The 88,253-nt window shown below is 72.7% G+C and carries 79 protein-coding genes and 2 pseudogenes; 39 read left to right on the forward strand and 42 right to left on the reverse strand.

All coding sequences use genetic code 11. The annotated features are described in order from the left end of the window. Positions 1-250 (forward strand): carboxyl transferase domain-containing protein (locus A6A27_RS40075; protein ID WP_274534621.1); only part of this gene is annotated, 250 nt, incomplete at its 5' end. Positions 251-339: 89 nt separating this feature from the next. Here the strand turns inward: A6A27_RS40075 and A6A27_RS40080 are convergent. The 4 genes from A6A27_RS40080 to A6A27_RS40095 all read right to left on the reverse strand — a co-directional run bounded on the left by A6A27_RS40080 (position 340) and on the right by A6A27_RS40095 (position 3,699). Then, complete coding sequence (locus tag A6A27_RS40080) at positions 340-1,278, reverse strand: hypothetical protein (RefSeq protein ID WP_073839875.1); 939 nt, start codon at positions 1,276-1,278, stop codon at positions 340-342. Beyond that, entirely contained in the window at positions 1,271-1,771 is a 501-nt protein-coding gene (locus tag A6A27_RS40085) for a SigE family RNA polymerase sigma factor (protein WP_073839876.1), read from the reverse strand. Before A6A27_RS40085 ends, A6A27_RS40080 begins: the two co-directional genes overlap by 8 nt. 63 nt (positions 1,772-1,834) lie before the next feature. Then, positions 1,835-2,818 (reverse strand): ketopantoate reductase family protein, encoded by a 984-nt coding sequence (locus tag A6A27_RS40090; RefSeq protein WP_073839877.1) that lies wholly within the window; start codon positions 2,816-2,818, stop codon positions 1,835-1,837. A 137-nt stretch (positions 2,819-2,955) separates the two neighbouring features. Beyond that, a complete protein-coding gene (locus A6A27_RS40095) occupies positions 2,956-3,699 on the reverse strand; it encodes a M50 family metallopeptidase (protein WP_073839878.1) in 744 nt (247 codons plus the stop codon). Positions 3,700-4,000: 301 nt separating this feature from the next. Here A6A27_RS40095 and A6A27_RS44710 point away from each other — a divergent pair, with 301 nt between their 5' ends. From A6A27_RS44710 to A6A27_RS40110, 4 genes are all read left to right on the forward strand, one after another. Next, complete coding sequence (locus A6A27_RS44710) at positions 4,001-4,144, forward strand: hypothetical protein (RefSeq protein WP_158074147.1); 144 nt, start codon at positions 4,001-4,003, stop codon at positions 4,142-4,144. Positions 4,145-4,308: 164 nt separating this feature from the next. After that, a complete protein-coding gene (locus A6A27_RS40100; protein ID WP_073839879.1) occupies positions 4,309-6,282 on the forward strand; it encodes a zinc ribbon domain-containing protein in 1,974 nt (657 codons plus the stop codon). Positions 6,283-6,303: 21 nt separating this feature from the next. Next, positions 6,304-6,534, forward strand: coding sequence for a Uma2 family endonuclease (locus A6A27_RS40105; protein WP_274534631.1), 231 nt, complete (start codon positions 6,304-6,306; stop codon positions 6,532-6,534). Between the two features lie 125 nt (positions 6,535-6,659). Continuing rightward, positions 6,660-7,412 carry a GH25 family lysozyme gene (locus tag A6A27_RS40110; protein ID WP_073839880.1) on the forward strand — a complete coding sequence of 251 codons (753 nt, stop codon included), beginning with the start codon at positions 6,660-6,662 and terminating at the stop codon, positions 7,410-7,412. A gap of 89 nt (positions 7,413-7,501) precedes the next feature. On the opposite strand, the gene A6A27_RS40115 is transcribed toward A6A27_RS40110, so the two are convergent. Both A6A27_RS40115 and A6A27_RS40120 read right to left on the reverse strand, forming a co-directional pair. Continuing rightward, positions 7,502-7,732: a hypothetical protein gene (locus tag A6A27_RS40115; RefSeq protein WP_073839881.1), complete on the reverse strand. Its 231-nt coding sequence runs from the start codon at positions 7,730-7,732 to the stop codon at positions 7,502-7,504. An 87-nt stretch (positions 7,733-7,819) separates the two neighbouring features. Beyond that, on the reverse strand, positions 7,820-9,820 hold the full coding sequence (locus A6A27_RS40120) for a serine/threonine-protein kinase (protein ID WP_073839882.1): 2,001 nt from the start codon (positions 9,818-9,820) through the stop codon (positions 7,820-7,822). 91 nt (positions 9,821-9,911) lie between these two features. Between A6A27_RS40120 and A6A27_RS40125 the strand changes: the two genes are divergently transcribed. Further along, positions 9,912-10,124 (forward strand): acyl-CoA carboxylase subunit epsilon, encoded by a 213-nt coding sequence (locus A6A27_RS40125; RefSeq protein WP_073839883.1) that lies wholly within the window; start codon positions 9,912-9,914, stop codon positions 10,122-10,124. Positions 10,125-10,224: 100 nt separating this feature from the next. Further along, complete coding sequence (locus A6A27_RS40130) at positions 10,225-10,677, forward strand: hypothetical protein (protein WP_073839884.1); 453 nt, start codon at positions 10,225-10,227, stop codon at positions 10,675-10,677. Positions 10,678-10,751: 74 nt separating this feature from the next. On the opposite strand, the gene A6A27_RS47280 is transcribed toward A6A27_RS40130, so the two are convergent. Beyond that, complete coding sequence (locus tag A6A27_RS47280) at positions 10,752-11,213, reverse strand: hypothetical protein (RefSeq protein ID WP_158074148.1); 462 nt, start codon at positions 11,211-11,213, stop codon at positions 10,752-10,754. Positions 11,214-12,094: 881 nt separating this feature from the next. Between A6A27_RS47280 and A6A27_RS47905 the strand changes: the two are divergent. The 3 genes and pseudogenes from A6A27_RS47905 (at position 12,095) to A6A27_RS40150 (ending at position 14,532) form a co-directional block, all read left to right on the forward strand. Further along, positions 12,095-13,202, forward strand: a pseudogene (locus tag A6A27_RS47905) (S8 family serine peptidase). A 10-nt stretch (positions 13,203-13,212) separates the two neighbouring features. Continuing rightward, positions 13,213-13,869 (forward strand): Maf family protein, encoded by a 657-nt coding sequence (locus A6A27_RS40145; RefSeq protein WP_073839885.1) that lies wholly within the window; start codon positions 13,213-13,215, stop codon positions 13,867-13,869. 9 nt (positions 13,870-13,878) lie between these two features. Further along, positions 13,879-14,532 carry an O-methyltransferase gene (locus A6A27_RS40150; RefSeq protein WP_073839886.1) on the forward strand — a complete coding sequence of 218 codons (654 nt, stop codon included), beginning with the start codon at positions 13,879-13,881 and terminating at the stop codon, positions 14,530-14,532. 95 nt (positions 14,533-14,627) lie between these two features. On the opposite strand, the gene A6A27_RS40155 is transcribed toward A6A27_RS40150, so the two are convergent. The 4 genes from A6A27_RS40155 to A6A27_RS40170 all read right to left on the reverse strand — a co-directional run bounded on the left by A6A27_RS40155 (position 14,628) and on the right by A6A27_RS40170 (position 18,465). Further along, a complete protein-coding gene (locus tag A6A27_RS40155) occupies positions 14,628-15,935 on the reverse strand; it encodes an MFS transporter (protein WP_073839887.1) in 1,308 nt (435 codons plus the stop codon). Positions 15,936-15,998: 63 nt separating this feature from the next. Continuing rightward, positions 15,999-16,754: an ABC transporter permease gene (locus tag A6A27_RS40160; RefSeq protein WP_073839888.1), complete on the reverse strand. Its 756-nt coding sequence runs from the start codon at positions 16,752-16,754 to the stop codon at positions 15,999-16,001. 18 nt (positions 16,755-16,772) lie between these two features. Beyond that, positions 16,773-17,732: an ATP-binding cassette domain-containing protein gene (locus A6A27_RS40165; RefSeq protein WP_073839889.1), complete on the reverse strand. Its 960-nt coding sequence runs from the start codon at positions 17,730-17,732 to the stop codon at positions 16,773-16,775. A gap of 121 nt (positions 17,733-17,853) precedes the next feature. Then, positions 17,854-18,465 (reverse strand): PadR family transcriptional regulator, encoded by a 612-nt coding sequence (locus A6A27_RS40170; protein ID WP_073839890.1) that lies wholly within the window; start codon positions 18,463-18,465, stop codon positions 17,854-17,856. A 146-nt stretch (positions 18,466-18,611) separates the two neighbouring features. Here A6A27_RS40170 and A6A27_RS40175 point away from each other — a divergent pair, with 146 nt between their 5' ends. Beyond that, on the forward strand, positions 18,612-20,360 hold the full coding sequence (locus A6A27_RS40175; RefSeq protein WP_073839891.1) for an acetyl/propionyl/methylcrotonyl-CoA carboxylase subunit alpha: 1,749 nt from the start codon (positions 18,612-18,614) through the stop codon (positions 20,358-20,360). A 59-nt stretch (positions 20,361-20,419) separates the two neighbouring features. On the opposite strand, the gene A6A27_RS40180 is transcribed toward A6A27_RS40175, so the two are convergent. After that, positions 20,420-21,316: a LysR family transcriptional regulator ArgP gene (locus A6A27_RS40180; protein ID WP_073839892.1), complete on the reverse strand. Its 897-nt coding sequence runs from the start codon at positions 21,314-21,316 to the stop codon at positions 20,420-20,422. Between the two features lie 78 nt (positions 21,317-21,394). On the opposite strand from A6A27_RS40180, the gene A6A27_RS40185 reads away from it, so the two are divergent. Both A6A27_RS40185 and A6A27_RS40190 read left to right on the forward strand, forming a co-directional pair. After that, on the forward strand, positions 21,395-21,991 hold the full coding sequence (locus A6A27_RS40185; RefSeq protein WP_073840080.1) for a LysE/ArgO family amino acid transporter: 597 nt from the start codon (positions 21,395-21,397) through the stop codon (positions 21,989-21,991). Positions 21,992-22,069: 78 nt separating this feature from the next. After that, positions 22,070-23,509, forward strand: a complete 1,440-nt coding sequence (locus A6A27_RS40190) for a GuaB1 family IMP dehydrogenase-related protein (protein ID WP_073839893.1) — start codon at positions 22,070-22,072, stop codon at positions 23,507-23,509. Positions 23,510-23,612: 103 nt separating this feature from the next. Here the strand turns inward: A6A27_RS40190 and A6A27_RS40195 are convergent, their stop codons facing one another. After that, complete coding sequence (locus A6A27_RS40195; protein ID WP_073839894.1) at positions 23,613-24,167, reverse strand: TetR/AcrR family transcriptional regulator; 555 nt, start codon at positions 24,165-24,167, stop codon at positions 23,613-23,615. Positions 24,168-24,252: 85 nt separating this feature from the next. Between A6A27_RS40195 and A6A27_RS40200 the strand changes: the two genes are divergently transcribed. The 3 genes from A6A27_RS40200 to A6A27_RS40210 all read left to right on the forward strand — a co-directional run bounded on the left by A6A27_RS40200 (position 24,253) and on the right by A6A27_RS40210 (position 28,725). Next, positions 24,253-24,780 (forward strand): MarR family winged helix-turn-helix transcriptional regulator, encoded by a 528-nt coding sequence (locus tag A6A27_RS40200; RefSeq protein ID WP_073839895.1) that lies wholly within the window; start codon positions 24,253-24,255, stop codon positions 24,778-24,780. After that, positions 24,774-26,507 (forward strand): ABC transporter ATP-binding protein, encoded by a 1,734-nt coding sequence (locus A6A27_RS40205; protein WP_073839896.1) that lies wholly within the window; start codon positions 24,774-24,776, stop codon positions 26,505-26,507. The genes A6A27_RS40200 and A6A27_RS40205 overlap by 7 nt, the downstream gene beginning before the upstream one ends. A 292-nt stretch (positions 26,508-26,799) precedes the next feature. Continuing rightward, positions 26,800-28,725, forward strand: a complete 1,926-nt coding sequence (locus tag A6A27_RS40210) for an ABC transporter ATP-binding protein (protein WP_143194431.1) — start codon at positions 26,800-26,802, stop codon at positions 28,723-28,725. A gap of 65 nt (positions 28,726-28,790) precedes the next feature. On the opposite strand, the gene thrS is transcribed toward A6A27_RS40210, so the two are convergent. Continuing rightward, on the reverse strand, positions 28,791-30,023 hold the full coding sequence (gene thrS, locus A6A27_RS40215; RefSeq protein ID WP_274534634.1) for a threonine--tRNA ligase: 1,233 nt from the start codon (positions 30,021-30,023) through the stop codon (positions 28,791-28,793). A gap of 552 nt (positions 30,024-30,575) precedes the next feature. Between thrS and A6A27_RS40220 the strand changes: the two genes are divergently transcribed. From A6A27_RS40220 to A6A27_RS40230, 3 genes are all read left to right on the forward strand, one after another. After that, positions 30,576-31,211, forward strand: coding sequence for a DedA family protein (locus A6A27_RS40220; RefSeq protein WP_443190041.1), 636 nt, complete (start codon positions 30,576-30,578; stop codon positions 31,209-31,211). 174 nt (positions 31,212-31,385) lie between these two features. After that, the gene (locus A6A27_RS40225; RefSeq protein WP_073839898.1) at positions 31,386-32,141 is read left to right on the forward strand and encodes a DUF998 domain-containing protein; all 756 of its coding nucleotides are present in this window, start codon (positions 31,386-31,388) and stop codon (positions 32,139-32,141) included. A 36-nt stretch (positions 32,142-32,177) separates the two neighbouring features. Next, positions 32,178-33,014 carry an SDR family oxidoreductase gene (locus A6A27_RS40230; RefSeq protein WP_073839899.1) on the forward strand — a complete coding sequence of 279 codons (837 nt, stop codon included), beginning with the start codon at positions 32,178-32,180 and terminating at the stop codon, positions 33,012-33,014. A gap of 46 nt (positions 33,015-33,060) precedes the next feature. Here A6A27_RS40230 and A6A27_RS40235 read toward each other — a convergent pair whose 3' ends face one another. Then, positions 33,061-34,464: an NAD(P)H-quinone dehydrogenase gene (locus A6A27_RS40235; protein WP_073839900.1), complete on the reverse strand. Its 1,404-nt coding sequence runs from the start codon at positions 34,462-34,464 to the stop codon at positions 33,061-33,063. 106 nt (positions 34,465-34,570) lie between these two features. Between A6A27_RS40235 and A6A27_RS40240 the strand changes: the two genes are divergently transcribed. Next, on the forward strand, positions 34,571-35,026 hold the full coding sequence (locus A6A27_RS40240; protein ID WP_073839901.1) for a gamma-glutamylcyclotransferase: 456 nt from the start codon (positions 34,571-34,573) through the stop codon (positions 35,024-35,026). Positions 35,027-35,100: 74 nt separating this feature from the next. Here the strand turns inward: A6A27_RS40240 and A6A27_RS40245 are convergent, their stop codons facing one another. The 4 genes from A6A27_RS40245 to A6A27_RS40260 are packed head-to-tail and all read right to left on the reverse strand — an operon-like array spanning position 35,101 to position 38,462. Then, a complete protein-coding gene (locus A6A27_RS40245) occupies positions 35,101-36,063 on the reverse strand; it encodes a GNAT family N-acetyltransferase (protein ID WP_073839902.1) in 963 nt (320 codons plus the stop codon). Between the two features lie 41 nt (positions 36,064-36,104). After that, positions 36,105-36,845, reverse strand: coding sequence for an SCO6745 family protein (locus A6A27_RS40250; RefSeq protein ID WP_073839903.1), 741 nt, complete (start codon positions 36,843-36,845; stop codon positions 36,105-36,107). 43 nt (positions 36,846-36,888) lie between these two features. Beyond that, positions 36,889-37,827, reverse strand: coding sequence for a hypothetical protein (locus tag A6A27_RS40255; protein WP_073839904.1), 939 nt, complete (start codon positions 37,825-37,827; stop codon positions 36,889-36,891). 5 nt (positions 37,828-37,832) lie between these two features. After that, on the reverse strand, positions 37,833-38,462 hold the full coding sequence (locus tag A6A27_RS40260; protein WP_073839905.1) for an MBL fold metallo-hydrolase: 630 nt from the start codon (positions 38,460-38,462) through the stop codon (positions 37,833-37,835). A 194-nt stretch (positions 38,463-38,656) separates the two neighbouring features. Between A6A27_RS40260 and A6A27_RS40265 the strand changes: the two genes are divergently transcribed. Further along, on the forward strand, positions 38,657-39,658 hold the full coding sequence (locus A6A27_RS40265) for a DUF4349 domain-containing protein (protein ID WP_073839906.1): 1,002 nt from the start codon (positions 38,657-38,659) through the stop codon (positions 39,656-39,658). Here the strand turns inward: A6A27_RS40265 and A6A27_RS40270 are convergent. Next, complete coding sequence (locus A6A27_RS40270) at positions 39,615-40,874, reverse strand: amidohydrolase (RefSeq protein WP_073839907.1); 1,260 nt, start codon at positions 40,872-40,874, stop codon at positions 39,615-39,617. The two genes, A6A27_RS40265 and A6A27_RS40270, sit on opposite strands and share 44 nt — an antisense overlap. Positions 40,875-41,566: 692 nt before the next feature. Beyond that, a complete protein-coding gene (locus A6A27_RS40275) occupies positions 41,567-43,150 on the reverse strand; it encodes an acyl-CoA mutase large subunit family protein (RefSeq protein ID WP_073839908.1) in 1,584 nt (527 codons plus the stop codon). A 203-nt stretch (positions 43,151-43,353) separates the two neighbouring features. Here A6A27_RS40275 and A6A27_RS40280 point away from each other — a divergent pair, with 203 nt between their 5' ends. Continuing rightward, the gene (locus A6A27_RS40280) at positions 43,354-45,423 is read left to right on the forward strand and encodes a serine/threonine-protein kinase (protein WP_073839909.1); all 2,070 of its coding nucleotides are present in this window, start codon (positions 43,354-43,356) and stop codon (positions 45,421-45,423) included. A 49-nt stretch (positions 45,424-45,472) separates the two neighbouring features. Further along, positions 45,473-47,140 (forward strand): phospho-sugar mutase, encoded by a 1,668-nt coding sequence (locus A6A27_RS40285; protein ID WP_073839910.1) that lies wholly within the window; start codon positions 45,473-45,475, stop codon positions 47,138-47,140. Positions 47,141-47,224: 84 nt separating this feature from the next. Here A6A27_RS40285 and A6A27_RS40290 read toward each other — a convergent pair whose 3' ends face one another. Beyond that, positions 47,225-47,902, reverse strand: a complete 678-nt coding sequence (locus tag A6A27_RS40290) for a GOLPH3/VPS74 family protein (RefSeq protein ID WP_073839911.1) — start codon at positions 47,900-47,902, stop codon at positions 47,225-47,227. Between the two features lie 156 nt (positions 47,903-48,058). Beyond that, positions 48,059-48,691 (reverse strand): uracil phosphoribosyltransferase, encoded by a 633-nt coding sequence (gene upp / locus A6A27_RS40295; RefSeq protein WP_073839912.1) that lies wholly within the window; start codon positions 48,689-48,691, stop codon positions 48,059-48,061. A gap of 136 nt (positions 48,692-48,827) precedes the next feature. On the opposite strand from upp, the gene deoC reads away from it, so the two are divergent. The 10 genes from deoC to A6A27_RS40345 all read left to right on the forward strand — a co-directional run bounded on the left by deoC (position 48,828) and on the right by A6A27_RS40345 (position 60,430). Further along, positions 48,828-49,787 carry a deoxyribose-phosphate aldolase gene (deoC, locus tag A6A27_RS40300; RefSeq protein WP_073839913.1) on the forward strand — a complete coding sequence of 320 codons (960 nt, stop codon included), beginning with the start codon at positions 48,828-48,830 and terminating at the stop codon, positions 49,785-49,787. 5 nt (positions 49,788-49,792) lie between these two features. Beyond that, entirely contained in the window at positions 49,793-51,223 is a 1,431-nt protein-coding gene (locus A6A27_RS40305; protein WP_073839914.1) for an aldehyde dehydrogenase family protein, read from the forward strand. Further along, positions 51,216-52,040: an aldehyde dehydrogenase family protein gene (locus tag A6A27_RS40310; RefSeq protein ID WP_073839915.1), complete on the forward strand. Its 825-nt coding sequence runs from the start codon at positions 51,216-51,218 to the stop codon at positions 52,038-52,040. Before A6A27_RS40305 ends, A6A27_RS40310 begins: the two co-directional genes overlap by 8 nt. 211 nt (positions 52,041-52,251) lie before the next feature. Continuing rightward, entirely contained in the window at positions 52,252-52,683 is a 432-nt protein-coding gene (locus A6A27_RS40315; RefSeq protein WP_073839916.1) for a BlaI/MecI/CopY family transcriptional regulator, read from the forward strand. 10 nt (positions 52,684-52,693) lie between these two features. Then, positions 52,694-53,599, forward strand: coding sequence for a M56 family metallopeptidase (locus tag A6A27_RS40320; protein WP_073839917.1), 906 nt, complete (start codon positions 52,694-52,696; stop codon positions 53,597-53,599). Between the two features lie 99 nt (positions 53,600-53,698). Beyond that, positions 53,699-54,946 carry a cytochrome ubiquinol oxidase subunit I gene (locus A6A27_RS40325; RefSeq protein ID WP_073839918.1) on the forward strand — a complete coding sequence of 416 codons (1,248 nt, stop codon included), beginning with the start codon at positions 53,699-53,701 and terminating at the stop codon, positions 54,944-54,946. A gap of 11 nt (positions 54,947-54,957) precedes the next feature. Further along, a complete protein-coding gene (locus tag A6A27_RS40330; protein ID WP_073839919.1) occupies positions 54,958-55,965 on the forward strand; it encodes a cytochrome d ubiquinol oxidase subunit II in 1,008 nt (335 codons plus the stop codon). Then, positions 55,962-57,641 carry a thiol reductant ABC exporter subunit CydD gene (gene cydD / locus A6A27_RS40335; protein ID WP_073840083.1) on the forward strand — a complete coding sequence of 560 codons (1,680 nt, stop codon included), beginning with the start codon at positions 55,962-55,964 and terminating at the stop codon, positions 57,639-57,641. Before A6A27_RS40330 ends, cydD begins: the two co-directional genes overlap by 4 nt. After that, entirely contained in the window at positions 57,638-59,698 is a 2,061-nt protein-coding gene (gene cydC / locus A6A27_RS40340) for a thiol reductant ABC exporter subunit CydC (protein WP_241825696.1), read from the forward strand. The genes cydD and cydC overlap by 4 nt, the downstream gene beginning before the upstream one ends. A 60-nt stretch (positions 59,699-59,758) precedes the next feature. After that, positions 59,759-60,430 carry a permease prefix domain 1-containing protein gene (locus tag A6A27_RS40345; protein WP_073839920.1) on the forward strand — a complete coding sequence of 224 codons (672 nt, stop codon included), beginning with the start codon at positions 59,759-59,761 and terminating at the stop codon, positions 60,428-60,430. A 27-nt stretch (positions 60,431-60,457) separates the two neighbouring features. Here the strand turns inward: A6A27_RS40345 and A6A27_RS40350 are convergent, their stop codons facing one another. Next, positions 60,458-60,799 carry a PadR family transcriptional regulator gene (locus A6A27_RS40350; RefSeq protein ID WP_073839921.1) on the reverse strand — a complete coding sequence of 114 codons (342 nt, stop codon included), beginning with the start codon at positions 60,797-60,799 and terminating at the stop codon, positions 60,458-60,460. A 149-nt stretch (positions 60,800-60,948) separates the two neighbouring features. Here A6A27_RS40350 and A6A27_RS40355 point away from each other — a divergent pair, with 149 nt between their 5' ends. After that, on the forward strand, positions 60,949-61,884 hold the full coding sequence (locus A6A27_RS40355; RefSeq protein WP_073839922.1) for a DNA primase: 936 nt from the start codon (positions 60,949-60,951) through the stop codon (positions 61,882-61,884). Between the two features lie 40 nt (positions 61,885-61,924). Then, positions 61,925-64,270 (forward strand): transposase, encoded by a 2,346-nt coding sequence (locus A6A27_RS40360; RefSeq protein WP_073839923.1) that lies wholly within the window; start codon positions 61,925-61,927, stop codon positions 64,268-64,270. A 224-nt stretch (positions 64,271-64,494) separates the two neighbouring features. Here the strand turns inward: A6A27_RS40360 and A6A27_RS40365 are convergent, their stop codons facing one another. From A6A27_RS40365 to A6A27_RS40380, 4 genes and pseudogenes are all read right to left on the reverse strand, one after another. Next, complete coding sequence (locus A6A27_RS40365; protein ID WP_073839924.1) at positions 64,495-65,088, reverse strand: GTP-binding protein; 594 nt, start codon at positions 65,086-65,088, stop codon at positions 64,495-64,497. Between the two features lies 1 nt (position 65,089). Then, positions 65,090-65,467: a DUF742 domain-containing protein gene (locus A6A27_RS40370; RefSeq protein ID WP_073840085.1), complete on the reverse strand. Its 378-nt coding sequence runs from the start codon at positions 65,465-65,467 to the stop codon at positions 65,090-65,092. A 100-nt stretch (positions 65,468-65,567) separates the two neighbouring features. Next, on the reverse strand, positions 65,568-65,972 hold the full coding sequence (locus A6A27_RS40375) for a roadblock/LC7 domain-containing protein (protein ID WP_073839925.1): 405 nt from the start codon (positions 65,970-65,972) through the stop codon (positions 65,568-65,570). Further along, positions 65,969-69,444 (reverse strand): annotated as a pseudogene (locus tag A6A27_RS40380) (sensor histidine kinase). Before A6A27_RS40380 ends, A6A27_RS40375 begins: the two are co-directional and overlap by 4 nt. Before the next feature lie 385 nt (positions 69,445-69,829). Here A6A27_RS40380 and A6A27_RS40385 point away from each other — a divergent pair. Beyond that, positions 69,830-70,246: a hypothetical protein gene (locus A6A27_RS40385; protein WP_241825697.1), complete on the forward strand. Its 417-nt coding sequence runs from the start codon at positions 69,830-69,832 to the stop codon at positions 70,244-70,246. Here A6A27_RS40385 and A6A27_RS40390 read toward each other — a convergent pair whose 3' ends face one another. Both A6A27_RS40390 and A6A27_RS40395 read right to left on the reverse strand, forming a co-directional pair. Then, on the reverse strand, positions 70,247-71,323 hold the full coding sequence (locus A6A27_RS40390) for an adenosine deaminase (protein WP_073839927.1): 1,077 nt from the start codon (positions 71,321-71,323) through the stop codon (positions 70,247-70,249). Between the two features lie 45 nt (positions 71,324-71,368). Beyond that, a complete protein-coding gene (locus tag A6A27_RS40395) occupies positions 71,369-71,782 on the reverse strand; it encodes a PPOX class F420-dependent oxidoreductase (protein ID WP_073839928.1) in 414 nt (137 codons plus the stop codon). A gap of 57 nt (positions 71,783-71,839) precedes the next feature. Between A6A27_RS40395 and A6A27_RS40400 the strand changes: the two genes are divergently transcribed. Beyond that, positions 71,840-72,316 (forward strand): MarR family winged helix-turn-helix transcriptional regulator, encoded by a 477-nt coding sequence (locus A6A27_RS40400; RefSeq protein WP_073839929.1) that lies wholly within the window; start codon positions 71,840-71,842, stop codon positions 72,314-72,316. Position 72,317: 1 nt separating this feature from the next. Continuing rightward, on the forward strand, positions 72,318-73,247 hold the full coding sequence (locus tag A6A27_RS40405; protein WP_073839930.1) for a putative RNA methyltransferase: 930 nt from the start codon (positions 72,318-72,320) through the stop codon (positions 73,245-73,247). On the opposite strand, the gene A6A27_RS40410 is transcribed toward A6A27_RS40405, so the two are convergent. The 9 genes from A6A27_RS40410 to A6A27_RS40450 form a co-directional block, all read right to left on the reverse strand. Continuing rightward, complete coding sequence (locus A6A27_RS40410; protein ID WP_073839931.1) at positions 73,244-73,924, reverse strand: DUF4272 domain-containing protein; 681 nt, start codon at positions 73,922-73,924, stop codon at positions 73,244-73,246. The two genes, A6A27_RS40405 and A6A27_RS40410, sit on opposite strands and share 4 nt — an antisense overlap. Before the next feature lie 113 nt (positions 73,925-74,037). After that, positions 74,038-75,318, reverse strand: a complete 1,281-nt coding sequence (locus A6A27_RS40415; protein ID WP_073839932.1) for a thymidine phosphorylase — start codon at positions 75,316-75,318, stop codon at positions 74,038-74,040. Between the two features lie 132 nt (positions 75,319-75,450). Continuing rightward, on the reverse strand, positions 75,451-76,152 hold the full coding sequence (locus A6A27_RS40420; protein ID WP_073839933.1) for a cytidine deaminase: 702 nt from the start codon (positions 76,150-76,152) through the stop codon (positions 75,451-75,453). Between the two features lie 12 nt (positions 76,153-76,164). Further along, positions 76,165-77,445 (reverse strand): ABC transporter permease, encoded by a 1,281-nt coding sequence (locus A6A27_RS40425; RefSeq protein WP_073839934.1) that lies wholly within the window; start codon positions 77,443-77,445, stop codon positions 76,165-76,167. A 3-nt stretch (positions 77,446-77,448) separates the two neighbouring features. Beyond that, positions 77,449-78,804 carry an ABC transporter permease gene (locus A6A27_RS40430; RefSeq protein WP_073839935.1) on the reverse strand — a complete coding sequence of 452 codons (1,356 nt, stop codon included), beginning with the start codon at positions 78,802-78,804 and terminating at the stop codon, positions 77,449-77,451. After that, a complete protein-coding gene (locus A6A27_RS40435) occupies positions 78,801-80,354 on the reverse strand; it encodes an ABC transporter ATP-binding protein (RefSeq protein WP_143194433.1) in 1,554 nt (517 codons plus the stop codon). Before A6A27_RS40435 ends, A6A27_RS40430 begins: the two co-directional genes overlap by 4 nt. A 196-nt stretch (positions 80,355-80,550) precedes the next feature. Then, complete coding sequence (locus A6A27_RS40440; RefSeq protein WP_073839937.1) at positions 80,551-81,621, reverse strand: BMP family lipoprotein; 1,071 nt, start codon at positions 81,619-81,621, stop codon at positions 80,551-80,553. A 276-nt stretch (positions 81,622-81,897) separates the two neighbouring features. Next, positions 81,898-82,239, reverse strand: coding sequence for a hypothetical protein (locus A6A27_RS40445; RefSeq protein WP_073839938.1), 342 nt, complete (start codon positions 82,237-82,239; stop codon positions 81,898-81,900). A 57-nt stretch (positions 82,240-82,296) separates the two neighbouring features. Further along, the gene (locus tag A6A27_RS40450; RefSeq protein ID WP_073839939.1) at positions 82,297-83,304 is read right to left on the reverse strand and encodes a hypothetical protein; all 1,008 of its coding nucleotides are present in this window, start codon (positions 83,302-83,304) and stop codon (positions 82,297-82,299) included. 96 nt (positions 83,305-83,400) lie between these two features. On the opposite strand from A6A27_RS40450, the gene A6A27_RS40455 reads away from it, so the two are divergent. After that, entirely contained in the window at positions 83,401-84,015 is a 615-nt protein-coding gene (locus tag A6A27_RS40455) for a TetR/AcrR family transcriptional regulator (protein ID WP_073839940.1), read from the forward strand. Positions 84,016-84,066: 51 nt separating this feature from the next. On the opposite strand, the gene A6A27_RS40460 is transcribed toward A6A27_RS40455, so the two are convergent. The 3 genes from A6A27_RS40460 to A6A27_RS40470 form a co-directional block, all read right to left on the reverse strand. Next, on the reverse strand, positions 84,067-85,878 hold the full coding sequence (locus A6A27_RS40460; protein WP_073839941.1) for a glycoside hydrolase family 13 protein: 1,812 nt from the start codon (positions 85,876-85,878) through the stop codon (positions 84,067-84,069). A 141-nt stretch (positions 85,879-86,019) separates the two neighbouring features. Further along, positions 86,020-86,931, reverse strand: a complete 912-nt coding sequence (locus A6A27_RS40465) for a sugar ABC transporter permease (RefSeq protein ID WP_073839942.1) — start codon at positions 86,929-86,931, stop codon at positions 86,020-86,022. Beyond that, positions 86,928-88,253 (reverse strand): ABC transporter permease subunit (locus A6A27_RS40470; RefSeq protein WP_241825698.1); only part of this gene is annotated, 1,326 nt, incomplete at its 5' end. The genes A6A27_RS40470 and A6A27_RS40465, both read right to left, overlap by 4 nt.

Consider the following 88,253-nt stretch of genomic DNA (forward strand, 5'->3'; position numbering starts at 1 on the left):
GCAGGGCGCGGTGAACATCCTCTACCGGCAGGACCTGGCGAAGGCCGACGACCCCGCGGCCGTCCGGGCCGAGAAGATCGCCGAGTACGAGGACACCCTGGCCAACCCGTACATCGCCGCCGAACGCGGGTACGTCGACAGCGTGATCCCGCCGCACGAGACCCGGACCCAGATCGTCCGGGCCCTGCGGGTGCTCCGGACCAAGCGCGAGACCCTGCCCCCCAAGAAGCACGGCAACATCCCGCTCTGACGCTCCGCCTCGTCCGCGCGACTTCGGGAAAGTCGGCTCCCACCCGCATGGGCAGGGGTTTCCCCGGAGTCGCGCGGATCTTCAGGTGGTCAGCAGCGGGGATTGGCGGCGACGCACATCCGGTCCGCGGCGACCCCGGCCAGGCGGCGCAGGTCGGATTCGGCGCCAGCACCGCCAACCCTGATGACCGAGATCAGGTCGCCGACCCGGACGACTGCCGTGCTGTCGGAATCGGGCACCTCGCCCAGCGGCTTTCCGGTGTCCAGGTTCCTGGCCTGGGTCACCGTGTGCCGCAGCAACACCGATTCGTCGCCGGCGAAGTTCCGGTCGACCTCCTCCCAGGAGTGCACGGCCTGCGCGCTGATCGTCTTTCCCTGCCACAGGATCGGACCGCTGGACCGCCACTGCCGACACGGCGCGAGCACCTCGGCCATCTCTGCGAAGATCCGTTGGGCCACGTCCGGCGCGACGCGGTAGACGTCCTGGTTGAGCAGGACGTCACTCGGTGGCTGCTCGGCCTCACCCGGCCGGTTCCGCAGCAGGGTCAGCGAGCGCGAGTAACGGGACGGCTCCCAGTCGGCCGACTGCCCCTGTAGTTTGCGGCAATACAGCAGCATCGCATCCAGCTGAACCCCCTCGCCGAGACCCGCCTCGGTCACCGGGGCCTCGGTCTTCGCCTTCACATCGGTGGGTTGCAGCAGCACGTCCAGCGGGACCTCGGCGGCGGGCGAGGCCATCGGCGAACGCCGTGGTGGGGTCGGTTCGGGCTCTCCGGTCGCCGGTGGAGCGGACCACGGACCGGACGCGGGCGACGACCCGGCAACGATGGACGGCGGCTCGGACGGGTCGGGGCGGGCCGCCACCACGACCGCAGCGGCCGAGGCGACCGTGAGCACGGCCAGGGCCGCCACCGCCGTACGCCGGCTGCGGCGCCGGGCCCGCGCCCGGATCTCGACCGGCTCGGGCCAGCGGACGTCCCCCAACTCCCGCTGCACCAGCTCGACGAATGCCAGGTCGTCGTCACGCATCGGCGGCCTCCTCCACATCCACGACGGCGAGCAGCCCGGCGAGCGCGGCGCGCCCCCGGGAGAGTCGCGCCTTCACCGTGCCAACCGGAGCCGCCGTCTCCCGGGCGACCTCGGCGACCGGCATGCCGAGCAGGTAGTAGAGCGCGATGGCCGTGCGCTGCTCCTCGGGCAGCTGACGCAGCGCGGCCACCACCTCGACGGTGTCGGCGCTGGGCGGCGCGACGCTCTCCTCCACCCCGTGCCGCAGGTACGCCCGGGCGCGGCTGCGCAGGCTGCGCCACCGGCTCACCGCGATCCGGCTGGCCACCACCCGTACCCACGCCTCCGGGTCGTCGTACCCGCTCACCGTCGACCAGCGCTGCCAGGCCCGGATGTACGCCTCCTGCACGGCGTCCTGGGCCTCGGCGACGTTGCCGGTGAGCACGTAGACGAACCCGAGCAGCCGTTGCCGGCTGCCGCGGTAGAACTCGTCGAACCCGTCGACGTCCGGCACGCTGCTACCTCCCCCGTGGCGGTCGCAGGTGAGACGCCTGGGATCGGGGGTCCGGTTGCCCGGTCAGCCGACCATTTTCTCCAACTCGGTGAGCGGGAAACGGCCGGCCGGGATGCGCTCGCGGACTGCCCGGCGGACCGCGGCCTGGACCGCCGCGTTCGCCGGGGTCGGTATCCCCTGCAGCCGGCCGAGCAGCACGATCTCCCCATTGAGATGGTCGGCCTCGGCCGAGCCCGCGCCCCGGGCCAGGCTCTGCCAGGTCGAGCCGCCGGCCCGCTCCGCACCGTCGACGGGCCGGTGGCGCACCCGGTCGCCCCGCTCCGCGGCCTCCTCCACCGGGGTGGTGTGCGGGATGCCCGCGGCGGCCAGCGTGGCCTCCCCCTCGGCGCGTACCCGGGCGGCGAGCGGCTCGGGGATGTCCGAACCGAGCAGCGCCTGGAGGCCGTTGCCGAGATTGCCGAGCAGCTTGCCGTACTTCCAGCGCATCACGTCGTCACGAACCGGCGCGACGAAGCCGGCGGCGGCCAGGTCGGCGGCGACCACCCGGCTGGTGTCGTCCGATCCGGACGGATAGCGGCCCAGGTGCAACATCCCCGGGTGCGGGTGCCCGTTGGCGACCACGACACCTGGTTCCAGGTGGGTGGCGGGCAGCCATACACAGACCGGGTGCACCCGGGCGAAGAGGCGCAGGGCGGCCCGCTCGTTGGCGACGCCGTTCTGGGCGAGGACGATCGGCAGCCGCTCCCCCACCGTGCCGCCCCCCTCGACCGGGGTGTCCACCCAGGTCGCCAGCGCCGCCTCGGTGTCCTGCGACTTGACCGTGAGCACCAGCACGGTGTCCGCTGGCAGCGGCCGGTCGCCCGGCCCGGCCACGGCGGGCAGCCGGCTGGTCAGCGCACCGTCCGGCGTCCGCAGGACCAGCCCCCGCTCCCGGATCGCGTCCAGATGCGCGCCGCGCGCCACCAGCGTCACGTCGCGGCCGGCCTCTCCCAGCCGTACGCCGATGGTGCCGCCAACCGCGCCCGCTCCGATGATCACGTATCGCACGGTCTGATTCTGCCTCCCGGGTCAGCCCGCCGTGGCGAGGTGGACCAGCCAACGCTGGCCGGTGTCCGCGACGTCCCGGAGCAGCCGCCGCGGGCTGAATCCCGTCCCGCCGTCGCGCGGCCAACGGCCCGGCGTCGCTACAGGGTGACGCCCGTGTCGGTGAGGATCGGGCCGGCGAGCAGCAGCGCACCGCCGACCAGGACGGCCAGGTTTACCAGGGCGAAGACCGTCACCCAGAACAGCGCTGGGAACGGGGTGAGCCGGGCGAGCTGGTCGGCGTCGGACTCGGGCATCCGCCCCCGGCTACGCAGCCGTTGCAGCTCGACCACCGGGCGTACGCCGCCGAGGAGCAGGAACCAGACCGACGCCCAGGCGAAGGCCGCCTGCACCTGCGGCGATGCGTACCAGGACACCGCCAGCACCACTCCGCCCGTGGCCAGCAGCGACAGCACGCCGAAGACGTTGCGGATCATCACCAGCATGGCCAGCAGCAGCACCACCGCGACCCAGAGCAGCAGGGTGATCCGGTTGCCGGCGAGCAGCCACGCCCCGGCGAGGCCGACCAGCGACGGGGCGACGTACCCGGAGAGCAGGGTGAAGATCATGCCCGGCCCGGCGGGGCGACCGGCGGAGAGGGTGAGGCCGGAGGTGTCCGAGTGCAGCCGGATGCCGCGCAGCTTCCGACCGGTCAGCAGCGCGGTCAGCGCGTGGCCACCCTCATGCGCGATGGTCACCGCGTTGCGGGCGATCCGCCAGGGCACCCGGGTGGCGACCACCGCCAGCGCGACGGCGGCGGTGACCAGCACCAGCAGGGGCGGCGGGTCGGGCTGCGCGCTCAGCAGCTTGTCCCAGAGGGTGGTGAGACCGTCGATGAGGGGCATGGGCGGGCAGCCTACCGGCCCGAGCTGTGTCAGTCGGCGGGCGTGGCCTCGTCTCGTGTGAGACTGACCGGGTGGCGAACGGAGCGGGAGGTGAACGCGGCGAGTGCGGCACCCCTTGAGCCCGTTGACCAGCACGTCGGCCTTGGGCGGAGGCCGACTACCTCGCCATGGGCGAGAGCCGTAACCGGATCGAACTGCTCGACGGGAGCCTGATCGTGAGCCCTGCCCCGAGCAAGCGGTACCAGGCCGTTCGCGCCGCCTCGCCAACTCGGCTGAGTCGGCGGTCGCGCCGGATGGGCTGTTGGTCTTCGAGGCCGTGAATGTCCGGCTCCGGGCCGATCGGATCGTCATTCCGGACCTCGTCGTGGCGGGCACCGCCGACGACGGCACGGTCATCGAGGCAGGCGAGGTCAGGCTGACCGACTTGATTATCGATGATCGGTGATCATAGGTTGGCCAGTGTGGAACGTTTTCGGCTTTCCAAGGCCGGGAAGCGTGTCGGTGTTCACCCTGTGGCGCATCTCGTTTGGGTTGGCTCGGGAGGGTTCCGGTGGCGTGGGTCGGCGGTGAGGGCCGCTTTTTGTGGGTCGGTGTTGAGGCGTTGAGTCGGTGAGCGGGAAGCTGCGGCTAGGCGAACGCGAGACGGCCCGGACCGCGTGTGCCCGCGTTGTGCTGCGCGCGGGGGTGGACGAGGAGACCGGCGAGGTCCTGTCTCGGGCGCTGCTTGCGCAGCGGGTCGGTTGGTGTGCTGATCTGGTGGCTGGCATGGTGGCCGCGCTGGTCGGTGAGCATTGGAACCGCGTGGATGTGGGGTTGTTGACGGGCGGGGTGGATGCGGGTGGGCGGAGGTTGCCGTCGCACGCGTGGATGGCGTTGCGGCGGCTGGGCTGGGCCGCCACCCCGCCCGGGGGTGTGAGGGTCAATGACCGGGTCGTGCGGATGACGCAGGAGCAGGCGGGGCGTGCTCTGCGCTCGGTGAAGTGGCGCGCTGACGTGACCGCCGGGGTCCTGTCGACGTGGCCGGCCGATCCGCGCAAGCGCACCCCCGCCGAGTGGGACCAGATCCGCCAGGCGATCCCGGGCGGGCAGCATCTGCCTTCCAGCATCATCAATGCCCGCACCCGCCAGGCCGCCACCTTCCTCAACACCAACGGTCGCCTGCCGGTGGACGTGTTCGAACTCGAAGGCACCCCGCGGATTCCGCGAATGTTGCTGTTGGCCGCGTGTGATCGGCAGCAGGCCACCATCGAGCGCAGCGACACCGGCCCGGGCAGGGCGCTGCTGCGGCTGCAGCTGCCCTCACGAACGGATCCGCAGACGTATCGGGACTGGACGTGGGTCGCCTGCCCGATCGAGCTGCCGCCCACGGTTCCCGCCTCGGCGGTGCTGCACCTGCCCACCCTCCGCCTCACCGACGGGACGGTGCGTGCCGACATGGCGTACACGCACGTCGTGCCGAAGGCCCAGGCTGCCGGTCACTTGGTCGCGCTTGGCGTGGACTGGGGTCTCAACACTCTCCTCAGCGCCGGAGCCCTACGACTGCACGACACCGGGCGGATCACGGCGTTGGGGGCTGGTGGCCAGTTCCGGGCCGCCGGCATCCTGGCCAAGCAGCACCGCCTGCGCCGCCAGAGTGAGCGGCTGCACGCCAAGGCCGACCACTACCAGCGGCTCATCGGCGTCGACGAGCGGCATCAACTTGTCGGCAAGCATGCGGTAATCCGGGACGAGATCCGGCACGTGTCCGCCCGCCGCGCGAACTTGAACGACGCGCTCGCGTGGGCTGCCGCCCGCTGGACCGTCGACCAAGCGATCGCCGCCCGAGCGACGGCGATCTACCTGGAAGACCTGCGGTCGATGAAAGCCAAGGGCATGGGGCACAGCCTGAACACGCGCCTGTCCCAGCAGGTCCGCGGAAAGATCACCGACCGGATCAGGCACCTCGCCGCCGAGCACGGTATCGCCGTGGTCACCGTCCCCGCCCGCAACACGTCAAAGCACTGCCCGCAATGTTTGACCCCGCTGCGGCACCGTAAAGCCCCCGACCAGCCGACCGTCGCGGGATGGAAGTGGGCCACCTGCCCCGACCGCTCCTGCCGTTGGCAGGGCGACCGCGACCACGGCGCCTGGCGGCGTATCGCCGCCCGCGGACTCACCCACCAAGCCAAAAGCGTCACCGACAAGACCACCGGTGCCATGGTGATCCGCACGGTCGTCGACGAGCTCGAAGCCGCAGCCGTCGTCACCCCCACCATGTCCAAGACCAGCCGGAGGGACCGGTCGAAGACCGGCCCCACCCGGCACAAGCCACCACGCCCCGCGCCCAGGCGACGGAGGGCACCCTCCCCCGCCCGGCCCCACGGTCAGGCGGGCAAGCGTCCGGAGGGACACGCACCAACGGACCGGAAGCTGCCCCGCGCAGCCCACCGACACCAAAGCGTGAACGCGATCAGCACACCCACCGCCGGCCACCGGCCACGAGGAGCCGCCTTGGGCGCAGGATTCCACCTGCACGCCCACGCGACCCCACCACGGTGGGAAACGATCCCGGAAACCCCATCCGACTCAAGATCGCTAAGCTGAACAGAGACGCTGGTCTGCGAGATCGTCTCGCCCGGGAACGCCGCCGCCGACCGCCTGGTCAAGATGCAGCTCTACGCCATCGCCCGGATTCCCTGGTACCTGCTCGTGGAGCAGGACGGCGAGAGCCACGCGCTGCGGCTGTACCGGCTCGACAACGGCCACTACGTGGAGGACCAGGTGGCCAAGGCCGGCGAGATGCTGGCTCTCACCGAGCCGTTCCGCTGGGCACTGGACCCTGCCACGCTGCGCTGACCGGCCCTGACCGGTCAGGCAAAGCGCTGATGACCGTCAATGGAAATTTCTTTAAGTCCCCTTGCGATGCCAGGCACTTACCTCCAAGTATGGGTATACGTCAACGTCCATCTCTGGAGGGATCAATGGCTCGTAGCAGGCTCTCCGTACGCCGGTTGCTCGCCGCCGGCCTCACCGTCGCCGCCACCGCGATGGCGGCCCTCGTCGCCACTGCCGGACCGGCAACGGCCGCCACCACCCCCGGCATCGACGTCTCGAACTACCAGGGCAGCATCAACTGGACCAGTGTGCGCAACGCCGGCATCCAGTTCGCCTTCATCAAGGCCACCGAGGGCACCACCTACAAGGACCCGAGGTTCGGCGCCAACTACGTCGGCGCGTACAACGCGGGCGTGATCCGCGGGGCGTACCACTTCGCCCGGCCGAACATCTCCTCCGGGGCCACCCAGGCCAACTTCCTGGCCAGCAGCGGCGGCGCCTGGTCGGCTGACAGCCGCACCCTGCCCGCCGCGCTCGACATGGAGGCCAACCCGTACAGCGGCGGCTACTGCTACGGCCTGAGCACCACCGGCATGCGGAACTGGATCCAGGACTTCCTCAACACCTACAAGTCCCGGACCAGCCGGTACGCGGTCATCTACACGACCACGAGTTGGTGGAACCAGTGCACCGGCAGCTGGACGGGACCGTGGGCCAACCACCCGCTCTGGCTGGCCCGCTGGGCGAGCACGCCCGGCACCCTGCCGGCCGGCGCCCCGTTCTGGAGCTTTTGGCAGTACACCAGCACCGGCAGCGTGTCGGGGATCAGCGGCGACGTGGACCGCAACTATTGGAACGGTGACCGGACCCGCCTGATCGCGCTGGCCAACAACACCTGACGGCCCTCACGAACAAGGTCGGCGGCAGCGGGACCGGCTGTCACGTGACAGCCCGTCCGGCTGCCGCCGGCGTCGTCTGCGGCACCTGGTCAGGCTCGGCGTCGCGTGCCGGCCGGCACGGGAATCGCAGCCCGCCCGGCCAGGGTGGTGCGCCGGGCCAGCCGCCAGGTCACCACCCCCGCCACGACGAGAGCCACGACCGCGAGCACCGCGACCGGCGCGGCGAGGCCGGCGCTCACCAGCAGCAGGACGATGTCCCCGAGCGCGACCAGCATCCACAGTGCCAGCCGGGGCCCGGTGTCCCTGTGTCGGTAACTCATGTCGTACCTCCTTCCGTCGTCGCAACTTCCACTACCCCGAACGACGGAAGGCCATGCGAATGAGCCGGCCCTGGACTTTCTCCCGGCTCAGCGGTCCGGCTTGAAGTTCTTGGTGATCACGTCCCAGCTGGCCAGGTTGGCCGCCCAGTCCTGCTCCGGCGCCTCCCACCGGAGCGCGTAGCCCCGATTGCTGGCCGTGGCCACACCCCGGTTACGCACGTGGATGCGCGCGCCGTCCCGGGTCTCCAGCCAGTCCCAGTCGGCGCAGGTGCGGTAATAGCCGTCACAGCGCTTGATGTCCAGGTACTGGTAGTTGTTGACGTAGTTCTTGCGCGCCGGCTCCTTCGACTTCCAGTCGGCGTACGCGTCCTTCTCGGGCCGGTCGGTCCACTGGATGAACAGCTCCCGCAGACCGTTGGGCTCGGTGATGGTGACCGAGCCGGAGCGGGCGCTGGCGTGCCAGCCGTCCGGAATCGGCACCTGGAAGCCGTTCGGGCCCTTGTAGTAGTGCCAGCCGGCAGGCAGGGTGCCGGCGGAGGCCGAGGGAGTTACGGACGGGGTTGGGCTGGGGGCGGCGCTGCTCGGCGCGGCCGAGGTCGGCGCGGCGCTGCTCGTTGACGGCGCCGAGGCGCCGGTGGTGGCAGCGCTCGGCTGGCCTCCGTCACCGCCGTCGTCGCCGCTGTTGAGCAGTGGCACGGCCACCGCGAGGCCGATCAGCAGCACCGCGACCAGCGCACCGATCAGCAGGTTGCGGCGGTTGCGCTCCGGCTTCGTACCCGGGACGACCGCGGCCCGACCGGTCGACGGCGCCGGACTCACCGGCGCCGCCAGAATCGAGGTCGGATTCTTCGGCGGGGCCGGCGGCTCCGCCCGGTCGTCGGCGACAGGCTCGCCGTCCACCTGCGTCTCGTCGAGGGCCGGATCGGTTCCGTCCACCCGGGTCTCGCCGGCGGCCGGATCCGGCCCGTCCACCCTCGTCTCGTCGAGGGCGGGCCCGGGCGTGGGATCGAGCTTCGCGGTCGGCTCGGCGACCGGCGGGGTCAGCTTCGCGGTGGCCGCCTCCGCGCCGCCGGAAACCTTCGCGGTGGCGGCGGCCGCGCCCGCGGCAGCGGCCGAGCCCAGGTTGGGCTTGCGCGGGGCCGGGGTGGACGACCGTTCGGCGCGGCCGTCGACCGGACGCGGCCCCGGGACCAGCGGCGGGCGCGGCTCGCGCGGACCGTTCGGCCCGGGCCGGCGTACGCCGTCCAGCAGCGAGATGCTCTTCGCACGCCGCCCGGCCGCCTTGCGGAGCAGGCGCTCCGCCACCTCGGCGGTGATCCGCTCGGCCGGGTCCTTGCGCAGCAGGCCCTGCAGGACCGGCTTGAGCGGCCCGGCGTTCTTCGGCGGCGGCAACGGCTCGGTGGCGAGCGCGGCCAGGGTGGCGATCGCGGACGGCCGGGCGTACGGCGACTTGCCCTCGACCGCCGCGTAGAGGGTCGCGCCCAGCGACCAGAGGTCGGCCTCCGGCCCCGCGGTGCCGTCCCGCGCCCGCTCCGGCGCGATGTACGCGGGCGAACCGAGCACCATGCCGGTGCGGGTCACGTTCGGGTCGCCGGGGATCGTGGCCAGGCCGAAGTCGGTGAGCACCACCCGGCCGTCGTCGCCGAGCAGCACGTTGCCCGGCTTGACGTCGCGGTGCATGATGCCGGCCTTGTGCGCGGCCTTCAGCGCGCCCAGCACCCCGAGGCCGATCTGGACGGCCTTGGCCGTGGACACCGGACCGTCCTCGGCGATGGTGTCCTGCAACGATCTGGACGGCACGTACTCCATGACGATCCACGGGTCGCCGTCGGTGCGCAGCACGTCGAAGATGCGGACCACGTTGATGTTGTTGAGCCGGGCGATCGCCCGCGCCTCCCGCAGCGAGCGTTCCCGCATCTCGCGGCGCTCCTCCGGGGTGAGGCTCGGCGGCGGGACGAGCTCCTTGATGGCCACGTCCCGGTGCAGCACCTCGTCACGCGCCTTCCACACCCGACCCATGCCGCCCTGGCCGAGCGGCGACATGAGCCGATACCGGTCAGCAACGAGTTGGGGAAGCGCGTCAGACATCGCTGAGACGGTACCCGGCTGCTCCGACGGTCACACCCCCGGCACGCCACTGTGCGACGAAGGTCAAGTTCTCGACGCGTACCCTTGGGCCATGTCTGCCGAAGAGCCGCTGTTCCGGATCGTCCGCGGGGTGCCCACCGCCGAGGAACTGGCCGCCCTGGTCGGGGCGCTCGTGGTCCGGACCCGGCCGGCCGCCGCCCCCGCCCCGGCCGCGGTGTCGCAGTGGACGCGCAGCGCCCGTCCGGCGGGTGCCGCGCTCGTCGCGGGCCCGGGCGCGTGGCGCGTCTCCGGCCTCCCCCGCTGACACTTCCCCGGGTACGACCAGGCGGGCGGGACTGCCGAGATCCATGGTGAGCCATTAATCTCACTCAGGGAGACGGTGCGGTGACAGGCAGGGAGGGTCGATGATCCCCGAGGAGAGCCAGCCAGCGGGTTGGCTGCGTGGCTACGGCGGCATCGAGGCGGACATCCGGCAGATGCGCGAGTTCGCCGACCGTCTCCAGGACGAGGTCGTCCGCAACTACGCCCCACACCTGTCGTACATCGCCGACGACATGAAGGCGGCCGTCCCCAACCCCGCCGACGCCTTCATCGAGCTGGTGCAGTTCCTCCAGGCGCACCACGAGACGCAGACGGCGACCGCCGAAGTGGTCTGGGGCCTGGTGCCCGCCACCGGCCACCTGGCCGGCGCCGCACACCTGATCGCCACCAGGTACGCGGACTCCGACGCGTTCTCGTCCGCCCGGGTCGCGGACGTGCAGGAGGCCCTCGCCCGCTCCGCCGGCGGCGGGAGCCGCCCGCTGCCGACGCTCACCGATCCCACGGCCGATGACGACCGGCCGGTGGTGCTGCCGTGATCGAACGGGGCGGCGGGCGCACCTCCGGGCTCACCGACTGGCACCTGATGGACGTGCTCAGCATGTGGGCGTGCCTACAGGACCAGGACACCAGCGGGCAGTGGAAGCAGGTCGCCGGTTGGCGCAAGGTCGGCGACCTCGCCCTGGCCCACCTGGGGCGGTTGCAGGAATACCGCCGCGGCCTCGCCGAGGCATGGCCGCCGGACACCAACGCCGCCGCGCACGCGTACCTCGGCGAACTGGACCAGCTGATCGACAAGGTGCAGCGCACCCACGACGCCGCCGCCGCGAACTACGACGCGCTCGCCGCCGCCACCCGCGCCATCGGCAGCACCCGGGCCGAACTCAAGCCGCTCTACGACGAGTACGCGGCCAAGCTCCAGCAGAAGCAGGCGTACGAGGCGACACTCGCCGACCCGAAGGCCGTGGCCGGCAGCCGCCTGCCACAGCAGCCGCCGGTCACGGACGCGGACCTGGAACGGCTGAACGTGCAGGCGCGGGGGTTGATGACGGGGTTGAGCGGCGAACTCCAACAAGCCCAAGTAATGCTCCGCCAACCCCCACCACGTACGTGGCCAAGCATCGATCATTCAGCAGGGCCATCAGAGCCTTCAGCGCAGCCTCCTGTCATCCCCCCGGTGGTGCCTGTGCCTATCGCAGCCTCCAGGACTGCAGGTCGCGTTAACCCGCGAACGCCGGGAGGGCAGCCCGTATCGACTCCTGCCGCACCCGGCATCGGTCCCATCCTTGGCGAGGCAGGAGCAGGGCTAGCACCGGCTAACCCAGGCGCAGCCCCTCTCATACCGTCAACAGAGCCGTCTCAGCCAAGCGTCGGCGCCCCACCATCCCCTCCAACGTTCCCAGGTTCCCCAGGCCGCCCGACGTCGCCAAGCCAATTCCGCGAACTGAGTGGGCCCATGAGCCGGCCAACTGCAGAAAGCGCGAGGGGCCTCACCTCTGCCAGCCCGGTTAAGGGCCTACCGCCTGGTGGACTGATCGGCGGCGCGCCTGGGAACAACCTTGGCCACCCAGGAGCGGCTGTGCCTCCGCGTCGTACAAATCCGGTTGGCGGAGTCATCGGTGGCGGCGGCGCAGGGACCGCGCCGTCAGGTGCTGCTGGTTCCCGCCCAGGCGCAGGGAGAGCTTCGCAACTTGCTGGACCGCATGGCATCACTCCCATCGGGGGATCGCCCGGCTCAGTTAATACGGGAGGTGGTGGCACTCCCACTCGTTTGCCGCAGGGATCTCGCGGGGACGGTTGCCCTCGACCATGGGATCCAGATAATCCATGGGAGACCGACGAAGGGGTACCGCCCGTCGTTCGCCCACCGGATGACAAGGGCCCCATCGATCCCGGTCCGGCCATCGGGTTTGATAGGTGAAGGGTCCCAGAGCCCAGGCCGCCGCCGTATCAGCTATGTGTGCAATAGCGCTTACCTCGACGCCGCCCGCCTTCGCGGCTCCCTCATCGCCTGACACTGCAACGGTTCGGCAGAATCAATGGCATCTGCGCTACTTGAAAGCAGAGGAGGCACAGAAAATAAGCCGAGGGGCCGGCGTCACTGTAGCTGTTCCCAACACAGGTGTGGCACCCCACCCAGACCTACAAAGGAACTTGCTTGTGGGCGTGGAAACCACAGCAGGCAGTGCAGGTGATGGGCGTACGGACTCCGACGGCCATGGAACTGGCATGGCAGGCCTCATCGCTGCGCATGGCCAAAACGGCAATGCCGGCGCCTTGGGGGTAGCACCCGAGGCCAAGATACTTCCAATCCGCGGAAAACACTCGAGTGAAGGCAGAGATACAGAAGACCTAGCAGCAGGCATCGAATTCGCCACAGCTCAAGGGGCGGATGTAATCAGCATTTCCGCCGTTGCAGGCGCAACCATCCGTCTACAACGAGCAATAAGGGGCGGCCCTGCAAGCAAACATTGTAGTTGTCGCTGGCGCAGGAAACTTCCCCGCCGATCTCAACGTCGGCTGCCCAGCTAGCGAGCCGGGCGTTATTGCCGTCGGGGGCGTCGACAGGAAGGGGAACCATGCGGCCATCTCGGTCACTGGTCCACAGATCGACGTGGCGGCCCCGGCGGAGGACATCTACAGCACCAGCGTCAACGGCACGTATCGCGTGGGGACTGGCACTTCTGATGCAACAGCGATCGTTGCCGGGGCCGCTGCGCTCATCCGGTCCAAGTACCCCAACCTCCCCGCTGAGGAGATCGCGCACCGGCTGACCGCCACCGCGATCGACGAGGGGCCGCCCAGCCGGGACGACGAGTACGGCTACGGCGTCATCGACCTGGTCGCGGCGCTCACGGCGGACGTACCCCCGCTGGGTTTCGGGTCGGCGGCGGCGACCGCGCCCGTTCCGACCGGGGCGGCACCGGAGGATGAGGGCGGGGACGGCGGCGCGACCGCGCGTGGCCTGGCGACGCTGGGCGTCCTGCTGGAGGCGGGCGGTGGCTATCTGGTGTGGCGGCGGCGCCGACGTGCCGACGACCCGCCGCCGCGGATCAGCCGGTAGCGTCGCTCACGTGTCGACCTCCATGCCGCTGCGCCTCATACTCGCCTCGCAGAGCCCCGCCCGCCGCAAGCTGCTCCAGGCTGCCGGGATCGAACCCGACGTGCTGGTCAGCGGCGTTGACGAGTCACAGGTGGTCAGCGACCGAGCGGAGGAGCTGTGCCTGGAGTTGGCCCGGCTGAAGGCGCAGGCGGTGCTGGGCCGACTACGCGTCACGCCGGATGAGCGGACGCTGGTGCTCGGCTGCGACTCGGTGCTGGCGTTCGACGGGGAGATTCTGGGCAAGCCGGCGGACGCGGCGGACGCCACCCGCCGCTGGCAGCGGATGCGCGGGCATAGCGGGGTCCTGCACACCGGGCACTGCCTGATCGATGTGCGCCACGAGTCGCGGGCGGAGGCGGTCGCGTCCACCACGGTGCATTTTGCGAACATCAGCGACGAGGAGATCGCCGCGTACGTGGCGACGGGCGAGCCGCTGGCGGTGGCCGGGGCGTTCACCATCGACGGGCTGGGCGGCGCGTTCCTGACCGGCATCGAGGGCGACCCGGGCACGGTGGTGGGGCTGAGCCTGCCGCTGCTGCGCAGTCTGCTCGGCGAGCTGGAGCTGAGTGTCACCGAGCTGTGGACGAAGGTCGCGCCTGGCGGCCAGGAGATCGAGCATCTCGGCTAACGTCCGGTCATGACCACCAAACCGCTGCCGCTCACTCCGGAACTGCACGCGTACCTCGTCGCGCACGGGTCGGCGCCGGACGAGATCGTCCATGAACTGACCGAGGAGACCCGGGCCGCCCTGCCGGAGCAGGCCGGCATGCAGGTCGCACCGGAGCAGGCCGCGTTCCTGACCTTCCTCACCCGACTGCTCGACGTGCGGCAGGCGGTGGAGGTGGGCACGTTCACCGGGCTGTCCGCGCTGGCGATTGCCCGCGGGCTCGCCGATGGCGGTCGGCTGACCTGCTTCGACATCTCCGAGGAGTACACCGGCATCGCCCGGCGGTACTGGGCGCGGGCCGGTGTGCAGGACCGGATCGACCTGCGGATCGGCCCGGCCGCAGACCGGCTGCGGGAGTTGCCCCAGGAGCGGCATCTCGACCTCGCGTTCATCGACGCGGACAAGGTCGGCTATCCGGTGTACTGGGACGAGTTGGTGCCCCGGATGCGGGCGGGCGGGGTCATCGCGGTGGACAACACGCTGCGCGGCGGCCGGGTGCTCGCCCCGGAGAATGCCGACGATCGGGCCATCGCCGCATTCAACGACGAGATTCTGGCCGACGTCCGCGTCGACGTGGTCATGCTGCCCATCGCCGACGGCGTCAGCCTTGCCCACGTGCGCTGAGCTGACCAACTCGGGTTGCGGCATCTTGCGGCATCGCCGCAATGGGACGCCGCAACATGCCGCAACGCGAGCCGATCAAGAGGGACGCGAGTCGGTCAAGAGGCGGCGGCGAGCGGCTGGGGGGTGGCGGCTGGGGCGCGCAGCGCTCGGCCGAGCCGCAGGGTGAGCAGCACGGCGGCGGCGATGAAGCCGGGCAGCAGCAGGAAGGCCAGGTGCGGTCCGATGCCGTCGGCCACCCAGCCGAGGGCGACCGGCGCGATCCCGAAGCCCACCCCCATCGAGTACGACGACCAGCCGGCCGCCTTGTCCGCGCCCGGCCCGGCGGCGGCGAGGGCGATGGAGAGCGCCAGCGGGTAGTGCAGGGCGTTGCCCAGCCCGAGCACGATCAGGCCGGTGACCGCCAGCCAGCCGACCGGCGCGGACCAGAAGACGAGGAACCCGACCAGGGAGACGGTCAGCGCGGCGAGCAGCAGCGGCACCGGCGGCCAGCGCAGCGCGAACCGGCCGCCGACCACCCGGCCGACGAACATCCCGCAGACGATCGCGGCGACGGCCGCCGAGGCGCCGCCGGCGCCGAGCCCGGCATGGGTACGGAGCACGTCGGCGGTCCAGAGCGACAGGCACACCTCGATCGAGCCGGTGACCGACATGAGCACCCAGGCGATCCAGTAGGCCCGGGGCAGCCGGTGCGCCGCCCGGTCATCGGCACGCCCGTCCGGTGCGGCGGGAGCCGGGGCGACCAGCGCAGGATCGGCCGCCAAGGAGGGCACGACCGGGTCGGCGGCGGCCGGGGTGGTCACGCCGACCGGGCCGGCGGCAGCCGCGGCAGCGGGAGTGCCCTTCGGCAGGCGTACCCGGAAGGTCAGGGCGGCGAGGGCGACCAGCGCGATCAGCCCGACCTCGACGGCCAGCACCGGCCGCCAGCCCAGATTGGCGTTCACGGTGAGGCCGATGACCAGCGGGGCGAGGATGCCCATGCCGGCGCCGACGGCGTTGGCCTCGGTGAGCGCGGCGGGCGCGGCCGGCCCGTAGTGGGCGGTGAGCAGCACGCTGACCCCGCTGATCACCATCATGCCGAAGGTCGCGATCACCGCGACGGCGGCGATGGTAGCCGGCAGTGGGCGCAGCAGCCCGAGGGCGGTGACGCCGACGGCCACGCCGGCGAGGCCGAGCCAGGTGGCCGGGCCGCGGCCGAGGCGGCGGGCGGCCGGTGCGAAGAGTGCCCCGCCGAGGATCGCGCCGACGGCGATGCCGGTGCTGTGCAGGCCGGCGACGGCGGCGCTGGTGCCCTGTTCGTCGCGGAGCAGCGGCACGACCGGGCCGAAGCCGTAGAGGAAGAAGCCCCAGAGCCCCAGCTGGGCATAGGTCAACCAGGTCGTCTTGTCACGGCTGAGGTGGGGCACTGGCCTCACGCTACGCGCGTCGGGCCGGCGCCCCACCTCTGATGAGAGGCAGCTCTCGTCGGGTCAGCGGACGCTGCGGGCGAACTGCCGCGCGGCCCAGACCACCCCGGCGACGGCGAGCACCGCGATGATCGTCAGCCCCTGCCAGACCTTGTCGTTGCTCAGGTCACCGGCGAAGAGCGCGCGGACTCCGTCGACCGCCCAGGAGAACGGGTTCCAGTTGGCGATGCCCTGGAGCCAGCCGGGGGCCAGAGCGAGCGGCAGCAGGATGCCGGAGAGCAGCAGTACCGGCTGGGCGACGGTGTTCATCAGTGGGGCGAGCGCGTCCTCGCTCTTGACCTTGAGCGCGACGCCGTAGGAGACGGCCGAGGTCATCAGCGCGATCAGGGCCAGCATCAGGTACGCCAGCAGCAGGTAGCCGATGAAGACGCGCAGGTCGAACAGGAGCGCCAGGAGCGTGATGATGATCGCCTGCGCGATCAGCGAGACCACGTCCCGCAGCGAACGGCCGAGCAGCAGGGCGAGCCGGCTGACCGGGGTGACCCGGGACCGTTCGATGACCCCGGCGCGCAGCTCGGCGATCAGGCCGAAGCCCTGGAACAGGCCACCGAAGATGGCGAGCAGCACCAGCAGGCCGGGGACGAAGATCTTGTACGCCGCGGCCTGGGTCGGCGCGTTCAGCGCCGCCTTGAGCAGCGGGGCGAAGAGCAGCAGGTACATCACCGGCTGGAAGACGCCGACGAAGAGCCAGACCGGGTTGCGGAGCAGCAGCTGGAACTGGCGCTGGAAGATCAGCCAGGTGTCGCGGGCGAATTTCATGACAGCTTCTCCGGTTGGTCAGGACTCGCGCAGCGAGCGGCCGGTCTTGGTGAGGAAGACGTCGTCGAGGCTGGGGCGGTGCAGCTCGATGGAGCGCAGGTCCAGTCCGGCGCCGTCGAGGCGGCGCAGCACCTGCGGGATGGCGGTGGCCCCTTCGTCGACGTAGAGGCGCAGGCCGCCCTCGTCGACGGTCTCCAGCTTGTTGACGTACGCCTCGGTGTCGAGCAGTTCGGCGGCGCGCGGGGTGGCCGGGGCGTCGAGGCCGACGATCACCACCTCGCCGGAGATCTCCCGCTTCAGCTCGGCCGGGGTGCCCTCGGCGACCACCTCACCGTGGTCCATGATCGCGATCCGGTCGCAGAGCGCGTCCGCCTCATCGAGGTAGTGCGTGGTGATGAAGACGGTCATCCCCTCGGCGCGCAGCCGGCGGATCTCGTCCCACATGTGCGCCCGGCTCTGCGGGTCCAGGCCGGTGGTCGGCTCGTCCAGGAAGACGATCTTCGGCTCGTGGATGATGCCGAGCGCGATCTCGACCCGCCGGCGCTGGCCGCCGGAGTAGGTCTTGCACTTGCGGTCCGCGTAGTCGCTGAGCTGGAAGGCGTCCAGGGCGCGGGCGGCGCGGCGGTGCGCCTCGGCCTTGCCGATGCCGTAGAGCCGGGCATGCAGCACCAGCTCCTCGCGGGCGGTGGACTCGTCCCAGGTGCTGCCGCCCTGGGCCACGTATCCGATCCGGCGGCGCACCTCGGCCGGATCCTTGCGCAGGTCCGCACCGGCGATGGTGGCCTCGCCACCGTCGGGCTCGATGAGAGTGGCGAGCATCCGCAGCGTGGTGGTCTTGCCGGCGCCGTTCGGGCCGAGGAAGCCGAAGATCTCCCCCTCGGCGACGTCGAGGTTGACGCCCCGAACCGCGTCCACGGTCTTCGTCTCGCGACCCGCGCGGGAGCGGAACGACTTCCGCAGCCCCCTGGTCTCGATCATCTCTGCTCCTGGTCGTCCGGGCCGGACGTGACCGGCCGCCGATCGTCCGCAGGGAGGACACACCACTCCCCCGCGGTTCACGCCGACACTAACGCGATATAGCTCGCGTGGTCAACATTGATTATTTCGCGTTGTTGTCCCGAGCTGCGGCCCGGCCCTTCCACTCGGACCACTCCGCGGCCTGCTCAATGGAAGCGGGCAGGTACGACACTCCTGACTCGATCCGCTCGGCGATCCGCCCGCACCAGGCCATGTCGGCCTCGGCCCGGGCCAGCCACAGCTCGAACATCCAGCCGACGTGCACCGGCTTCGAGTTGCGCACCCAGTCCGACTCCAGCGAGGCACGCATCGACTCGATGCCGGCCCGGATCAGGTTCGCCCGGTTCCGCAGGGCCGCCGCCGCCTCGTCCCGCGGCATGGCCGGCAGGAAGGAGAAGGCCGCCACGAACGGATCCGGCACCTCGTGGAGCTGCCACCACTGCGCGCGCAGCAGGCTCTCGAACTCGTCCACCCCTTTGGCCGTCACCTCGTAGGTGGTGCGGGCCGGACGAGCCCCGACCTGCTCGGTCGACACCGCGCGCAGCAGCCCCTCGTCGGTGAGTTTGCGCAGCGCGTGATAGATCGACCCCGGCTGCACGTTGGCCCACTTGTCCGCACTCCAGCTCAGCAGCTCACGGCGTACGTCGTAGCCGTGCACCGGCTGCATCCACCTGACCAGACCCAGAATCATCATCCGCGTTGCCGACACCGGACAAGCGTAATAAGCAAATTTGACTAAGGCGTGGTGCGACAGTGCCGCATCCCACACTGAGCGATCGTTAGGGCCGCGAGGCCGGCCGATAAACTCCCGGCATCGACCTCCGGGGAGGAGCCACCAAGGTGCGCAAGGTACTCATCGCCAACCGCGGCGAGATCGCCGTACGCGTCATCCGCGCCTGCCGCGACGCCGGTCTGCGGAGCGTCGCCGTCTACGCGGACTCCGACCGGGACGCCCTGCACGCCACCCTCGCCGACGAGGCGTACGCCCTGGGCGGCGACACCGCGGCGGACAGCTACCTGCGCATCGACAAGCTGATCGACGTGGCGGCCAGGTCCGGCGCCGACGCGGTGCACCCCGGCTACGGCTTCCTCTCAGAGAACGCCGACTTCGCCCAGGCCGTCATCGACGCCGGGCTGACCTGGGTCGGGCCGACCCCGCAGGCGATCCGTGACCTCGGTGACAAGGTGACCGCCCGGCACATCGCCCAGCGCGCCGGCGCGCCCCTGGTCCCCGGCACCCCGGACCCGGTCGGCAGCGCCGACGAGGTGATGGCCTTCGCCGTCGACCACGGCCTGCCGGTCGCCATCAAGGCGGCCTTCGGCGGCGGCGGGCGCGGCCTCAAGGTGGCCCGCACCATGGAGGAGATCCCGCACCTGTTCGAGTCGGCCACCCGCGAGGCGGTCGCCGCGTTCGGCCGGGGCGAGTGCTTCGTCGAGCGATACCTGGACCAGCCCCGCCACGTCGAGGCACAGGTCCTCGCCGACCAGCACGGCAACGTGATCGTGGTGGGCACCCGTGACTGCTCGCTGCAGCGCCGGCACCAGAAGCTGGTCGAGGAGGCCCCCGCGCCGTTCCTCACCGAGGCGCAGCGCACCCAGATCCACGCGAGCGCCAAGGCGATCTGCCGGGAGGCCGGCTACCACGGCGCCGGCACGGTGGAATACCTGGTCGGCGCCGACGGCACCATCTCCTTCCTGGAGGTCAACACCCGGCTCCAGGTCGAGCACCCGGTCACCGAGGAGACCTCCGGCATCGACCTGGTCCGCGAGCAGTTCCGCATCGCCGACGGCGAGAAGTTGCGCTTCACCGAGGACCCGACCCCGCGCGGGCACTCGATCGAGTTCCGGATCAACGGCGAGGACCCGGGCCGCAACTTCCTTCCCGCCCCGGGCACCATCACGGCGCTGCGGCTGCCGACCGGTCCGGGCGTCCGGGTGGACACCGGCATCTCGGCCGGCGACGTGATCGGCGGCAACTTCGACTCGCTGCTCGCCAAGGTGATCATCACGGGCGAGACGCGTACCGAGGCGCTGGAGCGGGCCCGCCGAGCGCTCGACGAGATGATGGTCGAGGGCATGGCCACCGCGCTGCCCTTCCACCGGCTGGTGGTCCGGGACGCGGCGTTCACCGCCGAGCCGTTCACCGTCCACACCCGGTGGATCGAGACCGAGTTCGACAACACCGTGCCGGCCTTCACCGCGCCCGCCGGCACCGTCGAGGGCCCGGCCGAGCGCGAGACCGTCGTGGTCGAGGTGGGTGGCAAGCGGCTGGAGGTCAGCCTCCCCGCCGGCCTCGGCGCGGGTACGGCCGCCGCGCCCGCCGCGAAGAAGCCGGCCCGCCGGGGCGGTGGCGCCAAGGCCGGTGCGGCGGTCAGCGGCGACACCCTCACCTCCCCCATGCAGGGCACCATCGTCAAGATCGCCGTCGCGGACGGGGACACCGTTGCCGAGGGCGACCTGGTCGTCGTGCTGGAGGCGATGAAGATGGAGCAGCCGCTGCACGCCCACAAGGCGGGCACGGTCAGCGGACTCTCCGCCGAGGTGGGCGCGGTCATCACCGCCGGCGCCCCGATCTGCACCATCGCCTGAGCGGCAGGAGGGGCTCGTCCTCGACGCGTGGCCCCTCCTCATCGCGCAGCCCGACCGGCTCAGCGGAGCGCGACAGCCGCCTCCGCGCGGACCGCGTCGGTCAGCGCGCCGAGCACGCGTGACTCCAGCCGCCAGTGCTGCCAGTACAGCGGCACGTCGACGTGCCGCCCCGGGTCGAGGTCGACGCAGGTGCCGTCGGCCAGGTCCGCCTCGGCCAACCGCTCCGGGACCAGTCCCCAGGCGAGGCCGCGCCGGATCGTCTCGCTGAACGCGGGCACCGAGGGCACGTGGTGGACCGGCGGGTCGAGCTCCCGGCCGGTCACCGACCGCAGGAAGCGGTGCTGGACCTGGTCCTTGCGGTCGAAGACGAGCATCGGCGCCGCGGCCAACGCCTCGGCCGTCAGCCCGTCGGGGAACCAGCGGGCGACCAGCGCCGGGGCGGCGAGCGCCCGGTAGCGCATCGCGCCGAGTGGGCGTACCCGGCAGCCCTGGACCGGCTCCCGCTGGGCGGTCACCGCCGCCAGCACCGCACCGTCGCGCAGCAGCTCGGCGGTGTGGTCCTGGTCGTCCTGGCGTACGTCGAAGCAGACGGCCAGTTCGGCCGGCACCCGGGCCAGCGCGGACACGAACCAGGTGGCCAGCGAGTCGGCGTTGACCACCACGGGGACCCGGATGGGCCCGGCCGTCCCGTCCACCGCCCCGCACGCCTCGGCGAGTGCCTCCCGTTCGAGCAGGGTCAACTGGACGGCCAGCCGGAGCAGTGGTTGGCCCGCGCCGGTCGGCTGGCAGGGGCGGCTGCGCCGGACCAGCACCTGCCCGACAACCTCCTCCAGCGCGCGGATCCGCTGGCTCACCGCCGACGGGGTGACGTGCAGGACGCGCGCCGCGCCCTCGAAGCTGCCCTCGCCGACCACTGCGGCCAGGGTGCGGAGTTGGGCGGTGTCGAGTCCATCCATAAGACAATCTTACGAAGCATCAGAAAGATTAGCTGGACTGCACTGACGGCGTTCTCTAGCGTCGGACCCGTGCCTGACCTGCTCCCCTCCGCCGCTGCCGGGTTCTCCGTCTCACTCGCGCTGATCGTCGCCATCGGGGCGCAGAACGCCTTCGTGCTCCGTCAGGGGCTACGCCGGGAGCACGTGCTTCCCGTGGTGGTCGCCTGCGCCGCCTCGGACGCCCTGCTCATCGCGGCGGGCATCGCCGGTCTCGGCACGGCCGTGGCGGACCGACCGGGCCTGCTGGCCGCCATCCGCTGGACCGGGGCCGCGTTCCTGCTCGGATACGCCGTGCTCGCCGCCCGCCGGGCGCTGCGCCCCGGCGCCCTCACCCCCACCGATCGTCCGCCGGCCACCCTCCGGGCGACCGTGCTGGCCTGCCTCGCCTTCACCTATCTCAACCCGCACGTCTACCTGGACACCGTGCTGCTCCTCGGCGGCGTGGCCCAGCAGTACGAGCAGCGCTGGGCGTTCGGCGGCGGCGCGGCGCTGGCCAGCGTGGTCTGGTTCACCGCGCTCGGCGGCGCGGCGCACCGACTTGCGCCGCTGCTCGCGCGTACCGCCGCCTGGCGGGTGCTGGACGGCGCGGTCGCCGTCGTGATGACCGTGATCGCCGCGGCGCTGCTGCTCGGCTGACCCCGTCACCCGGCCGACCGGGGGTGTTTTCCGTGACCATCGCGGGCGGGGACGGGTGCTGGCGGGAATGATGTTCCGGTGCGGTTCCTTCATGGCGCGGTCCCCGCGCACGACCTGACCTACAACGACGTCTTCATGGCGCCCAACCGTTCCGAGGTGGGTTCCCGGCTGGACGTCGACCTGGCCACGGCCGACGGCACCGGCACCACCATTCCGCTGGTGGTGGCGAACATGACGGCGGTCGCCGGCCGGCGGATGGCCGAGACGGTGGCCCGGCGCGGCGCCATCGCGGTGATCCCCCAGGACATCCCGATCGAGGTGGTGGCCAACGTCGTCGCCTGGGTCAAGCAACGGCATCTGGTGCACGACACGGCGATCACCCTCGGCCCCACCGACACCGTCGGCGACGCGATCCACCTGCTGCCGAAGCGCGCGCACGGGGCGGTGATCGTGGTCGACGAGGCCGGCCGCCCGGTCGGCGTGGTCACCGAGGCGGACACCGTGGGCGTCGACCGCTTCGCCCAGCTCCGGCACGTGATGTCGACCGAGCTGCACACCGTGCCGGCCGACGCGGACCCGCGTACCGGTTTCGACCGGCTCTCTGCGGGCCGGCGCCGGCTCGCTCCCGTAGTGGACGCCGAGGGACGGCTGGTCGGTGTACTGACCCGGCAGGGGGCGCTGCGCGCCACGCTCTACAAGCCGGCGGTGGACGACCGCGGCCGGCTACGGATCGCGGCGGCGGTGGGGATCAACGGCGACGTGACCGGCAAGGCCGCCGCGCTGCTGGAGGCCGGGGTGGACACCCTCGTGGTGGACACCGCGCACGGCCACCAGGAGCGGATGATCTCCGCGCTGCGGGCGGTCCGCAAGCTCGACCCGGCGGTTCCCGTCGCGGCCGGCAACGTGGTCACCGCCGACGGCGTACGGGACCTGATCGAGGCGGGCGCCGACATCGTGAAGGTCGGCGTCGGACCGGGCGCGATGTGCACCACCCGGATGATGACCGGCGTCGGCCGGCCGCAGTTCTCGGCGGTGCTCGACTGCGCCGCGGCGGCACGCAGGCTGGGCCGGCACGTCTGGGCCGACGGCGGCGTACGCCACCCGCGGGACGTGGCGCTGGCCCTGGCGGCGGGCGCCTCGAACGTGATGATCGGTTCCTGGTTCGCCGGCACCTACGAGTCCCCCGGCGACCTCTACACCGAAGCCGACGGCCGGCGCTACAAGGAGAGCTTCGGCATGGCGTCGGCCCGGGCGGTCAGCGCCCGGACCGGCGAGGACAGCGCGTACGACCGGGCCCGGAAGGCGATCTTCGAGGAGGGCATCTCCACGGCCCGGATGTACCTCGACCCGGAGCGGCCGGGCGTGGAGGACCTGATCGACGAGATCATCTCCGGGGTCCGCAGCTCCTTCACCTACGCGGGCGCCCGCAACCTGGAGGAGTTCCACGAGCGCGCCCTAGTCGGCGTGCAGAGCGCCGCCGGCTACACCGAGGGCATGCCGCAGCCGACAAGCTGGTAACTCCCCTCGGCTCCGCAGTCGATCGAGAGGTTTACGTCGCCGGAAGGCCACGGGCCGACGCAAACCTCTTGATCAACGACTGCGGGCCGCGCCTCCGGTCGGGTTACTCGAAGAGGCGGCGGATCACCGACCGGGCGGCGCTCTCGGGGTCCCGGCCGGCGCTGGGCGGTAGCGCGCCGGCCAGCCAGAGGGTGACGAAGCCGTGCCCGATCGACCACGCGGCGAGCGCGTCCCGCTCCGGGTCGGCGGAGGGCGTGGCCAGGGCGGCGACCCGGCCGCGCAGTGCCACCCCGGCCCGGGCACGGGCGGCGGCAAGCGCCGGGTCGTCGGCGCGGTGGAGGTCCGGCGAGAACATCACCTCGAAGTGGGCCCGGTGCCCGACGGCGAAGCGAACGTACGCGACGCCCGCCTCCAGCAGGTCGTCGCCGGCCCGGCCGAGCTCGTCGGCGAGCAGCGCGAAGCCCTCGGCGGCGAGGGCGGTGAGCAGGCCGGTCTTGTCCCCGAAGTGGTGGGCGGGCGCGGCGTGCGAGACACCGGCCCGCCGGGCCAGGTCGCGGAGGCTGAGCGCGGCCACGCCGGACTCTCCGATCGCCTGGACCGCCGCGTCCAGCAGGGCCCGCCGCAGGTCGCCGTGGTGGTAGCCGCGCGTCGTGGTCACCGCCGGAGCATATCTTGGCATTGGCAAGATGCGGGTCTCCGAAATTAGTTTGGGGCCTGACGATCCGGGGGCTAATCTAACGCCCGTGAACACGGGACCGATCGTCCGCTTCCCCGACGCGCTGCAGCACGCGCCGCTGGGCCGGCTGATCTCGATCGCGGGCCACGTGGTCGAGCAGCACTGGGGGCGCTACCTCGCCGAGCACCACGGGCTCACCTCCGCCGGCATGCGGGTACTGCTCATCCTGCTCCGAGCCGGCGACAGCAGCCACCGGGAAATGGCCGAACGATGCTTCGTCCGACCGGCCACGCTCACCGGCATCGTCGACACGCTCGAACGCGACGGTTTCGTCGCCCGGCAGCGGGACCCGAACGACCGGCGCAGCGTCCAGCTCACCCTGACCGACAAGGGCCGGAAGCAGGCCCTTGCCATCATCGACCTCATCCACAGCGACCGCCCGCTCACCTCGGTCGACGCCGACCCCGCGAAGAAGGCGGTGGTGCGGGAATTTCTCACGGAAATCATCACGACCATGTCCGATGGGGACCTTCGCCGGTTGAACCGGGACAGCGAACCCAACACCGAGAACTCATCGGGGAGCCATCCGTGCTGATCCGCCTGCTCCGCACGCACCTGCGCCCGTACCGGCGGTTGCTGGCCGCGGTGGTGGCGTTCCAGTTCGTCGGCACGATGGCTTCGCTCTACCTGCCGAGCCTCAACGCCGACATCATCGACCGTGGCGTGGCCCTGGGCGACACCGACCAGATCCTGCATACGGGCGGCTGGATGCTGCTCGTCAGCCTGCTCCAGATCGCCTGCTCGATCATCGCCGTGTATCTCGGCGCGAAGACCGCGATGGGGTTCGGCCGGGACGTCCGGGCCGGCATCTTCCGCCACGTCAACCGCTTCTCGGCCCGCGAGGTGGCCCGGTTCGGGGCCCCCTCGCTGATCACCCGGAACACCAACGACGTGCAGCAGGTGCAGATGCTCGTGCTGCTGAGCTGCACCATGCTGGTCGCCGCGCCGATCATGAGCGTCGGCGGCGTGGTCATGGCGCTACGCGAGGACGTCGGGCTCTCCTGGCTGATGCTGGTCTGCGTGCCGGTCCTGGCGATCGCGCTGGGCCTGATCATCCGGCGGATGGTGCCGGGGTTCCGGCTCATGCAGACCCGGATCGACACGGTCAACCGGGTGCTGCGCGAGCAGATCAGCGGCATCCGGGTGGTCCGGGCATTCGTCCGCGAGCCGTACGAGACGAAGCGGTTCGGCACCGCGAACGCCGACCTCACCGCCACCGCCCTGCGCGTCGGCCGGCTCCAAGCGCTGATCTTCCCGGTGGTCATGCTGGTGCTGAACGTCTCCAGCGTCGCGGTGCTCTGGTTCGGCGCGGAGCGGATCGACGCCGGGCAGATCCAGATCGGCGCGCTGACCGCCTTCCTCCAGTACCTCATGCAGATCCTGATGGCGGTCATGATGGCCACCTTCATGCTGATGATGGTGCCGCGCGCGGCGGTGTGCTCCGAGCGGATCGTCGAGGTGCTGGACACCGAATCGTCGGTGACGCCGCCGGCCGAGCCGATGCTCGCGATGACCAGGCCCGCCGAACTGGAACTGCGCCGGGTCGGCTTCCAGTACCCGGGGGCGAGCGCGCCGGTACTGCACGACGTCTCGTTCCGGGCCAGCCCCGGCCAGACCACGGCCATCATCGGGTCCACCGGCGCCGGCAAGAGCACCCTGCTCTCGCTCATCCCCCGGCTGGTCGACCCCACCGACGGCGCGGTGCTGGTCGACGGGATGGACGTGCGGCTAATGGAACTGGACGAGGTGTGGCGCCGGATCGGGCTGGTGCCGCAGCGGCCGTACCTGTTCACCGGCACGGTCGCCAGCAACCTACGGTACGGCAACCCGGACGCCACCGACGCCGAACTCTGGGCGGCGCTGGAGATCGCCCAGGCCCGGGACTTCGTCGCGGAGATGCCGGGCGGGCTGGACGCGCCGATCGCACAGGGCGGCACGAACGTCTCCGGCGGCCAGCGGCAGCGGCTGGCGATCGCCCGGGCGCTGGTCCGCAAGCCGGAGATCTACCTCTTCGACGACTCGTTCTCGGCGCTCGACCTCGGCACCGACGCCCGGCTACGGGCCGCGCTGAAGCCGGTCACCGCGAACGCGGCGGTGGTGATCGTGGCCCAACGGGTCTCCACGATCGTCGACGCCGATCAGATCATCGTGCTCGAGGACGGGGGCGTCGTGGGCATGGGACGACACGAGGAACTACTGCAAACCTGCCCGACCTACGCCGAGATCGTGGCGTCCCAGCAGACGGCGGAGGTGACGGCATGAGCCGCAGCGAGCGCAGCGAGCGAATCAGCCAGCTCAGTGCCACCGGTCATGGCGGCGCCGAGCGAAGCGAGGTGACGGCATGACCGCCGTACCCGAGCAGAAGCCGGCCGCCGGCGGCCAGGGCCCCAACGGGCGGGGCCCCGCCGGGGCCGCCCCCGGTGGAACGGGCCCCGGCGGAAAGGGCCCCAATGGGCAGGGCCCCGGCGGGGCCGGGCCCGGCGGGAAGGGCCCCGGCGGGCCGCCGAACCGGCTGCCCCCGGCGGGGCGGCGCCCCGGCGGCGGCCCGCCATGGATGGGCGCCGCCATGCCGGCGGAGAAGTCGATAAACTTCGGGCCGTCGGCCCGGCGGCTGCTGGGCCGCCTGCGGCCGCACCGGCTGCAACTGGCCGCGATCATCACGCTGGCGCTGGCCAGCGTCGGGGCGAGCGTGGTCGGTCCGAAGATCCTCGGCCACGCCACCGACCTGATCTTCAGCGGAGTGATGGGCCGCCAGATCCCCGCCAGCCTCACCACGGAGCAGGCGGTGGCCGCGGCTCGGGCGGCCGGCCACGACAACTACGCCGACATGCTGGCCCGGATGGACGTGGTGCCCGGGGCAGGCATCGATTTCACCGCGCTGGGTCGCACGCTCACGCTGGCGCTCGCCCTCTACCTGGGCGCCAGCCTGCTGATGTGGTGGCAGGGCTGGCTGCTCAACGGCGTGGTGCAGCGGACCGTGCTGCAGCTGCGCGCCGAGGTGGCGGAGAAACTCAACCGGCTGCCGCTGCCCTACTTCGACCGGCAGCCCCGGGGCGAGTTGCTCAGTCGGGTCACCAATGACATCGACAACATCTCGCAGACCCTGTCGCAGACGCTCAGCCAGCTGCTCAGCGCACTGCTGACCGTGGTCGGCGTACTGGCGATGATGTTCTGGATCTCGCCGCTGCTGGCCCTGGTCGCCCTGGTGGCGGTGCCGCTGTCGGTGATCGTCACGCAGCAGATCGCCAAACGCTCGCAGCGCAGGTTCATCGCCCAGTGGCGGCACACCGGTGAGCTGAACGGCCTGATCGAGGAGGCGTACACCGGTCACGAGCTGGTCAAGGTCTTCGGCCGGCAGCGCGAGGTGCAGGCCGACTTCGAGGCCAAGAACGACGAGCTGTTCAAAGCCAGCTTCGGGGCCCAGTTCATCTCCGGGATCATCATGCCGGCGATGATGTTCGTCGGGAACCTCAGCTACGTCGCGATCGCCGTGGTCGGCGGGCTGCGGGTGGCCTCCGGGTCGATGAGCCTCGGCGACGTGCAGGCGTTCATCCAGTACTCGCGGCAGTTCACCCAGCCGCTCACCCAGGTCGCCTCGATGGCGAACCTGCTGCAGTCCGGGGTGGCCTCCGCCGAACGGGTCTTCGAGGTGCTCGACGCCGAGGAGCAGGCCCCCGACCGGGCCCTACCGGCCCGGGTCACCGGCCGGGTCGAGTTCGAGCACGTCTCCTTCCGGTACGACCCGGACAAGCCGCTGATCGACGACCTGTCGCTGGTCGCCGAGCCCGGTCACACGGTGGCCATCGTCGGCCCGACCGGCGCCGGCAAGACCACCCTGGTCAACCTGATCATGCGGTTCTACGAGCTGGACGCCGGCCGGATCACGCTGGACGGGGTGGACATCACCGCGATGCCCCGGGAGGAGCTGCGCAGCCGGATCGGCATGGTGCTCCAGGACACCTGGCTCTTCGGCGGCACCATCCGGGACAACATCGCGTACGGGCGGCCGGAAGCCACCGAGGAGGAGATCCTGGCGGCGGCCCGGGCCACCTTCGTGGACCGGTTCGTCCGCAGCCTCCCCGACGGGTACGACACCGTGATCGACGAGGAGGGCAGCAACGTCAGCGCCGGCGAGAAGCAGCTCATCACCATCGCCCGGGCGTTCCTCGCCGAGCCGTCGCTGCTGATCCTGGACGAGGCGACCAGCTCGGTGGACACCCGGACGGAGGTGCTGCTCCAGCGGGCCATGGCGGCACTGCGCTCGGACCGGACCAGCTTCGTCATCGCGCACCGGCTCTCCACCATCCGCGACGCGGACCTGATCCTGATGATGGAGAACGGCCGGATCGTCGAGCAGGGCGCGCACGACCAACTCCTCGCCGCCGACGGGGCGTACGCCCGGCTGTACCGGTCGCAGTTCGCCGGCGCCGCGATCGACGACGAGGGACCGGTCCCGGCCGGCGCGCCGGCCCGGAGCTGACGGTGGACGGATCAGCCGGCCCGGGTCCGGCCTCCGCCGCGCGGCGGGGGCCGGCCGGGCGGGCGTCAGGCCCCGGGCAGCAGGTCGGCCGAGCGGGCGGCGACCACCCGCCCGATCAGCCCCAGCGCGTCGGGCACCGGCATCGGGTCGAGCCCGCGGCCGTCGCGCAGCCGCAGGGACACCGACCCGTCGGCCGCCTCCCGGGAGCCCACCACCCCGAGGTACGGGACCTTCCGGCGGGCCGCGTCGCGGATCCGGGCACCCAGCGAGCCGGCGTGGTCGACCTCGACGCGGAGGCCGGCCGCCTCGGCCCGCCGGGCCAGGTCGCCGGCGGCGTCCGCCTGGCCGTCGTCCACCGGCAGCAGCACCAGTTGCACCGGCGCGTACCAGGCCGGGAAGGCGCCGGCGTGCACCTCGATCAGGTACGCGAAGAGACGTTCCATGCTGCCGACCAGGCTCCGGTGCACCATCACCGGCCGCTTGCGGCTGCCGTCCGCGTCGACGTACGACAGGTCGAACCGCTCCGGCTTGTCGAAGTCGAGCTGGATGGTGGAGATGGTCGACTCCCGGCCGGCCGCGTCGACGACCTGGATGTCGATCTTCGGGCCGTAGAAGGCCGCCTCGCCGCGCCCCTCGGTGAAGTCCACCCCGTCGAGCGCGGCGCGGAGCAGCTCCTCGGCCCGCGCCCACTGGGCGTCGTCGCCGACGTACTTCTCCCCCGGCCCGCGCAGCGACAGCCGGAACCCGGCCGGCCGGACGCCGAGCGCGGCGTGCGCCTCGCCGATCAGCCGCAGGATCTCGCGTACCTCGTCGCCGACCTGGTCCAGGGCGCAGAAGTTGTGCGCGTCGTTGAGCGAGATGGCGCGGACCCGGGAGAGCCCACCGAGCACCCCGGAGCGCTCCGCCCGGTACATCCCGCCCAGCTCGGCGACGCGCAGCGGCAACTCCCGGTAGGAGCGACCCCGTGCTCGGAAGACCAGCGCGTGGTGCGGGCAGAGCGCCGGCCGGAGCACGAACTCGTCGTCGGCGGACAGCCGCATCGGCGGGAACATGTCGTCGGCGAAGTAGCCGAGATGCCCGGACAACTCGAACAGCTCCCGTTTGCCCAGCGGCGGGGAATAGACGTGCCGGTAGCCGGCCCGGCGCTCCAGGTCCCGCACGTACTCCTCGACGGCGTGCCGGGCGGCGGCGCCGGCCGGCAGCCAGATGGGCAGCCCGGCCCCCGACAGGGGATCGGAGACGAACAGCTCCAACTCCCGGCCGAGCCTGCGGTGGTCGATCATGTCGCTCTCCTTGATCGGGTACGACCCGGAGGCGAGCTGGCCCGGAACGCCGCGAGGCCCCGGGGCGGTTCGCCCCGGGGCCTCGTCGACGGATACGTCAGTGCGGCGCGCCGGGGATTCCCGGCGTCGTGGTCACCACCGCGCTGCGCATGCGGCGACCGTACGCGCGACGGGTCGGTTCGCGCACCCGGATTTAGCGCCCGCGCGGACTGGGCGGTGGAGGCGAGGCGCGGTGCAGCCCGCCAGTCCGTTCCCCGCGAGCTCTGCGGGGAGCGGGGGCGGGTCGCCGGCACGGGACCTGCCGGCGACCCGCGACGGCCCGGACGCCGGAAACGGGGGATCCGACGTCCACGCGGCCGCGTCCCGACAACGGTACGCCGATGACCGCCGATCCGCCGCCCGCATGGGTGGCCGGCGCCACGCCGGGGAAGCGTCACATTCGCCGGCCCCGAATCGTTGTCCACCGGTGGCCCTGTCGTGTCAGGGGTCACCACCGGGCCGGGCACCCCGGGGTGGCGCGGGACATGCCGTCAGGCTCGGTGCGATCGAACGGGGGACTCCGGCGAGGTGGCGGTCTTGCCCGAACTCATCGCTGACGTCGCATCGCCGACGTGGGCGTACGCCGTGCTGTTGGGGTTGCTGATCGCCGACGCTTTCGTGCCGGTCGTGCCGACCCAGGTCGTCATGATCACCACCGGCGCGCTGACCGTGTACGGCGGGCTCAGCCTGCCGCTCACCATCGCCGTCGGCGCGCTCGGCGTCATCGCCGGCGATCTCGCCTGCTACCTGCTCGGCCGGACCGCACCGGACCGCCGGGCGCCCCGACACGCGACGCCCAGCCGGGCCCGCCGGGCCGTCGCCCGGGCCACCCGCGGGCTGCGCGAGCCGGGACCACTGGTGATCCTGCTCTGCCGCTTCGTGCCGGGCGGCCGGATGGCCGCCTGTTTCTCGGCCGGGCGCAGCCGCTACCCGTACCGCCTCTTCCTGCTCTACGAGACCTTGGCGGCGACGGGCTGGGCGACGTACGGCAGCTTGGTCGGGCACCTGGGCGGCCGGGCACTGACCGAGTCGGCGTGGCGGCTCGTGGTGATCGGCGGGGTGGCGGCGGCCGGGTTCGCGGCGGCCGGCTGGGCGATGAGCGCGATCAGCGCCCGCCACACCCGCACGGAGGCCGAGGCCAAAGTTCGAGTCGGGGTCGACTGACTGCCCATCCCCTGGTCGATCGCCTCATGGGCAGCGCCTGTCGTCGCACGGATCGGCAACATCCACCTCAACGTCGCCTGACCCGTGAGCCGCAGCCGGTAGGGGAGTTCCCGGGGATCGAAGTGGGTGTCCATCCCGGATCCGTTTCGGGTGGCCTCGGCGACAGGCTGGGGCATGCCCGAAAACCGGAGACGCGCCCTGTTGGCCCTCGGCGGGATCGCCCTGGCGGCGGTGCTCGCCGTACTCGGTCACCTCGAGGTGAACGACGATCTGAGCCCCTGGTCGCTGACCGTCAGCGACTTCGCCGTCTCCGACCGGGGCGGCGCCATCGACGTGGCCATGGCGGTGCTCGCCGCCGCGACGGCGGTGCTGATCCCGGCCCTCTGGCGTACCGGATCGGGGGCGGACCCCGGCGGGTCGCGGCGAGCAGGTGGCGGACGGGCGCCGACCGGCGGCGGGGCACCCGCCCGGCCGGGACGGCGGCCGCGGGTGGCCGGGATGTTGCTGTCCGCCTGGACCGCCGGCCTGGTCACCTCCGCCGTGGTGCCCACCAACGAGCCCGGCCTACCCATGGACACCGCGGCCTACCTGCACCGGTACGCCTCGGTGGTCGCCTTCCTCGCCCTTCCGGTCGCCGGCTGGCTGCTCGCCGGGCACCTGGGCGGTCGCGCCGCCGGCTGGCTGCGCGCGCTCACCCTGGCCAGCCTGCTGCTGGCCGGGGCGATGATCTGGTCCGCCTACCCGGGCGAGCGGATGCTGATCGGGCTCGCCGAGCGTCTGCTCATCGTCACCGAGGTCACCCTGCTCAGCGTGGTCGCAGTGGCACTGGCCCGCCGACCGGCCGGCCGCGTCGCCGAGGCCGTCCCGGGAACGGCGGCGGCGCCCGCTCCCTTGACCTCAAGGGAGCTTCAACTCTTAGCGTCCGATTGACGGGTCGACGGCGGCCGGTCGGACGAGGAGGCGGAGATGATCCTGGTGACGGGGGCGACCGGCACAGTCGGTCGGGAGGTGGTGTCGCTGCTGCTCGCGCGGGGCGAACAGGTTCGGGCGGTGAGCCGCGACCCGTCCCGGGCGGATCTGCCGGCCGGGGTCGAGGTGGTGGCCGCCGACCTCGGCGACCCCGCCTCGCTCACGCCCCACCTGACCGGCGTCGAGGCGGTCTTCCTGATCTGGCCGTTCACCGACCCGGCCGTGGCCCGGCGGGCCGCCCCCGAGGTCGCCCAGGCGATCGCCGAGCATGCGTCCCGGATCGTCTACCTCTCCGCCCCGGGCGCCGCTGACCAGCCGGCGTCGTTCTGGGCGGAGGTCGAACGGGCGGTCGAGGCGTCCGGCGCGGCATGGACCTTCCTGCGGCCGGTCGGCTTCGCCGCCAACACCCTGATGTGGGCCGACCAGATCCGCGCCGGCGACGTGGTGCGCTGGCCGTACGGGGGCGCGGCCCGGTCACTGATCCACGAGCGGGACCTGGCCGAGGTGGCCGCGGCGGCGTTGACCTTGGACGGCCACGCCGGCGCCCGGTACCTGCTCAGCGGTCCGGCGACGCTGACCCAGGAGGACCAGGTACGCGCCATCGGCCGGGCGGTCGGCCGGGAGCTGCGCTGGTCGGAGATGCCGGTCGGCGAGGCACGGCAGATGCTCGCCGCCGCCTTCGGCGACCCGGCCTTCGCCGACGCTGCGCTGGCCGGCTGGGCCGCCTTCGTCGCCCGTCCCGAACAGGTCACCGACACGGTACGGCAGTTGACCGGCCACCCCGCCCGCACGTACGCCGAGTGGGCCGCCGACCACGCCGCCGCCTTCCGCTGACGCGTCCTCGGGCCGGTCGCCCCGGCCGGCCCGAGGACGCGGCGGGTCACTCCAGTTCGTGCAGCATGAGCTGGCGGGCCGCCTCGGTGATCGAGCCCGACAGCGAGGGATAGATGGTGATCGTCTGGGCCAGCTCGTTGACGGTGAGGTTGTTCTCCACCGCCATGGTGATCGGCAGGATCAGTTCGCTGGCCTTCGGCGCCACCACCACGCCGCCGATCACCTGGCCGCTGGCCGGGCGGCAGAAGAGCTTGACGAAGCCGTCGGCGAGGTCGTCCATCTTCGCCCGGGCGTTGCCGGCGAGCGGCAGCATCACCTGGCGGGCCGGGACCTTGCCGGCGTCCACCTCGTTCTGCGAGACGCCGACGGTGGCCAGCTCCGGGTCGGTGAAGACGTTCGCGGCGACGGTACGCAGCCGCAGCGGGCGGACCGCCTCACCGAGCGCGTGCCACATGGCGATCCGGCCCTGCATGGCGGCGACGCTGGCCAGCGGCAGCACGCCGGTGCAGTCGCCGGCGGCGTAGATGCCGGGCACGTTGGTCCGGGAGACCCGGTCGACGGTGACGTAGCCGCCCCGGGCCAGCTCGACGCCGTACTCGGCGAGGCCCAGGTTGGCGGTGCTGGGCACCGAGCCGACCGCGATCAGCGCATGGCTGCCGGACACCTTGCGGCCGTCGGAGAGCTCGACCTCCACGCCGTCGCCGGTCCGGCGGACCGCCTCGGCACGCGAGTTGTTGAGGATGCTCATGCCCCGGTTGCGGAACACCCGCTCGATCGCCATCGCCGCGTCGGCGTCCTCGTGCGGCATGACCCGGTCCCGGCTGGAGACCAGGGTGACCTCGACGCCCATCGCCAGGTAGGCGCTGGCGAACTCGGCGCCGGTCACGCCGGAGCCGACCACGATCAGGTGCTCCGGCAGCTCCGGCAGGTCGTACACCTGGCGCCAGGTCAGGATGCGCTCCCCGTCGGGGACGGCGGTGGGGAGCTGGCGCGGCGTCGCGCCGGTGGCGATCAGGACGGTGGACGCGGCGATCGAGTACTTCTCGTCACCGTCGGCCGGGGTGACGATCACCCGGTGGGTGTGACCGAGCGTGTCCTCGCCCAGCCGGGCGGTGCCGGCGACGAACTCCACCCCGGCCTTGACCAGCTTGGCGTGGATGTCGGCGGACTGGGCCAGAGCGAGCCGTTTCACCCGCTCGTGCACCGCCCGGGCGTCGACGGTGACCGCCTCCAGCCCGTCCGAGTGCACCCCGAACTCCTCGGTGTCCCGGTAGCCGGTCACCACCTCCGAGCTGGCGATGAAGGTCTTCGACGGGACGCAGTCGGAGAGCACGCAAGCCCCGCCGGCCCCCTCCGCCTCGACCACGGTGACATCAGCGTCCAGCTGGGCGGCGACCAGCGCCGCCTCGTACCCGGCCGGTCCCCCGCCGATGATCACGATCTGGCTCACAGCGCTCGCCCCTCGTCCGTGCTCACAGTGACTTTCTTCTCCCCATCGCGCTCGACACGCACCGTCGTATTCTCCCCCACCCGCCGACCGGGCTATCGTCATCGCCGTGCGTCTGTACGCCGCTTACGGCTCAAACCTGGACCCCGCCCGCATGCGCGCCTACTGCCCGCATTCGCCGATGGTGGGTACCGGCTGGCTGGAGGGGTGGCGGCTCACCTTCGCGGGCGAGGGCGTCATCGGCTGGGAGGGCTCGGTCAGCACGGTGGTCGAGTCCCCGGGTGACCGGGTCTTCGTGGCGCTCTACGACATCCACCCGTACGACGCCGCGCAGCTCGACGAGATCGAGGGCGTGACCGCCGGTACGTACCGGAAGCTCACCGTCCGCGTCTCCACGCTGGACGGGGACCTGACCGCGTGGGTATACGTCTTCGACGGCTACGAGGGCGGCCTGCCGACGTCGTGGTATCTGTCGGAGATCGCGAACGCGGCGGAGAAGGCGGGCGCGCCGGACGACTACGTCACCGAACTGCGGTCCCGCCCCACCGGCACCGCGTCGGCCTAGAGGCTCTCCCACGCGTCCAGTCTCCCCCGGCCGGTGCCCCGGCCAGCCGGCGACCCCGGAGCGCGGGTCGCGTGTCACACACCAGCGGCGGTGACGGTGCGCTCGTACATGTCGGTCCAACGCACCTCGCTCAGCCCCACCGAGCGGTAGAGGGTCACCGGGGTGGTCGGGTTGGCCAGATCGACGCCGAGCCCGGCGGACGCCCGGCCCTTCGCGGCGTACGTGGCGAAGGCCCGGCGCAGCAGCGCCGCACCCACCCCGCGCCGCCGGTACGCGGGCAGCACCGACAGCGTGCGTACCCAGCCCATGTCGTGTTCCAGCGCCTGGTCGGAGGACTGGAGGGCGCCGGCCGGCGCTCCGTCGACCTCGGCGACGAACCACTCGTCCCAGACCTTGCCGTACGACGGGAGCTGCTCCCGCCACGCCTCGAAGCCGAGCGGCTCGTAGTCGGGGGTGTCCCGGAACGCGGTGTCGAAGATCTGATGGAACAGCCGCAGGTCGGCCTCGTCGCCGGCGCGCAGCGGGCGGACGGCCACCCCGGCCGGCGGGGCCGGCTCGGCGGGCAGGTCGGCGAGGGAGCGGGACATCCGGACGTACCGCTTGACCCGGGTGAAGCCGGCCTCGACCAGATCGGCCGCCCAGCGGGTCTCCGGGGCGAAGACCGCGCAGCGGACGGTGAGCGCCGGCACCCCGCGCTCGGCCGCGCGCTCGGCGACTCGGTCGAGCTGCCGGGCCAGCAGTGGGGCGCGCAGGTCCGCACCGCGCTCGGGGTCGACGAGGACGTCGACGAACTCCCGGCCGACCCCGCTCGCGTTCTCGAGGATCGCCCAGGCGACGGCGGCGCCGTCCGGGTCGGTGACCAGCCACGAGTCCCGGGCCGGGTCGACAAAGGGGGCGGTCAGCGCGGACTCGACGTCCTCGGCGTCGAAGTCCGGGTAGCCGACCGCGAAGGTGTCGGCGGCGTGCACCACCTTCAGGATCGCAGGCACGTCGTCGAGGGTGGGGCGGCGGGCGGCCCAGCCGGCGGGGAGCGTCACGCCGCTGATCCTGGCAGCGCACCGGCCCGCGCGCCCCTCATTTATCCGCTGCGGAGGTGCAGCCGGGCGGCGGTGAGCAGGTTGAGCAGTTCCGCTCCCTCGCCGGGGGCCAGCGCCCGAAACGCGGTGGCGGCCAGCCGGTCGGTCACCGCCTCGGCCCAGAGCCGCCGCCGCACCAGCGGCCCGACCGGCGGGTACGGGGGCGACCAGCCGCAGGCGGCGGCCCCCGCCTCCCCCTCCGGCCCGGCCAGCACCGCCTCCAGCGGGGTCATCCCGGCGGCCCGGACCGCCAGCAGGTAAGCCCCGGCGAAGTGCTCACGGAGCAGCAGCAGCGCGACGGCCGCCCGGGCGCCCGGCGAGCGGTCCGGCACCGGCATGGCCCGCCAGGCGGCGAACAGTGGCATCCCGCTGCCGTCCGCCGCGTCGACCGCACGTTCCAGCAGGCCGGCCAGGCGGGGCGACTCGGGGGCGTCGCTCAGGTGCTGGACGCCCCACCGGCAGCACTCGGCCAGGTTCGCCTCGGCGACCGCCAGTGGGCGGGCCGTACGGGCGGCGGCGTCCCAGCCGTCGGCGACCGCGTCGGGGGCGATGAAGCCGAGCGCGGCGGCGACCGTCTCGGCGCGGACGTCGCCGAGCGCGCCGGCCCGGCCGGTGATGTAGAACGCCCAGCCGGATATGCCGAGCAGCCGGGCGCGGCGCAGCGTCGCCGGGCAACGGGAGAAGGCCTCCCCGAGCTCCAGCACCGGCGGCTTGCTGGCGGCGGCGACCTGCTCGGGGGTCATCGACGGCGCACCGCCGTCCGTCCACCGTGGTCGTCCATCCCGATCAGTCTGCCCCGTTGCCTTCCCCGTCGGCATCCCCCTCTTCGGCGTCCAGCGCCTCCATCGCGGCCTCCACCTCCCCGGTACGCCGGCGGGCGGTGGTGAGCGACCGCTCGGCGCCCCGTCGGGCCAGCTTGGCCCGGCTCAGTTCCTGCTCGGCGACGGCCCGGCGGCGTTCCAGCTCGGCCAGTTCGGTCTCGATCCGGTCCAGGCTCGCGGCGCCATCCCGCTCGGACCGGGCGGCCTCGGCCAGTTCCGCCTCGGCCCGGTCCTGGTCGCCGCGGGCCTTCGCCAGCTCGCGTTCCAGCGCCCGGCGGCGTTTCGCCCGCTCGGCCCGGGCCGCTCGCGCCGCGGCCCGCTCGTCGCGTTCCCGGCGGGCCCCGGCCCGTCCGGCCGCCGGCTCCTCCGGCTCCGGTTCCTCCGCGCCCCCGGTGACCAGCCGCAGTTGCGGGCGGGGCACCTCGCCGAAGCCGGCATAGTGGGTGGCCCGGAGCAGCCGGCCGGTGCGGACCTGCTCGGCCACCTCGGCGTCGGACAGAGCGGCGTTGAGGGTCGCCTCGACCTCTGCCAGCGGGAGCTTCCCGGCCGACGGGGCACCCGGCTCGGCGGCGGCCAGCTTGCGAGCCTCGTCGACCAGCGCGCCGACCACGGCCCGGCGCTGGGCGGACAGCTCGCGCAGCTTGGCGCCGCGCAGGTCGCGCTGGGCGGTGCGGAGCGACTCGGCGAGCTGCGCCAGGTCGGCGACCAGCTCGGGCCGGCGGATGGCGAGCAGGTTGACCAGCCAGGCGGCCACGGTGGGCCGGCGCAGCTTGCCGATCTCGCGGGCGGCCTTCTGGTCGCCGGCCCGGCGCGCCTCGGCCACGGCGGCGTCGCGGGCCGCGACGAACCGGTCGGGTGGGGTCGCGTAGAGCCGCTGGACCAGCTCGGGGGTGGGTCCAGGCACGGCGGTCAGGCGTCGATCCGGGTGCCCGGTTCGAGGCGGCGGTAGTCGGTGTTCGACAGTGCGGTGTACTGCCGGTCGAGCACGCCGAAACCGTTGTCGTTGAGCAGGCCGTCGTGCAGGGCGTACGCCCGGCGCGGGGCGACCGCCCGGATGAAGTCGACCACTTCGGAGAACTTGTTCCAGGGCGCGTGGATCGGGGCGAAGAGGGTGTCCACCTGGACGTCGTCGGGGACCACCAGCGAGTCCCCCGGGTGGTAGACGACGTCGTTGATCAGGAAGCCGAGGTTCTCGATGACCGGGATGTCGGGGTGGATGACGGCGTGCTGGCCGCCGTACGCGCGGATCGCCACGCCGGCGGCGGTGAACGACTCGCCCGGCGCGACCACGGTCAGCGTCTCGGCCGCGTCACCGAGGACCTCGGCGAGCGAGGTCGGGCCGTTGATCCGGAACGGGCGCCGGTCCAGCGCCCGGGTCACCGCCTCGACGTTCACGTGGTCGGGGTGCTGGTGGGTGATCAGCACCGCGTCCGCCCCGTCCAGCGCCTCCGGTTCGCTGTAGACACCGGGGTCGACGACCAGCACTCCCCCGTCGTGCTCCACCCGGAGGCAGGAGTGGGCGTACTTGGTGACCTGCATCGTGACTCCTCGATTATCGAATCGTGACGTCCTCAGCGCAGTCTGCCGGAACCGGCGCAATGGCGCGTCGCGTCCGACGTATCGACCCCGGGACGGGGCCCGTCGAAGATCGGAGCGGGGACATGAGCGAGCGAATCATCAGCACAGCCACCGTGGGTGCCTCATGGCGGCGCCGAGCGCAGCGAGGTGACGGCGTGAACGCAGAACGAGGACGCCGCCGGGCCGTATCACTGGCGGTGGTGGGGCTGGCGGTGGTGCTGGCCGCGGGGGCTTGCGGCGCCGACAGTGGGCAGAACGACCAGGCCACGTCGGCGGAGGCACCGGCCGCGGGCGCGGCCCAGGACAAGGCGGGCGCGGGCGCGGACCGGGACGCGGCGGCGCCCGCCCCGGCCGGTTCCGGCGGGGCCCAGCCGGACCTGCGGGTCGACCAGCGGTCGATCATCTACACCGGCACGTTGCAGGTCCGGGTGGACGACGTGGAGAAGGCAGCCCGCGCGGCGACCGACGCGGCGACCGCGGCGGGCGGGTTCGTCGGCGGCGACCAGCGGCACAGCGAGGCGGCGGACGCCCGCGCCGAGCTGACTCTGCGGGTGCCGGCGGATCGGTTCACTGCGGTCGTCGACGAGTTGTCCCGGCTCGGCCAGCCGGAGCAACGCGAGGTACGCACCGAGGACGTCACCGAGGAGACCGTCGACCTGGACGCCCGGATCGCCACCCAGCGGGCTCGGGTGGACAGCGCCCGGAAGCTGCTCGCCCGGGCCAGCTCGATCAACGAACTGGTCACCTTGGAGAACGAGGTGGGCCGGCGGGAGGCCGACCTGGCGTCGCTGGAGGCGAAGAAGCGCCGATTGGCAGACCTGACCGCGCTCTCCACCATCACGGTGGCCTTCGTGGGCACCGACGCCACGACCGCCGAGGAGGGGACGGAACTCGGCTTCCTGGTAGGGCTGCGGGGCGGCTGGGACGTCTTCGTCACCACGATGTTCGTGCTGCTGACCGTGCTGGGCGCGGTGTTGCCGTTCGCGGTGGTGATCGGCGTACCAGTGGTGCTGCTGGTGCGGGCGGCGCGCCGACGTCGGGCGCGCCGGGCGCCACCGGCCGGTCCGGCCCCGACGGTGCCGGGACCGGCCGGTCCGGTGGGTGGTCCGGCGCCTAGCGCGCCGCCGCCAGTGCCCGCAGCGCGGTCTGGACCATGAGGCGTACGCCGACCGGGATGGCGCGCTCGTCCACGTCGAACGAGGCCCGGTGCAGGTCCACGTTGGGCCCGTTCCGGCCGACGCCGAGGCGGGCGAGCGCGCCCGGCACGTGCTCGAGATACCAGGAGAAGTCCTCGCCACCCATGCTCTGCGGGGTCTCCGCGATCCCCTCGGGCCCGAGGGCGGCCGCGGTGGCCGCGGTGAGTACGCCGATGGCGCGGGCGTCGTTGCTGACCGGCGGGCGACCGCGCAGGTATTCCAGGTCGACTGTCGCGCCGGTGGGGGCGATGACGTCCCGGACGACCTGAGCCACGATCTTCGGGGCCTGCTCCCAGGTGTCGCGATCCATCACCCGCAGCGTGCCGGCGGCGCAGGCCTCGGAGGGGATGACGTTGTAGCGGGTGCCGGCCGAGGCGTGGCCGAACACCAGCAGCAGCCCGCTGTTGGCCGCCACCCGTCGGCTGACCAGGGCCGGCACCTCGGTGACCAGCCGGCCCAGCGCGTCGACCAGGTCGACCGTGAGGTGCGGGCGGGCGGTGTGCCCGCCCGGGCCGGTGAGCCGGACCGTGACGTTGTCGGCGGCGGCGGTGATCGGGCCGACCCGGAGACCGACCCGGCCGACCGGGAGGTTCGGGTCGCAGTGGACGGCGAAGATCTGCACCACGTCCTCGAGACCACCGGCCTCGATGACCTCCAGCGAGCCGCAGGGCAGGATCTCCTCGGCCGGCTGGAAGATGAGCCGGACCCGGCCGTCGAGCTGGCCGAGGTCGGCGAGCTGGGCGAGCAGCATGCCGACGCCGAGCATCACCGTGGTGTGCACGTCGTGCCCGCAGGCGTGGCAGACGCCGTCCACGGTGGACCGGTACGGCACGTCCTTCGGGTCGGTGAGCGGCAGTGCGTCGATGTCGGCGCGGAGCGCGATCACCGGGCCGTCCGGGCGCCCGTCGATGTCGCAGATGACGCCGTTGCCCTTGGGCAGCAGCCGGGGCTTCAGCCCGGCGAGGGAGAGCTCCCGGTGGATCAGGGCGGCCGTCTCGAACTCCTCGCCGGACAGTTCCGGGTGGGAGTGGATGTGACGGCGGGTGGCGATGAGCCCGGGTACCCGGAGGGCGAGCAGATGGTCGAGCTCGAAGGGCAGGGGCTGGGACCCGGTCGGCGCCTCCGGCCAGGACGACGCCAGCGGGCTGCCGGAAGGCAGCGTCAACGCACTCGTCACGTCGAATTCTCGATCACTAGAGATGGATGGATCTTCGGGGAGAACAGCAGACAGCCTAGACCGCCGACGGTGACGCTGCGCAACATCTTTCGGGTAGCGGTCGGACCGCACAGCGTCACGAATACCCTGGTGGGAAGGCTCGAATATCTGCGGGACAGCAGGTAGATCGCGGTCGAACGCCGTCATCTGCCCCACACCTCCTACAACGCGTAACCGATTCAACGGTCACCAAATCCCGGGCCGTCGTTCCGAATTGTCGCATTAGTCTCGGCAATTAACTGCCGGTCGGACAATTGCGCGACAACAGTCGGCTGTCGGACGACTCCCCACGGTGACAGGCCGGTCCGCTGTGCGACCGCACAGGCTGTCCGTCCCGTTCACCCGACCGGGTTACCCGCATTCCCGATCCGCACACGCGCACAAGGGCGGGCCCCACTGCCCCACGGCTCGACGGACGGGCCGGGCGACGCCGCCCGGAGGGTCCGCACCGAACGTGCCGCCAGGCAGCCCGCCCGGCACCTTCGCAGAGCCGTCTCCGCTTCCGCTCACGTGCGGGGAGACCATCGACTGTACGCTGCCGCGAGGCCCTGCGGCGAGACCCGTACGGCCAGCTCAGGGCACTCTCAGCCAGGCCGGCACAGGCGCGGCCTCCCCTTCCCCAGGCACCGCCCGGGCCGCCGCGGAGAACCAGGTCAGAACCGGTCGCTCGGCCGGTACGTGCCCCACACCTCGCGCAGCGTCCCGCACACCTCGCCGACCGTGGCCCGGGCGCGCAGCGCCTCCTTCATCGGGTAGAGCACGTTCGCGCTGCCCTCGGCGCCGGCCCGCAGCTCGGCCAGGGCGCGCTCGACCGCCTCGGCGTCCCGCTCAGCGCGCAGCTTCGCCAGCCGCTCCGCCTGGGCGGCCTCGATCGCCGGGTCCACCCGCAGCGGCTCGTACGGCTCCTCCTCGTCGATCTGGAACCGGTTGAGCCCGACCACCACCCGCTCACCCGAGTCGATCTCCTGGGCGATCCGGTACGCGGACTGCTCGATCTCCCGCTTCTGGAAGCCGGCCTCGATCGCGTCCACCGCCGAGCCGTGGTCGAAGACCCGCTGCATCAGTTCGTCGGCGGCCGCCTCGATCTCGGCGGTCATCGCCTCCACCACGTACGACCCGGCGAACGGGTCCACGGTGGCGGTCAGGTCCGTCTCGTACGCCAGCACCTGCTGGGTCCGCAGCGCCAGCCGGGCCGCCTTCTCCGTGGGCAGCGCGATCGCCTCGTCGAAGCTGTTGGTGTGCAGCGACTGGGTGCCGCCGAGCACCGCGCCGAGCCCCTGGACGGCCACCCGGACCAGGTTCACCTCCGGCTGCTGGGCGGTGAGCTGGACGCCTGCGGTCTGGGTGTGGAACCGCAGCATCATCGACTTCGGGTTCTTCGCCCCGAACTCGTCGCGCATCAGCCGGGCCCAGAGCCGGCGGGCCGCCCGGAACTTGGCGACCTCCTCGAGCAGGGTGGTGCGGGCGACGAAGAAGAACGACAGCCGGGGCGCGAAGTCGTCCACGTCCAGCCCCGCGGCCAATGCCGCCCGGACGTACTCCACGCCGTTGGCCAGGGTGAACGCGATCTCCTGCGCGGGCGTCGCACCGGCCTCCGCCATGTGGTAGCCGGAGATGGAGATGGTGTTCCACTTGGGCACCTCGGCCCGGCAGTACGCGAAGGTGTCGGCGACCAGGCGCAGCGACGGCTTCGGCGGGAAGATGTACGTCCCCCGGGCGATGTACTCCTTGAGGATGTCGTTCTGAATGGTGCCGTTGAGCGCCCCGCCCGGCACCCCGGACTCCTCGGCCACGAGCTGGTAGAGCAGGAGCAGCACGGAGCCGGGTGCGTTGATGGTCATCGAGGTGGAGACCTTGTCCAGCGGGATGCCGGCGAAGAGCTGCCGCATGTCCTCGATGGAGTCGATGGCCACGCCGACCTTGCCCACCTCACCGTGCGCGATTGGGTCGTCGGAGTCGTAGCCCATCTGGGTGGGCAGGTCGAAGGCGACCGAGAGGCCCATGGTGCCGGCGCGCAGCAGTTGGTGGTAGCGCGCGTTCGACTCGGTGGCGGTGCCGAAGCCGGCGTACTGCCGCATGGTCCACGGGCGGGAGGTATACATCGTCGGGTACACCCCGCGGGTGTACGGGTACTCGCCCGGGGCGCCCAGCCGCTCGGCCAGTTCCCCGGGGAGATCGTCCGCCGTGTAGACGCCCTTGATCGGGAAACCGGACTCGCTTGACCGCCGTTCGCTCATTACCGGATGGTAGGACGCGGCCGGCCGTCGATGGATGAGGGATACCGCACACTGCGCCGGCCGCTCGACGACAGGTGAGTAGCTGGCCACATACCGTCGAGTAGGTAAACGTCCGCCGCGTCGGGTTTCGCATCGGGCGTCGGAACCAGCAAGATAGGGGGGTTGTGTCCCAGCCCCCTCGATATCCCCCGGTGGCTTTTCAAGTGACTCAGATCCCGACGTGGAGCGGCGGACCGATCAGTCCCCCCACTGGACGCGCGGCACCCGGCACCACCATCGGTGGTCGCTATTCGCTGCGGTCTCCGGTGGGCAACGGCGGCATGGGCACGGTGTGGCGCGCGACCGACACCCTGCTGCGGCGCGATGTGGCGGTCAAGGAGGTCGTGCTCCCGCCGGGGCTGGCCCCCAGCGACCGTGACGCACTGTACGAGCGGACCCTCCGCGAGGCCCGCGCGGCCGCGGCGATCCAGCATCCGGCCGTGGTCCAGGTCTACGACGTGGTCACCGAGGGCGGTCGCCCGTGGATCGTGATGGAGCTGCTGGACGCGCGCAGCCTGGCCGACATGGTGATCGAGGACGGGCCGGTCGCGCCCCGCGTGGTTGCCAAGATCGGCATCGCGCTGCTCGGCGCCCTGGAGGTGGCGCACGCGATCGGCGTGCTGCACCGCGACGTCAAGCCGGCCAACGTGCTGATCTGCTCCGACGGCCGGTGCGTGCTGACCGACTTCGGCGTCGCCCGGATGCCCACCGACGTGCAGCTCACCACGCCCGGCATGGTGCTCGGGTCGCCGCACTTCATCTCGCCCGAGCGGGCGATGGGCCAGGATTTCGGCCCGCCGAGCGATCTGTTCTCGCTCGGCGTCACGCTCTACACCGCCGTGGAGGGCCGGCCCCCGTTCGACAAGGGCGACCCGATCGAGACCATGCACGCGGTGGTCGAGGACCCGCCGGCCACCCCGCAGCGCAGCGGCCCGCTGACCGGCGTGCTGATGGGCCTGCTGGAGAAGGATCCGGCCCTCCGGTATGACGTGCACACCGCCCGGCGCATGCTGCGTGAGCTGCTCGCCGGCCCGCTGACCAGCAACGCCGCCGCGGTCAACTCGGTCACCGACCCGTACTCGGTGGTGCCGGTGCAGCGGCCGCCGATTCCGCTGCCCGCCGCGCCCGAGCCGAAGCCGACCGGGCAGATCGGCGGCCGGGCGATGATCGGCCCCGGCGAGTCACTGACCGACCGGCTCGCCGCCCTGCGCCGGGGCGAGCGCACCGAGCCCAGGGCCGCCGCGGGCAGCGCGGCGCTGGACGAGACCAGCGCGGACGCGCTGGCCGGCCCGCTGCACACCCCCACCGGCGCGATGCCCGCGCCGGGCGCCGCCCCGGAGGCCACCCAGCGGATCTCGCCGGACGCCACCCAGCGTTTCGGCGTCGGCGCGGGACCGGAGGCCACCCAGCGACTCGGGGGCGGGCACCCCGACGCCACGCAGCGGGTCGACGTCGGCCACCCCGAGGCGACCCAGCGGGTGTACGGCCGTGGCGCCGACGCCACCCAGCCGGTGTACGGCGGCAACCAGTGGTCGGTGCCGGGCACCGGCCAACCGTGGGCCACACCGCCCGCCGCGCCGGCCGACGGCGGTGCCCTCGGCAAGGCCCGCGGCGTCGGCAGGCAGCTCGTCGGCACGGTCAAGGGCTGGCCGCGCAAGGTCCAGCTGGCCGCCGCCGGGGGCGTGGCCGTGCTGCTGCTGATCGGCGTGATCGCCCTCAACAGCGGCGGCGACGAGACCCCGCCGCCGATCGTGCGCACGCTGCCCACCGCCACCGTCGAGGCCCCGCCGGTCGAGATGCAGGAGGTCTCGGCCAAGGACGTCACCACCCAGGTGCCGAAGGGCTGGGAGCGCAAGACCGGCGGCGTCTTCGTCGACTACGTCGACCCGCAGGACAGCCGGCGCAAGGTCCGCATCCTGGCGGAGAAGTGGAACGGCACGTCGATGAGCTGGGCCGAATTCGCCTCCCGGAACCTTGCCGGCAACAGCAAGTCCTGCGCCAAGCCGTACAACGAGCTCGCGATGTCGGAGACGACGCTGGCCGGCAAGCCGGCGGCGGAGTTCGAGTACACCTGCGGCGAGGGCGACTCGATGCGGCACGGCGTCTGGCGCGGCGTGGTCGAGGGCGGGAAGGTGTACTCGTTCTACCTGACCGCCAACGACGCGAAGTTCGCCGAAAGCAAGCCGATCTTCGACGCGATGGCCCGCTCGTTCCAGCTCACCGGGGCCAACTGAGTCGAGGCCGACGGGCAGTGGTGCTCCGCCGCCGTGCTATCAAGAGGCCATGGCGGCGGAAACCACTGATCTTGACGAGCTTCGCGACCGGGCCCAGCGGTGGCTCGACGACGACCCCGACCCGGCCAGCCGGGACGAGCTGCGCGCGGTCCTGGACGGACTGCCGGGCAGCGGCCCGGAGCTGGCCGACCGGTTCGCCGGTCCACTGACCTTCGGCACCGCCGGGCTGCGTGGTCCGCTGCGCGCCGGCCCGAACGGGATGAACCTCGCGGTGGTCACCCAGGCCGCCGCCGGGCTGGTCGGCTGGCTCGCCGACCAGGGCGGTGAGGGGCCGCTGGTCATCGGGTACGACGCCCGCTACGGCTCGCGGGCGTTCGCCGAGCGCACCGCCCAGGTCGCCACCGGCGCGGGTCGTCCGGCCCTGCTGCTGCCCCGGCCGCTGCCCACCCCGGTGCTGGCGTTCGCGGTGCGGCACCTCGGCGCGGTGGCCGGCGTCATGGTCACTGCCAGCCACAACCCGCCCCAGGACAACGGCTACAAGGTCTACCTCGGCGCCCAGCTCGGCGGCGAACTGGGCGCGGGCGCGCAGATCGTGCCCCCGGCCGACGCCGGCATCGAGGCGGCCATCCGGGCGGTCGGTCCGCTGGTGAAGGTGCCGCTCGGCCCGGCAGGCAAGGTGCTCGGCGACGACCTGGTCGCCGCGTACGTGGAGCGGGCCGCCGCGGTGATCGATCCGAGCGGTCGGCGCGACCTGAAGGTGGCGTACACCCCGCTGCACGGGGTGGGCGGCGCGGTGCTGACCGCCGCCTTTGCCCGGGCCGGGTTCGCCGTGCCGGGCGTGGTGCCCGACCAGGCCGAGCCGGACCCGGACTTCCCCACGGTGAATTTCCCCAACCCGGAGGAGCCGGGCGCGGTGGACCGGCTGGTCGCGCTGGCCCGCGACCGGGACACGGACCTCGCCATCGCCAACGACCCGGATGCGGACCGCTGCGCGGTCGCCGTCCCGGACGGTGCGGGCAACTGGCGGATGCTGCGCGGCGACGAGGTGGGCGCGCTGCTCGCCGACCACCTGATGCGCCGCGGGGTGACCGGCCTGTACGCCACCACCATCGTGTCCTCGTCCCTGCTGCGGGCCATGTGTGCCGCCCGAGGCCTGCCGTTCGACGAGACGCTGACCGGGTTCAAGTGGATCGTCCGGGCCGGCGGCGGGAGCGAGCCGCTGGTCTTCGGGTACGAGGAGGCGCTCGGCTACTGCGTCGCGCCGGAGCACGTCCGGGACAAGGACGGCATCACCGCCGCGCTGAGCGTCGCCGAGCTGGCCGCCGGCCTCAAGGCCCAGGGCCGTACGCTCACCGATCGGCTCGACGAGCTGGCCGCCGAGTTCGGCGTACACCACACCGACCAGCTGTCGGTGCGGGTGGACGACCTGCGGGAGATCGCCGGGATGATGGCCCGGGTCCGGGCGGCCACCCCGGAGACGCTGCTCGGGCACCGGGTCACCGAGGCGAAGGACCTGCTTCCCGGCGCGGACGTGGTGATCCTGCGGACCGACGCGGCCCGGGTGGTGATCCGCCCCTCCGGCACCGAGCCGAAACTCAAGGCGTACCTGGAGGTGGTGGAGCCGGTCGCGGACGGCGACGTCGCCGCCGCCCGCACCCGCGCCCACGCGGCCGTCACCACCCTCCGCACCGAGGTCTCCACTGCCCTCGGCCTCTGACCTCTCACGAGTTGATCAAGAGGTTTGCGTCGGCAGGGCGCGCCACCGAGACGCAAACCTCTTGATCAACGGAGCAGTCGGGGGTCAGGCGCGCTTGCCGAGGGCGGCGTCGATCGCCTGGCCGAGGGCGGCGACCACCAGGCCGATGGAGGGGCGGACCACCGAGTCGTCCAGGCTGACGTTGCCGGAGAAGCCGGCCCCACCGGCGATCGCCTCCAGCCGGCGGCGGGCGTCCCGGGCGTCCTCGCCGGCCAGGCCGAGCGCCGGTTCCATCCGGAGCACCGCCACCAGGGTGGCGAGCGCGGCGGTCCGCTCGTCGGGGGCCTGGTCGTCGGTCAGCGCCTCGGCCAGCCGGCGGCGGATGTCCGCCTCCACGGAGGCGTCCGCCACCGGGTAGCGGTGCACGTGGATGAAGCCCAGCTCGGTCTCGTCGATGTCCCGGACCACACCCCGCCCGCAGAGGTCGCCGAGGATCCGGTCGCGCAGGCCGTGCCGCAGCCGCTGCACCCACGACGAGGGGCTGTGCGGCGTGTCGGCGGCGATCCGGGCGAGGACCTCGTCGGCGATCGGCTCACCGGTCGGGGCCGGGTCGATCACCGCCAGAGAGCCGTCGGCGTACGCGATCCGGCCGGCCAGGGCCAGCTCGACCAGCACCGCGGCGGCCATCCCGAGGTCCAGGCTGATCCGGGGCATGGTCGCCTTGCCGGTTTCGTCGTCGTAGGCGAGGAGCAGCAACTCTTCGGCGAGCGCAACACCAGTCATGGCCCGGAACGGTAGCGGCTCCCCGCACCCCCGCGCACGGACTCGCCCACGCGGCACCCGGACCCGACGGATTCACGGAAAGAGGGCCCATTCCGCACTGGATGGGCCCTCTTTCCGGGAATCGGCGCCTCGCCGGGAGGGCTCGGCCGGGGTGGGTCAGAAGCGGGGCATGCCGCCGAACTGCCGGTCGCCGGCGTCACCGAGGCCCGGGACGATGAACATCCGGTCGTTGAGGCCCTCGTCGATCGAGGCGGTGACCAGGCGCAGCGGCAGGCCGGACCGCTCCAGCCGCTCGATGCCGACGGGCGCGGCGAGGACGCAGAGCACCGTGATGTCGGTGCAGCCGCGGTCGGCGAGCAGCCGGCAGCAGTGCTCCAGCGAGCCGCCGGTGGCGAGCATCGGGTCGAGCACCAGCACCGGCAGTCCGCTCAGGTCGCGGGGCAGCGACTCCATGTACGCGCGGGGCTCGAACGTCTCCTCGTCGCGGGCCAGGCCGACGAAGCCCATGGACGACTCGGGCAGCAGGCCCAGAGCGGCGTCGGCCATGCCGAGTCCGGCCCGCAGCACCGGCACGAGCAGCGGCGGGTTCGCCAGCCGGGTGCCTTCGGTCGCGGTGACCGGGGTCTGGATCGGGTACTTCTCGACGGGGAAGGAGCGCGCGGCTTCGTACACCAGCATGGTGGTGAGTTCGTGCAGCGCGGCCCGGAACGACGCCGAGTCGGTCCGGGCGTCCCGCATGGCGGTCAGCCGTGCCTGGGCGAGCGGGTGGTCAATGACGTGTACGTCCACGAACGCTCAACCTACCGGGCGGACCGGCCACGCACCGCACCTGCCGGCTGACCAGCGACGCCGCTCACGTGTGGCGCTCACGACCAGGCCACCGTGACCAAGATCACACCCCGGCGGGATGCGTACTATTCACGCCATGACGGCGACAGCGACGTCGGCCCGGTCGGACCTCTCCGAGCTGGGACGATCCGAGACCGCTCTGCGGACCTTCCTGCACGGCCTGCCGGGCGTGGATCAGGTCGGCGCGGAGCAGCGGGCGGCACAACTCGGCACCCGCTCCATCAAGACCACGGCCAAGGCCCAGGCGATCGACCTAGCGATCCGGATGGTCGACCTGACCACCCTCGAAGGGGCCGACACCCCCGGCAAGGTGCGGGCGCTCGCCACCAAGGCGCTGCGCCCCGACCCGGCCGACCCGTCCTGCCCGCACGTCGGCGCGGTCTGCGTCTATCCCTCGATGGTCCCGTACGTGGCGGAGGTGCTGCGCGGCAGCGGCGTGCACCTGGCCAGCGTGGCGACCGCCTTCCCGTCCGGCCAGGCGCCGCTGGAGGTCAAGCTCGCCGACACCCGGGCCGCGGTTGCGGCCGGCGCCGACGAGATCGACATGGTGATCAACCGGGGCGCCTTCCTGGCCGGCCGCTACCGGGAGGTCTACGACGAGATCGTGGCCACCAAGGAGGCCTGCGGGGACGCCCACCTCAAGGTGATCCTGGAGACCGGCGAGCTGGCCACGTACGACAACGTGCGGCGCGCCTCCTGGCTGGCCATGCTGGCCGGCGGCGACTTCATCAAGACCTCCACCGGAAAGGTGCCGGTCGCGGCCACCATGCCGGTGACCCTGGTGATGCTGGAGGCGGTCCGCGACTTCCGCGCCGCCACCGGGCGACAGGTCGGCGTGAAGCCGGCCGGCGGGATCAAGACCAGCAAGGACGCGATCAAGTACCTGGTCATGGTCAACGAGACCGTCGGCCCGGACTGGCTGGACCCGGACTGGTTCCGGTTCGGCGCGTCCAGCCTGCTGAACGACCTGCTGATGCAGCGCACCAAGCTGACGACCGGCGTCTACTCCGGTCCCGACTACTTCACCCTGGACTGAGCGCGATGTTCGAATACGCACCCGCCCCCGAGTCGCGCTCGGTGGTGGACATCAAGCCCTCGTACGGGCTGTTCGTCGACGGCACGTTCGTCGACCCGACCGACGGCGGCAGCTTCAAGTCGATCAACCCGGCCTCCGAGGAGGTCCTCGCCGAGATCGCCGAGGCCGGCAGCCAGGACGTGGACCGCGCGGTCCGCGCCGCGCGCAAGGCGTACGAGAAGGTCTGGGGCCCGATGCCGGGCCGCGACCGGGCCAAGTACCTGTTCCGGATCGCCCGCCTGATCCAGGAGCGCTCCCGCGAGCTGGCCGTGCTGGAGTCGCTGGACAACGGCAAGCCGATCAAGGAGTCCCGGGACGTCGACGTCCCGCTGGTCGCCGCGCACTTCTTCTACTACGCGGGCTGGGCCGACAAGCTCGACCACGCGGGCTTCGGGCCGGCGCCGCGGCCGCTCGGGGTCGCCGCGCAGGTCATCCCGTGGAACTTCCCGCTGCTCATGCTGGCCTGGAAGATCGCTCCCGCGCTCGCCGCCGGCAACACGGTGGTGCTGAAGCCGGCCGAGACCACCCCGCTGACCGCACTGCTCTTCGCCGAGATCTGCCAGCAGGCCGACCTGCCGGCCGGCGTGGTCAACATCGTCACCGGCGCCGGCGACACCGGCCGGGCGCTGGTCGAGCACCCGGGCGTGGACAAGGTCGCGTTCACCGGCTCCACCGAGGTCGGCAAGGCCATCGCCCGCGCGGTCGCCGGCACCCGCAAGAAGCTCACCCTCGAGCTGGGCGGCAAGGCCGCCAACATCGTCTTCGACGACGCCCCGGTCGACCAGGCCGTCGAGGGCATCGTCAACGGCATCTTCTTCAACCAGGGGCACGTCTGCTGCGCCGGCTCCCGGCTGCTGGTCCAGGAGTCGGTCGCCGACCGGGTGCTGGAGTCGCTGAAGCGCCGGATGGCCCAGCTGCGGGTCGGCGACCCGCTGGACAAGAACACCGACATCGGCGCGATCAACTCGGCCGCCCAGCTGGAGCGGATCCGCGAGCTCTCCGAGGCCGGGGCCGCCGAGGGCGCCGAGCGCTGGTCGCCGGCCTGCGAGCTGCCGGACCGGGGCTTCTGGTTCGCGCCGACCATCTTCACCGGGGTCACCCAGGCGCACCGGATCGCCCGGGAGGAGATCTTCGGCCCGGTGCTCTCCGTGCTCACCTTCCGCACCCCGGCCGAGGCCGTGGAGAAGGCGAACAACACGCCGTACGGGCTGTCGGCCGGGATCTGGACCGACAAGGGCTCCCGGATCCTGTGGCTGGCGGACCGGCTCCGGGCCGGCGTGGTCTGGGCCAACACGTTCAACAAGTTCGACCCCACCTCGCCGTTCGGCGGCTACAAGGAGTCGGGCTACGGCCGCGAGGGCGGCCGGCACGGACTGGAGGCGTACCTCAATGTCTGAGCGGGTCGCGGTACGCAAGACGTACAAGCTCTTCATCGGCGGGAAGTTCCCGCGCAGCGAGTCGGGACGGTCGTACATCGTGCAGGACTCCAATGTCGTACTGGCCTCCCGCAAGGACGCGCGCGACGCGGTCGTGGCCGCCCGGGCCGCCGTGAAGGGCTGGGCCGGAGCGACCGCGTACAACCGGGGTCAGATCCTCTACCGGGTCGCCGAGATGCTGGAGGGCCGCCGCGAGCAGTTCGTGGCGCTCGGTGTGCCGGCCGACGAGATCGACGCGGCGATCGACCGCTGGGTCTGGTACGCCGGCTGGTCGGACAAGCTCCCCCAGGTGTACGGCGGCGCGAACCCGGTGGCCGGGCCGTACTTCAACCTGTCCGCCCCCGAGCCGACCGGCGTGGTGGCCGTGGCGGCCCCGGAGGCGCCGGCGCTGCTCGGCCTGGTCAGCGTGATCGCCCCGGCGATCGTCACCGGCAACACCGTGGTGGTGGCGGCGTCGCCTGCGCAGCCGCTGCCGGCGGTGACCCTGGCCGAGGTGCTGGCCACCTCCGACCTGCCGGGCGGGGTGGTCAACATCCTCACCGGCCGGATCACCGAGACGGTGCCGACGCTGGCCGCGCACATGGACGTCAACGCGATCGACCTGACCGGGGTGAGCGACGCCGAGCTGGCCGCCGAGCTGGAGGTCAAGGCGGCGGAGAACCTGAAGCGGGTGCTCCGGCCCGCCCCGGCCGGTCACGACTGGTTCGCCGACCCGGGCCTGGCCCGGATGACCACGCTGCTGGAGACGAAGACGGTTTGGCACCCCAAGGGGGTCTGACCTCCTTGCGCCTGGGGTGGGCCCGCTTCGTCGGGAGGTTCCATCTCGCAGGGTGACGCCCAGCGGCGGGCCCCGATCGTCGCCATCGAGATCCCCACTACGTCACGGAATAAGTGGCCTCCGCGCGTCGGATAGCCACTTTTTCCGTGAAAGAGGGCCCTCCGCACGACGCGGAGGCACGGGGGTCTACTACGGGGAGTAGGATTGGGGCGTGACTCGGCTGGGTGATCTCGAACGTGCGGTGATGGACGTCCTGTGGGACCTGGTCCCCGGCGCGTCGGACGGGGTGACCGTCCGCGAGGTCGCCGACGCCCTGGACGGGCGCGAGCTGGCGTACACGACCGTGATGACGGTGCTGGACCGGCTCGCCGGCAAGGGCATGGTGCAGCGCCAGCGGGAGGGTCGGGCCTGGCGGTACCGGGCCGCGGCCAGCCGGGAGGCGCACATCGCCCAGCTCATGCTCGACGCCCTCGATCTCGGCGGCAGCCGGGACGCCGCGCTGGTGCGCTTCGCCCGTTCGGTGACCGGCACCGAGGCGGAGGTGCTGCGCGCGGCGCTGAGCGCCGAGGCCGGGCTGACCGACCGGATCGAGGACCCGCGGGCCGGGCAGCCGCCGCTGGCCGACGAGGCGACGGACCGGTAGGGCGGCGGCCGTGGCGTACGCCCTACACTTCGCCGCCAGCATCCTGGCCTGCTGGCTGACCGCGGAGGTGCTCGCCGCCTCGACGTGGACCTGGCGCGCCCCGCGGGTGGCGATCGTCTGCTGGCAGGCGGTCGGGCTGGCGCTCGGCCTCTCCGCGATGGGCCTGCCGATGGCGCTCGGCCTGGCCGCGTACGGCCAACCGACCGGGAGCGCCCTGGTCGCCCTCGCCACCGACCTGGCCCACGGCACCCTGCCGGCCGGGGTCGGGGCGGTGCACCTCGGCCTGGTCGGGGTGGGCTTCGGCATCGGCGCGGTGCTGCTCACCACGACCGTCCGCAGCGTCTACGGCACGGTCCGGGCCCAGCGCCGGCACCGGGAGCTGCTCAGCCTGGTCGCCCGCCGGGATCCGACCGTGCCGGGCGCGCTGGTGCTCGACCACCCGAGCGCGGCGGCGTACTGCCTCCCCGGGGTGAAGCCCCGGGTGGTGGTCAGCGCCGGCACGCTCAATCTGCTGGACCGGGCCGAACTGGCCGCGGTGCTCACCCACGAGCGGGCGCACGCCCAGGAGCGGCACGATCTGGTGCTGCTGCCGTTCACCGCGCTCGGCCGGGCCCTGCCCTGGTTCCGCTGGGTGCGGCACGCACAGGAGCGGGTGGCGCTGCTGGTCGAGATGCGCGCCGACGACAAGGCCCGCGAGCTGCACGCCGACGCGCCGCTGGCCGGGGCGTTGCGCCGGTTCGCCGCCGCCGGGCACCGGATCACGCCGGCCGGCGCGCTCGGCCTCGGCGACCGGGACCTCGATGTACGGGTGCAGCGGCTGCTGGTCCCGGACCGGACGCCCCGGCTGCTCGGCGCCACCGCGCTGGCCGTCACGACCACCCTGGCCGCCCTGCCGATCTCCCTCTTCCTGAATTGACCGATCCACGACCAGCCATGCGTCCAGGTCGCGTGTATAGGTAGACAGCCTACGTGTAGGCTCACTATGTAAAGCGAGCCAACCCGTGGGAGAACGACCATGGATCCCCTGCTCCTCGCCCGCCTGCAGTTCGCCACCACCACCTCGATCCACTTCCTCTTCGTGGTGGTCACCCTCGGCCTGGTCACCCTGCTGGTCGCGCTGCAGACCGCCGGCTTCATCACCGGCAAACCGGTGTACGAGCGGCTGACCCGCTTCTGGGGCCAGCTCTACGTGATCAACTACGTGCTCGGCATCGCCACCGGCATCGTGATGGAGTTCCAGTTCGGGCTGAACTGGAGTGGCCTGTCGCGGTACGTCGGCAACGTCTTCGGCGCGCCGCTGGCCATCGAGACGCTGGTCGCGTTCTTCCTGGAGTCCACGTTCCTCGGCATGTGGATCTTCGGGTGGCACCGGCTGCGCCGCGGCGTCCACCTCGCGCTGCTCTGGGGCGTCGCGCTCACCGCGTACGCCTCGGCGTTCTGGATCATGGTGGCCAACGCGTGGCTTCAGCACCCCGTCGGGTACGAGGTCCGCGACGGCGTCGCGCACCTCACCGACTTCAGCGCGCTGCTCACCAACCCCACCCTCACCTTCGCCTTCGGACACGTGGTGTCGGCGAGCCTGGTCACCGGTGGGATGCTGATGGCCGCGGTCAGCGCCTGGCACCTCATCCGGCGTACCCCGGACTTCGCGCTCTTCCGGAAGTCCCTACGGCTCGGGCTGCTCACCTTCGCGGTCGCGGTGGTCTTCCTGATCGGGTTCGGCTTCGCCCAGTTCGGCCCGGTCGGGGAGCTCCAGCCCACGAAGTTCGGCGGCGGCGCCGACCGGGACGCGCTGGTCGCCGAGTGGACCGCGCGGTTCGGCCCCGGCGACTACACCCCGCCGACGCTGTCCAACGTGGGTCTCGGCTTCATGATCCTGATCGGGATGGCGCTCTTCTTCGGCATCCTGGTGGTGCCGCTGCTCTGGCGGGACTGGATCATCCGGCTACAGTTCCCGCTCTGGCTGATCCTGCTCGCCGTGCCGCTGCCCTTCGTCGCGGTGATCCTGGGATGGATCGCCCGCGAGGTGGGGCGCCAGCCCTGGGTCGCGTACGGGCTGCTGCCGACCGGGCAGGCCGTCTCGCCGGTCGGCCCCGGGCTGATGCTCACCTCGCTGATCGGCTTCACCCTGCTGCTCGGCACCCTCGCCGTCACCAACTGGGTGCTGCTGGCCCGGCACGCCGCCCGAGGCGCGCACGACCCCGCCCTCGGCCGCCCGCCCGCGCCCGACACCGACACCCGTCCCCACCCCGTGTTCGCCTGAGGGAGCCCGCCATGGAACTCGCCTGGTACGCCCTGCTCGGCCTCTTCTTCGCCACCTACCTCGTCCTCGGCGGCTACGACTACGGCGTCGGGCTGCTCCTCGCCCGCGGCGGCACCCTCGCGGCGCGGCGGGCCGCGCTCACCGCCGTCGGGCCGTTCTTCCTCGGCAACGAGGTCTGGCTGGTGGCCGCCGTCGGCATCCTCTTCGGCGCCTTCCCCACCTTGGAGGGCGAACTGCTCTCCGGCCTCTACCCGGCCGTGCTCGGCGCGCTGGCCGGAGTGGTGCTCGTGACCGCCGGCGTGCAGTTGCGCAGCCGGCCGCGCGCCGGCTCGGCCCGCGCCGGCTGGGACCGGGTGATCATTGCCGGCAGCGTGCTCGCCGCCCTCGGCTGGGGCGCCGTGCTCGGCGGGCTGCTGCAGGGCGTACCGCTGACGGCCGACGGGCACGTGGCCGGCGTGGGTCACCTCTTCACCCCGTTCGTGGCCGCCGTCGCGCTGGCGACACTGGCGCTGGTTGCCGTGCAGGGTGCGACGTTCCTCACCCTCCGACTGCCCGCCGCCGACACCCCGTCGGTCGCCCGACTGGCCCGGAGGCTGGTGCCAGCGGCGCTCGCCGCGGTCGCCGCGGCCACCCTGCTGGGCCTGCTCTCCGACCGGGTACGCGCCGCCGTGGCGCGCCCGCTGGTCGCCGTACTCCTGCTGTCGGCGCTGGTCGCGGCGTTGCTGGTGGCCCGCACGGCGCTCGGCCGCGGCCGGGCCGGGGTGGCCTTCACAGCGACCAGCGCGGCGCTGGCGCTGCCGGTGGCGCTGATCGGGGCGGCCCTCTGGCCCCGGGTGCTGGTCTCCACGGTCGACCCGGCCGCCTCGCTGACCGTCGCGGACGCCGCGGCGAGCGGGCCGACCCTGTCCCTGCTGGGCTGGCTCGCGCTGCCGCTCGTGCCGGCCCTACTAGGCTTTCAGGCGATGTGCTGGTGGGTGTTCCGGGGACGGACCGACGGCAGGGCACCGGTGTACTGGTGAATCGCCGCCCGTTCGACCCGCGGCTGCTGCGCCGGGTCCCCGCGGCCCGGCGCGACCTCGCCGTGCTCGCGGTGCTGGGCGGGCTGACCGCGCTGCTGGTGGTCGCGCAGGCCACCGCGCTGGCCACGCTGCTGGCGACCGCGATCGACGGGCGGCTGCACCGGGCCGCGCTGGCCGGCTTCGGCGCGGCGGTCGCCGCCCGCGCGCTGGTGAGCTGGGCGCAGGGCACGGTGGCCGCCCGGGTGGCGGCGACGGTGAAGGCCACCCTCCGGGCCGACCTGCTCCGCGCGGTCGGACGGCACGGCCCCACCTGGGTCGCCGGGCAGCGGGCCGGGCAGCTCGCCACCCTCGCCGGCCGGGGCCTGGACGCGCTCGACCCCTACTTCACCGGCTACCTGCCGCAGCTCGTGCTGAGCGTGACCGTGCCGCTGGCCGTGCTGGCCCGGATCGTCCTCGCCGACTGGACTTCGGCGCTGATCATCGCGTTGACCATCCCGCTCATCCCGATCTTCGGCGCGCTGCTCGGCTGGCAGGCGCAGGCCGCCACCGAGCGGCAGTGGCGGCGGCTGTCGCTGCTCGGCGGGCACTTCCTGGACATGGTGGCCGGGCTGCCCACGCTGCGCGCGTTCGGCCGGGCCCGGGCCCAGGTCGACGTGGTACGCCGGATGGCCGACGGGCACCGGCAGGCCACCATGAAGACGCTGCGCATCGCGTTCCTCTCGGCGCTGGTCCTCGAACTGGTCGCCACCCTGTCGGTGGCACTGGTCGCGGTGCCGGTGGGCATCCGGCTGCTCGGCGGCGGGATCACGCTCTCCACCGCGCTGCTGGTGCTGCTGCTCACGCCGGAGGCGTACCTGCCGCTGCGCGCCGCGGGCAGCCGGTTCCACGCCAGCATGGAGGGGCTGACCGCGCTGGACGACGCGCTCACCGTCTCCGCCCCGCCTACCCCCGCCGCGCAGGCCCGCGTACCGGCGCCGCCGCCCGGCGGCCACGGCGAGATCCGCTTCGAGGGTGTCACCGTCGCGTACGAGCGGACCACCGCGCTGCGCGACGTCACGCTGGCCATCCGGCCCGGCGAACGGATCGCCGTCATCGGACCCAGCGGGGCCGGCAAGAGCACGCTGCTCGGCCTGCTGCTCGGCTTCGTCACCCCGACCGCCGGCCGGGTCACCGTCGGCGGGGTGGACCTCGCCGACGTCGACCTCGACGCGTGGCGGCGCCAGGTGGCCTGGGTGCCGCAGCGGGCCCACCTGTTCGCCGGCTCGCTGGCCGACAACATCCGCCTCGGCGCCCCGGACGCCGCCGACGCGGCCCTGGCCCGGGCGGTCACCGACGCGGCGCTGGACGAGGTCGTCGCCGGGCTACCCGAGGGCCTGGCCACCCCGCTCGGGGAACGCGGCCACGGCCTGTCCAGCGGGCAGCGGCAGCGGGTCGCGTTGGCCCGGGCGTTCCTCCGGGACGCCCCGCTGGTGCTCCTCGACGAGCCGACCGCCCGGCTGGACACCGCCAGCGAGGCAGTCGTGCTGGACGCCACCCGGCGGTTGGTCGCCGGGCGTACCGCGCTGCTGGTCGCGCACCGGCCCGCGCTGCTAGTGGACGCCGACCGGATCCTGCGGGTCGAGGACGGCCGGGTCACCGAGCTGAGCCGGGTGCCGGTCGGGAAGGTGACGGGATGAGCCGCGACTCCGAGCCGACCGGCGGCCTGCCCGGGGACGGGCAGCCGCACCCTTCGGTTCCCGGGCGGCCCGAGCCGCCGGACGGCCGGGGGGCCGGCGGCGCCGAACGGCCGGAGGTCGTCTCCGGCGGCGAGATCGTGCCCGGACGGCCCGACCAGCCGGTGCGAGCCGTGCCGGGGGGCGTCTCGCGGGACGGCGTGACTCCGGCCGCACGTGATGTCGGCGTGCCGACTGCCGCCGAGGCAAGCGCACCAGAGCTGTTGCCGGACGGACCCGCCCCGACCGCCGCCGGCCCGCCGCCCGTCGCAACCGGAGGCAGGGCGCGGGCCGAGCGGGCGGTGCTACGACTGGCGCGGCCGTACCTGGGCCGGCTGGTGGGGGCCGGGCTGCTCGCCGCGGCCACCGAGTTCGCCGGGTTGGCCCTGATGGCCACCGCCACCTGGCTGCTGATGAGCGCCGCCGGGCGGCCGACGCTGGACCGGTTGACCGTGGCCATCGTCGCGGTCCGGGCCCTCGCCGTCAGCCGGGGCGTGTTCCGCTACACCGAACGGCTCGCCGGGCACGACGCGGTGCTGCGCATGATCACCGACGTCCGAGCCCGGGTCTTCGCCACCCTCGCCGCCGGGCGGGACGCCGCCGCCCAGCGGACCGGGGACGCGTTGAGTCGGCTCGTCTCCGACGTGGAAGCGGTGCAGGACCTGCTGCTGCGCGTGCTCGTGCCGGGGTCCGCCGCCGCGCTGGTGAGCCTGCTCGCCGTCGGGGGCGCCGCGCTGATCTCGCTCCCGGCGGCCGGCGTGCTCGCCGTCGGGCTACTGGTGGCCGGGGTGGCGCTGCCCACGCTGGCCACCGCGCTCACCCGCCGGGCCGCCGACGAGGTGGCCCCGCTGCGCGGGGCGCTCGCCGTGGACGCGGTCGACCTGACCCACGGGGCCGCCGACCTGGCCGCGTTCGGCGCGACCGACCGGGCGCTGGCCGCCGCCGAGGGGCGCGCCCGGCGCCTCGCCCGGCTGGAGCGCCGGCTCGCCGCGGCCGGCTTCGCGGTCGACGCGACCGGGGTGCTGGTGAGCGGGCTCACCGCTGCCGCCGTGGTCGTCGTGGCGTTGCGCGCCGGCGTCGGCGGGGTGCTGGTCGGCGTCCTTGCCGTCGGCACCCTCGCCGCGGTCGAGATCGCCCTCGCCCTGGTCGGGGCCGCCCGGCAGCGGACCCAGCTCCGCGCCGGACTGGCCCGGGTGGCCGCCCTGCTCACCGCCCCCGCACCGCCCTCCGCCGCCGGTCCGGCGGCCCGCACCGGCGACCGGCACGACGTACGGTTCGCCGGGGTGACCGTGCGGTACCGCGCGGGGGCGGCACCCGCCCTGGACGGGGTCGAGTTGGACCTGCCGGCCGGCCGCCGGGTGGCCGTGGTCGGGCCGAGCGGGGCCGGCAAGAGCACCCTGGCGGCCGTGCTCACCGGCGCGGTACACCCCGCCGCCGGCCGGGTCACCCTCGACGGGGTGGAGGTGTCCGCATACCCGGCCGAGGAACTGCCCCAGGCGATCGGCGGGCTGCTCGCCGAGGCGTACGTCTTCCACGCCTCGGTCCGGGAGAACCTGCTGCTGGGCCGGCCGCAGGCGACCGAGGAGGAGCTGGCCGCCGCCACCCGCGCGGCCGGCCTGCTGGACTGGGTACGCGCCCAGCCCGACGGCTGGGACACCGTCGTCGGCGAGCAGGGCGGACAGCTCTCCGGTGGCCAGCGGCAGCGGCTCGCGCTGGCCCGTGCCCTGCTGGCCGTCCCGGCGGTGCTGGTGCTGGACGAGCCGACCGAGGGTCTCGACCCGGCCGCCGCGGACGCCGTGCTCGCCTCGGCGCTGGCCGCCACGCCGGCCCACCACTCGGTGCTGCTGATCAGCCACCGGCTGAGCGGTCTGGCGGAGCTCGACGAGATCGTCGTGCTCGACGCCGGCCGGGTGGTGCAGCGCGGCCGGCACGACGAGCTGGTGGCGCAGCCGGGCTGGTACCGCGACCAGTGGCTGCGCCAGGAGGCGGCGGAGCGGGGCTACCTGGCGCTGGCACCCTGAGCACACCTTCCGGGAAATTCCCGGACGCGGTCCGCGCCGTGGGGTGGCAGGGTGGGTCCCATGCAGGGGTACGCGGACGTGCTCGTGGAGGAACGGCTGCAGGAGCTGGCCGGCCAGCTGTACGGGCCGGCCAGCCTCAAGGCCGACCTGCTCACCGAGGCGCGGCACGCGTTGCTGGACGCCGCCGAGGCGTACCGGGAGGACGGCCTGCCGCCGGCGGAGGCCGAGCGGCGGGCGGTGGCCGAGTTCGGCAGCCCCGCCCAACTCGTGCCCGACTACCAGGCCGAGCTGGCAGCCGGGGCGCTGCGCCGGCTGGCGCTGCGGGCGCTGGCGGTCGCGGTTCTGCTGATGGCCGGTGGCGACCTGACCTGGCGGGGGTCGAGCTGGAGCGACGGACCCCGGCCACCGGAGGGCTACCTGCTCCTGTCCGCCTCGCTGACCGGGATCTGGCTGCTGATCGCCGGCCTGGCGCTGGCCGGTCTGCTGCTCGGGGTCTTCGCCGCCCGATACCGGTCGTCCCGACTCCCCCGGCTGGCGCGGGCGGCGGGCTTCGGGCTGACCGGCGGGCTGGCACTCGGCGCGGTCGCCGTCAGCGCCCTGTTCGGCTGGTCGGTCGGCCTCTGGGACGCGGCCCTGACCTGGCCCCCGATGATCATCGGCGCGGTGCTGGTGAGCGTCGGCTGGTTCGCGCTCGCCCGGGCGGCGCGCTGCTGGCTGCTGGCCACCCGCTGACGCCGGCCCGGCGGTCGGTCGGGGCAGTCAGGCCGGTGCGCCCGGCGGCTCGCCGGGGCCGAGGAAACGACCGACCGTGGCGCTGAACTCACGCCACCCGGCCCGTTCGCCGGCGAGCGCCCGGCCCCCAGCCTCCGTGAGCTGGTAGGTGCGCCGCTCCCGGCCGTTGACCGTGCTCCACGAGCTGGCCACGTAGCCGGCCCGCTCCAGGCGGCGCAGGGCCGGGTAGATGGTGCCGGTGGGGAGGTCCAGGGTGCCGCCGCTGCGGGCCCGGAGCGCCTCGATGATCGCGTAGCCGTGGAGGGCGCCCTGCTCCAGCACGGCAAGCAGCAGCGCGTCGAGGTGTCCGTGCAGCGCCTGGGCCTTCATGTGTAGCAAGACTACTTGTCTGCCGGTCGGGATGCCACCGGGGTGCGGCTCCCGGCCGCACCGGGTCGCCGTTTAGGGTATGTGCGCAGAGTCACTCGGCGGCCGGAGGCGTCGCCGGGTGGGCAACCCGACAGCACACGGAGGTCAGCGTGGCCCGCCAGTCGCCCCACCGGCCCGACGCCGACGAGCCCGAGCTCGACGACACCACCCCGTCGGCCGCCGAAGACGAGGTCGAGGTCGACCGTCCGGCGGCGGACCGCGCGCTCTGGGACGAGCTGCGGGTCGACCCGGTGGAGATCGCCCTGCCCGCCGGCACCGGCTTCACCCTGCGGGCGTACCGGCCGGCGCGGGAGCTGACCCCGACCGACGTCGCCGAGCGCGACCAGGACGACCCCTTCCTGGCCCGGCGCCAGGTCGTCGAGACCGAAGACGACGAGGAGGTGGTGATCCTCGACGAGGAGTTCGCCGCCCTCACCGCCGAGGAGGACGAGGACGAGGAGCGCCCCAAGGGTCGCCGGCGCGGCACGGACGAGGACGCTGACGATGCTGAGGACGCCGACGAGGACGAGGCGGACGAAGCGGACGAGGACGCGGGCGACGAGGAGGTGCCCGTCTTCCTCAGCCACCGCGGCAAGCTGCTGCTGTTCAAGTCCACGGAGTCGCTGGTCAGTTTCATCCGTTCCGGCGCGCCCAACGACCTGTCTCAACTGGACAGCTGGAATGAATTGTCCGAACGGGTGGAACCGGGCGACATCGCCCCGCTGGACGAGGACACCTACGAGCTCGACCTCGTGGTGGAGAACCTCCGCGGGGGCCACGACGCGTGGGACCCCACGCTCCTGATCGAGGCCGGCGAGATCGCCCGTGACCTGGCGTACGCGCTGCAGCTACCAGCCGTGCTGGACATGCTCTCCGCAGGCTCGAGCCTCGACGATCTGGACGAGGCGCTACGGGCGAGCGTCAACGGTGGACTCGGTGGTTTCCTGGGTCGGCGCCGGCTGAAGAAAATCGGGGCACAAACCGCAAGTTTGGGTTGGCGCACCATTGTCGGCAAGATCTCTGCCGTTGTGGACTGGCGCGACTGACCCGGACCGGGGAGCATCAGTCTCTGGCAGAGCATGACCTGTGTCCCGGGAGGAGGACGACGCCGTGGCGCTCGTGCGCGTGTACTGCGGTCTGGCCTCGGCGGATCCGGCCGACCGGCCTGCTTCGGCCGGTTCGACGCTGACGTCCGCTGTGGTCGACGACGCAGGCCGTCTGCTGCATGTCTACGAGATCGGCGACGACCCCGCTGGCTACGCCCAGTTGGTCGCGCTGCTCGTGGAGCGGTCAGGCGGGCCGAGCGGTGCGGCCATCGCCGCCGACAGTGACGACCACACCGTCACCTCGCTGCTCAGTGCGGCCGGTCGGCCACTGGCGATCGCGGACGACGACTCGGTCGACGACTTCGCCGAGCGCTTCGCCGACGACGACTCGCTGGAGGAGATGCAGTCCCCACCGGCCGAGCGCCGGGCGGTCGGGCTGGCCCGGGCGCTGCAGGCGGGCGCCCTCTCCGCGGTCACCTTGCCGGCCCCCCGGGATCTCGCCGGCTACAAGCAGGTCCTCGCCGCGCACGCCGCGCTGGCCAGCGGGCGGCACTCCGCCGCCGTGGCGCTGCGCGAGGTGCTCCGCGAGCTCTACCCGGCCGCCCTCCGCGCCTACCCGGACCCGGCCGAGCCGGTCTCCCTGGCCATCCTCGACGCGCTGCCGGAGCCCGGCATGCTCGGCGGCACGGTGGCCCGGGGCCGCGAGGTCGGAGTCGCCGCGGACGCGGTCACCGCGCACCTCGCCAACGAGGGCGTCGCGGACGCCGACACCATCAACGACGCGGTCACCGCGCTGCGGGTCGCCATCGCCGAGACGCCTCGACGGGCCGCCGTCAACCGGGCGCTCACCGCCGCCGTCGCGGAGACGGTTCGGCAGGCGGTCTCCGCCGTCCGGGCCTGCGACGCCGGCTGCGAAGCCCTGGTCGACGCGCTCAGCGCCCGGGTGACCACGCCCGCCCCGGCACCGGGCCGCCGGGCCGTCACCGGGCGAGGCGAGCCGGTCGACGATCGGCCCGCCCTCGGCAACACCGCCACCGGCCTGCGTACGGTCCGCCCGGCGGAGCCCGAGCCGGTCGGCCGGCGCACCCGCCCCGAGCCGGTCTCCGGGCCGGCCACGCCCGCGTCGCCTCGTCCGCTCGGCCCGCCGCCGGTCGCCCCGGCACCGGTCGCGCCGCCGCCCGTCGCCCCCGCCCCGGTCGCCCCGGCCGCCGCCAGCGGCCGGCCGACGTCCGCGCCGCCGTCGCGTACCGAGCCGACCGGCGCGCCGCTGCCGCAGCGGGCGGACGCCCCCGCCAACCGGCCGATCTCCGCACCGCCTCCGCCGCCGCCCGGGATCACCCCGATCGCCCCTGCCCAGCGGGGCAAGGTGCCGCCGGCCGAGGCTGGCGAGCCGTTCCGCCCGACGCTGACCACGGCGGCGATCAACAGCGCCCGGGCCGAGCGGCAGCGGACCGTCATCCCGCCCCGGCCCAAGACCAACCAGGAGCCACCGACCGGCGGCTTCAGCGCCACCGACCTGAGCGTTCCGGTGCCGCCCCCGCGCCCCAACCAGGAGTCCGCTCCCCCGGGCTCCCGGGCCAACTGGCCGCTGGTCAACAACAGCGACGACCAGGACGACCGCGCCGTCCAGGCGCCGCCCGCCTACCCCTACGGCGGGGGCGTGGACGCGCCGAGCGACCCGGGCACCAGCCGGGTCACCCCGCCGTGGCTCGCGGACGACCTGCCGCAGGAGCCGCCGATGCTCCGCCTGGTGGAGCCGCCGCCGCTGGCCGACCGGGCCCTACGCGACGAACTGGACGCGCCGACCGACCCGGGCCTGGACGCGCCGTCCCTGCGGCTCGTCGAGCGGCAGGAGGCGACCAGGCCGGGCCGCCCGGCGCCGCGCGCCGAGCTGCCCACCCCGCCCGAGCGGCGGCTCGAGCCGAAGGAGCACCGGCCACCGCCGGTGTCCGACGAGGGCGACGGTGACTTGCTGATCTTCGCCCAAGCGAAGTCCGCCTGGTTCGTCGGGCACGGCGACGAAGCCGACCTGGACTGGTCGAGCACCGCGGACACCGGCTGGCAGGCCGCCCAGCAGGCGGCCCGCCCGTCGGTGGGTACGGAGACCAAGGCCGGTCTGCCGAAGCGGGTCCCGCAGGCCAACCTGGTGCCGGGTTCGCCGCTGCGTGAGGAGCGTCCACTGCGGATCGTCCGGAACGCGGCCAGCCTCGCCGAGAACACCACCGGTTACTTCCGGGGTTGGCGGCGTGGCCAGGAGATCGGCGGCTTCGCCGTCGGCGGCCGCCCCGGCCGGGAGGCCGCCGGTGGCTGGGACTTCAGCCGGGACACCGGCGACCGCGACGACGAGCGGGAGTACGAGTACCGTTCCGCCGGCTACCGGTCCTGACCCGCGCCGTACGGCTTCCCACCCGGGTGCTCCTGCCCGAGCGAGGGTGAATCGGGCTGCGCTGGCCGGTGCACGTACGTCTAAGGCTGCGGGCGTGCCTGCCGGTGCAGGTGTGGCCGAGGGCATCAGCGGGGCGTTTGCCTTCGCACCCGTGCGGCACGACGGTATGGACAGCGAAAAAGCGCCCGGTGGCCGATGGCCACCGGGCGCTTTTGTCACGCGGGTCAGGCGGGAGTGACCGCCCGGGAACGCCGCATGGTCAGCACGTACTCGACCAGCGAGATCAGCACATGCTTGGTCGACTCCCGGTTGCGGGCGTCGCAGGCCACCACCGGCACCTCGCTGGAGATGGCCAGCGCGTCCCGGACGTCCTGCGGGTTGTGGTACTGCATACCGTCGAAGCAGTTGATGGCCACCAGATACGGCAGCCGCCGGTGTTCGAAGAAGTCGATCGCGGCGAAGCAGTCGGCCAGCCGGCGGGTGTCGACCAGCACCACGGCGCCGATGGCACCCCGGACCAGCTCGTCCCACATGAACCAGAACCGCGTCTGACCCGGCGTACCGAACAGGTACAGGATCAGGTCGCGATCGATCGAGATACGACCGAAGTCCATCGCCACCGTGGTCGTCGTCTTGCCCGGCACCTGCCGGGTGTCGTCGACGCCCACGCCGGCGGAGGTCATGATCGCCTCGGTGGTCAGCGGCGTGATCTCCGAGACCGAACCGACCAGCGTCGTCTTGCCGACGCCGAACCCACCGGCAATAACGATCTTCGCCGACGTCACGCGCCCACTCGGGGCCGGCGGCCGGTGCGACATGTCAGAGCCTGCGAAGTCCACTCAGCACCCTCTCCAGCAGTTCAGTGCCCACCGCGTCGTCGGAGTCGTCCAGGATGGTCGGCTCGTGGACCGCGACCAGGCCGTCCGTCGCCATGTCGGCGATGAGCACCCGGGCCACGCCGAGCGGAAGCTGCATCCGCGCCGCGATCTCGGCGAGCGACTGCACGCGTCCGTCACACAGCGCGGCGATGTACTGGTGCTCACGACCCTGGCCGCCATTGCCATTGGCAACGGCCCGGCCGCGCACCGTCGTCTCGACGAGCGCCTCCAGGGCGATGTCGAGCCGGGGACGGGTACGACCGCGGGTCACGGCGTATGGACGGACCAGCGCTCCGGTCGGCTCGTCACGATCGGCCATGTCGCCGCTCACCTCCTTCGTACCCGGCACCGGCTCGCCCCGGTGGAACTCGTCGTTGTCGTAGTCGTTGCCGCTTCTGACCCACCGGTCAGCGCGTCGGTCAGCCCATCATCCCGACAGCCGTACGCGGCTGCGGGGTCAGGGCGTCGCCCACCCGGTCGACGAGCAGGGCCATCTCGTAGCCGACCTGCCCCACGTCGCTGCTGCGTGCGGCGAGTACCGCGAACGACGAGCCGTCCGAGATGGACATCAGGAACAGGAAGCCGTTGTCCATCTCGACGACGGTCTGCAGCACCGCCCCGCCCTCGAAGCAGCGCGCCGCGCCCTGGGTCAGGCTGACCAGGCCGGACGCGATCGCCGCGAGCTGGTCCGCGCGGTCCCGCGGAAGGTCACGGGACGAAGCGAGAAGCAGGCCGTCGGCGGAGACCGCGACCGCGTGCGCCACACCGGGCACCCGGTCGGCGAAGTTGGCGAGCAGCCATCCGAGATCCTGCGTACTAGTCATCGTTGTTGCTCCTTCTGTCCGCTCCCGGCCACGGGCCTGAGCCAGACTGCGAGGACTGCTGACCGCCCGGAGTGCCCTCCGAGCCGGCCGAGTTGCTGTCGGTCGGGTGGTTACGCCCCCGCTGCACGCCCCGGTGGTAGGCCGACAGCAGACCCCGTACGCCTTCCGGCGTCCGGCGCTGCACCGAGGCGGACGGCTTCTCGATGCCGCCCGGGACGAGCTGCGCCATCGGCACCCGCTTGGGGAGGCCCTTCTGGGTGGTCTCGGCGACCGGGACCTCGGTGGCCGCCGAGGCCGCCCGCCAGCCGTCGTCGGCCGCGGTCTGCCAGCCGGGAGACGGCTGTTGCGGCCGCCGGCTCGGCAGTGCTTCGGCGAAACCGGGACGGACGCCTTCGTTCGCCGATCCGTTGTCGCGCGGTGCTCCGCCAGCCGTCGGAGTGTGTGCCATCGGTGTGTTACCTGTCGTCCCGGTTGTTGTCTGCTGGACGGCCTGACCGGCGGCGTCGACCTTGGCGAACTGCTGGGTGGCCGCACCGTTCGCCGCTGCGCCCTGCGCCGGGGTCTCCTCCGGCCCCGGCTTGCGGGTGCGGAACCAGGCCGACTCCAGCTCCCGGAAGATCGGCAGCTCCATCGTCTCGTCCGCGTACCGCTGGCGGTTGGCCGTCGACTGCGGCGTGGTCGGCCGCGGCGCGGGGGCCGGCGCGGGCCGGCTGAGCGCCGGCGGCGTCTCCGGCCGGGCGACCCGGGGCAGCTCGGTGGTCATGTCCAGACCGGCGGCGAGGCGCTCCGGCACCGGCGGTGCGGCGGCCGGGTCCGGCGCGGGAACCGGCGGCCAGGCCGGCGGGGCGCCGAAGCTGGGCGCGGGGGTCTGCGGGGCCGGACGCGGCAGGTGACTGACCGGCGGCACGGAGACCGGCTGGCCGGGGGCGGGCGAGGCCGACACCGGCTGCGCCGAGACGGGGTGGCCCGAGACCGGCGAGGCCGAAACGGGCACACCGGAGACCGGCGGCAGCGGCGGCGCGGAGACCGGCGGGAACGGCGGGCCGGAGACCGGCGGCGGGTTGTGCGGCCACGCCTCCGGGCTGCTCGGCAGCTGCCGCGGGATGGGCGGCTGCTGGCCGGTGCTGGCCGGGTCGCCGTCGGCCGGGCTGCGCCGCTGCGGCAGCGGGTCGACCGGCTGGCCGTTCGACGTGCGGGGGATGTAGCCGTCACCACCGGCGAGGCCGCTGGCTCCGGTCAGGTCGGACCAGGCCGGCATCGAGCGCGCGCCACCCGGGCCGGCCGGGGTGCCGGCGCCGTTGGGCGGCGCCGCGTCGAAGGCCCGCCCACCAAATGTCAGCTGGTTGCCGGACGCGCCCGGGCGCGGGGCCGGCGGGGTCTGCGGGCCGTTGTTGAGCGCGGCCACGGCGCCGAATGCGGCGGCCAGGCCGCCGCCGTGCTGCGGGCCGGCCGCGGCTGCCGGGAGGGCAGGCGCCGGCTGGCCCCGGCCGATGAGGGCGCGCGGCACCAGGACCGAGGTCGGCAGCGCGACGTCGGCCACCGTGCCTCGGTCGCCGCCGGGCCGCAGCTCGACCTTGACGCCGTGCCGGGCAGCGAGCCGCGCGACCACGACCAGGCCCATCATCCGGGAGACCGCGACGTCCACCTGCGGCGGAGTGGCGAGCCGCTCGTTCAGCTCGCGCAACTGCTCGGCGCTGATGCCGATGCCCCGGTCCTCGACGTACAGCGTTGCGCGGTCGCCCACCCGGCGAGCCTCCACCATGACGTGGGAGTCCGGTGGGGAGAACGCGGTGGCGTTGTCGAAGAGCTCGGCGACCAGGTGCACCAGGTCGTTGACCGCGTGCGCGGCGACCTCGATGTCCCGGTCGATCACGCCGAACTCGATCCGGGTGTAGTGCTCGACCTCGGACTGGGCGGCGCGGAGCACGTCGATGAGGGCGGCCGGCTCGCGCTGCACGCGGGTGGAGTCGGCACCGGCGAGAACCAGCAGGTTCTCGTCATTGCGGCGCATCCGGGTGGCGAGGTGGTCGAGTTGGAACAGCTCGGCCAGCCGGTCCGGGTCCTCCTCGCCGCGCTCCAGCCGGTCGAGGTGGCCGATCAGGCGGTCGACCAGGATCTGTGACCGGCGGGCCAGGTTGACGAACATCGTCGCGACGGACGCCCGGAGGGCGGCCTGCTCGGCGGCGGTCCGGACGGCCTCCAGGTGGACGGCGTTGAACGCCTCGGTCACCTGGCCGAACTCGTCCTTGCTGCGGACCGGCAGCGGCTCGGCGATCTGGTTGGCCAGCTGCACCGGGGTGAGCTGCCCGGTGACCTGCGGGTCCCGCAGCCGGGCCACCGCCTGCGGCAGGCCGTACTGGGCCACCGAGAGGGCACCCTGCCGCAGCTCGCGCAGCGAGCGGGCCATCGAGCGGGCGACCAGGTACGCGAAGAGGATGGCCAGCAGCAGCATGCTGAGCAGCAGGCCGGTCTCCAGGAACACCTGGGTCTGGGTGGCCGAGCGGAGGCTGTCGGCCTGCCGGACCACGTTGCCGTCGAGCCGGTTCTCCACGGTACGGAGCAGCTTGGCGTTGGCCACCATGGCCTTGTCCCACTGGTCCGTGTTGACCTTGACATCGGACAGTTTCGCGGCGCTGCTGATCTGGCGCTGGTAGTTGAGCGACTCGCGCAGGTCGGGGCCGGAGACCGTCTGCTCGTAGAACGCGGAGTCGGCCTGGTTGGCGATCGCCCTGAAGTTCTCCTGCGCCTGGATCCCACCGGTCCCGGTGGCGATGAACTTGTCGCGTAGCGCCGGGGTGAGGGCGTTGCCCAGCAGGGCCTGGTGGACGACCAGGCGGCGCTGAGACAGCCACTCCTTCTCCCGGGCGACGGCGGCACCGGCCCGCATCCGGTCGCTCAGGTCGTTGTCACCGGCGAGCTGGGTGGCCGAGTCCCGGATCGAGATGAGGTCGTTGATCAGCCCCTCATACGCCTGCTGCGCGTCGCTGATGCTCATCTTGCCGTTGAGCACCTGGCTCCGGGTCCCTGGCAGGTCGGAGAGGCTCTTGTCGATCTTGCCGAGCAGGCGATCGAAGTTCGCCGGCAGGCCGTCGATCGCGTTCCGCTCCTGCCGGTAGGGCGTCTTCACCTGGTCGACCCGCTGGTTGGCCCGGTTGTAGGCCTCCTCGTACTGGGCCCTGGTCTGGACCTGGCTCGAGCCGAGCCACAGCACCGCGTTGACCCGCTCGTCCTGCAGGGTGTCGACGAGATCACCCGAGTATCCGATCAGATTGGCCAGGTTGCCCGCCCGGTTGGCATTGTTGAGCGTCCCCAGGTGGTCGACCAGACCACTGGTGCCGACCACGACCGTGGCGATGGTCGGCACGATCATGATCAGACCGAGCTTGGACCAGATCGGCATGTCGCGGAGCCGGCTGGCCGGCCGGCGCAGCCGCGACAGGAAGGAGCCCGCCGTCGTTGGCCGTTTGCTCACGTCACCGCCCTCGCATTACCGCGTCCGGACGTCGCCGTTGGGCAACGCCGAGCGACCGACCCGGCGGGTCGGACCTCCGAGATTCCATCACGCCGCCCGGCAAACGGAAAGCCCAGGTTGTCCGTCGCCGTTGGTGTGATGAGATGTTGATGCAATTTGGCAGCAATCTGTCTGGCCGGAGTCACTGAAAGTAATGGAACACCCTCACCGCGTCATCCTCCTCGCTGGACCTTCCGGCTCCGGAAAGTCGTACATAGCCGAGCGAACCGGACTTCCTGTGCTCTGCCTTGACGACTTCTACAAGGACGGCGATGACCCTACGTTGCCGCACCGGAACGGACAGGCCGACTGGGAGTCGCCCCTGTCCTGGGACGCGGATACAGCGGTGGACACGATTGCCCGACTGGCCCGGGACGGCAAGGCCGAAGTGCCGGTTTATGCGATCGGCGCAGACCGTCGGGTGGCCACCCGGCCATTTGAGCTCGCCGGATCGCCACTTTTCGTGGCCGAAGGGATCTTCGCCGCCGAGATCGTCGACGAGTGCCGGCGCCGCGGCCTGCTCGCCGGGGCGTACGCGCTGCGCCGGCCGCGGGGGGCGACCTTCGTCCGCCGGCTCGCCCGCGACCTCTCCGAGCAGCGCAAAGCGCCCGGGGTGCTGATCCGGCGCGGGGTGACGCTGCTCCGCGCGGAGCCCGCGGTGCTGCGCCGGCAGACCGGGCTGGGCGCCGAGGCGGCCCGGGCCGGCGAGGTGCTGCGCCGGGTGGCCGCGCTGCTCGCCGGCCACCCGCACCAGCATCCGTGATCAGCCGATCAGCTTGGCGTACGCCGGCTTGATCACCTCGTCGATGATCGAAAGCCGCTCGTCGAACGGGATGAAGGCGCTCTTCATCGCGTTGATGGTGAACCACTGGAGTTCCTTCCAGCCGTAGCCGAAGGCCTCCACCAGCAGCGCCATCTCCCGGGACATCGAGGTGCCGCTCATCAACCGGTTGTCGGTGTTGACGGTCACCCGGAAGCGCAGGTCGCGCAGCAGCCCGATCGGGTGCTCGGCGATCGACGGCGCCGCCCCGGTCTGCACGTTCGACGACGGGCAGAGCTCCAGCGGGATCCGCTTGTCCCGGACGTACGCGGCCAGCCGGCCCAGCACCGGCGGCGACCCGGGGGTGATGTCGTCGACGATCCGGACGCCGTGCCCGAGCCGGTCGGCGCCGCACCACTGGATCGCCTGCCAGATCGACGGCAGCCCGAACGCCTCGCCGGCGTGGATGGTGAAGTGGAAGTTCTCCCGCTGGAGGTACTCGAAGGCGTCCAGGTGCCGGGTGGGCGGGAAGCCCGCCTCCGCGCCGGCGATGTCGAAGCCGACCACCCCGGTGTCCCGGTGCCGGACGGCCAGCTCGGCGATCTCCTGGGAACGGGCGGCGTGCCGCATCGCGGTGAGCAGCGTGCCGATCCGGATCGGGGTGCCCGCCTCGGCGGCCAGGGCGCTGCCCTCGGCGAAGCCGGCCACCACGGCCTCGACCACCTCGTCCAGGGTCAGGTTCCGCTCCAGGTGCTGCTCGGGGGCGAACCGGACCTCCGCGTAGACCACCCCGTCGGAGGCCAGGTCCAGCGCGCACTCGCGGGCCACCCGGCGCAGTGCGGGCGCGGTCTGCATGACCCCCACGGTGTGCGCGAAGGTCTCCAGGTATCGCTCCAGCGAGCCCGAGTTGGCCGACTCGACGAACCAGCGGCCCAGCGCCTCCGGGTCGGTGGTGGGCAGCTCGTGGCCGACCTCGGCGGCCAGCTCGACGACCGTCGCCGGCCGCAGACCGCCGTCCAGGTGATCGTGCAGCAGCGCCTTCGGGACCTTGATGATGTCCTCGTACCGGATTGCGACCATGCACAGACCCTAGTCACCGACCGCGCGGCGTGGGACCGGGCCGGCTCACGGCCGCCAGCCGTACACCCGCTCGACGGCGAGGCGGAGCACCAGGCGGCCGTCCGCGACCATCGCGGCCCGGTAGTCCGCCCAGTCCGGGTGCTCGCCCCGGATCCGCCGGTAGACCTCCACCAGCTCGTCGACCGTGGCGTCGTCGGTCGCCGTGGCCGGCGGGGTGACGGTCACGGTTCCCTCCGCGACCGCGTACGCCCCACCATCCGGGGTGGTGACGTGGAAGCTGGCCCTCGGATCGCGCCGCAGGTTGCGCACCTTCGCCCGGTCGCCGGTGGTGGAGCAGCGGATCAGCCCCGGCTCGGCCAGGTAGTCCACGTTCGACAGCTGGGGCCGGCCGTCGCGGCGCAGGGTCACCAGCACCCCGCGCCCCAGCTCGCCGAACAGCTCCCAGAGTTCGGTTGACATGTCATCGACCGTAGGGCGACTTGGATGACATGTCAACCAGTAGGGTAGGATCGCCGCATGGACGAACCACGCTGGCTGGACGAGCGGGAGGACCGCGCCTGGCGCGGCTACCGCCGGATGCGCCGGCTGCTCGACCTGACGCTGGCCCGCGAGCTGATGCAGGACGCGGGCCTCTCCGAGCCGGACTACGACGTCCTCTCCGACCTCTCCGAGGCGCCCGAGCAGCGGCTACGGCTCAGCGAGCTCGCCGACCGCATGCTCTGGTCCCGCAGCCGGCTCTCCCACCACCTGTCCCGGATGCAGCAGCGCGGCCTGGTCACCCGCGAGGAGTGCCCCTCGGACGGTCGCGGATCGATCGTCGCGCTGACCCCAGCCGGCCGGGCCGCCATCGCGGCCGCCGCGCCGGGCCACGTCGCCGCCGTCCGCCGGCACCTGATCGACCTGCTCACCCCGGAGGAGGTCACCGCGCTGGGCGCGCTCACCCAGCGGGTGGTCGACCGCCTCGCCGGGCGTCCGGCCGTCCCGGAGGCCTGACGTGGACCATCGCATCCTCGACCGGTTGCGCTGCCCGGTCTGCGCCGAACCGCTCGCGGAGACCACCGCCGGCACCACCCGGGCGTTGCGCTGCCCGCGCCGGCACAGCTTCGACCTCGCCCGCCAGGGGTACGTCAACCTGCTCGCCGGGCGCACGCCGCACGCCGGGGACAGCGCCGACATGGTCGCCGCCCGGGCCGACTTCCTCGCCGCCGGCCACTACGACACCGTCGCCGCCGCGCTCGCCGCAGCCGCCGCCGAGGTGGTCGACCGGGTACGCGGCACCACGGACGCGGCGACGACTCGGGATGACCGCCGCGCGGACGGCACCAGCGCGGCAGAGGCGCCGAGCCCGCTCGTGGTGGACGCCGGCGCGGGGACCGGCTGGTACCTCGAGGCGGTGCTGACGGCGCTGCCCGACGCCGTCGGCCTGGCCCTGGACGTCGCCAAGCCGGCGCTGCGCCGGGCGGCCCGTGCCCATCCGCGCGCCGCCGCGGCGCTCGCCGACACCTGGCAGCGGCTCCCGCTGGCCGACGCCTCGGCCGCCGTGCTGCTCAACGTCTTCGCGCCGCGCAACGGCCCGGAGTTCCACCGGGTGCTGGACCCGGCCGGCGCGCTGCTGGTGGTCACCCCCGCCGAGGACCACCTGGCCGAACTGGTGGCCGCGCTGGACCTGCTCCGGGTCGATCCGGTCAAGGCCGACCGGGTGGCGGGCAGCCTCGGCAGCTACTTCGTCGAGGAGTCGGCGACCGTGCACCGGGCCCGGCTCGCGCTCACCCGGCCCGAGGTGGCCACCCTGGTCGGGATGGGTCCCAGCGCCTGGCACACCGACCCGTCCCGGCTCGCCGAGCGCATCGCCGCGCTGCCCGAACCGGTGCCGGTGACCCTCGCGGTCCGCCTCAGCCAATACCGGCCGCTGACCGTCTCCTAGGTGGAGAGGTCGACCTCTTCCCAGCCGGGCGGCTCGTCGTGGTACGGCCCGCGCAGCACCACCGCCCACTCCAGCGCCCACCGGCGCTGCCCGATGGCGTTCGCGTCGACCAGCCCGGGCAGCGCCCGCCCGGCCTGCTCCGTCTCCAGGTACGCCCAGTCCAGGCAGTAGTGCAGGTCGAGCAGGGCGGCGGCGTCGGCCGGGTGCTGCGGGGCGGCCAGGATCCGGGCCCGCCACTGCGGGAAGGTCTCCCCCGCGACGATATTGGGCATCCGCTCCACCAGCCGCTCGTCCACCGGCACCGTGGGGTCCAGCTCCTTGGCCAGTCCGAGCACCCAGGCCAGCGAGAAGAGCGCGTCGTGGTGCAGCACGAACGAGCGGTGGTCGCCCGTGCCACCCATCACGAACTGCCACTCCGGCGGGGTCACCAGGTCAACCAGGTGCGACTCCAGCAGCCAGCTCATGGCGGCCTGCGCCGGCATCCCGAAGCACCGGGCCAGGATCACGTGCAGGATCGCGATCCGGGCCTCGATCTCGGCGGTGGGGCGCAGCTCGATCTCGTCGCCCGGTTCCCACACCAGCGGGAACTGCGGCGGCGGCAGCGGCAGGCCCAGCCGGGACAGCTCGTCGAGGCTCGCCTCACGGACGGCCCGCGGGTCAGGGGCGGGTACGCGCACGGCTCAGGTCCCTGTCTGCTCGCATCGGCTCATCGCCGGTCGCTATCCCCCCTTGGCCAGGGAGGATAGCGGCTCGGCGGGCTCAGCACCACGGCCGGAGCCGGGCCGGACTGTCAGCCGATCCGGTCGATCACCAGCGGCGCCACGGCCGGTGCGTCCGGCGCGATGCGGACCGCCCGCTGCGCCTCGGCGAGCGCGGCCGGAATCCGCTCCGCGTGCTCGGCGCGCAGCTCGTAGAGGGGCTCGCCGACGCGGACCCGGTCGCCGGGGCGCTTGTGCAGCACCACCCCGGCCGGGATGCTCACCGGGTCCTCCTTGCGGGCCCGGCCGGCCCCGAGCCGCCAGGCGGCCACGCCGATCGCGTACGCGTCCACCTCGGCGACGTAGCCGTCCTCGGCGGCGCGGACCACCTCGACCTCGTTGGCCGTCGGCATCGGGGCGTCCGGGTCGCCGCCCTGTGCCCGGATCATCGTCCGCCAGGCGTCCATCGCCCGGCCGTCGCGCAGCGCCGCCGCCGGGTCGGCGTCCGGCAGGCCGGCCGCGTCGAGCATCTCCCGGGCCAGCGCCAGGGTCAGCTCGACCACGTCGGCCGGGCCCCCGCCGGCGAGCACCTCGACCGACTCGGTCACCTCGACCGCGTTGCCCACGGCCAAACCGAGCGGGGTGGACATGTCGGTGAGCAGGGCTACGGTTCGCACGCCGTGCGCCTTGCCCAACTGCACCATGGTCCGGGCCAGTTCGCGGGCGTCGTCCACGTTCTTCATGAACGCGCCCGAGCCGACCTTCACGTCGAGCACCAGCGCGCCGGTCCCCTCGGCGATCTTCTTGCTCATGATCGAGCTGGCGATCAGCGGGATCGCCTCCACGGTGCCGGTGACGTCGCGCAGCGCATACAGCTTGCGGTCGGCCGGGGCCAGCCCGTCGCCGGCCGCGCAGATCACCGCGCCGACGTCGCGGAGCTGGGCGATGAACTCGTCGTTGCTCAGCGCGGCCCGCCAGCCGGGGATCGACTCCAGCTTGTCGAGCGTGCCGCCGGTGTGGCCGAGACCCCGGCCGCTCAGCTGCGGCACCGCCGCCCCACAGGCGGCGACGAGCGGGGTCAGCGGCAGGGTGATCTTGTCGCCGACGCCGCCGGTGGAGTGCTTGTCCGCGGTCGGCCGGGCCACGGTGGAGAGGTCCAACCGCTCGCCGCTGGCGATCATCGCGGCGGTCCACCGCGCGATCTCCGGCCCGGTCATGCCGCGCAGCAGGATCGCCATGGCCAGCGCCGACATCTGCTCGTCGGCGACCAGCCCCTTGGTGTACGCGTCGACGACCCAGTCGATCTGCCCGTCGCTCAGCACACCCCCGTCCCGCTTGGTCCGGATGACATCAACCGCCGTAAAAGCACTCACCAGAAGTTCCTATCAGTCGTTGCGAAAGCATTCGGCGCACCGCGACCAGCCGAGGGATTGGGCCGACCGTGACCGGCGGAGGGATCAAGCCTGACCGCCCGGAGCCGGGCACGGTCGGCCCGATCCCCCAGCTCAACCCCAACGAACCGGGATCTCCAGAGGAGGCTCACCCTCCCCAGCCCAGAAGATCGTGCCCGACGCGTCCACGACCACCACGCGCGGCGTCCGCGCCAGCCCCCAGGTGATCGCCTCCGCCGGCTCGTCCCAGGTCGGGCCCTCCTCCAGCACGCCGGTCTCGGCGCCCTCGGTGTCCCCGGCCGACCGCTCCCAGTACGCCGTCCAGACCTGCTGCCCGGCGGAGAGGTCCGGGTGCACGAAGACCGTGCCCCGCCCCCGCCAGGCGGCCAGCCGCTCCGGCACCACCGGCACCGGCGTCTCGCCGGTCACCGCCTCCAGGTCCTCGACGCCGAACGCGTGCGGCAGCAGCTCGGTCATCCGCAGCGGGCCGCCCTTCGCCTCGATCAGGCACTCCGGGCCGCCGTTCTCCCAGAGCAGCTGCCGGCACCGGCCGCACGGCATCAGCGGCTCGCCGGTGGCGTCGACGCAGGAGAGGGCGACGATCCGGCCGCCGCCGGTGGCGTGCAGCGAGGAGACCACGCCGCACTCGGCGCAGAGAACCACGCCGTAGGCGGCGTTCTCCACGTTGCAGCCGACCACCACCCGGCCGTCGTCGACCAGGGCCGCCGCCCCGACCGGGAACTTCGAGTACGGCACGTACGCGTGCCGCATCACCTCGGTGGCGGCGGCCCGCAGCCGCTCCCAGTCGATCTCCACGTGCTACCTCCGTCAGCCCTTGATGTACGGCTTGCCGTCCGCCGCCGGCGCCCGGACCCGGCCGACCAGGCCGGCCACGGCCAGGATCGTCGCCAGGTACGGCAGCATCGCCAGGAACTGGCTGGGGATGCTGCTGCCGATCGCGCCGAGGTAGGTGGCGAGCTGGTCGGCGAAGCCGAAGAAGAGCGCCGCTAGCAGCGCGCCGGTCGGGCTCCACCGGCCGAAGATCAGCGCGGCCAGGGCGATGAAGCCCTTACCGCCGATCATGTTCTTGGTGAACGAGAAGAGCGCCAGGGTGTACGAGGCGCCACCCACGCCGGCCACCAGCCCCGCCATGATCACGTTGCGGTAGCGCAGCCGCAGCACCTTCACGCCCAGCGTATCGGCGGCGGTGGGGTGCTCGCCCACTGACCGGGTCCGCAGCCCCCACCGGGTACGGAACAGCGCGAAGTGGATGACCAGTACCAGCAGCAGCCCGAGGTAGAGGAAGATGTTGCTCCGGAACAGCGCCGGACCGATCAGCGGGATGTCCTTGAGCAGCGGGATCTCCCAGGTGCCGAACCGGGGGGCGCTGTTGTACTTGGTCGCGTCGGTCTGCATCAGCCGCTCGTAGAGGAAGCCGGTGATGCCGACCGCGAGCAGGTTGAGCACGATGCCCATGACCACCTGGTCGACCAGGTAGCGGATGGCGAACACGGCGAGCAGCAGGGAGATGAACGCGCCGCCGATCGCGGCGGCCACCAGACCGACCCAGACGCTGCCGGAGATGCTGCCGAAGAGCGCGCCGGAGAAGGCGCCCATCAGCAGCTGGCCCTCGATCGCCACGTTGACCACGCCGGACCGCTCGCAGAGCACGCCGGCCAGCGCGCCGAAGATCAGCGGCAGCGCCAGGACGAAGGTGTTGCGGACGACGTTGACCAGCGGCATGAAGTTGCTCCCCGCGGGCGCCGCGGAGACCTGCCAGCAGAGGAAGCTGAGCACGAAACCGACCAGCCCGACGCCGAGCAGCAGGGTGAACCAGCGCTTCGGCACTCCGGCCAGCAGCGCGGCGCCGGCCGCGGCGGCGATCAGCCCGAACAGGATCGCGCCGACCGTGCCGTTGATCTCCAGCGCCGCGCCGCCCTCGGTCTCGCTGAGCGTGAACCGGGCCTGCTGATCGGTGGCGAGCGCGCCGAAGAGCACCGCCGCGAGCAGACCCAGCGCCAGCACCACCGCGCCGGTCTTGCGGGTACGCGTCCAGAAACCCTCGTCGACCGCGGTGACGGCGACCTCGGGGACAGCCATGGTGGACATGCCTCACCAGCCCTTCGCGAGGCTCGTCTGCAGCCGGGCCGCGCGGGCCGCCCGGAGCTGGAAGATCGCCTTCACCAGGGCCGGCGCGGCGATGAAGATGACGATGAGTGCCTGGAGCACGGTGACCAGCTCCAGCGAGATCCCGGAGTACGACTGCATCCGGTTGCCGCCGGCCTGGAGCGCGCCGAAGAGCAGCGCGGCCATCAGCACACCCCACGGCTTCACCCGGCCCAGCAGCGCCACCAGGATGCCGTCGAAGCCGATCTGGGCGACCACCTGCGGGGTGAGCGCGTCCGCGGTGGAACCGAGCACCATGTTCGAGCCGCCGAGCCCGGCCAGCACGCCGGCGATCACCATGACCAGCACGAACGTCTTGGTGACGCTGATCCCGGCGGTGCGGGCGGCGTCCGGGTTGGCGCCGACCGCGCGCAGCTCGAAGCCGAGCGTCGAGCGGTTCAGCAGCCAGGCCACGAACCAGGTGGCCAGCACCGCGAGCAGGATGCCCGCGTGCACCCGCAGGTTGTCGCCGAGCAGCCGGGGCAGCTGGGCGGAGGCCTCGACCGGCTTGCTGATCGCGTCGGCCCGCCGCGGGTTCTGCACCCCGTTCTGGATGATGATCCAGGACAGGAAGTAGACCGCGACGTAGTTGAGCATGATCGTGTTGATCACCTCGTGGGCCCCGGTCCGCGCCTTGAGGATGCCCGGGATGAAGCCCCAGATCGCACCGCCGGCCGCACCGGCGATCAGCGCCACGAGTAGGTGCACCCCCGGCGGCAGCGGCAGCGCGAAGCCGGCCGCCGCGGCCAGGATGACGCCGATGGTCGCCTGCCCCTGGGCGCCGATGTTGAACAGGCCGCCCCGGAAGGCGAGCGCCACCGACAGACCGGTGAAGACCAGGGGCGCGGTGTAGGTGAGCGTCTCCGAGATCGGGCTCAGCGCGGCGGTGAAGCCGGACGCCTCCGGGTCGAAGATCGCGCCCTTGAACAGGTTCGCGTACGCCTCGCTGACCACGGTCCAGCTGGAGTTGATCGCGTCCGAGGGCCGGGCGGTGATGTAGCCGTAGGTGGCCAGCACCGCCGGGTCGGAGACGATGATCAGCACCGCGCCGACCAGCATCGCCAGCAGAACCGCGAGCACCGTCACGGTGACCGTGTTCGCCGCCCAGAGGTTGTCCAGGAACAGCCGGCCCAGCGAGGGGCGGGGCTCGGCCGGGGGCTCCTTGGTGGCGGTGGCGGCCACCGCACGCTCGGAGTCGCCCGCGGGCGCGGTCGGGTTCGCCCGTGCCTCGCTCCGCGCCTCCTGCGCCTCGGTCGCCGGCTCCTTGTCCGGGGAGCCCGACACCGGGTTCGGGTTGCTCATGCGTTGTCCTCGTTGCCAGGGCCCTCGGGGGCCGCCGCGGCGGTGTCCGGGGTGATGCCCGCCATCAGCAGGCCGATCTCCTCGCGCGGGGTGTCCGGGCTGACGACGCCGATGATCCGGCCGCGGTACATCACCGCGATCCGGTCGGCCAGCCCGATCACCTCGTCCAGCTCGCTGGAGACCACCATGACGGCGGTGCCGATGTCCCGCTCGCGGATCACCCGGCTGTGGATGAACTCGATCGAGCCGACGTCCACGCCCCGGGTCGGTTGCGCGGCGATGAAGAGCTTCAGCGGCCGGGACAGCTCCCGGGCAACGATCACCTTCTGCTGGTTGCCGCCGGAGAGCGTGCCCACCGGCGCGTCCGCTGAGGAGGTACGGACGTCGAACTGCTCGATCCGCTCCTTGGCCGACTGCGCGATGGCGTCCGGCTTGAGCGACAGGCCCTTGCCGAAGGGCGGCCGGTCGTAGATGTCCAGCACCAGGTTCTCCGCGACGGAGAACTCCTTGACCAGGCCGTCGACGCTGCGGTCCTCCGGCACGTACCCGACGCCGGCGCGGAGCACCTTCTTGGTCGGCCAGCCGTGCACGGTCTCGCCGTCCAGGGTCACTGTGCCGGCGAGCACCGGCCGCAGGCCCATGACGGCCTCGATCAGCTCGGTCTGGCCGTTGCCCTGCACGCCCGCGATGCCGAGCACCTCACCGGCGTGCACGGTCAGGTCCACGCCGTCGACCGCGCGTACCTGCCGGTCGTCGTCCACCACCAGGCCGGAGACCTCGAGGATCGGCTTGCCCGGGGTGGCCGGCTTCTTGTCGACGGTCAGCCGGACGCTGCGGCCCACCATCAGCGCGGCCAGCTCGTCGCGGCTGGCGCTCGGCGAGGCCGTACCCACGGTCTTCCCGCGGCGGATCACCGTGATCCGGTCCGCGATCGCCTTGACCTCGCCCAGCTTGTGGGTGATGAAGACGATCGACTTGCCGGCGGCCTTGAGCGACCGCATGACCGCGAGCAGTTCCTCGGTCTCCTGCGGGGTGAGCACCGCGGTCGGCTCGTCGAGGATCAGCAGGTCGACCTCGCGGGTGAGGGCCTTGACGATCTCCACCCGCTGCTGGATGCCGACCGGCAGGTCCTCGATCACCGCGTCCGGGTCGACCCGCAGGTTGTACCGCTCGGAGACCTCGGCGACCTCGCGCCGGGCCCGCCGTCGGTCCAGGAAGCCGGTGAAGCCGCCCTTGACCTGCTCGGCGCCGAGCATGACGTTCTCCGCCACGGTGAAGACCGGCACCAGCATGAAGTGCTGATGCACCATGCCGATGCCGGCGGCGATCGCGTCCGACGGGCCCTTCAGCTTCAGCGGCCGGCCGTCGACCAGGATCTCGCCCTCGTCGGGCTGGTAGAGCCCGTAGAGCACGTTCATCAGGGTCGACTTGCCGGCGCCGTTCTCGCCGAGCAGGGCGTGGATCTCTCCAGGCTCCACCGTCAGGTCGATGTGGTCGTTGGCGACCAGATCACCGAACCGTTTGGTGATGCCGCGCAGTTCGAGTCTCAGCGCAACCTCCTGGAGTGCGAGCGATGGTGCAGCGTAGCTGCTGCCGTGCCGGCCGCCTGGCCGGGCCGGGGATGGTGCGGACCGGCCGCCCCGGCGGGCGCGGGAGATGTCCCCACGTGCGCCGAGGCGGCCGGATCGTCATGCGTAGTGCCCGCCGGCAACCGCGGCCGATGATCCGCGGCGGCCGGCGAACGGGTCACTTGGTCGGCTGGGCCTTCGAGGTGACCGTGATGGTGCCGGCGGCGATGTCCGCCTTGATCTTGTCGACCTCGGCCTTCAGGTCCGCCGGGACCTTGCTGTCGAAGTCGTGGAACGGGGCGATCGACACGCCGTTGTTGGCCAGGGTGCCGACGAAGCCCGGCGTGGCCTGGAGCTTCTCGCCACCAGCGGCCTTGAGCACGGCGTCCTTGACGGCGTCCTGGATGTTCTTGACGACGGTGGTCACCAGCGCCGGGCAGTTCGGGGTGCTCTTGCAGCCGTCGGTGTCGACCCAGATGACCGAGTACTTGCCACCGGAGGCCTGGGCCGCGGCGGTGGTGCCGAGGCCGGCACCGCCGGCGACCGGCATGATGATGTCCGCGCCCTGGGCGACCAGCGCGTCGGAGACCTTCTTGCCCTCGTCCTGCTTGGTGAAGTCGTTGGTGAAGGAGCCCTTCTGGGTCGCCTTGTCCCAACCGAGCACCTGGACGTTCTTGCTCTTGGTCTTGTTGAAGTACGCGACGCCGTCGGCGAAGCCGTCCATGAAGATGGTCACCGGCGGGATCGGCAGACCGCCGTAGGTGCCGACCTTGCCGGTCTTGCTCATGCCGGCCGCGAGGTAGCCGGCCTGGAAGGCGGCCTGCGCGGTGTCGAACTGCATCGGGTAGACGTTGGCCACACCCGGGTTCGAGTCGACGATGCCGAACTGCTGGTTCGGGTTCGCGGTCGCGGCCTTCTTGGTGGCGTCGGCCATCAGGCCACCGACGGCCAGGATGAAGTCGCACTTCTGGTTGACGAACCCGGTCAGGTTGACCTCGTAGTCCGCCTCGGCCTTCGACGCGACGTACTTGATGTCGATGTTGTCGTTGGCCTTCTTGGCCTCCTGGAGGCCGGCCCAGGCGGAGGTGTTGAACGACTTGTCGTCGATGCCACCGACGTCCGTCACCATGCAGGCGCTGTACTTCTTGGCGCCGCTGCCGGCGCCGTTGTTGTCCTTGGGGGCCTCACCACACGCGGCGGCGCCCAGCACGAGGCCACCCGCCACGAAGGCGGAGGCGACGATCCGCATCCCACGCACAGAGCGCAAGACGTCTCCTTCCCATTGCACACCGCGTTGTCGCGGTGGCAGCCCTTTCGCCGGCCTGCGGTGTGCCCGCCGGCGTCCCACGTTACGGACGGGAGCGTACGCCCGCGCCCACCCACCGGCCGACAATCGTGCACGACTGTTGAGCGTCCGTTACCCCGGTGTAACCGTTGGGTGGGGCAAATCACTTCGCGTGCCCGCAGGCCTCCGGAGCGGCGTCACGAACGTCCGTTTTCACGTGGCGTTCCCGCCGCTGACGGGCTACCGCCAGAAGACCGCCACCGCCGCGTTGACCAGCGTCAACCCGATGATGGCGAGGAAGTGGCCACGGTTGACCGACTCCCGTTTGCGGGAGAAGAAGACCATGACAAAGATCAGCAGCGCGAGCACCAACTTGGTAACAAGTTTGGCGGGTGCCGGCTCGTGCCCGTCGCGCAGCGGGGCGGACAGACCGATTCCGGTCAGCACCTGGATCACCGAGCCCCAGAGCATGGCCGCGTTGATCCGCAGCCGACCGCTGACGTACTGGGCGATCGAGCCGCCGAGCAGCATCGCGAACCCGATCAGATGGACGTAGAGAAGAACCAGCCGAAGAGCTTCCACGCCGACCATCCTGCCCCAGCAACGACGGCTTGTAGTAGTCGGCCCCGGCAGCTGCCGTCATACCGTGACCTTGGTTGGCCGCACCCCCGGCGTCGCGCTTCGCCCGTCGGCCCCGGCCCGCCGCCCACTGACCAGGACCAGACCGATACCGACCACCGCGTACCCGGCCAGCACGGCAAGGGGCCGGGTGCCGCCCGCGCCGTCGAAGAACGCCGCCGCGCGCAGCAGCGTGCCGCCGGCCCCGACCGGCAGGTACTGCCCGACGGCTCCCCACGGCTGGGGTAGCAGCTCCGGCGCCGCGCTGACCGCGGAGAGCGGGTTCCCGACCAGGAAGACCAGCAGCGCGCCGAGCCCGATGCCGGGACCGCCCAGCGCCGCCCCGAGTCCGGCCACCGTGCCGGCCGCGGCCAGCGCGAACAGCCCGATCGCGCCCGCCTCGCGCCACAGGTCACCGGCCAGGATGCCGAGCCAGCCGTGCAGCACCGCCACCCCGGCCAGGCCGGCAAGAAGGGCATAGGACAACAGCCCCAGCAGCCGGGCGCCCCGGCGGGTCACCAGGAAGATCATCAGTGCGCCGGCCAGCATGCTGGTCAGCGCGAACGGCAGGAACCCGGCGGCGAACCCGGCGCCGCGCGGGTCGTCCGGGTCGGCCGGGACGACCTGCTCCACCGGCACCGGCCGGCCACCGGAGAGCTGCGCGGCGGCCTCGGTGAGCAGCGCGGCCACCGTCGGGCTCGCCGCGGGGGCGGTGTGCAGCGCGATCCCGTCCGGACCGGCGACGAAGGCGGCGTACACCTCGCGGTCGCGGAGCGCCCGGTCGGCCGCTGCCGCGTCCGGCAGCGTGGTCACCTCGAACGCGCCGGGCCGGGCGGTGGCCAGCTGGGCGGCGAGTGCGGTGGTCGCGGGCGCCGGCCCGGCGACGGCGACCGGCAGGTCACGGGGGGCGAGATGCGCCGCCGGAGCGGCGAAGAGCGGAACGAGCAGCGCCTGGGCCGCCACCGCGAGGGCGGCCAGCAGGACGGCGAACAGCCAGGGCGAGCGGACCTGGGACGGGTGAGCGAGCATCTCCGCCTCCTAAAACGAACGTTCATTCTCTTAGGTTGAGGATGCGCCCCGGTCGACCTCCGGTCAAGAACGAACGTTCGCTTTACACTGTCGGTCGTGCCACGCGTATCGGACGAACACCTCGCGGCCCGCCGCCAGCAGATCCTCGACGCGGCCCGGAGGTGCTTCCTGCGCGACGGCTTCCACAACACCTCGATGCAGGACGTGATCCGGGAGGCCGGGCTCTCGGTCGGGGCGGTCTACCGCTACTTCCCCAGCAAGTACAACCTGGTCACCGCGATCGCCCAGGCCGTGATCGGCGGGGCGGACCAGGTCTTCGCCGAGCTGGCCCGCCACGAGCCGCCGCTGCCGCTGACCGAGGTGCTGGCCCGGGCCCTCGCCTACGTGGACTCCCAGACCGGCCCGGACGGCGTGCTGCGGCTGGCCATCCAGGTCTGGAGCGAGGCGCAGCGGGACCCGGCGCTGGCCGACTTCGTCCGGGCGACGTACCGCGGTTTCCGGGACCACTTCGTGGCGATCGCGCGGCGGGCGCGCGAGGCCGGCGAACTGCCGGTGGACGCCGACCCGGAGGCGGCCGGGGCGGCCCTGTTCGGCCTGATCCCCGGCTACTTCATGCAGCGCATCCTGACCGGTCAGCCGGACCGCCACACCTATCTGGCCGGCGTCCGCACGCTCCTCACTGGCAGCGCCACGTCACCCGTCAGCGGTTAGCAGGCGCCCCCTGTGCAACGGAATCCGTTGACCGGGGGCCTGTGCTTACACCTAGGCGAGCCGCCAGACCTGGAAGGTGGGGCCGTCGGCGGGCAGCGTCACCACGCCGTCGGCGGCGGGCCGCAGGGCGGGCGCGCCGCCGTACGCGTTCTCCCCAGCCGGCAGGCCGGCCAGCCGCACCGGGGTGCCGGCCGCGCGGCGGGCCAGCACCAGCACCGTGCCGGTGGGCGCCTCACGCAGGAAGACCAGGGTGTCGGCGTCCGCGTGCACCCAGCGCAGACCGCCGTGCCGCAGCGCCGGCTCGCCGCGGCGCAGCGCCAGCAACGACCGGTACGCCTCGAACGTGCGCCGGTCCCAGCTCTCCGGCCGGTGCCACGGCATCGGGGTACGCGACCCCTCCCCGTTCGTGCCGGTCAGCCCCAGCTCGTCGCCGGCGAAGACCACCGGCGTGCCCGGCATGGTGGCGAGCAGCCCGGCGGCCACCTCCTGCCGGGCCGCGTCACCGACCACCGTCCGGATCCGGGCCGAGTCGTGCGAGCCGAGCAACTGCCACGAGTGCACGTACGACCGCCAGGAGACCAGCGACCGGTAGCTGTTCATGGTGGCGAGCACGGTGCCCGCGTCCCGCCGCCGCACCCCGCCCGGGGTGCCGAGGAAGTTCGGCAGCGGGTCGTCGCCGTGGCGCAGCCACGACCAGACCGGGTCGGTGAAGCCGACGTAGTTCATCGTGCCGTGCCAGCCGTCCCGGTCTAGGTCGCCGGTGTGGTCGTGGCCGTGCTCGGCCAGCAGCAACCCGTCCGCCCGGGTCTCGGCCACCACCTCACGCAGCAGGCGCGCCACCTCGTGGGTGTACGCGTCGGCGCCCCGCCGGCCGGTCATGTTCGCCACGTCCACCCGCCAGCCGTCCAGCCCGTACGGCCGGCGCAGCCAGCGGCGCAGCAGCGAGTCCTCGGCGGTGGCGAAGCGGCGGCGCAGCTCGGCGCTGCCCCAGTTGAGCTTCGGCAGCGACTTGACCCCGTTCCAGGACTCGTAGTCGGCGGTCGCCTCGTCGAAGTAGTACAGGTCCCGCTCCGGCGCGGTGACGTCGGAGGCGGCGGCGGTGAACCAGTGGTGGGCGTCGCCGGTGTGGTTGCTGGTGATGTCGCCGAGCAGCCGCCAGCCCCGGGCGCGCACGGCGTCGGCCAGCCGGGCGAGGGCGGCGTCCCCGCCGAGCAGCGGGTCGACCGTGTCGAAGCTGGACGCGTCGTACCGGTGGTTGGAGCGGGCCGGGAAGATCGGGGTGAGGTAGACGGTGTTGACGCCGAGCCGGTCCAGGTGGTCCAGGTGCTCGGTGACGCCGTCCAGGTCACCGCCGTAGAACTGGCGCGGCGTCTCCGGCCCGCGCCCGATGACGGGGGTGTCCCAGTCGCAGGGGATCGCCCACTCCGGTGGGGTCCGGCCGTCGGCCGCGGCGGACCGGGCGAACCGGTCCGGGAAGATCTGGTAGATCACCGCGTCCCGGGCCCAGGCCGGCGGCGGAGCGTAGCTGACCAGCTTGAAGTCGCCGTGGTCCGGCACGTCGTGGTCGACCAGGCCGGCGGCGTTGAGCCAGCGGCAGCCCGCCCGCCCGTCGAGCAGGAACCGGTAGTTGCTGACCGGATTGCGGACCTCGACGTCGGCCCGCCACCACACGTCACCGCCCTCGGTGCGGTCGACCACGGCCTCGGCGAACCGCGGCTCGCCGTCGCCGGTGGTCCGGACGTGCACCTGGTGGACGTCGGCGCCGGCCGGCACCCGGACGAAGACCGGCACGCGGCGCCCGAGCGCGGGCTCCTGCTCCGGCACGTAGGTGGCGGATCCGTCGTGGTGCGGCTGGAGGGACATGGGACAGCCTTTCGCGTCGTCCGGACAGGGAGGGGAAGGGTCGGCCGCCGCGGCCGATCTCTCCGACCGCGGCGATCCGCCCGTGAACCGCTCCGGTGTACGCCGACACGACGCCCTTGCCGCAGCGTGAGCCGAGGAGGCTCAGCCCTTGACCGCTCCGGCGGTGAGGCCGGAGACGATGTAGCGCTGGAGGTACTGGAACACCAGCACCGTGGGGATCGCGGTGAGCAGGGTCGCCGCCGCGAAAATCCCGAAGTTGACGTTGCGCTCGTTGCCCTGGAGCATGCCGTACATCCCGACGGCGAGGGTCTTCGAGTTGGTGCTGGTGAGGAACACGTTCGCCATCAAAAACTCGTTGATCGTGCCGATGAACGCCAGCAGTCCCGTCACCGCCAGGATCGGGGCCACCAGCGGCAGCATGATCCGGAAGAACACCTGGGCGTGGGTCGCGCCGTCCATGGTCGCCGACTCGTCCAGCTCCCGGGGGAGCGTGTCGAAGAATCCCTTCATCAGCCAGGTGTTCACGCCGAGCGCGCCACCCATGTACAGCAGCAACAGGCCCCACGGGGTGTTGAAGCCGATCCCGGGCCACAGCTCGGTGATGGTGCCGAAGATCAGGAAGATCGCCACGATCGCCAGAAACTGCGGGAACATCTGAATCAGCAGCAGCGAGAGCAGCCCGACCCGCCGGCCCCGGAAGCGCATCCGGGAGAAGGCGTACGCGGCCAACGCCGAGAGGAAGACCGACGCAAAGGACGCGACCCCGGCGATCAGCAGCGAGTTGAGGAACCAGCGCGCGAACGCGGTGCGCTGGAACAGTTCGCCGAAGTTGTCGAACGTCACCCCCGCGGTCGGCACCAGCTCGGTGGACGACAGCGTGCCCAGCGGGTTGAGCGCGGCGGAGAGCACGAACACGATCGGAAAGAGGCTGAACAGCACCCCGAGCACGCCGACGAGGTGCCGCCAGCCGACCTGGGTCAGCCAGCGGTTGCCCCGCCGGCGGGCGGTGCCGGCCGGGTTGCGGGTGGCCGGAACGGCGGTGGACGTGGTCACGAGTACACCTCCTCCTGCTTGCGAGTGCGCCGGAAGCTCACCGCGGACACCACCGCGACGATGGTGAAGATGAACAGCGAGATCGCCGCCGCGAACCCGAACTCCGCGCCCTGCGCGCCGAACGCGAGCCGGTACGTGTAGGTGATCAGCAGGTCGGTCGCCCCGTTCGTCGGGTTGTCCGCGGGGAACGGCGCCCCTTCCGTGGTCAGGTAGATCGCGTTGAAGTTGTTGAAGTTGTACGCGAACGACGAGATCAGCAACGGAGAGAGCGCGACCAGCAGCAGCGGCAGGGTGACCGAGCGGAACGACTGCCAGGGAGACGCGCCGTCGACCGAGGTCGCCTCGGTCAGCTCGCGCGGGATCGCCTGCAGCGCTCCCGTGGTGACGAGGAACATGTACGGGTAGCCGAGCCACAGCTGCACCAGGATCACCGCGAAGCGGGCGGTCCAGCTTCCGCCGAACCAGTCGACGCCCAGCCCGAACAGGTTGTTGAGCAGTCCGAAGTCGGTGTTGAACATGTCCCGCCAGACCATCAGCATCGCGAACGACGGCATGGCGTACGGCAGGATCAACAGCACCCGGTAGAGGTTGGTGCCCCGCATCCGGGGCGAGTGCAGCGCCAGTGCGATGAGCAGGCCGAGGACGAACGTCCCGCCGGTGGAGGCGATCGCGAAAGCGAAGTTCCAGATCAGTGTGCCGAGGAACGGCCCGGAGATGTTGTCGTCGGTGAGCACCCGGGTGAAGTTCGCCAGGCCGACATTGACCTTCCAGCCCTGGGCGAGGCGCTCGCCGTCGGCAGCGACGAAGGAGCCCGTCGCCTCGTCCGCGGTCCAGGTCTTACCGGTTTCGCCGTCCTTGATGCAGTCGCAGCCCGTGTCGTACGCCCGGATTGCCTTGCCCTCATAGGCGCGGGACAGGCCGTTGGAGCGGATGGCGCCACCGGAGGTCGGCACGATCAGGTCGGTGATCTCCTTGCTCCGGACGCTGGCCTGACCGAAGTTGAGCACCGTGTAGCCGTCGGCGGCGGTGACCTTGCCGGTCGGGCTGACGGTGACCTGGCCGGCGTCGAGCTTGCGCAGCCCGCCCGCGTCGCCGACCGAGACCTCCTTGGTCTTCGGGTCGGTCAACAGGAAGACCAGCGGGTCGGCGGCCGGATCACCCGTGGTGGCGATGGAGAGGGAGTACTCGGTGGAGCCCGGAACCTGCTTCACCGAGGAGCTCTGGATGGCGACGATCGCGTCGTCCTTGCTGCCGCGGTGGCCGTCGCCGAAGTTCGTGAACGCGGTGCTCGCGGTGTAGAGCACCGGGAAGACCTGGAAGGC

It is taken from the genome of Micromonospora sp. CB01531 (assembly GCF_001905095.1).
GTDB lineage: Bacteria > Actinomycetota > Actinomycetes > Mycobacteriales > Micromonosporaceae > Micromonospora.

Excerpts from the sequence above, each read along its gene's own strand:
- A6A27_RS40080 (WP_073839875.1), bottom strand. The coding sequence starts at position 1,278 with ATGCGTGACGACGACCTGGCATTCGTCGAGCTGGTGCAGCGGGAGTTG.
- A6A27_RS40095 (WP_073839878.1), bottom strand. The coding sequence starts at position 3,699 with ATGCCCCTCATCGACGGTCTCACCACCCTCTGGGACAAGCTGCTGAGC.
- A6A27_RS40110 (WP_073839880.1), top strand. The coding sequence starts at position 6,660 with ATGGCTCGTAGCAGGCTCTCCGTACGCCGGTTGCTCGCCGCCGGCCTC.
- A6A27_RS40115 (WP_073839881.1), bottom strand. The coding sequence starts at position 7,732 with ATGAGTTACCGACACAGGGACACCGGGCCCCGGCTGGCACTGTGGATG.
- A6A27_RS40120 (WP_073839882.1), bottom strand. The coding sequence starts at position 9,820 with ATGTCTGACGCGCTTCCCCAACTCGTTGCTGACCGGTATCGGCTCATG.
- A6A27_RS40125 (WP_073839883.1), top strand. The coding sequence starts at position 9,912 with ATGTCTGCCGAAGAGCCGCTGTTCCGGATCGTCCGCGGGGTGCCCACC.
- A6A27_RS40130 (WP_073839884.1), top strand. The coding sequence starts at position 10,225 with ATGATCCCCGAGGAGAGCCAGCCAGCGGGTTGGCTGCGTGGCTACGGC.
- A6A27_RS40150 (WP_073839886.1), top strand. The coding sequence starts at position 13,879 with ATGACCACCAAACCGCTGCCGCTCACTCCGGAACTGCACGCGTACCTC.
- A6A27_RS40160 (WP_073839888.1), bottom strand. The coding sequence starts at position 16,754 with ATGAAATTCGCCCGCGACACCTGGCTGATCTTCCAGCGCCAGTTCCAG.
- A6A27_RS40165 (WP_073839889.1), bottom strand. The coding sequence starts at position 17,732 with ATGATCGAGACCAGGGGGCTGCGGAAGTCGTTCCGCTCCCGCGCGGGT.
- A6A27_RS40170 (WP_073839890.1), bottom strand. The coding sequence starts at position 18,465 with ATGATGATTCTGGGTCTGGTCAGGTGGATGCAGCCGGTGCACGGCTAC.
- A6A27_RS40180 (WP_073839892.1), bottom strand. The coding sequence starts at position 21,316 with ATGGATGGACTCGACACCGCCCAACTCCGCACCCTGGCCGCAGTGGTC.
- A6A27_RS40210 (WP_143194431.1), top strand. The coding sequence starts at position 26,800 with ATGGGCGCCGCCATGCCGGCGGAGAAGTCGATAAACTTCGGGCCGTCG.
- A6A27_RS40225 (WP_073839898.1), top strand. The coding sequence starts at position 31,386 with ATGCCCGAAAACCGGAGACGCGCCCTGTTGGCCCTCGGCGGGATCGCC.
- A6A27_RS40230 (WP_073839899.1), top strand. The coding sequence starts at position 32,178 with ATGATCCTGGTGACGGGGGCGACCGGCACAGTCGGTCGGGAGGTGGTG.
- A6A27_RS40250 (WP_073839903.1), bottom strand. The coding sequence starts at position 36,845 with ATGACCCCCGAGCAGGTCGCCGCCGCCAGCAAGCCGCCGGTGCTGGAG.
- A6A27_RS40260 (WP_073839905.1), bottom strand. The coding sequence starts at position 38,462 with ATGCAGGTCACCAAGTACGCCCACTCCTGCCTCCGGGTGGAGCACGAC.
- A6A27_RS40275 (WP_073839908.1), bottom strand. The coding sequence starts at position 43,150 with ATGAGCGAACGGCGGTCAAGCGAGTCCGGTTTCCCGATCAAGGGCGTC.
- A6A27_RS40285 (WP_073839910.1), top strand. The coding sequence starts at position 45,473 with ATGGCGGCGGAAACCACTGATCTTGACGAGCTTCGCGACCGGGCCCAG.
- A6A27_RS40290 (WP_073839911.1), bottom strand. The coding sequence starts at position 47,902 with ATGACTGGTGTTGCGCTCGCCGAAGAGTTGCTGCTCCTCGCCTACGAC.
- deoC (WP_073839913.1), top strand. The coding sequence starts at position 48,828 with ATGACGGCGACAGCGACGTCGGCCCGGTCGGACCTCTCCGAGCTGGGA.
- A6A27_RS40305 (WP_073839914.1), top strand. The coding sequence starts at position 49,793 with ATGTTCGAATACGCACCCGCCCCCGAGTCGCGCTCGGTGGTGGACATC.
- A6A27_RS40310 (WP_073839915.1), top strand. The coding sequence starts at position 51,216 with ATGTCTGAGCGGGTCGCGGTACGCAAGACGTACAAGCTCTTCATCGGC.
- A6A27_RS40325 (WP_073839918.1), top strand. The coding sequence starts at position 53,699 with ATGGATCCCCTGCTCCTCGCCCGCCTGCAGTTCGCCACCACCACCTCG.
- A6A27_RS40330 (WP_073839919.1), top strand. The coding sequence starts at position 54,958 with ATGGAACTCGCCTGGTACGCCCTGCTCGGCCTCTTCTTCGCCACCTAC.
- cydC (WP_241825696.1), top strand. The coding sequence starts at position 57,638 with ATGAGCCGCGACTCCGAGCCGACCGGCGGCCTGCCCGGGGACGGGCAG.
- A6A27_RS40345 (WP_073839920.1), top strand. The coding sequence starts at position 59,759 with ATGCAGGGGTACGCGGACGTGCTCGTGGAGGAACGGCTGCAGGAGCTG.
- A6A27_RS40350 (WP_073839921.1), bottom strand. The coding sequence starts at position 60,799 with ATGAAGGCCCAGGCGCTGCACGGACACCTCGACGCGCTGCTGCTTGCC.
- A6A27_RS40365 (WP_073839924.1), bottom strand. The coding sequence starts at position 65,088 with ATGTCGCACCGGCCGCCGGCCCCGAGTGGGCGCGTGACGTCGGCGAAG.
- A6A27_RS40370 (WP_073840085.1), bottom strand. The coding sequence starts at position 65,467 with ATGGCCGATCGTGACGAGCCGACCGGAGCGCTGGTCCGTCCATACGCC.
- A6A27_RS40375 (WP_073839925.1), bottom strand. The coding sequence starts at position 65,972 with ATGACTAGTACGCAGGATCTCGGATGGCTGCTCGCCAACTTCGCCGAC.
- A6A27_RS40390 (WP_073839927.1), bottom strand. The coding sequence starts at position 71,323 with ATGGTCGCAATCCGGTACGAGGACATCATCAAGGTCCCGAAGGCGCTG.
- A6A27_RS40395 (WP_073839928.1), bottom strand. The coding sequence starts at position 71,782 with ATGTCAACCGAACTCTGGGAGCTGTTCGGCGAGCTGGGGCGCGGGGTG.
- A6A27_RS40400 (WP_073839929.1), top strand. The coding sequence starts at position 71,840 with ATGGACGAACCACGCTGGCTGGACGAGCGGGAGGACCGCGCCTGGCGC.
- A6A27_RS40425 (WP_073839934.1), bottom strand. The coding sequence starts at position 77,445 with ATGTCCACCATGGCTGTCCCCGAGGTCGCCGTCACCGCGGTCGACGAG.
- A6A27_RS40430 (WP_073839935.1), bottom strand. The coding sequence starts at position 78,804 with ATGAGCAACCCGAACCCGGTGTCGGGCTCCCCGGACAAGGAGCCGGCG.
- A6A27_RS40440 (WP_073839937.1), bottom strand. The coding sequence starts at position 81,621 with ATGCGGATCGTCGCCTCCGCCTTCGTGGCGGGTGGCCTCGTGCTGGGC.
- A6A27_RS40450 (WP_073839939.1), bottom strand. The coding sequence starts at position 83,304 with ATGCTCGCTCACCCGTCCCAGGTCCGCTCGCCCTGGCTGTTCGCCGTC.
- A6A27_RS40460 (WP_073839941.1), bottom strand. The coding sequence starts at position 85,878 with ATGTCCCTCCAGCCGCACCACGACGGATCCGCCACCTACGTGCCGGAG.